Annotated in this window: 103 protein-coding genes, 2 tRNA genes, 1 other RNA gene and 3 pseudogenes (1 of these 109 running past the window's edge); 67 read left to right on the forward strand and 42 right to left on the reverse strand. The window is 62.4% G+C overall.

The genetic code is table 11. The features are described from left to right. Window positions 1-290 (forward strand): transposase (locus EN852_RS23515; RefSeq protein ID WP_135879550.1); only part of this gene is annotated, 290 nt, incomplete at its 5' end. Window positions 291-470: 180 nt separating this feature from the next. On the opposite strand, the gene EN852_RS23520 is transcribed toward EN852_RS23515, so the two are convergent. The 8 genes from EN852_RS23520 to EN852_RS23555 all read right to left on the reverse strand — a co-directional run bounded on the left by EN852_RS23520 (window position 471) and on the right by EN852_RS23555 (window position 6123). Continuing rightward, window positions 471-1709, reverse strand: coding sequence for a DUF1501 domain-containing protein (locus EN852_RS23520; RefSeq protein WP_127877425.1), 1239 nt, complete (start codon window positions 1707-1709; stop codon window positions 471-473). A 20-nt stretch (window positions 1710-1729) separates the two neighbouring features. Further along, entirely contained in the window at window positions 1730-3199 is a 1470-nt protein-coding gene (locus tag EN852_RS23525) for a DUF1800 family protein (RefSeq protein WP_127877666.1), read from the reverse strand. A gap of 93 nt (window positions 3200-3292) precedes the next feature. Next, complete coding sequence (locus EN852_RS23530) at window positions 3293-3583, reverse strand: hypothetical protein (protein WP_127877427.1); 291 nt, start codon at window positions 3581-3583, stop codon at window positions 3293-3295. Window positions 3584-3692: 109 nt separating this feature from the next. Further along, the gene (locus EN852_RS23535) at window positions 3693-4136 is read right to left on the reverse strand and encodes a periplasmic heavy metal sensor (protein ID WP_127877429.1); all 444 of its coding nucleotides are present in this window, start codon (window positions 4134-4136) and stop codon (window positions 3693-3695) included. Continuing rightward, the gene (locus tag EN852_RS23540; protein WP_127877431.1) at window positions 4133-4576 is read right to left on the reverse strand and encodes a hypothetical protein; all 444 of its coding nucleotides are present in this window, start codon (window positions 4574-4576) and stop codon (window positions 4133-4135) included. The genes EN852_RS23535 and EN852_RS23540 overlap by 4 nt, the downstream gene beginning before the upstream one ends. 74 nt (window positions 4577-4650) lie before the next feature. After that, window positions 4651-5190 carry an RNA polymerase sigma factor gene (locus EN852_RS23545; protein ID WP_127877433.1) on the reverse strand — a complete coding sequence of 180 codons (540 nt, stop codon included), beginning with the start codon at window positions 5188-5190 and terminating at the stop codon, window positions 4651-4653. 45 nt (window positions 5191-5235) lie between these two features. Beyond that, window positions 5236-5679, reverse strand: coding sequence for an acid-shock protein (locus EN852_RS23550; RefSeq protein WP_127877435.1), 444 nt, complete (start codon window positions 5677-5679; stop codon window positions 5236-5238). Window positions 5680-5934: 255 nt separating this feature from the next. Further along, the gene (locus tag EN852_RS23555) at window positions 5935-6123 is read right to left on the reverse strand and encodes a YodC family protein (RefSeq protein ID WP_127866364.1); all 189 of its coding nucleotides are present in this window, start codon (window positions 6121-6123) and stop codon (window positions 5935-5937) included. A 1154-nt stretch (window positions 6124-7277) separates the two neighbouring features. On the opposite strand from EN852_RS23555, the gene EN852_RS23560 reads away from it, so the two are divergent. Beyond that, window positions 7278-7353 (forward strand) — tRNA-Ile (locus EN852_RS23560). A gap of 191 nt (window positions 7354-7544) precedes the next feature. On the opposite strand, the pseudogene EN852_RS43350 reads toward EN852_RS23560, so the two are convergent. Together EN852_RS43350 and EN852_RS23570 are read right to left on the reverse strand one after the other, a co-directional pair. Then, window positions 7545-8318 (reverse strand): annotated as a pseudogene (locus EN852_RS43350) (tyrosine-type recombinase/integrase); the annotation flags it as partial. Next, a complete protein-coding gene (locus EN852_RS23570; RefSeq protein ID WP_127877437.1) occupies window positions 8249-9064 on the reverse strand; it encodes an alcohol dehydrogenase catalytic domain-containing protein in 816 nt (271 codons plus the stop codon). The pseudogene EN852_RS43350 and the gene EN852_RS23570, both read right to left, overlap by 70 nt. A gap of 250 nt (window positions 9065-9314) precedes the next feature. On the opposite strand from EN852_RS23570, the gene EN852_RS23575 reads away from it, so the two are divergent. The 5 genes from EN852_RS23575 (at window position 9315) to EN852_RS23595 (ending at window position 14018) form a co-directional block, all read left to right on the forward strand. After that, window positions 9315-10157: a fumarylacetoacetate hydrolase family protein gene (locus EN852_RS23575; protein WP_246694360.1), complete on the forward strand. Its 843-nt coding sequence runs from the start codon at window positions 9315-9317 to the stop codon at window positions 10155-10157. Window positions 10158-10253: 96 nt separating this feature from the next. Beyond that, window positions 10254-11054, forward strand: a complete 801-nt coding sequence (locus EN852_RS23580; protein WP_127877441.1) for an SDR family oxidoreductase — start codon at window positions 10254-10256, stop codon at window positions 11052-11054. A 10-nt stretch (window positions 11055-11064) separates the two neighbouring features. Next, on the forward strand, window positions 11065-12078 hold the full coding sequence (locus tag EN852_RS23585; protein ID WP_127877443.1) for a zinc-binding alcohol dehydrogenase family protein: 1014 nt from the start codon (window positions 11065-11067) through the stop codon (window positions 12076-12078). A 41-nt stretch (window positions 12079-12119) separates the two neighbouring features. Further along, window positions 12120-13010 carry a TIM barrel protein gene (locus tag EN852_RS23590; protein WP_127877445.1) on the forward strand — a complete coding sequence of 297 codons (891 nt, stop codon included), beginning with the start codon at window positions 12120-12122 and terminating at the stop codon, window positions 13008-13010. Window positions 13011-13148: 138 nt separating this feature from the next. Further along, window positions 13149-14018 (forward strand): TIM barrel protein, encoded by an 870-nt coding sequence (locus tag EN852_RS23595; protein ID WP_127877447.1) that lies wholly within the window; start codon window positions 13149-13151, stop codon window positions 14016-14018. A gap of 33 nt (window positions 14019-14051) precedes the next feature. Here the strand turns inward: EN852_RS23595 and EN852_RS23600 are convergent, their stop codons facing one another. Continuing rightward, entirely contained in the window at window positions 14052-14915 is an 864-nt protein-coding gene (locus tag EN852_RS23600) for an NmrA family NAD(P)-binding protein (protein ID WP_189546129.1), read from the reverse strand. A 172-nt stretch (window positions 14916-15087) separates the two neighbouring features. On the opposite strand from EN852_RS23600, the gene EN852_RS23605 reads away from it, so the two are divergent. From EN852_RS23605 to EN852_RS23650, 10 genes are all read left to right on the forward strand, one after another. Beyond that, window positions 15088-16170 (forward strand): sugar ABC transporter substrate-binding protein, encoded by a 1083-nt coding sequence (locus EN852_RS23605; RefSeq protein ID WP_246694361.1) that lies wholly within the window; start codon window positions 15088-15090, stop codon window positions 16168-16170. A gap of 8 nt (window positions 16171-16178) precedes the next feature. Beyond that, complete coding sequence (locus EN852_RS23610; RefSeq protein ID WP_127877451.1) at window positions 16179-17225, forward strand: ABC transporter permease; 1047 nt, start codon at window positions 16179-16181, stop codon at window positions 17223-17225. Then, entirely contained in the window at window positions 17222-18739 is a 1518-nt protein-coding gene (locus tag EN852_RS23615; RefSeq protein ID WP_127877453.1) for a sugar ABC transporter ATP-binding protein, read from the forward strand. The genes EN852_RS23610 and EN852_RS23615 overlap by 4 nt, the downstream gene beginning before the upstream one ends. Before the next feature lie 58 nt (window positions 18740-18797). Next, window positions 18798-19772, forward strand: coding sequence for an ABC transporter permease (locus tag EN852_RS23620; RefSeq protein ID WP_127877455.1), 975 nt, complete (start codon window positions 18798-18800; stop codon window positions 19770-19772). 46 nt (window positions 19773-19818) lie between these two features. Beyond that, on the forward strand, window positions 19819-20712 hold the full coding sequence (locus tag EN852_RS23625; RefSeq protein ID WP_348643464.1) for a VOC family protein: 894 nt from the start codon (window positions 19819-19821) through the stop codon (window positions 20710-20712). Window positions 20713-20729: 17 nt separating this feature from the next. Continuing rightward, complete coding sequence (locus EN852_RS23630) at window positions 20730-21128, forward strand: nuclear transport factor 2 family protein (RefSeq protein WP_127877459.1); 399 nt, start codon at window positions 20730-20732, stop codon at window positions 21126-21128. A gap of 95 nt (window positions 21129-21223) precedes the next feature. Beyond that, a complete protein-coding gene (locus EN852_RS23635; protein WP_127877461.1) occupies window positions 21224-22180 on the forward strand; it encodes a VOC family protein in 957 nt (318 codons plus the stop codon). A gap of 82 nt (window positions 22181-22262) precedes the next feature. After that, on the forward strand, window positions 22263-23570 hold the full coding sequence (hisD, locus tag EN852_RS23640; RefSeq protein ID WP_127877463.1) for a histidinol dehydrogenase: 1308 nt from the start codon (window positions 22263-22265) through the stop codon (window positions 23568-23570). Continuing rightward, on the forward strand, window positions 23567-24346 hold the full coding sequence (locus EN852_RS23645; protein ID WP_127877465.1) for an SDR family oxidoreductase: 780 nt from the start codon (window positions 23567-23569) through the stop codon (window positions 24344-24346). Before hisD ends, EN852_RS23645 begins: the two co-directional genes overlap by 4 nt. A 54-nt stretch (window positions 24347-24400) precedes the next feature. Next, a complete protein-coding gene (locus tag EN852_RS23650; RefSeq protein ID WP_210238256.1) occupies window positions 24401-25105 on the forward strand; it encodes an FCD domain-containing protein in 705 nt (234 codons plus the stop codon). 425 nt (window positions 25106-25530) lie between these two features. Here EN852_RS23650 and EN852_RS23660 read toward each other — a convergent pair whose 3' ends face one another. Next, the gene (locus EN852_RS23660) at window positions 25531-25761 is read right to left on the reverse strand and encodes a hypothetical protein (RefSeq protein WP_127877241.1); all 231 of its coding nucleotides are present in this window, start codon (window positions 25759-25761) and stop codon (window positions 25531-25533) included. 94 nt (window positions 25762-25855) lie between these two features. After that, window positions 25856-26158, reverse strand: a complete 303-nt coding sequence (locus tag EN852_RS23665; protein WP_127877243.1) for a hypothetical protein — start codon at window positions 26156-26158, stop codon at window positions 25856-25858. Between the two features lie 183 nt (window positions 26159-26341). Here EN852_RS23665 and EN852_RS23670 point away from each other — a divergent pair, with 183 nt between their 5' ends. The 8 genes from EN852_RS23670 (at window position 26342) to EN852_RS23705 (ending at window position 35898) form a co-directional block, all read left to right on the forward strand. Beyond that, on the forward strand, window positions 26342-27520 hold the full coding sequence (locus EN852_RS23670) for an AraC family transcriptional regulator (protein ID WP_246694362.1): 1179 nt from the start codon (window positions 26342-26344) through the stop codon (window positions 27518-27520). A gap of 598 nt (window positions 27521-28118) precedes the next feature. Next, a complete protein-coding gene (locus EN852_RS23675; RefSeq protein WP_246694363.1) occupies window positions 28119-28775 on the forward strand; it encodes a DNA ligase in 657 nt (218 codons plus the stop codon). 341 nt (window positions 28776-29116) lie between these two features. Beyond that, window positions 29117-30808, forward strand: coding sequence for a bifunctional diguanylate cyclase/phosphodiesterase (locus EN852_RS23680; RefSeq protein ID WP_127877674.1), 1692 nt, complete (start codon window positions 29117-29119; stop codon window positions 30806-30808). Window positions 30809-30919: 111 nt separating this feature from the next. Next, a complete protein-coding gene (locus tag EN852_RS23685; RefSeq protein WP_127877470.1) occupies window positions 30920-31441 on the forward strand; it encodes a ubiquinone biosynthesis methyltransferase UbiE in 522 nt (173 codons plus the stop codon). After that, on the forward strand, window positions 31438-32616 hold the full coding sequence (locus EN852_RS23690) for a class I SAM-dependent methyltransferase (protein WP_127877472.1): 1179 nt from the start codon (window positions 31438-31440) through the stop codon (window positions 32614-32616). Before EN852_RS23685 ends, EN852_RS23690 begins: the two co-directional genes overlap by 4 nt. After that, the gene (locus EN852_RS23695) at window positions 32613-34979 is read left to right on the forward strand and encodes a SpoIIE family protein phosphatase (RefSeq protein WP_127877474.1); all 2367 of its coding nucleotides are present in this window, start codon (window positions 32613-32615) and stop codon (window positions 34977-34979) included. The genes EN852_RS23690 and EN852_RS23695 overlap by 4 nt, the downstream gene beginning before the upstream one ends. Window position 34980: 1 nt before the next feature. Next, on the forward strand, window positions 34981-35541 hold the full coding sequence (locus EN852_RS23700; protein ID WP_189401544.1) for an ATP-binding protein: 561 nt from the start codon (window positions 34981-34983) through the stop codon (window positions 35539-35541). Between the two features lie 18 nt (window positions 35542-35559). Then, window positions 35560-35898: a hypothetical protein gene (locus EN852_RS23705; RefSeq protein ID WP_127877249.1), complete on the forward strand. Its 339-nt coding sequence runs from the start codon at window positions 35560-35562 to the stop codon at window positions 35896-35898. A 131-nt stretch (window positions 35899-36029) separates the two neighbouring features. On the opposite strand, the gene EN852_RS23710 is transcribed toward EN852_RS23705, so the two are convergent. Next, entirely contained in the window at window positions 36030-36719 is a 690-nt protein-coding gene (locus tag EN852_RS23710) for an alpha/beta hydrolase (RefSeq protein WP_127877476.1), read from the reverse strand. A 61-nt stretch (window positions 36720-36780) separates the two neighbouring features. Next, the gene (locus EN852_RS23715) at window positions 36781-37293 is read right to left on the reverse strand and encodes a DNA starvation/stationary phase protection protein (protein ID WP_127877478.1); all 513 of its coding nucleotides are present in this window, start codon (window positions 37291-37293) and stop codon (window positions 36781-36783) included. Window positions 37294-37781: 488 nt separating this feature from the next. Between EN852_RS23715 and EN852_RS23720 the strand changes: the two genes are divergently transcribed. Both EN852_RS23720 and EN852_RS42465 read left to right on the forward strand, forming a co-directional pair. Further along, entirely contained in the window at window positions 37782-38543 is a 762-nt protein-coding gene (locus EN852_RS23720) for an alpha/beta hydrolase (RefSeq protein WP_245519721.1), read from the forward strand. A 246-nt stretch (window positions 38544-38789) separates the two neighbouring features. Next, a complete protein-coding gene (locus EN852_RS42465) occupies window positions 38790-39116 on the forward strand; it encodes a heme-binding protein (protein WP_246694364.1) in 327 nt (108 codons plus the stop codon). A gap of 261 nt (window positions 39117-39377) precedes the next feature. Here the strand turns inward: EN852_RS42465 and EN852_RS23730 are convergent, their stop codons facing one another. From EN852_RS23730 to EN852_RS23740, 3 genes are all read right to left on the reverse strand, one after another. Continuing rightward, entirely contained in the window at window positions 39378-39677 is a 300-nt protein-coding gene (locus EN852_RS23730) for a putative quinol monooxygenase (protein WP_127877480.1), read from the reverse strand. A 116-nt stretch (window positions 39678-39793) separates the two neighbouring features. Next, entirely contained in the window at window positions 39794-40477 is a 684-nt protein-coding gene (locus EN852_RS23735; protein ID WP_127877482.1) for a type 1 glutamine amidotransferase domain-containing protein, read from the reverse strand. A gap of 298 nt (window positions 40478-40775) precedes the next feature. Beyond that, window positions 40776-42512, reverse strand: coding sequence for a winged helix-turn-helix domain-containing protein (locus EN852_RS23740; RefSeq protein ID WP_189546132.1), 1737 nt, complete (start codon window positions 42510-42512; stop codon window positions 40776-40778). Between the two features lie 556 nt (window positions 42513-43068). Between EN852_RS23740 and EN852_RS23745 the strand changes: the two genes are divergently transcribed. The 7 genes from EN852_RS23745 (at window position 43069) to EN852_RS23775 (ending at window position 54948) form a co-directional block, all read left to right on the forward strand. Beyond that, window positions 43069-43428, forward strand: coding sequence for a response regulator (locus tag EN852_RS23745; RefSeq protein ID WP_245519723.1), 360 nt, complete (start codon window positions 43069-43071; stop codon window positions 43426-43428). 178 nt (window positions 43429-43606) lie between these two features. Next, window positions 43607-44254 (forward strand): response regulator transcription factor, encoded by a 648-nt coding sequence (locus EN852_RS23750; protein ID WP_127877486.1) that lies wholly within the window; start codon window positions 43607-43609, stop codon window positions 44252-44254. A gap of 106 nt (window positions 44255-44360) precedes the next feature. Continuing rightward, on the forward strand, window positions 44361-45410 hold the full coding sequence (locus tag EN852_RS23755; RefSeq protein WP_127877488.1) for a BMP family ABC transporter substrate-binding protein: 1050 nt from the start codon (window positions 44361-44363) through the stop codon (window positions 45408-45410). Between the two features lie 63 nt (window positions 45411-45473). Further along, window positions 45474-47018 (forward strand): ABC transporter ATP-binding protein, encoded by a 1545-nt coding sequence (locus EN852_RS23760; protein WP_127877490.1) that lies wholly within the window; start codon window positions 45474-45476, stop codon window positions 47016-47018. Beyond that, window positions 47015-48115, forward strand: a complete 1101-nt coding sequence (locus tag EN852_RS23765; protein WP_127877492.1) for an ABC transporter permease — start codon at window positions 47015-47017, stop codon at window positions 48113-48115. Before EN852_RS23760 ends, EN852_RS23765 begins: the two co-directional genes overlap by 4 nt. Window positions 48116-48153: 38 nt before the next feature. Further along, the gene (locus EN852_RS23770) at window positions 48154-49053 is read left to right on the forward strand and encodes an ABC transporter permease (protein WP_210238257.1); all 900 of its coding nucleotides are present in this window, start codon (window positions 48154-48156) and stop codon (window positions 49051-49053) included. Window positions 49054-49410: 357 nt separating this feature from the next. After that, a complete protein-coding gene (locus tag EN852_RS23775) occupies window positions 49411-54948 on the forward strand; it encodes a trifunctional serine/threonine-protein kinase/ATP-binding protein/sensor histidine kinase (protein ID WP_246694365.1) in 5538 nt (1845 codons plus the stop codon). 270 nt (window positions 54949-55218) lie between these two features. On the opposite strand, the gene EN852_RS23780 is transcribed toward EN852_RS23775, so the two are convergent. The 5 genes and pseudogenes from EN852_RS23780 to EN852_RS23790 form a co-directional block, all read right to left on the reverse strand. Next, on the reverse strand, window positions 55219-56124 hold the full coding sequence (locus EN852_RS23780; RefSeq protein WP_246694366.1) for a cytochrome d ubiquinol oxidase subunit II: 906 nt from the start codon (window positions 56122-56124) through the stop codon (window positions 55219-55221). Between the two features lie 52 nt (window positions 56125-56176). Then, window positions 56177-56287: pseudogene (locus EN852_RS42470) on the reverse strand (ubiquinol oxidase subunit II); the annotation flags it as partial. Beyond that, on the reverse strand, window positions 56284-57225 hold the full coding sequence (locus EN852_RS23785; RefSeq protein WP_246694372.1) for a cytochrome ubiquinol oxidase subunit I: 942 nt from the start codon (window positions 57223-57225) through the stop codon (window positions 56284-56286). The pseudogene EN852_RS42470 and the gene EN852_RS23785, both read right to left, overlap by 4 nt. After that, the gene (locus EN852_RS42475; RefSeq protein ID WP_246694367.1) at window positions 57117-57689 is read right to left on the reverse strand and encodes a cytochrome ubiquinol oxidase subunit I; all 573 of its coding nucleotides are present in this window, start codon (window positions 57687-57689) and stop codon (window positions 57117-57119) included. The genes EN852_RS23785 and EN852_RS42475 overlap by 109 nt, the downstream gene beginning before the upstream one ends. An 11-nt stretch (window positions 57690-57700) precedes the next feature. Beyond that, complete coding sequence (locus tag EN852_RS23790) at window positions 57701-59983, reverse strand: FdhF/YdeP family oxidoreductase (protein WP_127877496.1); 2283 nt, start codon at window positions 59981-59983, stop codon at window positions 57701-57703. 635 nt (window positions 59984-60618) lie between these two features. Between EN852_RS23790 and EN852_RS43220 the strand changes: the two genes are divergently transcribed. The 6 genes from EN852_RS43220 (at window position 60619) to EN852_RS23820 (ending at window position 67057) form a co-directional block, all read left to right on the forward strand. After that, window positions 60619-61401 carry an ATP-binding protein gene (locus tag EN852_RS43220; protein WP_127877498.1) on the forward strand — a complete coding sequence of 261 codons (783 nt, stop codon included), beginning with the start codon at window positions 60619-60621 and terminating at the stop codon, window positions 61399-61401. Window positions 61402-61898: 497 nt separating this feature from the next. Continuing rightward, a complete protein-coding gene (locus EN852_RS23800; protein ID WP_127877500.1) occupies window positions 61899-62327 on the forward strand; it encodes a heme-binding protein in 429 nt (142 codons plus the stop codon). A 63-nt stretch (window positions 62328-62390) separates the two neighbouring features. Next, the gene (locus EN852_RS23805) at window positions 62391-62852 is read left to right on the forward strand and encodes a (2Fe-2S)-binding protein (RefSeq protein WP_127877502.1); all 462 of its coding nucleotides are present in this window, start codon (window positions 62391-62393) and stop codon (window positions 62850-62852) included. A gap of 1 nt (window position 62853) precedes the next feature. Next, complete coding sequence (locus EN852_RS23810; RefSeq protein ID WP_127877504.1) at window positions 62854-65112, forward strand: molybdopterin cofactor-binding domain-containing protein; 2259 nt, start codon at window positions 62854-62856, stop codon at window positions 65110-65112. A 12-nt stretch (window positions 65113-65124) separates the two neighbouring features. Continuing rightward, entirely contained in the window at window positions 65125-65757 is a 633-nt protein-coding gene (locus EN852_RS23815; protein WP_127877506.1) for a hypothetical protein, read from the forward strand. Window positions 65758-65884: 127 nt separating this feature from the next. Then, complete coding sequence (locus EN852_RS23820; RefSeq protein ID WP_246694368.1) at window positions 65885-67057, forward strand: MFS transporter; 1173 nt, start codon at window positions 65885-65887, stop codon at window positions 67055-67057. Between the two features lie 111 nt (window positions 67058-67168). Here the strand turns inward: EN852_RS23820 and EN852_RS23825 are convergent. Continuing rightward, window positions 67169-67244, reverse strand: a tRNA-Thr gene (locus tag EN852_RS23825). Window positions 67245-67577: 333 nt separating this feature from the next. Between EN852_RS23825 and EN852_RS23830 the strand changes: the two genes are divergently transcribed. Then, on the forward strand, window positions 67578-68774 hold the full coding sequence (locus EN852_RS23830; RefSeq protein ID WP_189546134.1) for a hypothetical protein: 1197 nt from the start codon (window positions 67578-67580) through the stop codon (window positions 68772-68774). Window positions 68775-68942: 168 nt separating this feature from the next. Here the strand turns inward: EN852_RS23830 and EN852_RS23835 are convergent, their stop codons facing one another. Further along, window positions 68943-70544: a cisplatin damage response ATP-dependent DNA ligase gene (locus tag EN852_RS23835; protein WP_127877510.1), complete on the reverse strand. Its 1602-nt coding sequence runs from the start codon at window positions 70542-70544 to the stop codon at window positions 68943-68945. Window positions 70545-70788: 244 nt separating this feature from the next. Then, window positions 70789-71799: a ligase-associated DNA damage response exonuclease gene (locus EN852_RS23845; RefSeq protein WP_127877512.1), complete on the reverse strand. Its 1011-nt coding sequence runs from the start codon at window positions 71797-71799 to the stop codon at window positions 70789-70791. A gap of 107 nt (window positions 71800-71906) precedes the next feature. Here EN852_RS23845 and EN852_RS23850 point away from each other — a divergent pair. From EN852_RS23850 to EN852_RS23860, 3 genes and pseudogenes are all read left to right on the forward strand, one after another. Then, window positions 71907-72847: pseudogene (locus EN852_RS23850) on the forward strand (methyltransferase). A 74-nt stretch (window positions 72848-72921) separates the two neighbouring features. After that, window positions 72922-73311 carry a hypothetical protein gene (locus EN852_RS23855; protein ID WP_127877514.1) on the forward strand — a complete coding sequence of 130 codons (390 nt, stop codon included), beginning with the start codon at window positions 72922-72924 and terminating at the stop codon, window positions 73309-73311. A 75-nt stretch (window positions 73312-73386) separates the two neighbouring features. Continuing rightward, window positions 73387-73917, forward strand: a complete 531-nt coding sequence (locus tag EN852_RS23860) for an AAA family ATPase (protein ID WP_127877516.1) — start codon at window positions 73387-73389, stop codon at window positions 73915-73917. Here EN852_RS23860 and EN852_RS23865 read toward each other — a convergent pair. From EN852_RS23865 to EN852_RS23895, 7 genes are all read right to left on the reverse strand, one after another. Further along, the gene (locus tag EN852_RS23865) at window positions 73914-74855 is read right to left on the reverse strand and encodes a glyoxylate/hydroxypyruvate reductase A (RefSeq protein ID WP_127877518.1); all 942 of its coding nucleotides are present in this window, start codon (window positions 74853-74855) and stop codon (window positions 73914-73916) included. The two genes, EN852_RS23860 and EN852_RS23865, sit on opposite strands and share 4 nt — an antisense overlap. 38 nt (window positions 74856-74893) lie before the next feature. Beyond that, window positions 74894-76522 (reverse strand): ABC transporter ATP-binding protein, encoded by a 1629-nt coding sequence (locus EN852_RS23870; RefSeq protein WP_127877520.1) that lies wholly within the window; start codon window positions 76520-76522, stop codon window positions 74894-74896. Continuing rightward, on the reverse strand, window positions 76519-77658 hold the full coding sequence (locus EN852_RS23875; RefSeq protein WP_095819277.1) for an ABC transporter permease: 1140 nt from the start codon (window positions 77656-77658) through the stop codon (window positions 76519-76521). Before EN852_RS23875 ends, EN852_RS23870 begins: the two co-directional genes overlap by 4 nt. Further along, window positions 77658-78755, reverse strand: coding sequence for a microcin C ABC transporter permease YejB (locus EN852_RS23880; protein WP_127867594.1), 1098 nt, complete (start codon window positions 78753-78755; stop codon window positions 77658-77660). Before EN852_RS23880 ends, EN852_RS23875 begins: the two co-directional genes overlap by 1 nt. 30 nt (window positions 78756-78785) lie before the next feature. Further along, on the reverse strand, window positions 78786-80663 hold the full coding sequence (locus EN852_RS23885; RefSeq protein WP_127877522.1) for an extracellular solute-binding protein: 1878 nt from the start codon (window positions 80661-80663) through the stop codon (window positions 78786-78788). Next, the gene (locus EN852_RS23890) at window positions 80663-82543 is read right to left on the reverse strand and encodes an extracellular solute-binding protein (RefSeq protein ID WP_127877524.1); all 1881 of its coding nucleotides are present in this window, start codon (window positions 82541-82543) and stop codon (window positions 80663-80665) included. The genes EN852_RS23885 and EN852_RS23890 overlap by 1 nt, the downstream gene beginning before the upstream one ends. Window positions 82544-82700: 157 nt before the next feature. Further along, window positions 82701-83342: a cytochrome c family protein gene (locus tag EN852_RS23895; protein WP_127877526.1), complete on the reverse strand. Its 642-nt coding sequence runs from the start codon at window positions 83340-83342 to the stop codon at window positions 82701-82703. Between the two features lie 193 nt (window positions 83343-83535). Here EN852_RS23895 and EN852_RS23900 point away from each other — a divergent pair, with 193 nt between their 5' ends. Both EN852_RS23900 and EN852_RS23905 read left to right on the forward strand, forming a co-directional pair. Beyond that, window positions 83536-84264, forward strand: a complete 729-nt coding sequence (locus EN852_RS23900) for a 3-deoxy-manno-octulosonate cytidylyltransferase (protein WP_127877528.1) — start codon at window positions 83536-83538, stop codon at window positions 84262-84264. 9 nt (window positions 84265-84273) lie between these two features. Continuing rightward, window positions 84274-85137 carry a prephenate dehydratase gene (locus tag EN852_RS23905; RefSeq protein ID WP_112127998.1) on the forward strand — a complete coding sequence of 288 codons (864 nt, stop codon included), beginning with the start codon at window positions 84274-84276 and terminating at the stop codon, window positions 85135-85137. A 293-nt stretch (window positions 85138-85430) separates the two neighbouring features. Here EN852_RS23905 and EN852_RS23910 read toward each other — a convergent pair whose 3' ends face one another. Genes EN852_RS23910 through EN852_RS23920 form a run of 3 tightly spaced genes read right to left on the reverse strand, consistent with a single transcriptional unit; the run spans window position 85431 to window position 87139 of the window. Continuing rightward, window positions 85431-85733: a Dabb family protein gene (locus EN852_RS23910; protein WP_095819284.1), complete on the reverse strand. Its 303-nt coding sequence runs from the start codon at window positions 85731-85733 to the stop codon at window positions 85431-85433. Between the two features lie 10 nt (window positions 85734-85743). Beyond that, entirely contained in the window at window positions 85744-86685 is a 942-nt protein-coding gene (gene nudC / locus EN852_RS23915; protein WP_127877530.1) for an NAD(+) diphosphatase, read from the reverse strand. A gap of 34 nt (window positions 86686-86719) precedes the next feature. Continuing rightward, entirely contained in the window at window positions 86720-87139 is a 420-nt protein-coding gene (locus EN852_RS23920; RefSeq protein WP_127867587.1) for an HIT family protein, read from the reverse strand. A 180-nt stretch (window positions 87140-87319) separates the two neighbouring features. Here EN852_RS23920 and ffs point away from each other — a divergent pair. From ffs to EN852_RS23985, 12 genes are all read left to right on the forward strand, one after another. Further along, window positions 87320-87416: signal recognition particle sRNA small type (gene ffs, locus EN852_RS23925), an RNA gene on the forward strand. A gap of 106 nt (window positions 87417-87522) precedes the next feature. Then, a complete protein-coding gene (locus EN852_RS23930) occupies window positions 87523-89343 on the forward strand; it encodes a DNA polymerase III subunit gamma/tau (protein ID WP_127877532.1) in 1821 nt (606 codons plus the stop codon). A gap of 22 nt (window positions 89344-89365) precedes the next feature. Continuing rightward, the gene (locus EN852_RS23935; protein WP_112127993.1) at window positions 89366-89689 is read left to right on the forward strand and encodes a YbaB/EbfC family nucleoid-associated protein; all 324 of its coding nucleotides are present in this window, start codon (window positions 89366-89368) and stop codon (window positions 89687-89689) included. Window positions 89690-89906: 217 nt separating this feature from the next. Next, on the forward strand, window positions 89907-90890 hold the full coding sequence (locus tag EN852_RS23940; RefSeq protein WP_127877534.1) for a cell wall hydrolase: 984 nt from the start codon (window positions 89907-89909) through the stop codon (window positions 90888-90890). A gap of 200 nt (window positions 90891-91090) precedes the next feature. Continuing rightward, entirely contained in the window at window positions 91091-91696 is a 606-nt protein-coding gene (gene recR / locus EN852_RS23945; RefSeq protein WP_127867583.1) for a recombination mediator RecR, read from the forward strand. Window positions 91697-91869: 173 nt separating this feature from the next. After that, window positions 91870-93144 carry a lytic murein transglycosylase gene (locus EN852_RS23955; protein WP_127877536.1) on the forward strand — a complete coding sequence of 425 codons (1275 nt, stop codon included), beginning with the start codon at window positions 91870-91872 and terminating at the stop codon, window positions 93142-93144. Between the two features lie 267 nt (window positions 93145-93411). Next, the gene (locus tag EN852_RS23960; protein WP_127877538.1) at window positions 93412-95043 is read left to right on the forward strand and encodes an ABC transporter substrate-binding protein; all 1632 of its coding nucleotides are present in this window, start codon (window positions 93412-93414) and stop codon (window positions 95041-95043) included. A gap of 18 nt (window positions 95044-95061) precedes the next feature. Further along, complete coding sequence (locus EN852_RS23965; protein ID WP_127867580.1) at window positions 95062-96129, forward strand: ABC transporter permease; 1068 nt, start codon at window positions 95062-95064, stop codon at window positions 96127-96129. Continuing rightward, window positions 96126-97046: a nickel transporter permease gene (nikC, locus tag EN852_RS23970; RefSeq protein WP_127867579.1), complete on the forward strand. Its 921-nt coding sequence runs from the start codon at window positions 96126-96128 to the stop codon at window positions 97044-97046. The genes EN852_RS23965 and nikC overlap by 4 nt, the downstream gene beginning before the upstream one ends. Next, window positions 97043-97882: an ABC transporter ATP-binding protein gene (locus EN852_RS23975; RefSeq protein ID WP_127877540.1), complete on the forward strand. Its 840-nt coding sequence runs from the start codon at window positions 97043-97045 to the stop codon at window positions 97880-97882. Before nikC ends, EN852_RS23975 begins: the two co-directional genes overlap by 4 nt. Continuing rightward, on the forward strand, window positions 97879-98628 hold the full coding sequence (locus tag EN852_RS23980) for an ABC transporter ATP-binding protein (protein WP_127877542.1): 750 nt from the start codon (window positions 97879-97881) through the stop codon (window positions 98626-98628). Before EN852_RS23975 ends, EN852_RS23980 begins: the two co-directional genes overlap by 4 nt. Before the next feature lie 41 nt (window positions 98629-98669). Continuing rightward, window positions 98670-99002: a hypothetical protein gene (locus EN852_RS23985; RefSeq protein ID WP_127877544.1), complete on the forward strand. Its 333-nt coding sequence runs from the start codon at window positions 98670-98672 to the stop codon at window positions 99000-99002. A gap of 4 nt (window positions 99003-99006) precedes the next feature. On the opposite strand, the gene EN852_RS23990 is transcribed toward EN852_RS23985, so the two are convergent. The 3 genes from EN852_RS23990 to EN852_RS24000 are packed head-to-tail and all read right to left on the reverse strand — an operon-like array spanning window position 99007 to window position 104242. Further along, window positions 99007-102108, reverse strand: a complete 3102-nt coding sequence (locus EN852_RS23990; protein ID WP_127877546.1) for an efflux RND transporter permease subunit — start codon at window positions 102106-102108, stop codon at window positions 99007-99009. Then, complete coding sequence (locus EN852_RS23995; RefSeq protein ID WP_127877548.1) at window positions 102108-103181, reverse strand: efflux RND transporter periplasmic adaptor subunit; 1074 nt, start codon at window positions 103179-103181, stop codon at window positions 102108-102110. The genes EN852_RS23990 and EN852_RS23995 overlap by 1 nt, the downstream gene beginning before the upstream one ends. Next, complete coding sequence (locus tag EN852_RS24000) at window positions 103178-104242, reverse strand: efflux RND transporter periplasmic adaptor subunit (protein WP_246694369.1); 1065 nt, start codon at window positions 104240-104242, stop codon at window positions 103178-103180. The genes EN852_RS23995 and EN852_RS24000 overlap by 4 nt, the downstream gene beginning before the upstream one ends. Before the next feature lie 327 nt (window positions 104243-104569). On the opposite strand from EN852_RS24000, the gene EN852_RS24005 reads away from it, so the two are divergent. After that, window positions 104570-105847: a 4-aminobutyrate--2-oxoglutarate transaminase gene (locus EN852_RS24005; RefSeq protein ID WP_127877552.1), complete on the forward strand. Its 1278-nt coding sequence runs from the start codon at window positions 104570-104572 to the stop codon at window positions 105845-105847. 111 nt (window positions 105848-105958) lie between these two features. Here the strand turns inward: EN852_RS24005 and EN852_RS24010 are convergent, their stop codons facing one another. The 3 genes from EN852_RS24010 to EN852_RS24020 form a co-directional block, all read right to left on the reverse strand. Further along, window positions 105959-106168: a type II toxin-antitoxin system RelE/ParE family toxin gene (locus tag EN852_RS24010; RefSeq protein ID WP_246694370.1), complete on the reverse strand. Its 210-nt coding sequence runs from the start codon at window positions 106166-106168 to the stop codon at window positions 105959-105961. After that, window positions 106168-106425 (reverse strand): type II toxin-antitoxin system ParD family antitoxin, encoded by a 258-nt coding sequence (locus EN852_RS24015; protein WP_127877554.1) that lies wholly within the window; start codon window positions 106423-106425, stop codon window positions 106168-106170. The genes EN852_RS24010 and EN852_RS24015 overlap by 1 nt, the downstream gene beginning before the upstream one ends. A 120-nt stretch (window positions 106426-106545) precedes the next feature. After that, the gene (locus tag EN852_RS24020; protein ID WP_127877556.1) at window positions 106546-107799 is read right to left on the reverse strand and encodes an FAD-dependent oxidoreductase; all 1254 of its coding nucleotides are present in this window, start codon (window positions 107797-107799) and stop codon (window positions 106546-106548) included. 432 nt (window positions 107800-108231) lie between these two features. Here EN852_RS24020 and EN852_RS24025 point away from each other — a divergent pair, with 432 nt between their 5' ends. From EN852_RS24025 to EN852_RS24060, 8 genes are all read left to right on the forward strand, one after another. Beyond that, window positions 108232-109521 (forward strand): imelysin family protein, encoded by a 1290-nt coding sequence (locus EN852_RS24025; protein ID WP_127877558.1) that lies wholly within the window; start codon window positions 108232-108234, stop codon window positions 109519-109521. A gap of 61 nt (window positions 109522-109582) precedes the next feature. Beyond that, window positions 109583-109894, forward strand: coding sequence for a (2Fe-2S)-binding protein (locus EN852_RS24030; RefSeq protein WP_127877560.1), 312 nt, complete (start codon window positions 109583-109585; stop codon window positions 109892-109894). After that, entirely contained in the window at window positions 109860-110345 is a 486-nt protein-coding gene (gene bfr / locus EN852_RS24035) for a bacterioferritin (RefSeq protein WP_127877562.1), read from the forward strand. Before EN852_RS24030 ends, bfr begins: the two co-directional genes overlap by 35 nt. 12 nt (window positions 110346-110357) lie before the next feature. Then, window positions 110358-111959 carry a di-heme oxidoredictase family protein gene (locus EN852_RS24040; RefSeq protein WP_127877564.1) on the forward strand — a complete coding sequence of 534 codons (1602 nt, stop codon included), beginning with the start codon at window positions 110358-110360 and terminating at the stop codon, window positions 111957-111959. Beyond that, window positions 111959-113032: an imelysin family protein gene (locus tag EN852_RS24045; protein WP_127877566.1), complete on the forward strand. Its 1074-nt coding sequence runs from the start codon at window positions 111959-111961 to the stop codon at window positions 113030-113032. The genes EN852_RS24040 and EN852_RS24045 overlap by 1 nt, the downstream gene beginning before the upstream one ends. Before the next feature lie 4 nt (window positions 113033-113036). Next, on the forward strand, window positions 113037-114143 hold the full coding sequence (locus tag EN852_RS24050) for a DUF1513 domain-containing protein (protein ID WP_127877568.1): 1107 nt from the start codon (window positions 113037-113039) through the stop codon (window positions 114141-114143). A 150-nt stretch (window positions 114144-114293) separates the two neighbouring features. Beyond that, window positions 114294-114983: a tRNA (adenosine(37)-N6)-threonylcarbamoyltransferase complex dimerization subunit type 1 TsaB gene (gene tsaB / locus EN852_RS24055; protein ID WP_127877570.1), complete on the forward strand. Its 690-nt coding sequence runs from the start codon at window positions 114294-114296 to the stop codon at window positions 114981-114983. Continuing rightward, a protein-coding gene (locus EN852_RS24060) for an N-acetyltransferase (protein WP_040985961.1) crosses the window boundary here: on the forward strand, window positions 114983-115343 show its 5' portion. The gene runs 134 nt beyond the window's last position; only the first 361 of its 495 coding nucleotides appear in the window; the start codon lies at window positions 114983-114985; its stop codon lies off the right edge, out of view. Before tsaB ends, EN852_RS24060 begins: the two co-directional genes overlap by 1 nt.

Raw genomic sequence — 115343 nt, forward strand, 5'->3', positions numbered from 1 at the left:
TCGGCCAGCGCTCACCCAAGGCGATCGCCGCGCTCGTCGGCCTTGCCCCGTTCGACAACAAGAGCGGCAAGCTCAACCGCAGGAGCCAGATCCAGGGCGGGCAATCACGCGTGCGCCGCGCCCTCTACATGGCAGCCCTCACCGCCATCAGAACCTGTGAGCGCTTCAAGACATTCTACACAGCGCTTGCTGCCCGCTCGGGGTCCAAGAAACTGGCCATCATCGCCGTCGCAAGGAAGCTCCTGGTCGTCCTCAACGCCATCATTCGCGACAAAACCGCATTCGCGTGAACACAGTTGCCATTCCGTGACGTTGAGGCGCCGCAGCGGTTTAGAATCCTGCTCCGCTGCGCCCTTCGGTGAAGGTAACGGAATGGATCCTCGGGTCTCCGCGTCCGCTTCGCCCCCGCTCCGCCCGTGGATGACGAACTGACGGGCGCCGGCGCCTATCCCTGACAGGCACGTCGAAGCTCACGCCACCAAATCCGGCATCGGCCTCACCCCGGCCGACTCCGGAAACACCTTGTCGCCAAGCACCGCCGCCGACAGCCCGAACTGGTCCGCCAACAGTCCCTTCAACACGCCGCGCACATCGCTGGTCGGCGCGAGGTCGCGGCCTTCATGCAGCTGCGCCGGCTTCAGTCCCGGCCAGTCGGCGATGACGCGGCCACCCTTGATCGCGCCGCCGGCCAGAAGCACCACCGTGCCGGTGCCGTGATCGGTGCCGACGGTGCCGTTGATGCGGGCCGTGCGGCCGAACTCGGTGATGGCAACGATCGCCGTATCCTGCCAGCGTTCGCCGAGCCCTTTCTCGAATTCCTCGAAGGCACCGTCGAGCCCGCCGAGCAGGTTGGCGAGCCGTCCCGTCGCGCCGCCTTCGTTGACATGCGTGTCCCAGCCGTCGAAGGCTAAAGCCGCGATACGCGGCCCGTCATCGGCTGCCATCAGCCTTGCACCACCTTGCGCCGACTGGCGCATGCCGGTGGCATTGTCGAGGCCGCCTTTCGGCTTCATCGCCTTGCCGTCGAGCTGGTCGCCCATCGCCATGCGGTCGGCGTCGAGACCTTTCTGCAGGGCAGCCGCCAGCACCGGGTCGCGATGATTGTAGAGGTCGAGCACGCGCTCGGCCAAGGCGTCTCCGGGGGTTGGCAGCGCCTGCGGCGCCCAGCCGAGCACGGGTGCTGCGCCGCGGATCACCAGCGGGGTCGAAGGTCCGACCGCCAGCCCGCCGAACTTCGCCACGCGCTCGCCCGCCGGCAGGCTGGCCAGCGCCCGGTTGAGCCAGCCGGTGGTTGCGTTGCCGGGGCCGGGGAGGCCGCTTTCCAGCACGTCCTGGCCGTCGAAATGCGAGCGGTCGCGATAGCCGGTCGCCGCAGCATGCACCACCGCCGCCCGGCCCGCTCTGAACAGCCGCGCAAACACCGGCATCGCCGGGTTGACGGCGAAGAAACCGTCGAGCGGCAATGCCGGATTGGCGCCTGAGAGCGAAAGCGCGATGTCGCCATGCAGGCCGGCATAGTCCGGATCGCCGACCGGTCCGACCGTCGACAGCCCGTCCAGCGCGCCGCGCAACACGATGACGATCAGGCGCGGGTCGCGCTTGTCGGCCGCGCGGGCGAAGCGCGGCAGATAAGCCCAGGCGAACAGCGCCCCGCCGGTCATCAGCATCGCGCGGCGGGACAGGCTTGGGGTTTCGCAAAGAAGGCTCATAGCCATATCTCCGTGTTGGATCACCGCCGTTGGAATTCCGGCGCCATCAGCAACAGCGCCAGGCCCTGCTGCTTGGATTCGGCGCGCGAAATCGCTTGCCTTGTCTCGGCCGAGACGGATGTGCCGATCAGCGACGACAGCATCTCGTCGGGATCGCCGATTTCGACCGCCTGCCTCGCGGCCTGCCAGGCGATGTCCAGCCGCGTCTTGAGACCTTCGGCCGAGGTCCATGCATCCATCTGGTCGGAAAAGCCGTTTGGTCCCGGCGGCTGCCAAAGCGGCTCGCCGAGCACGTTCAGCCAGCGAAGCGACCGTTGCGGTTCGTTGCCGGCAGTGGCCCCGACCGCCCGTCGCAGCGCCACGACATAGTCCAAGGGCGAGCGCAGCTTGGTCAGCGGCGTCGACCAGGCCTCGGGCATGTCGATCAGCGTCAAGGCGATCGAGCGCAGGTCGCCGTCGGTCCTGGTGAAGACCGTGGCCAGGCGGGCGATTGCCGCCGGCGGCGGATCGTCTGCGATGAAATGGCGCGCAAGCTTGGTGGCGATGTGCCGCGCGGTGGCCGTATGGCGGGCAATGTCGTTGAGCGCGGCCTCCGCCTGGCCCATGCCGCCATCGGGATAGGTCTTGCCGAGCAGCATCGCCTTGCCCGGCTGGTGCGCGTTGGCGTTGAAGACGAAGCTTCCCGGCTCGCCCAGCCGCCCCTCGCGGCCGGCCATGGTCCAGCCGGTCAGCATGCCGGCGAAGCTGGTGACGTCGGCCTGGGCATAGCCGCTGCCGACGCCCAGCGTATGCAGTTCCAGGATCTCGCGGGCGAGGTTCTCGTTGAGGCCGCGTCCGCGCCGCTTGCCGGCGCGGGAATCGGGACCGATCGACTGCTGGTTGTCGAGATAGAACAGCATGGCCGGATGATGTTCGACCGCAAGCAGCATGTCGGCGAAGCGGCCAAGCACGAAGGGGCGGATCGCCTCGCGCTCAAAGGCGCCGGCGCTCGCTCGCACGACCGGCGCCTTGGCGACCGAAACGCAGAAATGGTTCGACCAGAAGCCGACCAGGCGCTCGACGAAACCGGGCGTCGCGGCGAGCGCCTTGTCGAAACGGGCCTGCGCCTCGTGCCGATAGATATCGGCCTCGACACGCGGCACCGCGGGCTTGGCCTTTGCCACGGCCATGCCGGCCGGATCGTCGGCCGCCATCGGCTGCATGGCGGCCGCCGCCTTCTCATCCCGCGCCGCCTTGCGCTCCATGGCTGCCGCCATGCTGGCCTGGATCGCCGCGGTGCTGTCCAGCAGCCCGGCATTCTTCGGGTCGTCGGGGGAAATCAGCGCGATGTCCTGCCGCCCGAGCTCGGCCTTGAGATAGCCGCGCGGATCGGCGGCGATCTTGCCGAAATCGTCGCCCGGTCTTGCGCCGAGGCCGAACCGGTGGAGCGCCACCAGGGCCGGATCCGGCGGCGTCGCATTTGATGCGGGTAAGGCCAATCCAGCCTCCATCTCGCCGGCCGGGCTCGCCGCATCGGCCGGCCTGTCCTCGTTGTCGGATGGCTTCACGACGCCGGCCACAGCACCGGCGTCGCGAGGTGGCTCCTACCAGCGGCGCCAGTGGTGCCAGCGGTGGTACGGATGCCAGGCCGGGCCGATATAGACGCGCGGTCCGCCCCAGTAATAATAGCCGGGATAGACGACGCGGCGGTTGGGGACGCAGCGGCCCCAGTAATTGGGATGCCAGCCCGGACCGCAGCCCCAGGCGACATGCTCGATCATTGCCGGCGCGGCGGGCGCAACCGGCGCGATCGGCATGGCCGAAGCCGCGCTTGCCGCGACCGTGCCGCCGATGGCCAGCGCGGCGGCGAACGAATATTTCGTCAGACTGTTCATGGGGATACTCCCGAAGTTCCGAGGTTGAAGAGAACCTGCCGGCATCGACTGACGGCAGGCCTGTCCCTCTTTCCCTTGAACGGAGCGCGCCCGCTTTTTCCGTCGCCGCCTATGGCGATTTTTTTGCAGGCGGCGGCTGCCTGCCGGCGCGCCGCAACAGGGCGTCGGCCAGCAACTGGCGGTCTTCCGGCGATCCAGATGCGGCGAATTCGACGATGCGCTGCTCCAGCCGCGCCCGCACGGTGACATCGGCATTGCGCGCGCGCTCCAAGGCGGCGGCAAGCGCGTTGCTGTCGAGGGTCGGCTGCTGCAGAAGGTTCGCCGCCTCGCGCCTCGCGGCCTGGCCGTCGAGGATCACGTCCCGCGATTCCCGGCGCACCTCGCGTAGTGCCTGCCGGAACGCCTTGCGGTCGGCGGCAGGCAGCCTGCCGCCGGCCGATTCCAGCGAATAGCCCAGGTTGGACTTGCCGATCAGCCAGCCGGTCCCGCCGGCGAGCGCGCCGATCAGAAAGACGTTGAGCACCAGGGATGCCGCGACGAGACGGGGGCTCATAGATCCTCCTCGGTCTGCTCTGGACCCGCATCGCCGAACGACGTCGCGTTGGCATCCATGACATAATGGTCGGGCTGGATATCCGGACTGACCACGGTCACCAGCGCCAGCCCGGCCACGGCGCCGGCGAATCCGACGCCCGCAAGCCCGAAGCCCAGCCACCAGAACCGCCGGCGGCGCACTTGCCGGACCTCGGTCGCCGCGCGGGCGACGATTGCGCGATGCAGTGCGGGGCTGGGTGCTTCGAGCCGATGCCGGTCGAGCATGGCGTCGAGCCTGCCGGCGCGCCGCAGGATGGCGCGGCCTTGCTCGGTCTCGGCAAACAGCATGGCGGCGGCCTGTTCGGCCGGCGGCCAGCGGTGCAAGGCGCTGCCATAGGCATCCGCCAGCGCGGCAAAGCGCCCGGCATCCATCGGCCCGTCTGTGGTTTTCTCAGCCATCTTTTTCCCCCTTCCACCGTTTTGACGTGGCCCCCCACGCCGCAGTCCTCAGAATTCGCAGTCCGTTCCAGGTCTCAATCATCGCCATCTCCGGCGAGCATGGCCTGCAGCGCGCGGCGACCCCGCGCGAGCAGACTTTCCAGCGCATCGACGCTGATCTGCATGGCGCCCGCGGCCTCGATGTTGGACAGCTCCTGATAATAGACCAGCACGATCGCCTCCCGCTGGCGCGGCGCGATGCGCAGCAAGGCCTGGTTGACCCTGCGCTCCTCGTCGCCCGCCATGGCATCGGGAAGCGGCGCGTCATCGGCGCCCTCCGGCAGCTCGTCCGTCGTCCATTCGCGCCGGCGCCGCAGCCGATCGTAGCAGAGGTTGAGCGCGACGCGATGGATCCAGGTGTCGAAGCGCGCGTGCCCCCGGCGCCAGCCGGAGGCGTGGCGCCAGATGCGCACGAAAGTCTCCTGGGCGACGTCCTCGGCCTCTGCCGCGTCGCCCAGCATCCGCGCGGCCAGAGCCAGGATGCGCGGCAGTTTGCGCGCCACCATCGCCTGCACGGCGGCGGGGTCGCCGGCGCCGATGCGGCGTACCAGTTCTTCGTCCGGATCGGCGCCCATCAACTGGAGCGCTCGCATGTGTCATTGCGCGGCATAACCTCTTGGTCATTGCTCCTCATTGGAAGCGGATTTGTGGCCCGGCCTCTCGTCGGCGCTGAGCACGCCGTCGCCATTTTTGTCCAGCTTGGCGAAGCGCTTGGCCAGGAAAGCGTCGAGCTCGCCCTTATCGACGAAGCCGTCCCTGTTGGTGTCCATGCGCGAGAAGGATTCGGCCGGATCGCCCTTGGCCTTGCGCGCGGTCTGGAAAGCGGTCCATTCGGCGAGGCTGACCTTGCCGTCATTGTCGGTGTCGGCCCGCATGAACGCCTTTTCCCGGCGCGCCTCGAACTTTTCCAGCGTCAGGCCGGACTTGGTCTGGTCGGTTTTGGCGGCGGCAGCCGCAGTGTCCGGCGTCGGCTGGGCGGGCGCGGGGACAGGCGTCGTCGTCTGGGCGACCGCGGCAGCGGTCTGCAGGCCAAGGGCAACGACAAACAGGGTGGGGCGGATCATGCTCTAGTCTCCGGTTGGCGCGGCCATTGGCGGCCACGCTTCAGCCGTTGAACGCGGCGAGGAGCAAAATCCGTCGCTCCTTTTTCGATCGGACCACAAACCTACCGGATCCGACGCAGCCGGATCGAAGGATTCCTAAAGCATGTCTCCCGAAAGTGGGTAACCAGTTTCGGAGACATGCGCAAAATCAAAAACCTAAAGCGCATAGAGCGAATCTGAAAGATCGCGACGCGCTTTAGGGGCAGAAGGCGACGACTATCTCGGCTGGTCGACCACCACCAGCTGGTCCGGCTTGAAGCCTGCATGCTGCGGCGTCCAGATGTCGCCCTCGCGGTTGAACCAGTGGCACAGATACATGCCGGAAGCCGCCCCGTCGCTGACGGTCATTTCCGGGCCTCCGGATTTCAGCCTGACGACGTCTCCGGTCTTGAAACTATTGGGCATTTCGACCTCCCATGCTGACAGGCCGAGTTTCCCACCAACGGCGATTCCCGACAATGGCCGAGATGCGCCGATGACGTGGCACAGGGTTGGGAAGGTGTCGAGAGAAACTGATCCGCTTGCGTGGCGCGCCGGGCAGCGCTCCATGCGTGGCCCGATCGTGTCGAGGCTTCGCAGGCGAACCGAGCGGCCTGATCGCTCCTTCAATCGGTGTCACGCTGTGGAGCCGGCAGCTGCGTCGATTGGCTGTCTTGCCTGGCCGGGCGGACGGTCATGGACCTTTCATCGGGCCACAATGCTTGTGCCTTCATAACCGCTGCCAGGAGATTGTCTGCTTCAACGCTTCCGATCTCGGTTAGAAGCGGGCTGTTGCCGTCCGCTTCGAAATCGATGTGATAGACAGTCCAACTCCTCATTGCATTTCCGGCAATTTGCGTCTCGGCGCGGGCACGCGGATGAAAGCCCGGCTCGCTTTTGTGGTTAGGATTTTGAGGTCCGCGAGCCGGGCATGCGCCAACCGATGGGCGGGGGGCTTAGGGGTATCAGCCGGCGCGATGGCGAGACTGTCTGATTTGCCCGCTGGTCCACAATCGACCGAGGTCCATCCTGCCGGGCGCATTGGTCCGAAAGGACCAAAGATATAGCCCCTTATTCCGTTGGGGCAGATTGCCTGTGTCGGTGATCTGTCAGGGCGGGGCTTAGCAAAAAAATCTGCGAGCGCCATCAGACACCTGTCCCAGACCGCGGGCATCGGGCGCGGGCGAAAGCCGACCTTCAGACCTGCGCAGGGCAAGGTCCAGTAGCACCAGCGACTAAGATCGAAGTTCGAAAGATCGGGTCGTCGCTACACCACTCGGTCATGAGCGAGAGCTGCGACCCCTGTCGACCACGAAGGCGGCATCGAACGGCCGGTGCACACTCATAGCGATAATGTTCCCAGGGCTCTGACGGCCCTTCACACGCTCGCGCACGAATTAGACCGGCAGGTACAACTTTCGTCGGCACGGACCGCAACATGTGGTGTATCCGCGGAGCGTCGAAAATTCACTTTATCCCAGGCGCAAACCGCTCCATCGTAGGGACATGGCCTGAGATCGAACCGGCGCATTCGGAGAGGCTTGTGCGGAAGAGCGAAAAACACTAAGCCAGCCCGCGTGGGGCCTGTAGCTCAATGGTTAGAGCCGGCGGCTCATAACCGCTTGGTTGGGGGTTCGAGTCCCTCCGGGCCCACCATTGTCGTTATTTATCAATGCTTTAGAGGGTGGTTCGCCACGAGGTTCGCCAATAGGTTCGCCAAGCATTGGCTTGCGCGTCACAAGGCGCACGACTCGATCCATTCCCTGGACCGCCAGCCGAACCTGCGATGCCTCACGCGAATAGAGCTCGGCATGATCGATATCGTCGTGACCCAGCACGTCCATGAGCTGCCTGGTCGAGGCCTCGGCCTCCGCCAGATAGACGCCAAGCGACTTCCTCAGTCCATGCAGGGTCAACCCCTTCGGCAGACCCGCAAGCTTGCACCAATGCGCCATCATTCCTGTCAGCGACTTGGCGGAGAACGGCTCACCATAGCCGTTGACCAGAACGGTCTCGCCGCGCCTGTCGGCCGCATCCAGGATCTCAGACAACATCGGTGTGATCGGCACAAAAAGCCGCTTGCCGCCAGTTCGTCCCTTGTTCTTGCCCTGAACGATATCAAACCCGTCAAAGTGACGTTCGACACCATCGATGAAGACACGGCGGGTCACCCTCTGATCCCAGCGCAGGCCCGCGACATCGCCGCGACGGTTGCCCAGCCAAAGCGCCAAGCCGTAGCAAGTGCGTGCCGCGGTGCCGAGTTGCCAACGGTTTTCGAATTGTGCCATCGCTTCGCGCGACCAAGCTTTCCAACCGGCATAGGCGGGACGCCATTCGACCGCCGCTGTGGGATCGATTTCGATCCAGTCTTGCCGCAGCGCGACATAGACCAGCTTGCGTATGCCCACCAGCAGATGCTTGGCCTTGTGGGGCGTGGCGATGAAGCGGCCAAGAAGCTCCTCAATATGGATACGTCGAAGGTTCTTTACCGCTACATCCCGCCAGATGAGCGGGTGATCTGCGACCACCCGGAGTTCCAGGAACTCTTCAATCAGCTGCGTGTTCTTGCGCTTGCTGGCTTCGTCAAGCGCCAGCCACTTGACCGAGATCTTCCCGCGCATTCAATCGCCACATCGACGCCCAAGCCCTCCTCGGTCGGCCCCAGCACGGAATCGCCAAAATTCGCCGAAGTGGGGTCGACGACCTCATAGCCGAGTTCGAGAGACTCCAGCCTCAGGCGGCGTGCGGGATTGGCTTCGGACACCACGACCCTCGATGCGCCGGCGGCTTTCGCAGCCATTGCCGCAAGGACGCCTATCGGACCGGCGCCGGTCACCAAAACCGTGCTGCCGGCATCGACGCCGCCCCGATCGATCGCATTGATGGCCACGGCCATCGGCTCGAAAAGCGCGCCTTGCTCGTCGCTCACGCCATCCGGCAATTTCACGATGTTGTCCTGCGGAAGGACCGCATATTCCCCCATGCCGCCATAGGCCGAAGAGAGGCCCACCAGAGCCGTCGTATCGCTGATGTGACCGATCCCGCGGCGCACGAAATAGTCTCCCGGCTTGTTGAGATGGGGGAGGATCGCAACCCGGTCGCCTTCGGAGAAGCGGCTGACAGCGCGCCCGATGGCGACGATTCTGCCTGAGAATTCGTGGCCAAGCACGATCGGGGCCGACGCTCCAGTGAGAGGGTGCGGTCGCGTCGACACGAATATCGGTCCGTCCAGGTACTCGTGAATGTCGGTACCGCAAATCCCGCAATGGCTGACCGCAACGATGACGTCGTTCGGCTCCGGGGCGGCGGGCGGATCTATATCCTCCAGCCGTAAATCGCGCGCGGCGTGAAAACGAAGGGCCTTCATGGTCTATCCTCCCAGATGGTCTATTTGGCGCCAGGCGGCCGACGGCAGGCATGACGGCGCAAGCTGGTTCCTCCACCACGCTCGCTGTGATTACTATCCATGCGTAAATCAGATGGTCAACAGAAAAATAGATTTTTTGTTGACATATCTTATTTTTTGGAAAATCCTTGCCTGAACAAACAGCACACTGTGAGCGAGGAAACGCATGCGCTTCGTAAGGTTCGAATTGGGGGGTCACCGAGGCTTGGCCGTGGAAAGGGCAGGTCGACTGCGCGGCTCGATTGCCGCCGGCACGGATCGCACGCTCGAGCTTGAGCATTTGATAGCCGCCGGCCCGGAGGAGCTGTTACGCGTCGGCCATAAGCTCGCGGACGGCACCGAGTTTGATCCCGATGCGGTCACTTTTCTTCCGCCTCTGGCGCGGCCGCCGAAGATCATTTGCGTTGGGCTGAACTACGCCGACCATACCAAGGAGTCGCCATACGAACAGCCGGACTATCCAACGCTGTTCGCCCGCTTCGCCACCACGCTGGTGGGTCACAACCAGCCGATCGTGCGGCCGCTCGCCTCGACCAGCCTCGATTTCGAAGGCGAGATGGTGGTTGTGATAGGGCGGGGCGGTCGCCACATCCCGAAGTCGCGTGCCCATGACCACGTGATCGGCTATTCGATCTTCAACGAAGGATCGGTCCGTGAATATCAGTTCAAGTCGCCGCAATGGACGGTGGGCAAGAATTTCGATTCCACGGGCGGCTTCGGCCCTGCGCTGGTGACTGCCGATGAGGTGGCGGCCGGCGGCAAGGGGCTGAGGCTCGAGACCCGGCTCAACGATGTGGTCGTCCAATCGGCGACCACGGACGACATGCTCTTCGACGTCGCCACTCTCATCGAGACGATCAGCGAGGCGATCACGCTAGAAGCCGGCGACCTGATCGTCAGCGGCACGCCCGCCGGCATCGGATGGGCCCGCAATCCGCGACTGCTGATGAAGGACGGCGACAAGTGCGAAGTCTCGATCGAGGGACTTGGAAAGCTGGTCAATCCGATCCGCGACGAAGTTCGCCGTGAGGACATGACGGGTAAGGCCGCCTGACGCAAAACCGGAAGCAACGCTCCGGAGAGCTTAACCACCCGCGTCACCGCGCCTGCGTGGCGCATGGGCGCGAAGCAAACACTGCCTGAGGGATCCATGGACACCGGATTGAAGGGAAAGACCGTGCTCATAACGGGCGCGGCAAGCGGCATAGGCAGGGCGACGGCGCTCGCGTTTGCCAGGGAGGGAGCGGACCTACGGCTCATCGATATGGACGCGGCGGGCCTGAAGAAGACGGCCGCGTCGGCCTCGGCGACGGGCGTCGAAATCACGCTTGCGGTCGCCGATCTATCGTCGGCGCAAGGCGTCGAACAGGGGATCGCCGACGTGTTCCCAGCCGGGAATGGCAGACTGGATGTCCTGGTCAACAATGTCGGCATTGTCGACGCGCAGCCGTTCGATCTGCTGACCGACGCGCACTGGCAACGCACATTCGACGTCAACTTCCTCAGCAATATCCGCATGACGCGCGCCCTGCTGCCCCGGTTGCGCGAAAGCCGCGGCGCGATCGTCAACAATACGTCCGATCTTGCCCGGCAGCCCGAGACCATTCCAGCCGACTACGCAGCCTTGAAGACCGCGCTGGTAAGCATCACCAAAAGCCTGGCACGCGCCGAGGCTCCCCATGTTCGGGTGAATGCGGTCGCGCCAGGGCCGGTCTGGAGCCCGCTGTGGTCCCGGCCGGGAGGGTTTGCGGACAAGCTTGCGGAGGTTCACGGCATGCCGCCGCGCCAGGCGGTCGACCATGAAATGAAACTGCGGCAACTGCCGCTCGAGCGCATGGGCGAACCTGAGGAGGTTGCCGACATCATCGTCTTCCTCGCCTCGGAGCGGGCATCTTTCGTCACATCATCGGTTTGGGGCGTCGATGGCGGGTCGATCCGCAACCTATTCTAGGAGCAGTCGGATGAAGGCAGTCGGATTCACCAAGGCCGGGCCCGTCGACGCACCGGATGCGCTTGTCGACGTCGAACTGTCCCGACCGAGCGAATTGCAGGATCACGACCTTCTGGTCGAAGTAAGGGCCATTTCGGTCAACCCGCTCGACGCCAAGCTCAGGCGCATAGCCGATCCGGGTGGTGCGCTCAAAGTGCCCGGCTACGACGCCGCCGGGATCGTCGTGGCGGCGGGCTCGAAGGTGGAAAACTTCAAGACGGGCGACGCCGTGTTCTACGCCGGCTCGGTCGTTCGCCAGGGCAGCTACGCGGAATACCAGCTTGTGGATGAGCGGATCGCCGCGGCGATGCCGAAGAGTCTCGATTTTGCGCAGGCGGCTGCCTTGCCGCTTACCACGCTGGCAAGCTGGGAGCTTCTGTTCGACAGGCTTGGCGCCCGCCCAAGACCGGCCTCGGACGGACGGACCCTGCTGATTGTCGGCGGCGCCGGCGGAACCGGTTCCATGGCGATCCAGCTCGCGCGCGCCTTGACCGATTTGACGGTGATCGCGACAGCGTCGCGGCCGGAGACGGCCGCCTGGTGCCGGGAGCTTGGCGCCGCCCATGTCATCGACCACCGGCAGCCGTTGAAGCCGCAGGTGGAGGCATTGGGCTTCAAGGGCGTGGATCTCGTCATGGCGCTGGCCCAGACGCCTCGACATCAGAGCCAGTTCGTGGATCTGGTTCAGCCGTTCGGGTCAATCGGAGTTCTCGATGATCCCGATCCGTTTCCGCTCGCGATGTTGAAAACCAAATGCATCGCCGTGCATATGCATTCAGTGATGGGACGGCCGGTTTTTCAGCGCCCGGACATGGCCGAGCAGGGCGCAATCCTGCGCAAGCTGGCGCAGCTGGTCGATGCAGAGGAGGTGCGAAGCACGCTGACGAGGCGCCTGGGGCGGGCCTCGGCGACCGCGCTGATCCAGGCCCACCGGGATATCGAAGCGGGTTCCGTGAACGGCAAGATAGTATTCGAGGGTTTTTGAGGCGCTATTGCTTCGCGCCTGGTTGGTACAAGGAGGAGAGTATGGACAAGTCGTCGACGATCATGTGGGTGGGAACGGTAAGGTCATTGCCGCTGAGGGAGCAATTGCGCGCCTCGCGACTGGCAGGCTGCGATGCCATCTCAATCACGCCATGGCATTATTGTCGTTGGCTTGCCGACGGCATCACAACGAAGGACATGCTGCTGATGGCGGATGACGAGGGGGTGAAGCTTACCCAGCTCGATCCGTATTCGCGCTGGGCGACGCATTGGCTGCCCGACAATCTTGACCCGGCCGCGTTCTCGCTCGGCTTTTTCGGGTTCGACGAAGACGACTTCTTTCGTATCGGCGAGGCGCTTCGGGTCGACTCCATGAGCTGCATCATCACCTGTCCGGAAAGCCAGGTCTCGATCGATCAACTCATCGAAGGCTTTGCCAGGACCTGCGACCGCGCCGCCGGCCTTGGTTGGCGCTGTGACCTCGAATTCATCCCGTTCTGGGGCCTTCCCGACCTTGAGACCGCCTGGAAGATCATCAAGACCGCGGACCGCGACAACAGTGGCCTGGTGTTCGACTTCTGGCACTATCTGCGCGGCAAGCCGGACCCGGCGCTGCTTGACACGATTCCCGGCGACAGGATCTCCACCGTGCAGATCGCCGATGCCGACGCAACGCTAAGACCCGGCCGGTCCCTGTTGGACGACTGCATCTTCCATCGCGTCGACGCCGGCACTGGCGGCTTCCCGGTGGTCGAGCTGCTCCAGCAGCTTCACCGCATCGGCGGGCTCAACCGTTATGGACCCGAGACCTTCTCAGGTCTCTACGACACGCTGTCGGCCGAGGAGATCGGCAACCGGAGCCGGGTCGCACTCGCAACCGTCTTCGACAAGGCAGGTATTCCACACCGTTTCGGGACGGACGAAGCCGCCTGAGCCAGCGGAAAGTTAGCAACGGCGCTGCGGGCCCATCATCATCGGCAGATGGACTTCTCGCCACGGGCGTCCTCCGACGCGGCGTTCCGCTGTGGCCGGCTAAGTAGGTGACGCCAGGAAAGACAAGGGAGGATTGTGATGACTGCACCGGTCGATTTCGTCTTTTGGCCCGCCTCGGCGCGCGCGCATGGGTTCCGGGGGCATGTGGAAGCCGCGAGGGCAGGGGGCTTCACCGCTCTTGCGATCGCGCCTGAAACCTACCTCGACGCATTGGAGTCCGGGCTCACGCCATCGGAAATGAAGGCGATGGCCGCCGATGCGGGCGCCCCGCTGCGCTATCTCGATTCGCTCACCGACTGGGCACCTATCCGTGTGCCGGCGGAATGTTCACCGGAGCTGCGCGCCCGCTTCGACGTCAGCACCGATCATTCGTTTCGCATGTGTGAGAAGCTCGGTTTGACGTCGATCCTGGCGGTTGCCGGTTATGACAAGGGAACGGTTGAGCTCTCCCCGCTGGTTGACGGGTTCGGGCGGCTCTGCGAGCGCGCCAAGGCGCAGGGATACTGGATCGACCTTGAATTCATGCCGTTCTGGGGGATGCCCAATCTTTCCGACGCCTGGGCGATCGTCAGCGGCGTCAATCCATCCAATGCCGGCATCCTTGTCGATGTCTGGCACTTTTCCAAGGGCTCATGCGAGCTTGACCTGCTCAAGAGCCTGCCGGCCAGGCATCTGGCCGGAATGCAAATCGATGACGGTGTGCGGCGACAGGTCGGTAAGTCGCTCTTCGACGATACGATCAACTACCGAAATTTCCCGGGAGAGGGTGAGTTCGACGTTGTGGAGATCATCAAGATCGTCGCGGGCAAGGGCAACCTCCGGCATGTCGGCCCCGAAGTCTTCTCGCTGGAAGCCGACGCACTGTCGGCGACAGAGGCCGGAAGGCGCTCGGGAGATACCTCCCGCAAGGTGCTGGCCGAGGGCGGCGTGAAGCTGGCCAGCCGCTGATACTTGCGCGCCCGGACCCAGGCGCTCATATTGCTATGTCGTCTTTCGTTCCGCTGCGAAGCGGCGGGCGAAATCCTCGAAGCCCGCGGGCGCGCGACCGAGGATCATCGACGCCACCGCCGGATTGCCGCCCGGCAGACCGAAGCGGTCATAGTGCCGGCACATCGCCGCATAGATCCGAAGATAGTCCTGCGGAAACCGGTCGCGGTTGCGGCGTCGCCATTCCGCCGGCGCATAGCGCGACGCCCTAACCGGCTTGCCCAAAAGTCCGGTCAGCACCCTTGCCATGTTGTCGTGGGAGAGCTGCTCTCGCCCAACCAGCTCGTAGGAGCCCCCGATGTAACGCTCGGTCGTGAGCACGATCGCAGCCGCCTCGGCCAGATCGGCGAGATCCACCATCGCCATGGCAAGGTCTGTCCGGTAGGGGCGTTCATAGACGCCGTCGGTTTCGATCTTCGACCATTCGAGCGCGATGTTCTGCATATACATGGCGGGCTGGAGAATGGTGTAGGGCAGGCCCGACTCGATCAGCATCTCCTCCAGCTTAAGTTTCTGCCGGTGGTGGATCATGGTTCGGCATTGCGAATGGAAGACCGAGTGAAGGACGAAATGGCTTAGACCGGCGGCGCGAGCGGCCGCGATGATATTGGCTCCCAACGCTATTTCGCGGTCATTAAAACGCGGTCCGATATGGTAGAGCCGCGCAACTCCCGAGACCGCTCCATCGAGCGACGAGCGATCCCCGAGATCGGCGAGCGCGATCTCATGCGCGCCCGCAGCGCGAAGGCTGTCTTCTCCTGCCAGCGAGCGGGTCATGGCACGAACGCGCGCTCCGCGCGCGGCAAGCGCGGCGACTACCGCTTTGCCTGTCCGTCCCGTGGCGCCTGTGACAAGCACGGTTTCTCCTGTTCCCATGACGGAATCCTCCCATTGGATGCGTGACCATCGACTATCACTTTTCCTCTTAGATAATTTATTCAGCTTTACAAAATAGATTTTTTAAGAAAATGTATGTTGTGCGGCCGTAGAGGACGGCCCGTCGCGTGAACACGATCATCGGGAGGATGAAGTGAAACTGCTGAAAAGGATTTCAGCCGCGGTAGTGGCGGCTGTGGCGATCGTCGTTGGACCCTTGGCCGGCCACGACGCAATGGCTCAAGAGAAACCCAAAACCATCTATCTGGCGGTCGGAACGACCAGCAGCGAGTATTGGCAGGAAGTCATCTGGGGAGCGCAGCAGGTGGCGAGCTCCGTCGGCGCCAAGCTCGAGGTCTACGAGAGCGGGTTCGACGGCCAGAAGCACATGCAGCAACTGGGGGCGATACTCGCAGCCGGCTGCGAAGGCTGCGCGTTCGCCTGGTTTCCGGACTCAACCGCTTTCACCAAGGCATTCGTCGAGCGGGCGGAAGCTGGTGGCGCCTTCATGACGACGATGTGGAATCGTCCCGAGGAGATCCATCCATGGGATACGGCTTCCGATGCTTGGATCGCCAACATCTCCTTCGACGGTGTCGATTCCGGCTATCAGAACGGCATGGCCCTGTGCAAGGCGATCGGCGGCAAGGGCGGCATCGCGGTCCTCAAGGGGACACCGGACAATCCGCCGTCGAAGCAGCGCGAGATCGGCCTCCTGAAGGCGGTATCGGAATGTCCGGGGATGACGATCCTCGACACCCAGATCGGCAATTGGGGGCAGACGGAAGGCCAGAACATCACCCGTACGTGGATTGCGCGCTACGGGGACCAGTTGAAGGGCGTCTTCGCGCAAAATGACGGCATGGCGCTCGGCGCGGTCGCGGCGTTGCGCGAGAAGGGCTTGGCGGGCAAGGTTCCGGTCACCGGCTCCGACGGATCGAGCGACGTGCTGAAGCTGATCAAGTCCGGCGAGATGCTGTCCAGCATGCGCATCAGCTCGCAATTGCACGGAGCCGTGGCGGCAGCTCTTGCCTACGCGGTGGCCTCGGGAGACCTCAAGATCGGCGACCTGGCGCAAGCGCAGCGCGACTTCTACCTGGTGCAAACGCTTGCGACCAAGGACAATGTCGATGCGATGCTCTCGGCCCAGCCGAATCCGGCCGACTTCTCCTACGACGCGTTGAAGAAGAATTTCTGGGCCCGGTCAAAGGGCCAGATTCCAGTCGGCGTGAACTGAGCCGCATCATGACCCAGGCGCAATTGCACGCCCACGACCCCAGCGCAATGGCTTCCCCGCGTCGCGGGGAAGCCGGAACGCAGCGACGATACTGGCACATCGGGCTCGGTGTCTTGAAGTCGGCCGGCCCCATAGTGTCGCTGCTTTTGATGGTTCTGGTGTTCGCCGGCCTGACCCCGAATTTCGTTTCGATGGCCAATTTGCAGGCGATCTTGGAGTCGGCGGCGGTTCCCGCCGTAGTCGCGATCGGGATGACTTTCGTGTTGGTGCAAGGCTCGATCGACCTGTCGGCCGAGGGAGTGGCTTCGCTCGCCAACATCCTGCTTTCAATCCTGATCGCCAATAGCGTCACCGCGCATGATCTTGGCGCGGGCGCTATCGTGGTGGCGCTGGCCGCGGGTCTGACCATCGGCGCCCTCAACGGGACACTCTATGCCTATCTGCGGATGCCGTCGCTCATCGTCACGCTTGCGATGTGGTTGATCACGCTCGGCCTGGCGGCTTTACTCTTCCCCTCGAGGCAACCCCAGATTCTCGACAGCGGCTTTGTCGGGCTGGCCCTGCACAAACATCTGGGCCTGAGCGCGCTGGTGTACCTTGCCGTGGCGCTCGCTTTCGTCGCCTTCATCGTCGAGCGGCGCGCCAAGCTTGGCCGTATCGGCTTTGCCATCGGCGCCGACGAAGCGCTTGTCCGTTTGGCCGGCGTGAACGTGAACGCCTACAAGGTCGGCGCCTTTGCCATCTGCGGATGCCTGACCGGGCTGGCCGGCATCTTGACCGCAGCGCAGATCGGTGTCGGCAATCCCCTGGCGGGGGAGGGGCTGCTCTTTCCCGGTATTGCCGCTTGCGTGATCGGCGGCACGTTGCTGTCCGGCGGCCGGGGCGGCGTGCTGCATTCGCTGGTCGGCGTCCTTGTTCTCGTCACGCTGCGCAACGGGCTCGTGCAGACGGGAGCCAACCCGCTGCTGCAGAAAGCCATCGAAGGGGTGGTGATCGTCGTCGCCGTTGCCGCGTCCACCTGGCACCTGCGGCGCAAGACCCGGGTGGTAAAATGAGCGCGCTGCTGTCACTGCAAAGCATCTCGAAGCGCTTTCCTGGCGTGCTCGCTCTCGATGACATCGACATGGAACTGCGCCAGCACGAGGTTCTCGGCCTGATCGGCCAGAACGGATCGGGCAAGTCGACTTTGATGAAGATCATCGGCGGCCTCCATCAACCCAGCGCCGGAGAAATGCGTCTGCGCGGTTCGCCCGTGCGCTTCGGCTCTCCCCTGGAGGCCGCGCGAGCGGGCATTGGGCTTGTCCATCAGGAGCAGTCGCTCATCGGCAATCTCACCGTCGCCGAGAACCTTTTCATCGACAAGCCGACCGACTTCAGCCGCTTCGGATTCTATCGGCGCAGCCGGATGAACGATGCGGCCCGGATCCAGCTGGACAAGGTCGAACTGGATGTCGCGCCGGATACACCCGTCGACCAGCTGACCTTTGCGCAGCGCCAGATGGTCGAACTGGCCAAAGTGCTGTCGCTCGAGGAACTGGTGGAGGGCCATCTCGTCGTCCTGTTCGACGAGCCGACCTCGGTCCTGACGCCAACCGAGATCCAGGCGCTTTTTCGGCAGGTGCGGCGATTGAAGATGCGCTCATCGGTCGTCTTTATCTCGCATCGCATGGACGAGGTGCTGGCGATCTCCGACCGGGTCTATGTGCTTTCCGACGGACGCAATGTCGCCGAAAGGGTGAAAGGCGAGACCGACCCTGACGAGTTGTACGAGCTGATGGTCGGACGCCAGCGCGCGGGCTCGGTGCTGCCGCGAAGCAACCCGCCGGACAAGAACGCGCCTAAGCGGCTGGCAGTGCGCGACCTGACGGTGCCGGGCAAAGTCGAGGATGTGAGCTTCGATGTCGCGTCCGGGGAGATCGTCGGCTTGATCGGCGTCCAGGGCTCCGGCGCCGAATCGGTCTGCCGCGCGATCTTTGGCGTCGAGGACAGCCACAGCGGCCACATAGAATATGAGGGCCGGCCGGTGCGTGTCAGCTGTCCGAGCGGCGCCGTCGGCCTGGGAATAGGCTATGTCCCCGCCGAGCGTAAGGCCGAAGCGATGATGAAAGGCATGAGTGTCTGCCAGAACATGACCGTTACCTTCGGGTCGGACTATGGCTATGGCGGGCTCTTACTGTCGAAACGGCGCGAACGGCGCGAGGCTGCGAACTGGGTTGAGCGGCTCAAGATCAAAACGCCGTCGCTCGACCACCGCATCGACCAGCTTTCGGGTGGAAATCAGCAGAAGGCGGTGCTCAGCAAATGGCTTCTGGGTCGCTCGCTGCGGCTCCTAGTGCTCGATCATCCAACCCGCGGTCTCGATCCCGGAGCGCGCGCCGACCTTTTCAACGCGATCCGTCGGCTGGCCGAAGAAGGTCTGTCGATCGTCTTTGTCGGCGACACGCTGGATGAGATGGTGACGCTCTCGGACACGATCCTGGTGTTGCGGGACGGGAGGCTCAGCCAGCGTTTCGACGACGTGCAAGCCAAACGGCCGTCGGAGGAAGACATCGTGAGAGCGATGGTATGAGCAGGCACCGCGACCCTCTCGACCGACACTGCACCTAGTGGACCCATCGGAGTCGTTCATGCCCCCCGTACTCGCCCGAATGTTCCCATCCATCCGATCAGCTGGCGACCTGCTGCGCGCCTGCGGGCCGGCCATTGTCCTCATGCTGGTGTTCGCGGCTGTGATCTGGATTGCGCCGGGCATCCTCAAATGGCGTGCGATCAACGCGCTGCTTTTCGATGCGGCGCCGCTGCTGATCCTGGTCATCGGCAGCACGCTTCCGGTGCTGCTCGGCTGCATCGATCTGTCGGCAGCCGCCATGGCGTCGTTTTCAGCGGTGGTCGTGGCGCTGCTCGTTCCAGAATTAGGCTCGGCCGCCGTGCCGATGGTGCTTGTTGGAGCGGCGGGGATCGGGGGCGCCCAGGGGTGGCTGATCGGGCGGCTTCAGATTCCTTCTTTCGTGATGACCCTTGGGACGCTTGGTCTGTTTTCCGGCCTTGCCCTTTATCTCAGCAACGCCTCGACCGTCGCCCTCGGTCCTGGAATTGCGCCGCTCGACTTTCTCGGCGGCAGGACGCATGGCGTGCCCAACGCCTTCCTTGTGGTGGTGGGGGTGTGGATATTCCTGTCTCTTTTACTGCGTTTCACGCGTGTCGGCCGGGATATCTATGCCTTCGGAGCGAGCGAGCTTGCTGCCTATATGTCCGGCGTCCGGCGCGACCTGATCCGGAGCTGCGCGTTCGCGATCTCATCGGTCTGCGCCGCCCTGGGAGGGATGATGCTCCTGTCGCAGACCCTCTACAGTGCGCCGACGATGGCGAGCAACCTGCTCTTGCCTGCGCTGGTCGGCGTGGTGGCTGGCGGGACTGCAATCTCGGGCGGGGTAGGCGGCCTTTCGGCAAGCCTGATAGGCGGGCTGACGGCAGTGATGGTCCGTGTCGGCGCCACGATCGCGGGCCTGCCGGGCGCCGCGCAGGACGTCGCCTTCGGCATCATCATTCTGGTCGCGGTCGCCGTCACGACGGACAGGACCAAGATCGGCATCGTCAAGTGATCCGGGCGGCGGCAAAAGCATATCTCGGGAGGATTTGATGAGACCGATGGTTCAGCGGCTGGGCTATGTCGCCCTCAACGTGGCGGATATCGAAGCTGCGATAGACGACGCTTGCACGATTGCAGGCGCTCGCGTCGTCGAACGGGAGCGCGGTCGAGCCTTGCTGACCTCGAACCAGCGTCACGCTGAACTCGTCCTGCATGCTGGCGATAGCGACAGCGTTCGATCAATCGGGCTGCAGGCCCACGATGGCGAGGCGGTCGCCGCGGTGCGCATGCGCGCCGAACAGGCAGGCCTCAAAATTCTGTCCGAGCGTCCGTCGCTTGCATGCATCGAGCGCTCCGTCACGTTCGCGACCAGCGAGGGCCATGTCTTTGAGGTCCACACGCCAATGCCGCTGACGCAGCCGGTCCGTCACACGGGCCCGGGCATCCGTCCCCGCTGCCTCGATCACGTGAACCTGTCGAGCAGGAATTCGGAGGCGATCAGCCGGGAGCTCGAGGCCGTTCTGGGGCTTCGACAGTCCGAGCGGACCACCGGCCATGAAATCGTGTGGATGCGGGCGGCTGACAACCGGCACCACACGGTCGCGACCGTCAAAGGACCGAGCGGATTGCACCACTTCAGCTGGGAGTTCGCCAGCTTCGACGATTTCAAGCGGCTGGGGGATATGCTTGACGCACAGGGACGCTTCCTCGTCTGGGGACCTGGCCGCCATGGTGCCGGCGACAATCTGTTCGCCTACTACATCGACCGGTCCGGGTTCATGGTGGAATGCATCGCCGAAATGGAGGTGATCGAGGACGAGAACCATGAGGCAAGGATTGCCGACCCGGGCGAGAACCTATCAAATCCCAAGGTCGTGAACCGCTGGGGCGCGCTGCCGCCCCGCCTCTGGACGGAGCATTTCATGCCGTTCGCAGCGCCAATCGCTGCCTGAAATCGCGAGGAAAGGCCATGGATTTGCAAAACCCCGACCCTGCCGATGAGGTTCGCCGCGTCATCGAGGACCTCGAGCAGAGACGCTATTCGGCAATGCTGGCGTCCGATGTCGCGACGCTTGCGGACATTCTCGATGACGAACTGGTCTACACGCACTCCTTCGGAGAACGTGACGACAAGGCGGGGTACTTGAAAAAGGTCGAAAGTCGGTTCTTCGTCTATCATGAAATCCATCACAGTAGCGATCGCATCATCGTGCGTGAAAGCTTGGCCGTCGTCGCCGGCACCATGCGCGCGAAGGCGACCGTTGGAGCCGCCATCCGTGAGATCGACAATTCCTGCATGGCGGTCTGGGGAAAAAGCAGGGACCGGTGGCGTCTGATTGCCTATCAGCCGACACCCATGCGGAAGTAGTTAGATCGCATCATTGACTTAAAAATATATTTTTTGTAACGATATCTGGTGTTCGACGGGGTGAGGACGTGGAAACGACGGGAGGAGGATGAACAATGACGGCAATTCGCAAGCGGCCGCTCGAAGCAAGCGGCGAGGGCATCCTCGGCATCCACTCGGTCAATCATTTCGTGCTGGCCGTTCCCGACCTCAAGGAGGCCGAGCGCTTCCATCAGGCTTTCGGTCTCGACGTGGTGAACCACCGCTCCGGCTATGCGGTCCGCACCGAGGGGATAGATCACGACTGGGGCTTCTTTGTCCAAGGCTCGCGCAAGCAGCTGCAGCATTTGTCCTTCGGCGTCTTCGACGACGATTTCCAACGCTTCAAACTGCATCTGGAGGCCAAAGGGATGGAGCTTCTGTCTCCGCCCAAGGGCTTCGAGTCCAACGGATTGTGGTTCCGCGACCATGACGGCAATCTCATCGAGTTGGTAGTCAGCGCCAAGACGTCGCCGGACTTCAAGGCGCAGTCGGGGCATGCCTCAACGCCAGCGGGCGTTGTCGCCGCGCCGCTGCGCAGCAAGGCGGCGAAGGTTCGTCCGACCCGGCTCGCCCACATTCTGATCTTCACCCGTGACGTCCAGAAGGCGATCGACTTTTACACCGGCGTCCTGGGCATGGGGCTGTCCGACCGCTCGGGCGACAACATCGCGTTCCTGCATGGCCGCCACGGCAGCGACCACCACATGCTCGCCTTCGTGAAATCGTCGGCGCCTGGCCTGCACCATACAAGCTGGGATGTGCCGCTGATCGACAATGTCGGGCAAGGTGCGATGCAGATGGCCGACAATGGTTTTTCGAGAGGCTGGGGACTGGGGCGGCATGTGCTGGGTTCGAATTTCTTCCACTACATCCGCGACCCCTGGGGCAGCTACGCCGAGTACTCTTGCGACATCGACTACATCCCGGCCGAGATGGATTGGGAGTCCAAGGATCACGATCCGGAGGATTCATTTTACATCTGGGGGCCGACCCCGCCGGACGACTTCGCCCGCAATTACGAGGCTGAGTAAACGTGTACGCGCTTTTCGACACCATTGCAGTCCGCCGGGATGGACAAGGCACCGGCGGCAGTAGCAGAGCGAAGGAAATTGCATGATCAGAATACTGAAGTCGGGTCGATCCGCGGAAGCCAAGGCAACCGATGCCAGCGCCGTGCGCAGCGCGGTCGAGAGTGTTCTCGTCGACGTCGAGGCACGTGGCGACGCGGCGTTGCGGGAACTGTCGCAGAAGTTCGACCGGTGGGCGCCGCCGTCCTTTCGTCTTTCGCAGGACGAGATCGATGCATGCGTTGGGGCGCTATCTTCCCGCCAGCTGGACGATATCCGCTTCGCGCAGGCGCAGATTCGCCGCTTTGCGGAAGTCCAGAAGGCCGCGCTCAAGGATGTCGAGGCCGAGACTCTGCCCGGTGTGGTGCTCGGCCACCGCAACATTCCCATGAACTCGGTCGGCTGCTACGTGCCGGGAGGCAAGTATCCGCTTGTGGCATCCGCTCATATGGGGATCGTCACCGCCAAGGTGGCCGGCGTGAGGCGCGTTATCGCCATGACGCCGCCGTTCCAGGGGCGACCAGCCCCGGCCGTCATCGCAGCCATGGCGCTGGCGGGCGCCGACGAGATTTATGTGCTGGGCGGCATTCAGGCGGTGGCCGCGATGGCGATCGGCACCGAGACGATAGCGCCGGTTGATTTCCTGGTCGGCCCGGGAAATGCCTATGTCGCTGAAGCCAAGCGGCAGCTCTTCGGCCGCGTCGGCATAGACCTGCTCGCCGGGCCGACGGAAACGCTGGTGATTGCGGACGACACGGCCGATGCCGAGCTTTGCGCCACGGATCTGCTCGGGCAGGCAGAGCACGGCCCGAATTCGCCGGCCATCTTGCTGACCACGTCGGAGCAACTCGCGACGCAGACGATGGCCGAGGTCGAGCGGCTTCTCGGCATCTTGCCGACCGCATCCATCGCGAAGCAGGCATGGGCCGATTTCGGCCAGGTGATCGTTTGCGACACCGACGACGAGATGGTGAGCGAGGCGGACCGCATCGCTTCCGAGCATGTGCAGGTCATGACGCGCGATCCCGATTACTTTCTGCAGCGTATGACCAACTATGGCGCGCTTTTTCTCGGATCGAGGACGAACGTCGCCTATGGCGACAAGGTGATCGGCACGAACCACACCCTTCCGACCTTGGGAACGGCGCGTTTCACGGGCGGGCTTTGGGTCGGCAAGTTCCTGAAGACCTGCACCTATCAAAAGGTTCTCACGGACGAGGCCTCGGTGATGATCGGGGAATATTGCTCGCGGCTTTGCATCCTCGAGGGGTTCCTGGGCCATGCCGAGCAGGCGAATGTGAGGCTGCGGCGCTACGGCGCGCGCAATATCCCTTATGCCGAGGCTGCTGAATGAACACCTCGCCCGTTACGCTGCCGAAGCCGCCCTCCTTCCGGCTGGACGGGCGCCGCGCGTTGGTGACGGGTGCCGGTCGCGGAATCGGACTGGCCTTGGCCACGGCGCTTTCGGAGGCCGGGGCCGACACGGTGCTGGCCGCGCGGACCAGGAGCGAGGTGGAGGAGGCCGCGACGGCGCTGAGGGCTCGCGGTGGCAAAGCGGAAGCGCTTGTTCTGGACGTTACCGACATTGCCGGAGCCGGCGAATTGATCGCGCGACAGCCGGTTTTCGACATAGCGGTGATCAATGCCGGCACAAATAGGCCCAAGCTGATGGCCCAGGTTACTGAGGAGGATTATGACATCGTCCTCGACCTCAACGTTAAGGCAGCCTATTTCTCGGCTCAGGCGGTTGTGCGCAAAATGCTGGCGGAGCAGATACGGGGCTCGATTATTTTCACGACTTCCCAGATGGGTCACGTCGCAATGGCAACGCGAACCCTCTATTGCGCATCCAAGCACGCGGTGGAAGGACTGGTGAAGGCCATGGCTGTCGAGCTCGCCCCGCACGGCATCCGGGTCAACAGCATTGCCCCCACCTTCATCGAGACCCCGATGACGGCTCCTTACTTTGAAAGCAAGGCTTTTCGAGATGAGGTATTGTCCAAAATCAAGCTTGGCCGACTCGGTCGGGTCGAGGATCTCATGGGGGCGATTGTCTTTCTCGGTTCGGACGCCGCTGCGTTGATGACGGGCACTTCTATCAAGATCGATGGCGGCTGGACGGCGGAATGACCTCTGCAGCTTTGACATTCGACTCAAGTCGGCCAAGAAGCGGCACGATGACTGATGCATTTGAATCACTTCTCCGCCCAGACAAGCGATATTGACATGGACTCGGTAGCCCGCACGATTGCCAATGACGTTTACGAGCAGCTGCGCCACGATATCATTTCGTGCCGCATGCCACCGGGATCCAAGATCAACATCCAGGCCCTCGTTCAGAAGTATGAGGTGAGTTTGGGCGCTGTCCGCGAAGCGCTGTCGAAACTCTCGGCCGAGGGCCTTGTCGACGCAAGGGCGCAGCGAGGCTACACGGTTTCCGACGTGTCTCCGGAGGACCTCGCTGAATTGACCGATGCTCGCGTCCGCATCGAACAGGAGTGCCTCAAGCTGGCGATCGAGAAAGGCGGGCTCGAGTGGGAGACGGATATCGTGGCCGCCCTCCACCGTCTCAGCCACACGCCCTATACGATGCCCGATGACCCCGCCGTTCTGGACCAGCGCTGGGTCAAGGCCCATCGTGAATTTCACCGTGCTTTGGTTTCGGCTTGCGGCAACCGCTGGCTGCTTCGAATTCGTGGGCAGCTATACGATCAGAGCGAACGCTACCGTCAGCTCTCCGTGCCTCTTGCCAGAGCCGAGCGCGATGTGGCGCAAGAGCATAGGAACATCGCGGATGCAGTTATTGCCCGCGATGTCGCCCGCGCCTGTGCTGCGATAGCATCGCATATGTGGACGACAACACAGATCGTCACGACCGGGCTGACCTGAGTACGCGAGGTTACTCACGAAGCCGCAGAGTGGAAACAAGTCTAGGAATGAACTTGAACGACGGCCTTGTGATCGGCATAGTCGGTTTCTAGCTTAACCGTCTAAAAGGGGACGTTCCCCTTCCGTCCCCAAACCAGACGCGCTCATCCCCTTTGGTCAACAAGCAATCATCGCCGCATTCTTGTGGGCTTAAGGGAGAGATAGCGATTGCATTAAACTACTAGTCCTCCTGATCCGTGGGTTCGCCAGACCATACGAGAGAATACGAAGGAAACGGGTTGGCGAACCAGCCGCTAACATATTGATTTCCTGTAGAGAACGACGACCCTCCGGGCCTACCATTATCGTTATTTATCAATGCTTTATAGGGTGGTTCGCCACGAGATTCGCCAATAGGTTCGCTGAGCATATGCGAGCGACATGCACTATTGGCCGGTTCCCGTAACCTTTTGCCGGCGAGATTTGACTGCCTCCAGCAGTTCGCGCTCGTTCGTATGAGCATTCCGAAAAATGGCCACAACCAATACCGCCAAAATTTCAGCGTTCGGGTCCAAGGGATCGAGGCGTTCATCCGCGCAGACCTGATTGAACACGCGTTCGCAAACAGCCAGATCGAGAGGGCTAAGACAGGTACGGTTGAAACGCCGACGCAGCATGTGAGCGAACCTTTTCAGGGCCCGCCGCCAGTGCTTTGCGGCGGGCTTGTATCACCGAGACTTGAACGATGTTGCCTACAGCTTTCTAGCAACGTTACTCCATACTCGGCGATTGCGTTGTCAATAATCCCAAAATCTGCGCGCACTCGCGAGACCTATATTGCCCGGCCGTCATCAGCTGGTAATAGTCTTGCCGTTTATTTTCCGGTATACGAAAGCCGCGCCGAAATTCAGCCGCCTCTTTTGGAGATCGAGTGCAGCCAAGTTTGCTGGCGCTGACTTTCAAGCTCGCCAGCGAGCATCCGAGCTTTGCCGCGATGTCTTTCAATGGTTCGTTATTGACGTATCCATCAAGAATTATCTTGCGGCGAGCTTCTCCTTTAACCTTTTCGTTCATTTCGTGGTCTCCTCACATCGCTTTCACGATGTCGGAATCTATAGGCACCACTCTGAAGTGTGTCGTTAGCCTTGCATCCAGAAACTTATCTCAGGATGCATTTCTTGCTGTAACTCAGCGTGATCGATGATCCGGCCAACAGGCTTGCCAGACACCTGGAATACACCACATGATTGCGGGGGCATGGGCATGCCGGAATCGGATATGGCACCACGCACGATGGACGCCGACAAGCAGGACGAGGCGCATACGAGGCAGGCGCCGGAGCGTGAGCGACGCCGTTGGCCCCGCGACGTTCAACCCGACAACACGGCGGCTCCGCCAACCGCGCCGGCGCTGGAGCCACTGTCCTTTTCAACGCTGGACCTGGCACCGAAGGACCAATTTCCCGCTTGGCAAGCGCATGCGGCAACGCTTGTCGAGCTCAGGCTGCCGGACAACAAATCGCTGGACGATGGCTTCCCCGCCGCCCACACGGCTTGGAATCTTGGTGGCATGCTGATCGTTGAACAGCGGACGCCGGCACACAGTTATGTCCGTTCCGCCGCAAAACTTCGCTCCAGCTCGATCGATCACTGGTATGTCGTCTTGCCACATACTGGTCGGTCATGGACGGAGGTCGATCGCCGCGTCGCGGAGGGACAACCGGGCAAACTTGAGATCAGATCGCTGGGCTACCCGTTTCGCGGCAGGACAACGGATTCGGAAAGTCTCATTCTCTATTTGCCGCGTGATTTGTTCGCCGACGCGGCGGCAACCCTCGACGCGAACAACAATACCGTTCTTTCCGGCAACTTTGCTAACCTTCTGATCGACTACATCGACAGCATCGTGACAAGATTGCGAAGTCTCACTGCGGACGACCTGCCTCGCATCGTACACGCAACGCGCAGCATGATCATTGCGTGCCTCGCACCGCCGGCCGAAAACGCGGCTGCGGCCGAACAACTGGCGAGTATCGCGCTAATGGAACGGGCGCGTCGATACGTCCAAAACAACCTGGACGCGACTCGCTTGACGCCGGATTCAATGTGCCGGGCGCTCGGGGTTTCGCGATCTCGTCTCTATCAGTTGTTCGAACCGAGCGGTGGAGTGCTCCATTACATTCAAAGTCGCCGACTTTTGGCAGCCCATGTTGCGCTCAGCGATCCGGCGGACAGCCGGCGGATCGTTCAAATTGCGGAAGCCTTCGGCTTCAGTTCGGCAGCAAATTTCAGCCGAGCATTCAGCAAGGAGTTCGGTTACAGCCCACGCGAAGGGCGCAGGACCACAGTGTTGCCGCGCACCGCCCACTCTGTTTCGCCTGGCGAGCATGGGAAGGCCTCCTCCTTTGAAGGATGGCTCAAGGCGCTCGGAAGCTGAGCACAGACGCGACGCCGGTTGAGATCGGCGACTTTTCATCAGAATGCCCCGCGTGTTGTGCTGGGTGCCGAGCGGCAATCCCCTGCCGGGCAAAAGACTGCGTGGGCTCAGCACCAAATGGCAACAGCCCTGGGCGAGAGATGCAGCGTCGATATCGAGATATGTACGCCCGGACAAGTATCTGGATGCGCAGCTAACGACAGCGCGACACTATTCGAAGATGTTGGCGATGACTTTAGCGGGGGGCTCGGCGCAGGCGGCAGGTTTCCAAGTTGGGGGGATATCGCACCGCCTGTGCCGACCGCGCCGCCGCTATTCGTCAAAGGTGGTGGCGTAATCGAGTTAGCGTGCCAAGGCCGGGGGACGGCCGGCTGGTGTTCATTCCGCCGCAAGATGGCTTCGTGGGGGCTCGACGGCTTAGTGGGGGCTCGGCACAGGCGGCAGGTGTCCAAAGTTGGGACATCAGATCGCCTGTGCCGCTCGCGCCACCTCTGTCCGTCAAACGTGGTGGCGTATTGAGTAAGCGTGCCAATGGCCGGGGTTCAATCCGTCGCAGAATGGCTTAGTGGGGGCTCGGCACAGGCGGCAGGTGTCCAAGTTGGGGATACCGGATCGTCTGTGCCGCTCGCGCCACCGCTATCCGTCAAAGATGGTGGCGTTGTTGGGTAAGCGTGACAAGGTGGATGGCGAACGGCTGGGGTTCATTCCGCCGCAGATGCCAACTCTTGTCGAGCAGCCGCCCGAAGATGACGGGTGGGTCCACGAGGTCAAGCTCGACGGCTACCGGACGCAGATCATCATCGATAAGGGCGGCGTGCGGCTCTACAGCAAGAATGGCCGTGACTGGACGACAAAATACTGGCCCATCGCACTGGTGGTCGACCTGCCATGTCGGGCTGCCATTCTCGACGGCGAGGTCATTGTGTCAGGCGAGCAGGGCACGCCCGATTCTGCTGCGCTGGAAGCCGCGATTTGGAACGAGCCAAGCGGACTGGTGTTCGTCGCGTTCGATCTCCTTCATCTCGACGGTCGCAATCTTACCCCCCTACCTTTGTTGCTGCGCAAGCGCGCTCTGCGGCAACTGGTTGAACCTGGCCTCGGCAAGATCCAATATAGCGAGCATTTTGAGCGCAGTGCGCTGGCGGTCTTTGGCGTCACTGAGAAGATAGGCCCTCGTGGCATTATCTCGAAGCGTTCCGACAGCCCCTACAGGAGCGGACCATCGAAAACATGGCTGAAGACCGAATATCCGTGAAAGCCGGTTTTGAGTTGCTAGGACAGCCCCGCACAGCGACGTCGCCCCTACGGTGCTGCAATGGTTCGAATAACGTGCGGCGCTATTTTAATATCTGCTAATTTACGTTTTGTTAATAAATATAGGCTGTTCAGCATGTGGATAACCTGCCGACAATAGCGGTGAAGCATGTCTTTGCAATGTGGCACGCGGCGCCTGTTGAAACGGCGAGTTGAAAGTTTGCCAAGCTTGTTACTTATGCTATTTCTAATCTGGGGGACGCTAATTTACACCGCCTATGGAGGTGGCTTTTGCGCCCAGAGGCATCAGGCGTCGGCACAGAGAATGAGAAGTCTTCCTCGATCGATGTTTCACGTGCCGGCGAAGCGCTTCTCGCTGACCTTTTGGCGAATACGACTGAACTTTTGTCGCTCTATGATCGCGATTTTCGCCTAACGCACTACGCAGCCAGGCTCAAAGGCTTGTACGGAGGCGCGGTGGCGCTGGGGGCCGCCATTTGGGAGATCTACCCGAGCTTCCTGGATACCAGGTGTCGCGACGAATTTCTTCGGGTATTTCAGGGCGGGTCTGCGGCAAGCATCGACTTGCCGCGATCATCGGGCGAAGCGCCCAGGTCCGTTTTCGTCTTCGGCACCGCAGATGGTGTCGGAATCATCGAATCACAGGGACAGGGAGGGCGCAGCGCCGCGGAGGAGCAGGAGCATGTGATCCTGCTCCATCAGGCGACCCACGACGTGCTGACCGGACTGCAGAATCGACGGCAATTCGGAGAGCGACTACAGGAAGCGCTGGCGGCAATCGGCGGCCCAAAACCGAAAGCCGCCCTGCTCCAAATCGACCTTGACGATTTCAAGTCGGTCAACGACACGCTCGGCCATGGAGCAGGCGACACGCTCCTGCAACTCGCGGCAGGTCGAATCCGCGACGCGCTGCAGGATGGCGAATCTGCATACCGGTATGCCGGCGATGAGTTCGCTGTCATCCAACTGGGCAAGGAGCAGCCCGTGGAAGCAGAGCGCCTCGCCGGATCCCTGGTCAATGCCTTCAAGGAACCGTTCGTCATCAACGGCATTCCCGTTTTCGTCGGTTCAAGTATCGGAATAGCTTTCGGGCCGGAGCACGGGACCGATGGCGAGCAGTTGATGAAAGCCGCCGACATCGCTCTTTATGCAGCCAAGACGGATGGACGCGGCTGCGCCCGAACGTTCAATCGCTCGATGCTGCTCTTGCTTGAGCAACGCGAGAATCTCAGGCGCAGCCTTCGAACCGCACTGGAGCGGGGCGAACTCTATATTGAGTATCAGCCGCTCATCCGGCCTCCTTCATCGGTGATCGGTTTTGAAGCGCTGCTGCGTTGGCGACACCCCGAGATCGGCATCATCCCGCCCGGTGTATTCATTCCGATCGCCGAGGCCGACGGTCTGATGGACGAGATTGGACGATGGGTGCTCGAGCAAGCCTGTCGTCAGGCATTGACGTGGCCTTCGTCGCTGACTGTCGCAGTGAACCTGTCTCCGGCTCAGTTTCTGAGCGGTTCGTTGACAGATACGGTCGCTCAGATCATCGACGCAGTTGGAATTCGAGCCGAAAGACTTGAACTTGAGATAACCGAAACGGTTCTTCTTGAGAAGACAATCGATAATATAGATACATTAAATACTTTGAATGTCTTGGGAATAAGAATTTCGCTGGACGATTTTGGAACATATTACTCATCGTTGAGCTACCTTAAGAACTTTCCATTCGACACGTTGAAGATAGATCAATACTTCATCGCGGACTTGGAAACCGATCGCAAGAGCCAAACGATCGTGCAATCGATCATCAACCTGGCGCACGGCCTGGGTATTAGCGTCACCGCCGAGGGGGTCGAGACGTCGGCACAGGCACGGTGGCTGGTCAAGGAGAATTGCGATTGCCTGCAAGGTAATTTCCTGGGACGGCCGCTTGGAGCCGAGGCAACCAGCGATTTCATCAGGCGGTCGCCATCGAAAGAGGTGCGAGCGATGGAGGAATCAAATCGGGCGCTCTAGCCCTGCACTCTTTGTTGAGGGCTGAAAAAAACGATCGAGCTAGATACCGCGCAATGCGGAAACTCATCACGAGGCGGTCAAATTTCTGTCTCGGAGGTCAGGAGGATGCTGATGGGATCTGTTCGTCACGAACCGGCTGGCGAGCCGACTTTTGAGCCGATGATCCAGATCGACATGGAGATCAAAACTTTTGTCTCCGCTTGGAAACACTGCGACTATGTCTCGACATACATGGCGCGGATGATCAGTCAAAACCGATCTGACTCGGTCCGGCATTCGAATCTGTTTTCCTCTGCCTTCAACGAGTTGCTGGAGGTCGCTTTTCGTACGCGCCACGCCGATGGTGAACTGGCATGCAGGGTGTCCCGCCACGGCGCGACAGATAGAATCGAGCTGACATTTCCTTGCGTGCCCGAGGAACGCCAGTTCTATCAGGAGGCCGTGTCGCAAGTCGCCGGATTTGAGGCCAGGGAGCGATATCTCAATTCCGTGTCTGGAGATCTGGCGCCCAGCCGGGAGGTGGTACTCCTGGAACTGGCCGTCGACTACAACGCGACACTCAGGGTCGAGGAAGCCGCAAGCGATGCGATCAAGCTTGTCGTGGATCTTCCACTTGAGGGCCTGCAGCATTGAGCCCTTACAACCTTCTCCCGCGCTTCAAGGCGCAATACGACGCGAACAACCAGGAGTTCTCCATATCTGGGGTGGTCCGGCCGCAGGCGATCGATGAGCTTGGGCCTAGCCTGGCATTGCTACGCGACGCGATCGGCCGTGTACGCGGCGTTCTCTATGTCAACGTCAGACGCCTGACGCAGATGAACAACGCTGCATTCCACGCCTTTTCGAGGATCATTATTGACGCCTGTCGCGCGCGACCCGATCTCAGGTTCGTCGTCATCACGTCAAGCGTCGTCGGATGGACCTCACGAAAATTCGGTCGCTTGAGCGGAATCGAACCGAACATCACGGTCGAGGAGTATGACAGCGAATTCTATCCGGGGCAGGGCTTCCTCGAGGAAGGCCGGTTCGTTCCAATCCTGCGCACACAGACAAAGATGACCTGGCGCCACGAGCGTACAATCTTGCCGCGACACGGCATGAGGCCCGGGATCGTCATGGCCGACATCTGTTGCGGGATCGGCGATTTTGCCGTGCTCGTGCACAAGGAGTTCCAGCCATCGCGAATCGTCGCGCTCGACCACTCCATGTCGAGCCTGGACTATGCTCGACGAGTGATGCGGGAGTTCGATATCCGGGGCATCGAATATACTTATGGCGATGCGTCGGAAATGCTGCTCGACGAAGCGCAGTTCGATTTGGTCACCTGCCGACATTCGCTTCAAATCTTCAATCGACCGGAACTGATCCTCAAGGAACTCTACCGCATATGCAAGCCAGGCGGGCGGGTTTACGTCACCAACGAGAAGAATTCGCATTGCCTCGGCGAGCCGCGCGCCGAAAGCATCCGGTGGACCTACAACGAGGTGGCGAAGCTGTTCGCGCATTTCGAGATGGACGTCGAGCTTGGGCCCAAGAGTCGGCGGTACCTGATTGAAGCCGGATTCGAGGACATACGTGTCGAGACCTTCATGGTCACCAACCTGGACGGAGATCCGCAGGACTTCGCCGATGTCATTGTGGCGTGGGCGGATGTCTACGCGGGCGATATGGCCACCAGACGCGGCGATGGGGCTGAGTTCATTGCACGATTCCAGCAGGGCTTTCAGGATCACATTTTCGCTGCGCTGCACCCCAAGGGTTATGCGGGTTGGCCGATCTGGGTCGCATCGGGGCGGCGGCCGCAATGAAAGCCGACGATCAGCCTACACCGCGCTTCGGCCTGCGCTCCTTTCGAGCAAAATTCGTATTGGTCGTTGGCGGCGCGGTACTGTTCGACCTCTTGCTGAGCGGTGGTCTCGCGCTTTGGAACGTTCAAAAGCTGTCGCGCGACGCCACATCGGAAGTCGGTGAGGGCCTGACCACCGCAAACCAGGAATACATTCGTTCGTATGCCGACTCGACAGCGTTAAGCGTCGACCTCCTGCTCGATCGAGTTCATGGCGACGTGAAGGCGCTGGCCGGCGTTCTGCAGGCACAGATCAACGATCCGAGCAGGCAGCAACAGGTCGGAGCAACCCTTTCGCATCAAGCACCGGGGTCGGTGAAGGTCGTCTATGACGCGCAGGGCGATTGGGCGCAGAACCTGCCGGGCGCGCCTTCGGTGATAAGCGTCTGGGGCTACCTGCTGGGCGCCGACCACACTCCGCTGCCCAGCGTTCAGCGGGAAATAGAAGACAGTACCGTGATCGATCTCGTCGCACCGACCCTCATGGCCAGCGGATCGCCAAAACTCCAGATGTACTATATTGGTCCAAAGGAACGGCCGATCTTCAGGACGGTACCCTATACGGACCAGGCGCAAACCTTCGACCGACTCTATCCGGGTCACAACAAGGCGGAGTTCTGGGAGTTCTTCTTTCCGGGGATCTATGGGTCATGGCAGCAATGGGCCAGGGACCCGGCCTTGCGTCCGGTCGCCGACGACATCACTCAGACAGCGCCTTACACCGATGCGATCACGGGAAAGCTGATCGTCAGCTTTTTCCACCCGCTGTGGACGCGCGATCGCACTGGTGTCGCCGGTGTAGCGGGTGCGGACATCACTCTCGATCAACTCGCAGAAGTCGTCGAGCGCGTGAAAATCGCCGAGACCGGGTTCGGCTTCCTCACCATGTCGACCGGCAATGTGGTGGCGATCAATCCATCGGGCGAGGCGATCATCGGCCTGACTTCATCCAATGACGCGGGCACGCAGGGCGTCACCGGCCTGGAGAGGTCGCTGCGGGGAAGTACGCAGCCGGCTATCGCGTCGCTGCCACTCGACCAGAACAATGACGGTGTCATTCAGCATATCATGCTCGACAACAAGGGCGAACGCGTACCCTACATAGTCGTCCTCAAGAGATTGAAGCCGACCAACCTGTGGAGTTCGGGACCGATCAAGTCCGAAGCGATGTCGGTCGGTATCGTCGTTCCCGAACGCGAGATCTATGCGTCTCTGTTCGCCGCGCAGAAGAGTATCTCCCTCGCGACCAATCGCATCCTGCTCTTTCAGATCGGCGCCATCGTCGTTTCGCTTCTGATTGTTTTTGCGGCAGTGCTCGGGATCTCGAAGCGGATCACGGCCGGCCTCAGGGCGCTTGCCAGCGCGGCCCAGAGGCTCCAGTCCAAGGACTATTCCGTCCGCGTGAGCATTCCAACGCGCGACGAGGTTGGAGCGGTAGGCGTCGCCTTCAACCGAATGGCCGAGCAGATCAGCTTTCACACGGAAAACCTCGAGCAACTCGTCGACGAACGAACCAGGGAGCTCGGTGACGCAAATCAAGAGATTTCGGCGCTCAACGAAAAGCTGCGGGATGAGAACATCCGGCTCGGCGCCGAGCTCGCGGTTGCCAGGCACATCCAGATGATGGTTCTGCCGAAACCGTTCGAACTCGAAGCGATTCCGGGGCTTGAGATCGCGGCCTATATGCGGCCGGCCGACGAGGTCGGTGGCGATTACTACGACGTTCTGCAGAACGGGTCACGGGTCAAGATCGGCATCGGCGACGTGACAGGTCACGGTCTCGAGAGCGGCGTGCTGATGCTGATGGTCCAATCGGTCGCTCGCGCGCTGCAGGAGACCAACGAAGGGAATCCGCACCAGTTTCTCGATCGGCTGAACAGAGCAATCTACAAGAACATCGAGCGGACGAACACCGGCAAGCATCTCTCGCTGGCCTTTCTTGACTTTGAGGATGAGCGGGTAACGCTATCCGGCCAGCATGAGGACGTTCTCGTCATGCGCGCTGGCGGGGAAGTCGAGCGCATCGATACGCTTGATCTGGGTCTTCCGGTTGGTCTGGAGAATGACATCTCGCCGTTCATTGACACGCGTGACATTGCGTTCGCGAGCGGTGACGTGATCGTGCTGCACACCGACGGTGTGACCGAGGCGGAGGATGAAGACAAGAGACTGTTCGGGTTCGAGCGCCTCTGCGAGAGCGTGCAAAAACGTCACGGCAGGACCGCCGAGGACATCAAGACCGGGATCATCGATGACCTGATGGCCCATATCGGCATCCAGAAGATCCACGACGACATCACCCTCGTGATCATAAGGCATACATGAGATGACAGCGCTGTTCGGTACCCCTGACATTGCAATCGGGATGAAGGAGAATGTCAGTCGCCTGCGGCTATTCGACGGACCTCTCGACTTGAGTTGGCGCCATTGTGCCACGACCTCGGACTTCATTGCCGATCTTTTCGCGTTGCGCTTTCAGTCGTCCCGCAATGACTACATGGAAGTGCGACATAGCATCGGATATCTGGTCAACGAGCTCATCGAAAATGCGGTCAAGTTTCGCGCACCGGGTGAGATCGTGATCGAAGCGTCGATGGATTCGGAGTGCTTCAAGCTCAAGGTGTCGAACGACGTCGACGGCGAGAACGCGTCTGAGTTCCAAAGTCTCCTGGCGGCCATCACGGTTGGCGACCCCCAAGACCTGCTGATACAGCGAATTGAAGCGAATGCCGCGAATCCTGACGTGGCGCGCTCCGGACTGGGATTGCTGACGTTGATGAGCGACTATGGCGCGCGCCTGGCCTGGATATTCAGCTCCGCCGATGAAAGCGATCGGATTTGCCTGGAGACGTATGCCTCCATTCCGATATCGCAAACGCACAACTAGATGAAACGAAGCCAAGCAATGGAAATCAAGACGGACGACTACCGGGTTTGGGTTGAAGGAAGCGATATTTTTTTCGACGGTGCAATGCGGCTTGCCAGTTCCGAGGCAGGTGCGCCCGTCATGGCTCTGGCAAACAGTGTCCTTGCCTCAAATCCTTCAACTATTACGCTCAATTTGAAGGACCTGCATTTTCTCAACTCTTCCGGCATCAATCTGCTGGCGAAATTTACGATCGAGGTGCGCAAGCATCCCGATGTTCGTCTCGTCGTGCGCGGAACGCCCGACATACCCTGGCAATCGAAATCATTGCCGAATCTGAAGAAGCTGCATCCCGCCCTGGTGCTGTTGATGAACTAATCGGCTAAAATCAATGCGTCTCTTCAATCGTCAACTGGTTGAGGCGCCAACCGAGAAGCAACGCCCGATGCGCTTCGGCCGCACGCGTTCCAAGGTCTTCCGGTGGACTCGAACCCCCGGCGCCTCGACGTCTAACCCGCAACCTTCGTCGCGGCGCTGGCGATGAATTCTGCCACCGTCTCCGGCTGCGAAAGCATCGGAACATGGCTGCTCTGGAGGACCATAGTTTCGGCACCCATGCGGTCAGCGGAGTCCCGTTCGACGGCCGGAGGAATGGTTTCGTCGTGTGCCGCGACAATGTACCAGGACCGTTTGGAGCGCCATGCGGCTACTGACACCTTGTCGCTGAAGCACCGTGCGGCCAGCGGGCCCTGCGTGGCGTAGACGATGTCGGCCTCTTCCGCCGGGAGGTCCTGGACGAAATGCTTGCGGACACCTTCGGGCGTCAGCGCCACATAGCCCTCGCCATAGGGTTTGATCTCGGCCGCAGCGGGGGCCGGCGGATAGTCTTTCCACCACTCGCCGAACGACTGGCCACTGTCCGGCGCACCCGCTGCGATATATACAAGTGCCTTTACCTGCGCATGGTTGCCGGCCTCGGTGATCACCGCGCCGCCCCATGAATGACCGACCAAAAGGACCGGCCCTTCCTGCATTCCTATGACGCGATGCGTCGCCGTCACGTCGTCGGCCAGCGAACTCAGTGGGTTCTGAACAGCTACTGCCTTGAGACCTCGTTTCGCCAGAAGAGGAATGACTTTTGCCCAACAGGAACCATCTGCAAACGCCCCATGGACGAGCACTATAGTTTTGATTGCCATGTTGACTTCTCCTTTGTTCATCAACGACACAATTTACTGAGGTTGGGACCGTTCCGGCAGCTCATATGCCGCGCAGCGTTTCGAACAGGAACCAGACGCGCTTCTCGGTCTCGTCGATCCAGTTTTCCAGAAGGCTGGCTGTGGCCACGTCGCCATATTCGTCGCAGACATCGTGCGTCGAGCGCATGCTCGCGACGAGCGCCAGGTTGTCCTCGCGAAGTTCGGCGAGCATCTCGTGCGGGCGGATGAAATCCGTGTCGTTGTCCAGGAGCCGCTGCCTGCGAGAAATGTCTCCGACCGACTTGATGGTGCCGGCGCCGAGCGCGCGACCCCGCTCCGCCAGCGGATCGGTCATAGCCAAGATTTCGGCGCTCTGATCGTCGAGCAGAAGGTGGTAGTCGCGGAAATGGGGACCCGACATATGCCAATGGAAATTCTTGGTCTTCAGATAGAGTGCAAAGATGTCGGCGAGCAGCACTCTTGCGGCGGCGCCGATGTCCCTTGCCGCGTCTGCGCCCAAGCCGGTCGGGGTCTTCAGGTCGTAAGCTACGGGTGAATTATCAGTAGCGTCCATGAGACAGTCTCCTGGTGTTGCAGGGGGAACTCGTCCGCGTTCGGGCTGTTTCCTCGGATTTTCGGCATTGCGTTTGCGGTTTGCCGGAGAAGCTGTGGCCGGCGCCGGAAGCGCTCCGAACAACATATTCTGTTGCCGTTTGAAGTGGTGGTTAAACGAGGTGAATTCGAACCATCGCGGCGCGCGGCGGAGGTAGGGAGTTCCCCGGGCGGACCTATCCCGCACGGTCTGTAGCGATCGACCGTCTGAGGCAAGGCGCGACCGCCGCAAGGCGATCCATAGGTGTTAGACCATCCGTTCTGTGAACGCCGCCGTGGAAAGAAATGGGATTGGTTCCAGCTTGGGTCCCAGCCCCGACCGACGGCAGCCATTTAACCTTTTTTTACGGGTGGAAAATGGCGGTCGCGCATAGATTCGCCAATGCAAAGCAAGGTCGGATTGGCGAGAGCGTCAACGATCAAGATCTCCATCAATAAAGGAATTTGGCGATGAAAATGTACGAAAGCATTATTGGCTTGAGCATCCTGCTGAGCGCTGCTGGAGCAGCAAGCCTGCCAGCCTCGGCCGCCGAGCTGAAAGCCAAAACTGCGGTCCTGGTCCATGGCGCGTTTGCCGACGGATCGAGTTGGGCCAAAGTCATTCCATATCTGGAAAAGGCTGGTCTCAAGGTCATTGCGGTTCAGAACCCGCTCGACTCTCTGGACAATGACGTCGCCGCCACGAAACGGGCCATTCAAAATGCGGAAGGTCCGGTCGTCCTGGTCGCCCATTCCTGGGGCGGCGCCGTCATCACGGAGGCGGGGAATGACGAAAAGGTCAAATCGCTCGTCTATGTTGCCGCTTATGCTCCGGACACAGGCCAATCGGTGGAGACCGCTACTTCGAAATATCCGCCACCGGAAAGCCTGAAGGCCTTCAACAAGGATCCGAATGGCTACCTCACCATCAGTGACGAAGGCATCAAGAAATACTTCGCCGCCGACCTTTCGCCTACGGAACAGGCCGTCGTGGCGGCGACGCAGGGACCATTCCATATCCGGACACTATCGGCACCAGTGACCCACGCCGCATGGCGCGAGAAGCCTACCTTCATGGTTGTTGCGACGAACGATGCGATCATTCCGCCTCAGATGGAAAAGGATCAGGTCAAGGCCGCCAACGCCAAGGCGATCGAACTGCCGGCCAGCCACGTCGCTATGCTGTCCCATCCAAAGCAAGTCGCTGATCTGATAATCAAGGCGGCAGAGTAGCGAAATTGCCGACGCCACGCCGAGGCGCGGGAAAGCGGCCTTTTGCGACGCAACCTGCCGAACGCTCGGCTCTCGCAGACGCGGTCGTGGGGAAAATAACGATCGATAACGCCGAAGCGTTTGGTGAGGAACCGGAAGCCGTCATCATTTGACGGCCTTCCGGGGCGCGCTGCAATCTCGTGGCAAACAAAGTGCCCCATTGCCTCTAAGCGGAAGTAAGGTAAGTCAATCGGCATTGAGGCTTGTGTGCCGCGATCATACGATAGCCTTACGCTCGACGTTACGGTCGTCGATGCCGTTGGCCTCCTGATCGCTTTCATCCGTCAGGATGGAGCCCTCATGGGCAGTATCGACCTCGCCATCAACAAGGCAGTGACAGCGAGAATGTTTGACGGGCCGGCGAGCCAGGCCCAGTCGGGCAAACCGTCGTTCGGCATTCAGGAAAGCGATGCCGGCAAAGTTGTCATCTTCGACGCTGGCATACCGTCACCATTGGCGGCAACATCGTTGGCGCCGTTGAGGCGAGCGCCGAGACGATCGAGCAGGACGTTTCAGTTGCGGACGCAGCCGTAGCCGCACTTCGCCACTCAGCGCAGCCGCCGTCCGATCATCAAGGGTTACGATTCGCCGGAAGGCTATGGATGGTGTTGTCTCGACACCGCAACCGGGACCTATGTCTCGTTATGTTTGAAGGCCGTGTCGAGGAGGCGGTGACGCCGGCGCGTGCCAGCTCTGGTCGTTAGGCCGTGCAGCCGACCGCGTGAGGCTCCCGCCAGTCCGTCTCCAAAGGGCTTGAACGACCTCTATCATGAATGTTCGCCAGCCTCGACGGCCTCAGGACACCGACACCGCCTCGAGTACGAAAGCTGACCGGTCTGCCAGCGAAGGAATACGCGCCAGATAATCCTGGTAGTGCGGCGTCCCCCGGTGCGCCTCCACCGCATCCCTGTCGCGATAAAGCTCGTCGAGAATATAGCATTCCGGGTTGGCCTGATTGCGCCAGACATCCCAGCGCAGATTGCCCGGTTCGGCTCTGCAATGCGGTGCCATGGCAACGAGTAATGCCTCCAGGTCAGCGGCCTTGCCGGGATGGGGGGTTAGGATTGCAGTAATCTTGGCTGGTGACTGAGTCATGCGAACGGCTCCCGACGATATGCGCACCTGCGCTCGTTTGGAATGGGCGGGCTAAAGGCTACGGAGGTGAGATCACAGCGTGCAAGCCCGCATAGATGTCTCAGGCTGTGTTCTATTCACGCTGGAACGCCAGCCCGTTTGAGGGCGGCGACCAACTTTTTCCCAAGCGGCCCCGCCGAGGCGGGGTTCTGACCGGTGATAAGCCGACCATCAACGATGACATGAGGTTCCCAGTTGGATGCAGACGAGTACTCGGCGCCCTCCGCCCTTAGAGCGTCCTCGAGTTCGTAGGGGACGTCTTCGCGGGCGTAGTCGTACTCTTCCTTCTTAGAGAATGATGTAAGCTTCTTACCGCGTACGAACGGTGCGCCGTCACCAACGTCGACCCCGAGCAGCGCGCACGGACCGTGGCAAACAGCAGCCACGAGCTTGCCCGTGGTCCAGGCGCGCACGACGGCCCTCTGGACGTCCGCATTTCGCTGGATGTCGACCATCGGCCCGAGCCCCCCAGGCACCAGGATGGCATCGTAGTCGGCGACGTCCACTTCGGACAACCTGCGGCTATGATTCAATCGACGAAATGCCTTGCTCTCGAAAAACTCCTTCTGAGCGGGATCTTTCTCGTCATACGCGTCGTAGGGTGTCCATCCCCCAGCAGGCGAGGCGAACTCAACCGCGATTCCCGCTTTATCGAGCTCGCCGAAAGGATGAGCGACCTCGGCGAAAAAGAAACCTGTCTTGCGGTTGTGCGGACCGAGCACGGCGGCGTTGGTGACGATGAACAGGACATGTTGAGTCACGGTCTTCTCCTTTGAATGAAAGATGATGCGTTGCTTCTGCTGTTATTGCTCGGTTCGATCCCGAACCATCGGTGCGCCCGGCTGAGCGGGCTTCGCGAGATATTCCGTCCAGTGAGTTGTGAGCGCGCGAGGCGTGCGCCCCTTCGTTTGCTCCGGGTTCCACTCTGCGCGTCCGACACGAGCGCTACGTCCACTGGCCATGAAATGGCCACCGGCGGGCGACGAATGGTGGGCGCACCTCCGCCTCTGCCGGCAGTGTGGTCATGTCGCGACTGTCGCCCGGCAAGCATCTGGCTGCTCACGCCGCGCAGCTCAACACTTGCGACAGAGGATCAGGGTCGGTTTTCTGCGCTGCCTGCAAAGCGCTTTCCAAAGCGCGGCGGTGTGAGCGATCATCTTCGGAGGCCCAACCGCCGGCAATTGCCAGGCCGAGCTGAGAGCGAGCACTCAACCGTTGATCTGGCAGAGGCATCGCATCCAGCCGGGCCAGCGCACGCCCCAAAATGTCGCGACACTCGTCCATCAGCGACAAGTCCCTCCACAGGGGTAGCGATGCAAAAGCCAGGCGAATACCTAGCGCCACGTCTTCACCCGAACCAAGCGTCCATGCCAAGGCGGAGCGGACGTCGTTCAGGCAGCGCTCAAATTTTCGTCGCCGCTCCTGAATTGCAACGACTGCTGACGGATCAATTCCGCGCTCAAGAAATGCGCACATGAATGCTGCATGACTGTGCCGGGCTTCCTTGTCCTCGCCATTGAACCGCAACCGTTCCGCAAGATAGGCACGTGTCGTTGCAAGGAGACGGTAAGTCACTCCGCAATCCTGCCAGTCTGTTTCGATGAAGGACTTGGCGGCTAGCGATGAAAGAATGTCCGCAGCTGTTTTGGGTAGCGTGCCACTTGGAGATAGCGCCACTGCGCCCTCGAGATCAAAAGCGCCTGCGAACACGGAGAGCGCCCGCACAAAGACAGCCTCCCCATCGGATAGCAAGCGGTAGCCCCAATCGAGGGTCGCTTGAAGCGTCTGCTGCCGCGCTGGTGTCTTACGGCATTCGTATGCGAGAACCTCGAAGCGACCTGGTAGCATTTCCAGCAATCTCGCGGGCGTCATGGCGCCGATCCGTGTTGCAGCGAGCTCGATCGCCAGCGGAATGCCGTCGAGCCGCCGACATATCTCCGCGACGCTTGGGGCGTCCGCATCCTGAAGCTCGTTTCCTGTTTGGCCACATACCCTTGTCGCGAAGAGCTCCACCGCCGGATATGCCATAGCCTCGGATAGAGTAGGGCTTGATCGTGGATCGGTCTTGAGCGGATCCAAACGATATACACATTCACCCCGGATCCGCAGCGGCTCCCGGCTCGTCGCCAGGATCCGCAAGCATTCTAGGCTGGCCGAGAGCCGGTCGATCACGCTCGCAGCAGCGGGCAAAAGGTGCTCGCAATTGTCAATCAGCAACAATCTGCGCTGTCCCTCAAGGGCGTGGACTATCCCTGCGAGCGGCTCGCTGCCTCCCGCGGCTAGCCCTAGTGCCAACGCTAGCGCGGCCGGGATCAACTGAGGATCGGAAATTTGAGCGAGGTCGACGAACATCACGCCGTCGGGGAATTGTGCTGCGACCGCATGCGCCACATTGGTCGCAAGTGCGGTTTTTCCAATGCCACCGGTTCCGGAAACCGTAACGACGGAGTTCCTGGTCAGCCTTTCCTGAACGTCCCTCGATTCATCGACCCTTCCTATGAGTCGGATCTTGGCTGGCAACCCAACAGTCCCGGTCGAAATACGGCGGACAGGAGCGATGAAGCGATAACCGCGACCTGGTACGGTCGCGATGTAATCCTGCCCCGGATCGATCACCTCAAGGGCCCGTCGAAGACTGGCGACATTGACTTTCAGATTGCTGTCGTCGACGAAGGTAGTCGGCCAAGCTGCGGCGATCAGTTCTTGCTTGGTAACAATGTCGCCTGCGGCTGCGACAAGCGCAGTCAGGATGGCAATCGCCCTGCTGCCCACGCGGACCGGAGTGCCGGCGTGCATTAGAAGCTGCCGGCGAACGAATAGCTCAAATGCGCCGAACCGATATCCTGAATCGCTTAGCATATTCCGATGTCCTCCGGACCAGCGCCACTGCCCCCAACGTCGCCGAGTTGCCCATCGGCTCGAACGTTCGGTTGCATTGGCCCCAAGAAGCCAGCGTTGCACCATCGCTGGCGAGGCTAGGCTAGGCAGCAAGGCCGGACAAAGGCTGGGTCGATCGCTCCGGCTGATGCTGATGAGAGTTTAGGGAGGCTAGGGGTTCGATCAATCGTATGCGGGTTTAATCACGGGTATCTGCAGGGGTGCCAGAAGCATACCTTGGTATCTTACGCGTGCTTCCCAACTCGATTGATCGGGCGGCCCATCATTGATTGTTGGCGCGATTGATCGAAGGCCGAGAAAGATGAGTGCCGGCGGGTCGCAAGCCGCCTAGGTAAACCTCTGTATGGTTTCGGCCGTGTAGGCACTCTTGTATGTTGGGTGGGGGGAAAAAATTCGTTGCTAAGAAAAGGGTCTCCCGGGGGGATTGCCAGTAGTGCCAATGCCGCGAATTCCAATGGTTGCCATAGTCGATGACGACATGGACGTTCGGGTCTCCATCGCCAGTCTCATGCGATCCGCCGGCTATGACGCGGCGCCTTTCGCCTCGGCCGCGGACTTGCTCGATTCAGCAAAGCTGAACGAAGCCGCCGTAATAATTACCGATCTGCAGATGCCGGGGATGACAGGACTTGAACTTTTGGATGTGCTGCGTTTGCGCGGCTACACGACGCCGGTCGTCTTCATCACCGCCTATCCGGAGAAACGTACTTTAAAGCAAGCCACGAGCGCAGGCGCAGTTGGGTTTTTCATCAAGCCGTATGACCCTGGCGCATTGCTCGATTGTGTCGATGCAGTTTTGAGCCAGCCGAGTTGAGATCGCGCAACAACGATAGGTCCCTCGAGCACTTCGGCGATCCGCCTCGAGGCCTTCATTGCATTACGATGTGCCGGTCTGCCAAACGCGGGGACAGAGGTCGCATTTGCGCCAAGTCGAGTCTAGAACTAGGCGAGTGCTTGGCCATCCGTCTGGCCGTTCTGCAAAAGGTGGTTCCATGAAACACGACAGCGGGAACTCGAGCTCGGACACCTCGGTCGTGTATGTCATCGACGACGATGCGTCCTTGCGAGATGCCCTGAGCACGCTATTTCGGTCCGTCGGCCTGGAAGTAGAGTTGTTCGCGTCGGCGGCAGAGTTCCAAAGCAGCCAATTGCGCAAAGTGCCAAGCTGCATTGTTCTTGATATCCGGCTTCCCGGGATCAGCGGCCTCGACTTTCAGGGGCAGTTAGGCAAGTCGGGCATCAACATTCCGGTTATCTTCGTAACTGGCCATGCCGACATCCCGATGTCGGTCCGTGCCATGAAGGCAGGGGCTATCGACTTTCTCACCAAGCCGTTTCGCGATCAGGATATGCTCGAAGCGGTTTTCGCGGCTTTGGCGCGCGACCGCGAGAGGCGGGAAGAGGAGCCATACAACGATGCAATTTCAGCTCTTTATCAAACACTGACGTCAAGAGAAAAAGAAGTCATGTCTCTCGTGACCAAAGGCCTCATGAACAAGCAGATAGCGGGCGAGTTGGGACTGAGCGAGATTACGGTCAAAATCCATCGCGGTCATGTGATGCGAAAGATGACCGTCCACACATTGGCGGACCTCGTTCGTGTTGCCGAGCGCCTCCAGGAACTGGGATCGGTCCGATAGGATGGTGCGTTTCAGCTGCGCCACCGTAGCGACACGACATGTCTCGCCATTGCACTGGGCATAAATTAGCAACAACATAGCTACCAAGGATTTGAGGGGAACTGTGATGCCAAGATTTTCAGTCGGTCAAACCTTCGTCGCCCTATTTCTCGCCGCAAACCTATGGGCATCGGCGGCCCTGCCGGTAGCGCAAGCCGCGGATTACTCGAAAGAACATCCGCTCAAGGTGGCGCTCGTCGTCCACGGCTTCCTCGGCGATAAGAGCTTCATGGATTCGGCGGCAGCTGGCCTGGAAAAAGCAAAGGCCGAGCTTCCGGTTGACGTGAAGATCATCGAGGCCGGTAACGATCCCAGCCGCTGGCAGCCGGCGCTCGCCGACGCCACCGATGCCGGCTATGACGTTGTCATCGCCGGCACTTTCGACATGACCGGCTTCATTGTCGACCTTGCTCCCCAAAATCCCGAGACCAAGTTCATTATCTTCGACGATGCACCGGATTTCTCGAAATGCTCCTGCTCGAATGTGCTCGCAATCGAGTATCAGACTTCGTCCGCGGCATATCTCGCCGGCTATGCCGCGGCCGAGCTCAGCAAGACGGGGACACTTGGCACGATCAGTGGGATGGAGTTCCCAACTGTGACGAACTTCAAGGTAGGATTCGACGAGGGGGCTAAAGCCGCAAGGCCCGACATTAAGATCCTAAGTCAAGTCGCGGGCACATTTGACGATCCTGCCAAGGGCAAAGAGATAGCGCGGGCTCAGCTCGATCAGGGTGCTGATGTGATTTTCCCGATAGCAGGAGCCACCGGTATCGGCGCGCTACAGGCGGTGCGAGATGCACACAAGCTCGCGGTCGGCGTAGATAGCGATCAGGCGACGATCTTCGCTGCTACTGATCAGGCGCAAGCCGACGTGATTTTCACTTCCGTCGAGAAGAGGATCGGCCGGTCCCTCTACATCGCTCTCAAGGATACGATCGAAGGCAAGGCGAAGTACGGCACGCGCCTGCTGCTCGGCCTGCCTGAAGGTGCGGTCGGCATATCGCGCAACGCTTACTACGAGAAGCTTGTGCCCGCCGGCCTTCGGGCCGAGATCGATGCTGTGGAGCAAAAGATATCCAAGGGCGAGATTGTCCCAGAGACGCTATTGAAGTGATCGGAAGCGCTAAGCGCCGAATGGTGTTGACATGTCGGCCAGGGCGGAATGACGACAGAAAATATGGCACCGCTCCTGCAGGCGATCGGGATCAGCAAGACCTACCCCGGCGGGGTAGTCGCCAATGACAACGTGAACATCGCGGTCAATGCTGGAGAGGTCCACGCGGTCGTCGGCGAAAACGGCGCCGGCAAATCGACGCTCATGAAGATACTGTTCGGCGTCGAGCAGGCCGACAGCGGTGAGTTGAGGTTGGCTGGCGAGCAGGTCCGCTTTGGGAGCCCTCGAGCCGCGATCAACGCCGGCATCGGCATGGTTTTCCAGCATTTCTCGCTGGTGCCTTCCTTCTCGGCTTACGAGAATGTCGTGCTCGGGTCAGAGCCGCGTTCCGGTATACGCTTCGACCGCAGGAAGGCGATTGAGGAGGTGAGAGCGCTCTCGGCGCGTTTTCGCCTACATGTGGATCCGTTGCAGCCGGTCAGGCAGCTGCCGGTCGGCCAGCAGCAGCGCGTCGAGATACTCAAGGCGCTCTACCGCGGCGGGCGTATCTTGATCCTGGACGAGCCAACTGCCGTGCTCACACCTCAGGAGGTGACCGAGTTGTTCTCCGCGATCCGCGCGCTTGTCGCGCAGGGCCGGACGGTCATCTTTATCGCCCACAAGCTACCGGAGGTGCTGGAGATATCCAGCCGCATAACGGTCATGCGAGGGGGCAAGACGATAGGCGAAATCGAAACCAAGGACGCGACCGAGCAGAAGCTCGCCAACATGATGGTCGGCCGCGAGGTGACGCTACGCGTCCAGCGCAAGCCGTATAACGGCAAGGTCACGCTCGCGGTGAACAGTTTGAGCCTGATGAACGAACTGCGCGCCACGGTCTGCGACGATGTCAGCCTGACCGTGCGCTCCGGCGAAATCGTTGGCCTCGCCGGCGTCGCAGGCAACGGCCAGGCCGAGTTGATCGAAGCGATCGCCGGACTGAGATCCGTTGCGGGTGGCGACATTGCGATCGGCGGGGAGAGCATCTTGCCACTCGGCGTGCGGGCGCGGCGCGGCAAAGGCATGGCCAGTATTCCAGAGGATCGCATCTCACAAGGGCTGGCGCTAGGCGCCAGCGTGGCCGAAAATCTCGTTGCGACGCGGCTTGACGATCGACTATTCGCCCGCGGCGGGTTGCTCGATCTCGGCGAGATGCGCGCCAATGCCGAGCGCTTGATCGAACGCTTTTCGATTCGGATCGACGGCCCCAACGCACTCGCCGCTACGCTCTCGGGTGGCAACATGCAGAAGGTCGTCGTGGCGCGCGAGCTGTCGGAGCAACCTAGGCTACTGCTGGTCAGCCAGCCGACACGCGGCGTCGATCTTGCCTCGACACAGTCTATCTGGCGCATCCTGACCGAGACGCGCAATGCCGGAGCGGCGGTGCTGCTCAGCTCCGCGGACTTGTCCGAGTTGCTGGCTCTGTCGGACCGGCTTATGGTGTTCTATCGAGGCCGGATCGTCGCCGCCTTCCGCAACTCCGATGAACTGACAACCGAGATGCTTGGCGCCTGCATGCTGGGATTGTCGAGACAGTCGCCTGAGGAAATGCGGGCTGCGCTGGCATGAGCGAAGCGGCGACCACCCGCCGCTGGGCCGTATTGCGCCGCGAAACGGGACGGGCGCTCGGCGCGGCGATCATCGCCCTAGCCGTCGCGTTTCTCATCATTCTCTTTTCGTCCAAGACTCCGCTGCAAGCTTTCGCTACGCTGACTACCGCACCGATCACCAAGGTGCGCACCGTCGGACTTTGGATCGACGACGTTGCCAAGCTGACGGTCGCGGGGCTTGCTTACAGCCTGGTCTTCCAGGCGCGCCAGTTCGCGCTCGGCGTCCAGGGTCAGGTCTATGTCGGCGCGCTCGCAGCGAGCTATATCGCGCTCTCGCCGCTGGGCCAGACGTGGTGTGCGATCCCACTCGGCATCGTCTGCGCCATGGCGGGAGGCGCCTTGTGGGGCTTTCTGCCTGGGATCGCCAAGGCGCGACTCGGCGCCAACGAGATCGTCTCGTCGCTGATGCTGAACTATGTAGCGATCGAGCTCGCCAACTACCTGATCCGCGTCGATCTCACGACGCCGAACAGCCGCTTGCTTTCCACCGCTCCGTTCCCGTCGACTGCCGTCTTCCCGGCGCTCATCCCCAATACGCGTATCGACATCGGCCTGATCTTCGCGCTGACTTCGGTCGTCGCAGTATGGTTCGCTCTCTATCGTACGAGCTGGGGCCTGAAGCTCAGGCTGGTTGGCCATAACAGCCGCTTCGCGCAGTATGCTGGCATCAAGGAGGCCTTCATCATAGTGTCGGCGATGGCCGCTTCCGGCGCGTTGGGAGGGCTGCTAGGCGCCATGTTCGTTGAAGGCCGCTCCTTCGGTAAGCTTGCTGTGTCATTTGAGGGCAACCTAGCCTTTGAGGGCCTCTTGATCGCCATCGTTGCGCGCAACCGACCGCTTGCCGTGCCCGTTGCGGCGCTTTTCTATGGCTATCTGCGCCAAGGCGCGCAGCTCATGAGTATCCGAACCGATGTGCCTTCGGAGATAATTGTCATCGTCACCGCTGTTATCATCCTCCTCGTCGCGTCCTCCTACTCTGTCAAGCCGCTCGCCATGCTTGCCGCGATCAGGCGTAGCAGTCGGCCGGCCAGGACCCATGCCGAAGCGGTAAAATGATAGAGCTACTGGCGACCGTGTTTTCCGCGGCGTTCTTCGTGACGGTGATCCGCACCTCGACGCCACTGTTGCTTGCGACGCTTGGCGGACTGATCGCGGACCTTTCGGGCGCGCTCAACGTCGCGCTTGAAGGTATAATGCTGGTCAGCTGCCTGACTGCGGTCGTCGTCTCGGTGTATGCCCCGTGGTACGTCGCGGTGATCGCGGCGTTGCTTGCCGGCGCTTTCCTCGGCAGCGTGATGGCCTTTTTTCATCTGCGTCTCAAGGCCGACATCGTGCTCGTCGGCTTCGCCATCAACATCTTCGCCTCCGGCGCTACGGTGTTTGCACTCACACTCGCCACCGGCGGAGACAAGGGCAGTTCGACCAACTTGATATCGAAGCCGGTGCCGGCGCTCGACCTCTCCTTCCTTGGCATGGTCCCCGGCGTGGGAGGCCTGCTTGTGAGAACTCTCTCCGGACATTCCGTGTTGTCCTGGCTTGCAGGTCTTCTCGTTTTTGTCTTGTGGTATTTTCTGTACCGGACGTCCTGGGGCTTACAGCTGCGGAGCGTCGGCGAACATCCGAGCGCGCTCGAGGCTGCAGGCGTTTCCGCCAATGCCCTCAGAGGTTGGAGTCTTGTGGCGTCCGGTGCGCTCGCCGGTCTCGCCGGAGCGCAGCTCTCGATGTTCAATTATGTCGGCTTCACCCGCGACATGACTGCGGGTCGTGGCTTCATCGCGCTCGGCGCTGTGCTGCTTGGTGCGCGTCACCCAGTCGGTGCGCTGCTCGCAGCGTTGCTCTTCGGTATGTTCGACGCGCTTTCGGTAGTCATGCCCGGCCTGTTCAACTGGATCCCGGCGGAGCTCATCCGAATGATCCCTTTCGTGGTGACTATCGTAGCGCTCATCCTGTTCAGTTATCGCATGAAGCTGACCTCCACGACCTTCGAACATTGATCTCGCCCGACAACCTGATTCCGATGTTGCCAACGAGGTGGTTATTCGGGCAAGCGCGATGGCGTCGGGCTTGATCTTTCCGACGTCGATCAGGAACTTGGACTGGCTGGGTCTTGGTTCACGCCAAGGCCCCAGCTATCATCGAACGTTACGGGTGGGTTCACTGAAAGCGCGAGCGACGGTATCCGCGCCTGTTTGAAACGAGGAAGCAGGGCTGGTTTTGCGCTCACGGGAAGGACACCGTCATAAACCTATGTTTGAACTCACTCTGGCCATTTCCTGGAGGCGGAACGTTCGAGCAGTAAATCAATTCCATGGCCGCAGCCCGAGCACGGGCGTGACGGCGGAGTTCAGCACGTGAGCCCATCCCTCGGGCTCGGCGCTGATCAAGATCGTAGCCTGCAGGTGCTGTGGGCCGACGGGGAATACGTCCTCTGTAGGACTGAACGCGGGGACACCGACGATGATCAGAGCGTGCTGGCCTTGCTGCCGACCGCCAAGCACTCGCCTTCGACCAGCCTCCAGCGCCTCGCGCACGAATACTCCCTGAAGGACGAACTGGACGAGACTTGGGCCGTGCGGCCGCTGCAGCTGGTGCACGAGCGTGGGCGGACGATGCTGCTTCTCAAGGACCCGGGTGGCGAGCCGCTGGCCCGGCTGTTCGATGGCCCCATGGATTTGAGCTCGTTCTTGAGCCTCGCGGTCGGCATCGCGAAGGCGTTGGGAAGCCTGCACGAATGCGGACTCGTCCATAAAGACATCAAGCCGGCCAACATCATGGTGGGATGTAACGATGGCCTGGTGCGGCTCACCGGATTCGGTCTTGCGTCGCGGCTGCCTCGCGAGCGGCCGGCGCCCGATGCGCCCGAGGCAATCGCTGGGACGCTTGCTTACATGGCTCCAGAGCAAACCGGGCGAATGAACCGATCAATCGATTCCCGCAGTGATCTGTACGCTTTCGGCGTCACCCTCTATCAGATGGTAACCGGCGCGCTGCCATTCGCCGCATCCGAACCCTTGGAATGGGTGCATTGCCATATTGCGAGAAGGCCGCTTGCCCCCTCGGAACGCACGCCGAATGTCCCGCCGCCGGTCTCGCAAATCATTATGAAGCTGCTCGCCAAAACGGCGGAGGAGCGCTACCAGACCGCCCTTGGCGTCGAGAATGATCTTCGGCGATGCCTTGTCGAGTGGGAACTTGTGCAGCGCATCGAGCCGTTTCCGCTCGCCAGGCAAGACTCGCCTGATCGCTTGTTGATCCCCGAAAAGTTGTACGGGAGGGGGCGCGAGGTCGAGACCCTTCTCACCGCTTTCGATCGGGTTGTTGGGAGCGGCAGGCCGGAACTTGTGCTGATTTCCGGATATTCGGGGATCGGCAAAACGTCAGTCGTCCATGAGCTTCACAAGGTGCTCGTTCCGCCCCGAGGCCTTTTCGCATTTGGAAAATTCGACCAGTACAAGCGCGATATCCCCTACGGGACGCTTGTCCAAGCCGTCCAGGGCCTTGTGCGGCCGCTTCTCGGGAAGAGCGAGGCCGAACTGGTTGCCTGGCGTCATGATCTTCTGGAGGCGCTGGGTCCTAATGGACGCCTGGTGGTTGATCTGGTGCCGGAGCTGAAGCTCATCATCGGCGGGCAACCGCCGGTGCTTGAGCTTGAGCCGCGACAGGCGCAAATCCGCTTTCAGCTCGTGTTCCGCCGCTTTATTGGCGTCTTTGCGAGGCCGGAGCATCCGCTTGCGCTTTTTCTGGACGATCTGCAGTGGCTCGACTTGGCGACGCTCGATCTCATCGAGGACATATTGATCCAACAGGACGTTCGGCATCTGATGCTGGTTGGCGCCTACCGCGACAACGAGGTGAGCCTCGCGCATCCGCTGATGCACAAGCTCAACGCCATCCGCAAGTCGGGCTCGGTGGTCAACGAGATCGTGCTTGCGCCGCTCGCCCCGGAAGATCTGGAGCGCCTGACCGGAGATTCTCTTCGCCACGAGCCGGAGCGCGTTCGACCGCTGGCGCAACTGATCCACGAGAAGACGGCCGGCAATCCATTCTTCGCCATTCAATTCACTTCCTCGCTCGCGGAAGAGGGGCTGCTCGCTTTCGACCACCGCGAGGCGCAATGGTCATGGGACATCGATCGCATTCACGCCAAGGGCTACACCGACAATGTCGTTGACCTCTTGTTGGAAAAATTGAGCCGGCTGCCGGTCGGAACCCAGAGAGCGTTGCAGAAGCTTGCCTGCTTGGGTGCCAGTGCTGAACTAGGTTTGCTGACTACGGTCTACGACACATCGATGGAGGACATTCACAGCGACCTCTGGGAAGCAGTTCGTGCGGGTCTCGTGCTCCGTTCGGAAGACGCCTACCGCTTCCTCCATGACCGTGTCCAGGAAGCTGCGTATTCGCTGATTCCCGAAGATTTGCGAGCGGCGGTCCATCTCAGGATTGGCAGGCTGCTTGCGGCCAACACGCCACCCCACAAGCGGGACGAGGTCATTTTCGAGATCGTCAATCAGCTCAACCGCGGCGCTGCCCTGATCACGGCTGAGGGCGAGCGTTTACAGCTGGCCGAATTGAACCTGATAGCCGGTAAGCGCGCCAAGGCGGCGACCGCTTACGCTTCAGCGTTGAACTACTTCGTCCTCGGCGGGACGCTTCTGCCCGTTGAGCCGTGGACGCGCTGCTATGACATCGCCTTTGCAATCGACATCAACAATGCCGAATGCGAGTTGCTGACCGGCAATCTGGCCGGTGCGGAGGAGCGGCTGTCGATGCTGCAACGGCGCGCTGCGAGCGTTCTGGACAGAGCTGCAACTACACGTATGCAGGTTCTTCTCCACATGCTGTCGGGGCGCCCGGATCGTGCCATTGAGGTGGGCCTCCAATATTTGCGCGAGGTTGGCATTGAGTGGTCCGCTGCCCCGACGGATGAGGAAGTCGGCGACGAGCTCGAGAGCATGTGGCGACGGCTCGAAGGCCGCAGTATCGAGGCGCTGTACGATTTGCCGCTAATGTCGGATCCGCAACGGCGCGCCACGATGGATGTGCTCCTCGAGCTTCTGTCGCCGGGCCTGTACGCCAATGAGAACCTAGAAAGCCTGCTCGTATTGCGGATGGTAAATCTGAGCATAGACCACGGCAATTGCGATGCGTCTGCCCATGCTTATGCGAGCCTCAACCTGGCACTTGGCGTCCGCTTCGGTGACTATGAATCGACGAAACGCTTCAGCCAGCTCAGCTTGGATCTAGTCGGGAAAGAGGGCTTTGAACGCTACAAGGTTCGTGTGCACTCGGCTTTCGGGGTGATGGTTCTACCCTGGATTCGGCCATTCCGTGACGCCCAGCCAGTGATCCGGCGTGCGTTTGAGATGGTTTTGGAAGCGGGCGAATTGACTTACGCCGGCTATTTGTACGACGCGACTGTCACGCAACTCCTATCGCTGGGTACGCCGCTTACGGAGGTACAGCGCACGGCCGAGCATGGCCTTCAATTCGCGCAAAAACTGGGTTTCGATGTAACCACCGCCGTCATTGTTGGCCAGTTGGGGATCATCAAGACGCTCAGAGGCCTCACGCCTGACTTCGGATCGTTTTCCGACGACCAATTTGACGAGAGCCGCTTCGAAAAATATCTGCTCGCCGACCGCTATCTGGCGCTGCCAGCATGTTGGTATTGGATCCGAAAACTCCAGGCTCTCGTTCTCTCCGGTCGCTATGATGAGGCCTTGGAAGCCGGCCGCCATGTGCAACAGTTTTTTTGGACGGATGGCCCGTTCATCGAAGCGGCTGAATACCATTTCTACGACGCGCTTGCGCGGGCTGCTGCATTTGATGACGCGACGCCGGTCGAACAGCGCGAGCATCTCATGGCGTTGGGCGAACATCACAAGAAGCTCGTGTTCTGGGCGGGGAATTGCCCCGAGAACTTCGAAAATCGAGCAGCCCTGGTCGAAGCGGAGATCGCTCGCCTGCAAGGTCGGGAACTGGAGGCCGAGCGGCTCTACGAACGCGCCGTGGGCTCGGCACGCGAGCAGGGTTTCATGCAGAACGAGGGGCTGGCCTACGAAGGGGCCGCCCGCTTTTATCGAGCGCGCGGCTTCGATGAGATATCGCATCTCTATTTTCGGAACGCCAGGCGCTGTTATTTGAACTGGGGCGCCGACGGCAAGGTGCGTCAGCTCGATCAACTCTACCCTCATCTCGGGGATGACGAGCGCTCGACGCCCAATCCCACAACAACGATCCAGGCACCCGTCGAGCACCTCGACCTCGCGACGGTGCTCAAGGTTTCGCAATCCGTGTCCGGCGAGATTATCCTGGAAAAGCTGCTCGACACGATCATGCGCACGGCCATCGAACAGGCCGGTGCGCAACGGGGAGTGCTGCTGATCTCGCGAGGAGCAGAGCAACGGATCGTCGTCGAGGCAATTACCGATGGAGATACAGTAACTGTCCAGTTGTTGGACGAGGCGATGTCACCGGACAGGCTGCCGGCCTCGGTTCTACGCTATGTCGAGCAAATGCGGGAAAGCGTGGTCATCGATCAGGCTAGGGCAGACAATCCATTCTCGGAAGATTCTTACTTCCGTGCAGTTCAGGCCTGTTCCGTCCTTTGCCTACCGTTGCTCAACCAATCCAAGCTCATCGGTGTGCTCTACCTGGAGAACAACCTTGCTCCCGGTGTGTTCGCGCCGACGCGAATTCCGGTGCTGAAGCTGCTTGCGTCGCAGGCAGCGATCTCGCTGGAAAACACGCGACTATATATGGACCTGACAGAGCGGGAGACGAAAATCAGGCGTTTGGTCGACGCCAATATCATTGGTATCTTTTTTTGGGACATCGAAGGCCGGATCACCGAGGCCAACGAGGCACTTCTGCGGATGGTGGGCTATGACCGTGACGATCTTGCCTCAGGTAACCTGCGATGGACGGACCTGACACCGGCCGAATGGCTTGATCGCGACCTGCAGCGGTTTGTGCCAGAACTGAAGATGGCGGGCAGCCTGCCACCCTTCGAGAAAGAGTACTTCCGGAAGGACGGAACCCGGTTGCCCGTTCTTATCGGTGTGGCGAGCTTCGAGGAGAGCGGCGGCGAGGGCGTTGCCTTCGTGCTCGATTTGACCGGCCTCAAGCGGGCGGAGGCTGAAGCGCGCGAGAACGAGCGGCGGTATCGAGAGATTCAGTCGCGGCTAGCCCGTGCCAACCGCGTCGCGACAATGGGTCAACTGACGGCCTCGATTGCGCACGAAGTCAATCAGCCGATCGCCGCGGCACTTACCAATGGCCAAGCCGCCTTGCGTTGGCTCAGCAAGCAGCCGCCCGATTTGATGGAAGTCCAGCAGGCACTGGAGCGCATCGTGAAGGACGGCACGCGAGCGGGCGAGATCATAGACAGGATGCGCGCGCTCTTCGGAAAGGCACCGCCGTCCAAGGCGGACCTGGACATCAATGAAGTGGTAGGAGAGATCGTCGCTCTCACCCAAGGCGAAGCGCTCAAGAACGGGGTCACAGTACGTGCGGAACTCGAAGGGGGCTTGCCGGTTGTTCGAGCGGACCGGGTTCAGCTCCAGCAAGTCGTCCTCAACCTGATCGCCAATGCGATCGAGGCGATGAGTGAGATTGAGGACAAAGCTCGCGATCTACACATCACCACCGCGCAGCATACGCCGGATGGCGTGATCGTTACGGTTCGCGACACTGGACCGGGCTTAACTCTGAAGAGTGCCGAGGACGTCTTCGAAGCTCTCTATACGACTAAGCCAACGGGCCTCGGGATGGGGCTTCCGATTTGTCGCACCATCATAGAGGCTCATGGCGGAAAAATGTGGGCAAGCGCAAACAAGCCGCGCGGCGCCATTTTCCAGTTCACCTTGCCGCAAATGGAAGAAGAATGAGCACCTTGAGCCAAATCACGGACCCCTTGCCAGCACGGCCGCACTAAAGTGCTCTTTGCCGTTTATGGGCGATCGACCGCCGAGGGGCTCTCAAGCTGCAGCCAGAAGGCTACATGGAGCGCTGCCATCATCGCGATCCACGTGCGGAATGCGAAGCTCCATGCGCTCCACGGCAATCCCAGAAGCGGAACTGACAGCCTTCGTGAGTTGTTGCCAATGACGCGCTCACCTCGGCTCTTCCCTCCATGGCCGCCAGTCAACGCCGATCGCTCAGCTCAGATGGAGTTCATTGCGGCTCGCCGCCGTGCGACGTCCAACATGCAGCTCGGCACTCCGACTGCCGTAGCCGGCTCCGAGCACCGTCTTGCCGCGGAACACCCAGTAAGCATGGCCGAGGTAGGCTATGATGATGGGAAGGATGATGAGCACGCCCGTGCCGACAAAACGCAGGGTCGCTGGATCTGAAGCGGCGCTCCACACGGTGGCATGGCGCGGCACAACATAGGGCCACAGGCTGACCGCGAGCCCGCCAAAGCCAAGCAGGAACAGCACAATCGTCAACACGAATGGCCGACCATCGTTGGAACCCCAAAGCGAGCGCCAGATCAGCACGATGGCGACCACCGCCGCCAGGGGCATGAGGGCCAGCGGCAGTATGCGCGGCCAGGCGAACCAGCGCTCCGCCACCTCAGGCACCGTAAAAGCCGTCCAGGCGCTAACCAGGGCCATGGAGGCCGCCGTCAGGATCACCGCCGCATGCCCGACCTCCCGGCCGAAGATCTGGGTCGGGCCATCCGTTTTCCAGATAAGCCAGCCCGCGCCGAGCAGCGCATAGCCGCCGACAAGGCCCACCGCGCAGAGCAACCCCAGGAACGTAGAGCAACTGAATGGTCCACCGGAAAACATCCCGCTCTCGACCGGTACTCCGCCAATGAAGCCCCCGAGCACGAGGCCTTGGGCCAACACCGCAAGAAGCGAGCCGGCGGCAAATGCATAATCCCAGCCTCGCCGGAATAGCCTGGCCTGAAAACGGAACTCGAAGGCAATGCCTCGAAAGATCAACGCGAAAAGCATGGTCATCAGAGGCAAGTAGAACGCAGGAAGAAGGACGTAGTAGGCGATAGGGAAAGCCGTCCAGAGAAGCGCCCCTCCGAAGACGAGCCAGGTTTCGGCCATCCCAAATCGGCGAGATGCTCTCCATCATCAGATCCCGGTCCTGCTCGCGCGGCGCGAGAAGAAACAGGAGGCCGATGCCGAGATCGAAGCCGTCCGCCAGGACATAGAGTCCGACCGCCCCGGCCGCCACCAGCGCGAAGATCAGCGGAAGATCCATGGTCATTCTCCCGCCAGCGACGGACTTTTGTTGAGGAAACCGCCCACCACAGTCGGGCCCGCCTGTTCAAGCCCGGGTCGCACCGCATTCGGGTGGACGCTTACGTCTTCCGGGCCGCGCATGACGATCCGCGCGCCGTACCAGAAGAAGGCGAGCAGCAGAAGGTTATAGACCACCACAAACAGCAGCAGCGAAACGACTACGGAACTCGCCGCGATAGGCGAGGCTGCATCCAGGGTGCGCAGATGGCCATAGACCACGTAGGGCTGGCGCCCTGTCTCAGTCACAGTCCAGCCAGCGATTACCGCGACGAATCCGAGCGGCGTCGTCGCCATGGCGGCGAGTTGGAACCAGCGGGTGGTGAACAGCCGCCCACGCCAGCGGAGGACCCCGCCCGTTATCGCCATCGCGAGGAGGAGCAGCCCGCAACCGACCATGATCCGAAATGCGAAGAAGACGAGCGGAACATAAGGCCGGTCAGCGGACGGCACTGCTTTCAGACCCTGAACGTGTCCGTTCCACGAATGGGTTAGATAGACGCTTGCAAAATGCGGAATGGCAATCGCGAAACGGTTCTTCTCCGCGGTCATGTCGGGCCAGGCCAACAAGGTAGCCGGCACGCCGTCGCCGGAGTCCCACAGGCCCTCCATCGCTGCGATTTTTGTGGGCTGATACTGAAGCGTATTGCGCCCCTGAGCGTCGCCGAGCGCAATCTGCAGAGGCGCCAGAACGATCGCCGCCCACAGCGCAAGTGAGAACGCCTTGCGCGACGCGGCAATATGTTGGTCACGCCAGAGATGATAGGCCGACACCCCCGCGACCACGAAACTGCCGGTCAGATAGCTTGCGCAGACCATATGCAGGAAACGATACGGGAACGATGGATTGAATACGGCCGCCCACCAGTCGACGACGTGAAGACGCCGCTGGCGTCGATCGAGTATCCGGCCGGGGTCTGCATCCAACTGTTCGAGGCCAGTATCCAGCTGGCGCTGAACAAGGTTCCCGATGCAACCATGAGGCAGGCAAAGAAGTGCATGCCACGGCCAACACGGTTCTCGCCGAACAACACGATGCCGATAAAGCCCGCCTCAAGGAAAAAGGCAGTCATCACCTCGTACATGAAGAAGGGGCCGAGCACATTGCTCACGGCGCGGGAGAAGCCGCTCCAGTTGGTGCCGATCTCATAGGAGAGCACCACACCGGTCACCACGCCCATACCAAATCCGAGCGCGAAAATGCGAATCCAGAACCGCATAAGGCTGCCGTAGACAGGATTCTGGGTCCGCCACCACATGAAGCTCAAGAAGGCCACGAAGGAAGCGATACCAATCGTGAAGGCGGGCCACAGAATGTGAAATCCGATGGTAAAGCCGAATTGAATACGCGACAGCGTCGTGGCGTCCATAGTCAACCCTCCTAGGCCTCCAAACGACGGATGCGCACCGGCACGGCCTTGTATGAGGGGGTGTGGCACTGCGGATCGCGGGCATAGAGCGGGACGAGCGGATTGGCCTCCGGGTAGTATGCGCCACAGCATCCGTCGGGCAGCCGGTAAGCAATCACCTTGAACCCGTCGACCCTGCGTGTGACGCCATCGGTGGAGATCGTTTCGAGTGCTACGGTATCCCCTGGCCTGACCCCCTGACGAGCCATTTCGCGGCCGTTCAGAAACACGACCATGCGCTGGTGGAATACGCCACGATAGCGGTCGGAGCGGCTGTAGAGCGTCGTGTTGTACTGATCGTGGCTGCGCATCGTGGTGAGCCAAAGCGCGGTCGGATCATCCTGGTGTGGATCCTCCTCAAGGCCCTCGAATACCGCAAACTCGGCCCTTCCTGACGAGGTCGCCCAAATCCGCTCTCGGGCAAGTGAAGTTAGGTGGAACCCACCGGGAATACGGACGCGAGCATTGTAACCCTGGAATATTGGGAAGACGCGTTCGATCGCGTCTCTGATCTTGTCGTAGTCAGCTGCGAAGTTCTCCCAAGGGACGGAAGAAGACTCACCCAGAACGGCGCGGGCGAGTCCTGCAACAATGGCGGTCTCGCTTCGCAGGTGTTCGGAGGCGGGCGCGTTTTGGCCCGCGGACGCATGCACCATGGACATGGAATCCTCGACCGTAATCGACTGCGGCCCGCTCGACTGGACATCGATTTCGCTGCGCGACAGGCAGGGCAGGATGAAAGCATCTTTGGCGTGCACCATGTGAGTGCGATTGAGTTTGGTGGAGATAGTCACAGTGAGATCGAGTCCGCGCAACGCGCGGTGCGCCGCCAAGGTGTCCGGCGCCGCCGCGGCGAGATTGCCGCCAAGCGCGATCAGTACCCTGGCTTCGCCGCGCAGCATCGCTTCAAGCGCAAGCACCGTATCATGCCCATTGGCGCGCGGCGGCTCGAAGCCAAACAGATCCCGGATGCGGTCGAGCATCTCGGCGGGTGGCTTTTCAGTGATGCCGACTGTCCGGTTTCCTTGCACGTTGGAATGACCCCGAACCGGACAGATGCCGGCACCTGGCCGGCCAATGTTGCCGCACAACAATGCGAGGTTGCAGATCTGGCGGACATTCTCAGTGCCCCGCCGGTGCTGGGTGATGCCCATCCCGTAAACAAGGATCGTCTTTTCCGACTTGAGGTAGGCGTCGGCGGCGATGTGCAGATCCGATCGGCTGAGGCCAGACTGGCGCTCGATCGCCTCCCAGGATGTTCTGCGAAGATCCGTCGCCAGAGCTTCAAATCCAACTGTATGTCCGTGAATGAAATCAGCATCGAGCACACGCGCCTCGTCGGCCGCAATCGCCGCATCATCAGCCTCGATACAGGCCTTCATGATACCCTTCAGTGCTGCAACGTCGCCGCCGACCCGAAGCTGAAACACGCGCGAGGAAATCGGAGTCGACGTCAACGTGGCCATTTCGATGGGGTTCTGGGGCGCCTGGAATCGCTCAAGCGCGCGTTCGCTGAAGGGATTGAAGCTGATGATGGTGCAGCCTCGACGCGAGGCATTGCGCAAGCTGGTCATCATGCGGGGGCTGTTCGTGCCCGGGTTTTGGCCGATGATTAGGATACAGTCCGCGAGATCGAAGTCATCGAGCAGCACCGTGCCCTTGCCAACCCCTATGCTTTGCGGCATGCCGACACTCGTCGCCTCATGGCACATGTTGGAACAATCGGGGAAGTTGTTGGTGCCCAAGGCGCGGCCGAAGAGCTGGAACAGAAACGCCGCCTCGTTCGACGCGCGGCCTGACGTGTAGAATTCCACGCTATTGGGATCGTCCGGGCCCCGCATGATTGCGCCGATACGGGCGAAGGCATTCTCCCAGGAAACGGGCAGGTATTTGTCTGAGGCCGCGTCGTAAGCCATCGGGTGCGTGAGCCGCCCGACCATCTCCAGGTCATAGTCGTCCCAAGTCTCCAGCTCGGAGACGGTATGCTCTGCGAAGAAATCAGGGGTGCAGCGCTTGGCTGTGCCCTCCCAGGCCAGCGCCTTGGCGCCGTTCTCGCAATACTGGATTGGCTCGGCTTGTTTCGGCTCAGGCCAGGCGCAGCCAGGGCAATCGAAGCCTTGAGGCTGGTTCATGCGCATGAGGGTGACGGCACCGCTCAGCAGTATTTCTTGCTTACTCAGTGCCTTAGCCGTGGCCTCCAATGCGCCCCAGCCGCCGGCCGGCGATCTATAGGGTCGAATCCTGGGTTTCGGCACGGGCGTCCTAGAGTGAAAGGCAGCATCGTCAACGTCGCGGGACGCGGAAGCATTGAGGCTGCACGTTCGGCGATGTTCGTCCTTTGGCAGCCCGGCGTCTCGCAGTCTCGAAGGGCCGCCATCGCAAAACCATAAGGAAGCCAGTTTCGACTGAGCAGTAAAACGAGGTAAATAATGGTATGGGTCTGTTATTCCGGCCCCCTGGTTGAGGCAGCAGAACGGAAAGTAAAATGAGGCCGCGTTTTCGCACGTGGCCGCCCTGATTAAGCTTGATTCCGGGCAGGGACGCGGTTGCCGCGGTTACGCACGCGGCAAGCAACTTGGACACAGAAGCCGCGCGTAGCCCGGCGTGGGACTTGCAAGCTTGAGGCGCGCGACGGGTATTCGTCAAGTCAGCAATGGACCTTGCATAGGTGTGCGGCAGACTTCTTCTCCGACCGCGACGGGTTGCTTGAGGCCCATTAGGGGGAGGGGAGCGACTGCTCAACCCAGTGGATCTCCTAGACGTCGATTCTGGTCAGTAGCTGCGTCCGAAAGGGTGCCCGTTTCATACCTCGGCATAATAGCGCGCAGGGCTTGCCTGTTGTTAGCTGATTGCCGTTGGAGCGGTTACGAACGGCTTCAGGGAGACAGCCATGCGAGCATATACGTCCTCGCAATTCAGTCACAACGATCCAGATGGGTCGGTGCCTCCGTATATGGACACTTGGCTGCTGTCATCGGTCGTTCATGATTTCAACAACCTGCTCACGCCGGTCGTGATTGCTCTGGAGGACTTGCAGCGCCGTCGCGCAGGCACGACGAGAGAACTCGGAAAGATCGATGCTGCGATCTATTGCGCGTTTCGCGCGAAAGTCCTCGCCCGGCAACTTCTCGAACTTGCGAATTCGCGACCGGCACGACCGGAGCCGACGGATATTGGCCAGTTGCTCGAGCAGTTTCAGGTCGTTCTTGCGAACGTCCTCTCGCCAAACGTCAAGCTGACCTTGCACGTCGCGCGCAGCCTTTCGCTGGCCCTCATCGACCGAATGCTCGTCGAACGCGCACTTCTCAGCCTTGTCCTGAACGCGCGCGATGCGATGCCTGCTGGCGGCGCTGTCACCATTTCTGCGGCTTTAGAGTTTCCGCCGTCAAGCAAACCTGGCTTGGTCCAGCGGATGATCCGCCTATCCGTCAGCGACAACGGCGTTGGGATGGATGACTGGACGCTCAAAATGGCTGGCCGGCCGAATTTTTCGACAAAGGCGAACGGAAGCGGCCTTGGGCTCGCCGTCGTAAGGCGGATCGTGGAGAGTTTGAACGGCGTGCTCTCAATAACCAGCACGCTCCGACATGGCACCACGATCGATCTTTGGCTGCCTGCCATCTCCGAAGATGCGAGCAACCGGGTTCACGCTGAACGGGAAGGAACACAATGATGAAAGTCTTTGCCATCCTGGCAAAATGCTCGGCGGCGCTTCGGGAGTTTGTGGCGCCGAGCTACAGGCCGGAGCTGCATTACCTGCGCGGCAAACGCCAAGGACAGCCACGGGCGATCTTGGTGGAATCAAAACGAGTGTCGCCGCTATTGCGCAATCCTCCGCGGTAGGCTTCCCCGAATTGATTTGCAGCAGTGAATCGAAGCTTTTCGCGGCTCGCAATCCTCTCAAGCCAGGTCCGATACCTGTCTGAGCCGCTTGAATGATGGCGGGCGCGGTGCTCGCCATCATTCGCTCACATCGCACCTCACCGCACCCCAAACGTTGTTCCATTGGAATGGTTCGAGCAAAGGCTCCCATGTTCGATAGGCACGAGTCCCGCCTCCAGGCTCAGCTTGCCATCGAATTTACCTCTTTTTACCTCGGCGCCGTCCACCCGCGTGTAGCTTGGGAGACATTCGATCACCGCTGAAGAGCAACCCGAGGCGATAAAGACGATGCCCTGTTCTTGCACCACCCTCACTCTCTCCGATGCGAAACGGATGCTGGCGGCGGGCGAAGCCGAAGCTGCAAGCTTCGGCATTGCCTACAACATAGCCGTCGTGGATCAGGGTGGCGCGCTTGTAGCATTTGCGCGTCAGGACGGTGCCCTGATCGGAAGCATCGATCTCGCCATCGGCAAGGCATTGACTGCCCGTCTGTTCGACAAGACCACCGCCTCTCTGAGCCAGCTGGCACAGCCCGGCGCGCCGCTCTTCGGCATACAGCAAAGCAATGGTGGGCGGGTCGTCATCTTCGGCGGTGGAGTTCCGGTGCGTGTCGCCGGTGAAATCATTGGTGCGGTGGGCGCGAGCGCCGGCACCGTCGAGCAGGACATTTCGGTCGCACAGGCGGCGGTCGCAGCAATTGCTCCAGCCAACGCGTGACTGGGAGACATTTGTGAAAAAGGTGCGCTTCGCTAAGTACCAGCAAAATAAGGAAGGCACACGATGTTTGATATAGTTGTCAACGGCTTGAGACACCAAGTCGACGTGGTGCCCGAGATGCCTTTGCTTTGGGTATTGCGCGATGAGCTTGGCATCACAGGTCCGAAGTACGGCTGCGGAATAGCCCAATGCGGCGCCTGCACGGTGCAAGTCGACGGAGCAGCCGTCCGCTCCTGTCAGGCGCGTATCGCCGATGTCGCGGGCAAGGAAATCACCACGATCGAAGCCGTCGGCAAGGGTAAGCTTCACCCGGTGCAGGAGGCCTGGATCGAGCATCAAGTGCCACAGTGCGGCTACTGCCAGGCCGGCCAGATTATCCAGGCGATCTCGTTGCTCGAATCGAAGCCCAAACCGACCGATGAGGATATCAACGAGATCATGTCGGGGAATCTCTGCCGCTGCGGCACCTATGAACGCATCCGCCTTGCGATCCACGCGGCCGCCGAAAAGATCGGAGGGAAGTGAGATGGGCGCCACGCCAAAGCTATCCCGTCGCGCCGTCATATTCGGCTCCGCCGCCTTTGCCGGTGGCGTGGCCTTCGGGTCCTATGGTCGCGCCGAGGAGACCTCCGCCTCTCCCGCCGCGGTGAATCCTCTGGCCGCGAACCTCGGCCCGGACTCGGTCGCTTTCAATCCATGGGTCGAGATCAGCCCCGACAGGATCACGCTCATTGCGCAGCATGCCGACATCGGACAAGGCGTTGGTTCCATCCAGCCGGTGATGATCGCGGAGGAACTGGATCTGGACATCGGTCAGTTCGAGGTCCGTTTCGCCGGGCCCAGCCCCGCCTACTTCAACACCGGATTCGCGCACGAGCTCGCCCCCTTCATGGCGGCGGACCAGAGCCTTGAGGCCGAGAAGGGGCGCGCGGCTGCGCTGGAATGGCTGAGGCAGTCGGGCCTGCAGATGACCGGAGGCTCGAGCGCGATCCCAGATACCTACGAAAAGCTGCGCGTCGCCGGCGCGGTTGCACGCGAGACGCTGAAGGCTGCCGCGGCCAGGCGCAGCGGCGCCGCCGTCGCCGACATTCGCACCGAGGCCGGCCACGTCATCCTGCCGGACGGGACGAGGATCCCATATGGCGCGCTTTCGGCCGAAGCGGCGAAAATACCGCCGGTCACAAACGTCAAGCTGCGCGACCCATCGCAGTGGCGCCTGATCGGCAAACCGATGGAGCGGCTCGACATCCGCGCCAAGGTGACGGGCGAAATTGTTTTCGGCATCGATCGCAAGATGGACGGCATGGTCTATGCGGCGGTCAAGCTCAATCCCCACAAGGGCCAACCGATCCGGTCGTATGACGCGGGCAAAGCGCAATCGATGCCCGGTGTTCGACAGATACTCAAGCTGTCGAACGGCGTAGCGGTCATCGCGACCAACAGCTGGTATGCGATGCAAGCGGTGGACCGTGTCGAGTGCATTTGGGAACCATCGAAGTACCCGGCCGAGCAAGCGGGGCACTGGGACATCGTGCGTTCCTCCTTCACGCCGGAATTCCTCGCCAAGCAGTGGCGCAACGACGGCGATGTCGATGCCGGTTTAAAAGAGGGGACGTTGCTCGAGGCGGAATATCGAGCGCCCTATGTTGGCCACCAGCCGCTGGAACCGCTCAACGGCATTGGCATCGTGACCGACGACAGGATGGAAATCTGGGTTGGCCACCAGTCGCCGCAATCGGTGCAGTACATTGCGGCCAAGGCAATTGGCATGAAGCCCGAACAGGTCACCTTCCACAATGAGTGGTCGGGCGGAAGCTTCGGCCACCGCCTGGAATTCGAAAACGTCAGAGCGCTTGCCGAGATCGCGAACCAGCTGCGCGGAACGCCGGTGAAGATCGTCTTCTCGCGCGAGCAGGACTTCCTTCAGGATATCCCGCGGCAGATCGCGATGGGCAGGTATCGAGGCAGCGTCAAGGACGGCAAGATCGTGGCTGCCGATGTCCAGGTGGCGTCAACGCCTCCCTTCAAGCAGCTGCTGGAGCGGATGGATATGCCGCCGAATGCCCCGGACGGCCAATTGGCCGTGGGCATCTGGAACGTGTACTACGACATCCCGAACTACCGTGCGGCGAGTTTCGAGGTGCAGGGTGTGTCGCCGACTACCACCTGGCGGTCGGTTGGCGCTTCGGCCAATGGTTTTTTCACCGAGAGCTTCATCGACGAACTGATCCATGCGGCCGGGCTCGATCCGCTCCAGGCGCGCATCGATATGTGCAAGATTCCCATCTACCGGACGCTCCTGCAAACGGTCGGCGACATGGCCGGCTGGAAGGGACCGCTCGGCAACGGAAAGGGCCGCGGCGTCGCCTTCGTCGAGGCCTTCGGCACGGCAGTTGCCGAGATCGTCGAAGTGACCATGACGGATTCCGGCATCAGGATCGACAAGGTCTGGGTGGCAGCCGATGTCGGCAAGATCGTCGATCCCGTCAATTTCGAGAACCAGGTGCAGGGCGGCGTTGTCTGGGGTCTCGGCCACGCCATGAACTGCGAACTCACCTATGCAAACGGGTCAGTCCAGCAAACCAACTACAATCACCACGAAGCCATGCGGATGTATCAGTGTCCGGTGATCGAGGTGCGCGGGCTGGAGAACGACTACACGGTGCGGGGCATCGGCGAACCGCCGGTACCGCCGGCGGCGCCGGCGCTCGCTAACGCCATCTTCGCCGCGACCGGCAAGCGCATCCGCGAAATGCCGTTCAACAAATTCATCGACTTTGTTTGAGAGGGGGCGGTCATGGACAGAGCTTTGATTGCCGTCGCAGTTGCTGTTTCGATAATGGCCCCTCTTACGGTGATGGTCTACGCAAAAGGTGAAGGTTCGCGGGATGCGCTGCCGTCGGGCAGCGTCAGCCGTGCGGCAGGTCTGGAAGCATGGAAGCGGATCGAGGCGGTTGTTACCCATCCGCGCTGCGCAAATTGCCATGTCAACGCCGGTGGTATTCCGATTTGGACGCCTGCCGGTGAAAGGAAGGATCGTGTCCATGGCATGAATATCCATGGCGGCATAAGTCGGACTGGTGCCGAAGCCATAGCGTGCTCGACCTGCCATATGACCTCTACCCTGCCGAACGACCCGGCGCCTGCGCCGCCACGAGCAGGAATCCCTTGGCAATTGGCTCCCGTTGAATTCCTTTGGTACGGCCAGAGCGGCACCGAGATTTGCAAACAGCTGCGAGATCCGGCCCGTAATGGCGGCCGCGACGCCGTCGCCCTGCTCGATCATCTTCGGCACGATGCATCGTTAAGCGGGTTTATTCCGCGAGGCTGGGAGCCTGGGGAGGGTCGCAGCACGCCACCCGGAACCTTCGAGGACCACGTGAAGGACATGGCCGAATGGGGAGCCGCCGGGCAGCCATGCCCGGAATGAGGCTGCTTGGTGCGGACGAAAGGCTGCCGTTGCCGTCATTTCGGCCGGCTAAGACCGATGAGGTGGATCTATGTTTTAGAAGGCCTATGAGGCTCAATGCAGGGCAACGAAACTTGCTCCCTCCAGTGTGCCGCGTGAGAACCAGACACTCGCCCTTCTCGCGCTGACGCTGGGCAGCTTCTGCATCGGCACGGCCGAGTTCGCGAGCATGGGCATCATCCAACTGTATGCTGCCGATCTTGGGATCGATATTCCGACCGCTACGAACGCGGTCACCGGCTACGCCTTCGGGGTCGTGCTTGGGGCGCCACTCGTTACGCTCGTCGCAGCCAAGCTAAATCGGCGCACTCTCTTGCTCTGTCTGATGGGACTTTGGGTCGTTGGAAACGTCCTCTCGTCGATGGCGAGCAATATCGGCCTGTTTACGGTTGCCCGGTTCATAAGCGGCATGCCGCAAGGCGCTTACTTTGGAGCGGGAGCAGTTTTGGCAGCCTACTTCTTCGGCGCGGAACGAGCAGGAAAGGCCTTTTCGCTCGTCATGACCGGACTGACGGTAGCAACGATCTTTGGATCGCCGTTGGCAACGTTCCTGGGTCAGGCGCTCGGCTGGCGGAACACCTATCTCGCGGTGGCTGCACTGGGCGCCGTCGCATTCCTTGCACTGTTCCTCTTCGTTCCGAGCTCCGAAGCCCTTCGCGGAGGCTCGGTCGTGCACGAGCTGTCGGCGCTGCGGCGGTGGGATGTCTGGGCGATGATCATCGTCGCGGCCTTGGGGATATCGAGCATTTTCGCGGTCTATGCATTTATCGGGCCGCTGGTCACCGATGTGGTGCAGCTCGATCCATCCACGATACCATTGGCGCTCGGCGTCTTTGGTGTCGGTATGACGGCCGGCAATTTGGCCGGCGGGTATCTGGCAGACAATTTTGCATTCCGCGGTCTGGTCCTCGGATATGCGCTCACGCTCGCGGTGCTGGTTGTTTTGTCGAGTCTTGGAAGCCACGCATGGGTTTTCTTTCCCTGCCTATTTGCCGTGGGTGCCGCAATGATGGCAGCAATTCCAACCATTCAAGTGCGCATGACGCACTTCGCCCCCGAAGGTCCAACGCTTATGGGGGCGATGAACCTTGCCGCCCTTAACGTGGCGAATGCCCTCGGGGCTTGGGGCGGCGCACTGGTTATCGCAGCGGGATACAGTGTCCTTTTCTCACCGCTTGCCGGATTCGTGCTGACCGCCGCCGGCTTGTTCGTTTATGCGGCCACGCTTTCGCGCCGCGCCGTGACTACACCGGCTGAATGACCAGCGACTGGGGAAGGGAAGTATGACAAACCTGGCTCGTCATCCCAGATACGGCCAGATGTTCCCCGTTGGACAAGCCGGGAGAGGCGAGGAGCTAAGTGCTTGAATATTTGGTGCCGCTTGCGTGACTCGAACACGCGACCCCATCATTACGAATGATGTGCTCTACCAACTGAGCTAAAGCGGCCCGGGAAGCGTCAGGCTTCCAGAATGGGCTGCGTGATAGACTCAACCGCTCGCTAATTCAAGATGGGCAGCGGCGAATTCCGGCCTCTTTGCCGGCAATTCCCATCTAGGGTTACCGCGCAACGGCAGCGGCCGCAGCGCGCGGTGGCGTGCAAGCCGGCTGCTCTGCGGCTGCATCGCCCGTGGTGCTCGTGACGAAAAATGTTGATTCTCCAGCAAAAAACCCCGAAATGGCGTTGGATACGCCGGCAAGGCAGCCGCTCGCCCGTTGATCGATTGGCCGCCTGCGGCTAACGATCAGGGAACCGTGAGCGAACGCGCAGAGGGAGCTCGCTTGGACCCCATCGAGAAAGCTATCCGCAATGCCTTCGAGAAAGGCAATGCCGAAGACCGGGCGTTCCGAGAGAAGGTCTATCGATCGGCTTTTGCCGCGCTCGACCGCGTCCTGCAGGCCAATCCGAACATCACGGTGGAGGCCGCCATCAGCCGCCGCAAGGCGGTGCAGGCCAAGATCACCGAGATCGAATCCGAGTTCCTGCCGGCCGTCCCCGATGTGACGCTGCCGCCGGAAAATGTCGTGCCGGCCGGCAATGGCGCGCCGGCGCCCCGCGTCGAAGCGCCTGCCGTTTCGGCCGCGCCTTCGGTCGACGCGCCGCTGCCGCCGTCGCCATCAGCAAGCTCACCCTCGATCACCGTCGACGGACCGGTGCAGCCAGATGCCTCGGACCAGCCGCGTTCGCGCGTGCTGCCGCGCGTGCCCGACATCATGCCGGACGAGACGGCGCTCCCCGATGCGCCGTCGCTCGATGATTCGCCGGGCGCTCCCGTCGGCAACGGCGCCGAGGTCGCGCCCGATCGCGATGAGCGGCGGATCAGGGGCCGGCGCTTGCCGCTCACCGCGATCTTCGTCGTCGCCACACTGCTCGCCGCCGCCGGCATCGGTCTCTACTTCGCCAAGCAGACCGGTGTCTTCAAGACGGCGGCCGAGCTCAACACCGGCCCGCCCGAACCGACGCCGACGCTGGACGATGAGGACTCCTCGGAGCCCGCTGACACCGGCTCGCCGCAGAAGCCGGGCGAGGCGGACCAGTCGAAGAACTGGATCAACGTCTTCTCGCCCGCCGACCCGACCCATGTCAGCGCGCCATCCGATGCCGGCGCCGAGGTGATGAAGGACGACACCGGCCAGTTCCTGCGCATCCGCTCGGGCGCTTCCGGTTCGGCCATTGCCTTCGATGTCGGCCAGGGCGTGCTGGAGAAGCTTGTCGGCAAGCACGCCATGTTCGACGTCGTCGCCCGCTCGGAAGAGGGCAAGGAGACGCAGATATCGGTCGACTGCAATTTCGGCGATCTCGGCGATTGCGGCCGGAAGCGCTACGCCGTCGGCCACGAGCGCAATGAATATCTGTTCGACGTGCAGTTCCCGGATAAGCATCCGGGCGCCGCCGGCACCATCGCCATCAACTCCGATTTCGACAAGCAGGGCAAGTCGGTCGATATCTACGAGATACGCGTTTCGATCGCGCAGTGATCCGTGCGCTCTACCTATCAACGCTGGCGCCGCACCCCACCCGGCGCTTCGCGCCGACCTCCCCATCGAGGGGAGGTAGAAAGTCGCGCCAACCCCTACCTTCCCTCGATGGGAGGTCGCGCCGCAGGCGCGGGCGGGGTGACAGCGCCGACGTCGGAATTTTAGCCCTTAGCCATCCAACAGCGCCTGCAGCGTCTCGATGCGGTCGGCCTCGGCGGCCGGCTTGTCCCAGCGCAGCCGCGAGATGCGGGGAAAGCGCATCGCGACACCCGATTTATGCCGGGTCGAGCGGTTAAGGCCTTCGAACGCCACTTCCAGCACCAGCCCGTTCCGGCGGTCGGCGCGCACCGAGCGCACCGGTCCGAAACGCTCGATCGTGTTGTCGCGAACATATTTGTCGATCTCTCTCAGCTCCTCGTCGGTGAAGCCGAAATAGGCCTTGCCGACCGGCACCAGCTCTTCCGAGCCCTCGGGGCCGGACCAGACGCCGAACGTGTAGTCTGAATAGAAGCTGGAACGCTTGCCGTGGCCGCGTTGCGCATACATCAGCACCGCGTCGATGGTGTGCGGGTCGCGCTTCCACTTGAACCACGGGCCCTTCGGCCGGCCGGCAAGGTAGGGCGAATCCCAGCGCTTCAGCATCACCCCTTCGATGATCGGATGCGGCGGCGCCTGGCGCAGCCGTTCCAGCGTCTCCCAATCGGGGAACGCGACCAGCGGCGAGAGATCGAAGCGGCTGGGATCGAGTGTCTTGACGAACGCCTCCAGATGCTTGCGGCGCTCGGCGAAGGGCAGCGTACGCAAATCCTCGCCATTGATCTGCAGCGCGTCGTAGCAGCGCATGAAGGCCGGATATTGCTGCTGGATCTTTGGCGACACGCTCTTGCGGTTCAGCCGCTGCTGCAGGTCGGAGAAGGTCCTGGTCGCCTCGCGCGGATCGCCGACCAGCAACTCGCCGTCCAGCGCCGCTTCGAAAGTCATCGCCGCGGCAAGGTCCGGGAAGGCGCCGGACACGTCGTCGCCGGTGCGCGAATAGAGCCGGCGCACGCCACCCTCGCACACTGCCTGCACACGGATGCCGTCCCACTTCCACTCCGCCGCATAATCGGCCGGGTCGAGCTTTTCGAGGTCGCCATCGTCAACGGCGTTGGAGAGCATCACCGGCCGGAACAGTGCAAGTGCCGCGCTCTTCGGTTTTTCCGCCCGGCCTTCCAGCCAGGCGAACAGTTCAGTGTAAGGCGGCGCGAGCCCGTGCCAGAGTTCCTCGATCTCGGCGACATCGACCTTGCCAAGATCGGCCAGAGCCTGTTTGGCGAGCCGCGCCGACACTCCGATGCGCAGGCCGCCGGTCACCAGCTTGATGATGGCGAAGCGCGCCGAAATGCTGGCGTCGTCGAGCAGCCGCGCCAGCACCTTCGGCCCGTCGGAGCGGCTGGCGGCCTGCAATTTGCCAACCACCTCGGCAAGTGTCGGCACCTGGTTGGGGATGTGGCCTTGCGGCTGCGGCCAGACCAGCGACACGGTCTCGGCGAGGTCGCCGACATAGTCGTAGGAATAGCCGAACAGCACCGGATCCATGCGCTCGACCACCAGCGCGCGCAGCATCGCCGGCTTCACCGCCGCGATGTTGAGATCGCCCGTGATCGCCGCCAGCGCCAGCCCGCGATCGGGGTCCTCGACGCTTCGGAAATAATCGGTGAGCAGCGTCAGCTTGCCGTTGCGCGACGGCGTCAGCACCAGACGGTCGAGGAGCTCGGCGAAGCGGTTCATGATGGTGCGCGCAATGCAAATAGGCGAGGTTTGCGTTCCTTCGCGCCCCCCTCTGTCCTGCCGGACATCTCCCCCACAAGGGGGGAGATTGGCAGTTTCGGCGCCTCGCTCATCGCTCCAATGTTGGAGATTGGCGAAGGCTCGTGTGACGTCTGATCTCCCCCCTTGTGGGGGAGATGGCCGGCAGGCCAGAGGGGGGCGCCGTAGAGCGCGACGCTAGCGATTGTCGAAACCACTTCGGCCATCAATCGCCCTCGTCCTCATACCCGACCAGATGCAACGGCCTTGCCGCGATCCCCTCCAGTTCGCACCAGCGCACCAGTGCTTCTTCGCGGCCATGCGTGACCCAGATTTCTGCAGCACCCGTTTCCTTGATCGTGATGATCAGCTCGTCCCAGTCGGCGTGGTCGGAAATGATCAGCGGCAGCTCGACGCCGCCTTGCTTTGCCCGCTGGCGGATGCGCATCCAGCCCGAGGCGAAGCAGGAGATCGGGTCCGGAAAACGCCGCGCCCAGCGATCGGCGAAAGCCGAGGGCGGGCCGACGACGATGGCGCCGGCGAAATCGGCCTTGCTGCCGGTTTCCACCGTCGCCGGCTCCAACACGCCGAGATCGATGCCCTGGCTTTGATAATATTCGCTGAGCTTGGCCAGCGCGCCGTGGATATAGATCGGCCTGTCGTAGCCGGCGTCGCGCAGCAGCCGCATCACGCGCTGCGCCTTGCCGAGCGCGTAGGCGCCGATCAGGTGCGAACGTTCGGGAAACTGCGCCGCCGATTTGAGCACGCGCGCGATCTCCTCATGGTCCGGCGGATGCCGGAACACCGGCAGGCCGAAGGTCGCCTCGGTGATGAAGACATCGCAGCGGATGGGCTCGAACGGCAGGCAGGTGGCGTCCTTCTGCCGCTTGTAGTCGCCGGAAGCGACGATGCGCATGCCTTTGTGTTCGACGCAGATCTGCGCCGAGCCCAGCACATGCCCGGCCGGATGGAAGGTGACGGCGACGCCGTTGATGTCGAGCGTTTCGCCAAGCGCTGCGGCCTGCGTCGTTCCGGCGAAATCCTCGCCATAGCGCAGCCCCATGATGTCGAGCGTTTCCTGTGTGGCGAGCACCGAGCGGTGGCCGGAGCGCGCATGGTCGGAATGGCCATGCGTGATCAGCGCCCGCTCCACGGGCCGCACCGGATCGATGAAGAAATCGCCGGACGGGCAATAGAGGCCCTCCGGCCGGGATTTGAGCAGGTCGCTGGCGCGCATCGCTCCAAGATAGTGGCTAAATTCAGCGCGGGAAGCCCGTTGCAAGAGACTGCTGACTCATCTTAAAGCCAGCCGCCGGCGGCCCGCGCCGGCTGGATATTTGCGCAATGAAACCGCTTCAGGCCTCGTCCGGTGATTTGAACGCCGACCGTCGCGCCGATTTCGCCGAGATGCTGCTCGCCTCGGGCGAGCCGGCGCAGGCGGCGGAGCTCCTGCTCGGCGCGCTGGAGCTGGCGCCGCGATGGGCCGCCGGCTGGTTTCGCCTCGGCGAAATGCAGGAGGCGGCCGGCCGGCTCGATCAAGCTGCGCAGGCCTGGGCCATGACGCTGAAGCTGGATCCCACGGATCGCCTTGGCGCCGCGCTCAAGCTTCAACTGATCGGCAAGGCGCCCGCGGCTCCGGCGCCTCCCAGCGCCTTGTCGAGACCTTGTTCGATCACTACGCCGACAGTTTCGAGGACTCGCTTGTCGGGAAGCTGGGCTATCGGCTGCCGAATTTTCTGAGCCAGGCCATCCGCAAGGCAAGGCCCGGCCGGTTCCGGCTGGCCATCGACATCGGCTGCGGCACCGGCCTGATGGGCGAAAGGCTGCGCCCGTTCGTCGACCGGCTGGAGGGCTACGACATCTCGGCCGCCATGCTGAGGAAGGCGAAAGCCAAGGGCATCTACGACCTGCTGGCCAAGGTCGACCTTCAGCATTTCTGCCACTCCGGCGACGGGGCCGACCTCGTGGTCGCGGCCGACGTGTTCATCTATCTGGGCGCCCTCGAACGCATCGTCGGCGCGGTGGCGGGCACGCTTGCCGAGGACGGCCTGTTTGCCTTCTCGCTCGAGACGCTTGCCGGCGGCGATTTCGCCCTGCGGCCGTCACGGCGCTACGCCCATTCCGAGGCCTATGCGCGGCGCGTGCTCTCTGCCAGCGGGCTGGCGGTGCTGTCTCTGGAAAGCATGGTTATCCGGCACGACCGGCGCGATCCGGTCGAAGGCCTGGCCATCGTGGCCGGCTTCCCCGCCGCATTTGCCGAGGTGAGCAATCCGGCACCCGCATGAACCCGACCTTGCTGCGAAAAAGCCTGAATGGCATGGTCGGGGTGGCGCGGGGCAGACATCACAAGGAGAAATCCATGCGCTGGACCGTGGTTGTGTTGGCGTCTTGCCTGATGATTGCCGGCCTGACGGTCGCCGGCTGTGTCGGCGGCACGTCGATGGCCGAGCGCCAGGACGAGGACGTTCGATCCTCATTGCAATATGACGATGTGCCTTGCGATCAATTGCTGGCGCAGCGCAACCAACTGGCGCAGCAGAACAATCTGCCGATCACGGCCAAGCCGAGCTTCTCCAATCCGGCGATGGGCTTCGGCCCGTTCACGCCGGATATGCGCTCCAAGGCTGAGCGCGCCACCAACGAGGCGAGCGGCGAGATCGACGCCATGAACCGCTCGATCGAGCGCCGCGACTGCGGCAAGCCGAAGAAGAAGGAGACGTTCGGGCTGCCCGGCTCCACGCCGTCCTGAGCGTTCGATATTCGGTATTCGGCTTAACGCTCTGCTGGATCGACGAGCGTTCGGTCGCGCTTGAAAGACCAACAGATGAAACTCTCAGACCTCGGCGACCGCATCTGTATCCTGGGACCATCCAACAGCGGCAAGTCCACCCTTGCCAACGCGATCGCGCGCAAGCGCGGCTTGGAAGCCGTCCACCTCGACGTGCTTCATCATCTGCCCAATACAGATTGGGAGCCGCGTTCAAGGGACGAATTCATTGCCCTGCACGACGCCGCAATTGCCGGCAAGCGCTGGGTCATGGACGGAAACTATTCGGTCTGCATGCCGCAGCGCTTTCGGCGGGCGACAGGCTTGATCCTGCTGGATGTCTCCACATCGACGAGCTTGTTGCGTTATTTTCGCCGAACGCTGTTCGAGACCACGCGGCATGGCGCGTTGGAAGGCGGGCGCGACAGCGTCAAATGGGACATGATCCACCATATCGCCGTGGTGCAGCCAAGAAATCGCAAGCACTACAGCGCCATGTTTGACGAGCTCGACCTGCCGAAGCTGCAGCTATCCTCGGTGAGTGCAGTCAAGCAGTGCTTCCACGAGTGGGGTTTGACCCTGAATTAATACCCGGCTTCGCGGTCGACCAGGTTTTCGAGCTTTTCGCCGCGCTCGAACGCATCCATCTGCCGCAACATGGCTGGCACCAGATGAGCCGGATCCGATGTCGCCGCCGCATGCGGCGTGATAAAGACTTTCGGGTGGCTCCACAGCGGGCTGGTCTTCGGCAACGGCTCGACCTCGAACACGTCGAGGCTCGCTTCCTTCAGCGTGCCGTCGTCCAGCGCGCGCAATATGTCGGCGTCCTTCTGCAGGCGTCCGCGACCGGCATTGATCAGCACGGCGCCGCCAAGCCCGTTGCGCCGGCGCAATTCCTTCAGCAGCCCATAATTCACGATGCCCTGGGTTTGCGGCGTGAGCGGCAGGAGTACGACGAGGATGTCGGTGGCGTTGAGGAAAGGGATCAGCCCGGCTTCGCCGGCATAGGTCGAAACACCTTTCATCGGCCGCTCTGTGCGCGACCAGCCGTTCACGGCGAAACCGAGCGACAAAAGCACCGATGCCGCCGCGCGGCCGAGATGGCCGAGGCCCATGATGCCGACGGAAATGTCGCCGGCCGGGCGCTGCAGCGGCTCGTGCCAGATCTTCTTCGGCTGCTGTGCCCGGTAGAGCATGCCGTGCCGATGGTGATCGAGCACCCGCCAGACGACATATTCCGTCATGTATTGGGTGAGATTGTCGGCGACGACCCTGACGATCGGCACGTCGGGCAGGCCGGGATCGGCAAAGATATGGTCGACCCCGGCGCCGACCGAGAAGATGGCTCGCAGGTTGGGCAGCCCGGAGAGCAGGTTCGGCTTGTGCTTCCACACCACCGCGTAGGCGATCGAGGGATCGTTGGCGCCGGCCGGCTCCAGCACCACCTCGCGCTCGGCCGCCAGCAGTTGATGCCAGCGCTGCGGATGAAACGCCGTGACGGCAAGCAGGATTTTGCCTTTTTCCATTTGCGGATTCAGTCCTTGTTACGTCAATCCAGCCGAGCCTATTCGCTGACCACGCCGGTCGGCGCCGTCTCGATCTTGAAGGCCGCCGCCATCAGCGCGCGCGTGTAGTCGGTCTGCGGGCTGCCGAAGATCTGTTCGGAAGGTCCCGCTTCGACGACCTTGCCATTGCGCATGACGATGACGTCATTGGCAAGGGCGCGGACGACCTTGAGGTCGTGGCTGATGAAGAGATAGGCGAGATTGTGCTTGGCCTGCAGGTTGCGCAAAAGGTCGACCACCTGCGCCTGCACGCTCATGTCGAGCGCCGAGGTCGGCTCGTCGAGCATGACGAAGCGCGGATTGAGCACCATGGCGCGCGCGATCGCCACGCGCTGGCGCTGGCCGCCGGAGAACTCGTGCGGGTAGCGATGGCGCGTTTCGGGATCGAGGCCGACCTCGTTCAGCACGGCGACCACCTTGTCGTCGCGCTGGTCGGGCGAGAGCTTCGGCTCGTGGATCTTCAAGCCTTCCTCGATGATCTCCGAGACCGACAGGCGCGGGCTGAGCGACCCGAACGGATCCTGGAAGACGATCTGCAATTCGCGCCTGAGCGGCCGCATGGCGCTGAAGGAAAGCTGGTTGATGTCGCGTCCGTTGAAATTGATCGCCCCCGTCGAAGAGATCATGCGGGCCAGCGCCAGGCCTAGCGTCGTCTTGCCGGAACCGGACTCGCCGACCACGCCGAGCGTCTGGCCGGCGCGCACGGTGACGTCGATGCCGTCCACGGCCTTCACATGGTCGACGGTCTTGCGGAAGAAGCCTCGTCTGATCGGGAACCAGACCTTCATGTCCTTGCCCGTCATGACGGCCTTGGCGCCCGGGTCTGCCGCAGGCGGCTTGCCCTTCGGCTCGGCGGCCAAGAGATGCTTGGTGTAAGGATGTTGCGGGTTGGCGAAGATCTCCTTGGTCGGCCCGGTCTCGACGATCTTGCCCTTGGTCATCACGCAGACACGGTCGGCGATCTTCCTGACGATGCCGAGGTCGTGGGTGATGAACAGCATCGACATGCCCTTGCGGCTTTTCAACTCCGCGAGCAGTTGCAGGATCTGCGCCTGCACGGTGACGTCGAGCGCCGTCGTCGGCTCGTCGGCGATCAAAAGCTCCGGCTCGTTGGCTAAAGCCATGGCGATCATGACGCGCTGGCGCTGGCCGCCGGAGAGTTGGTGCGGATAGGCGTCGAGACGTTTTTCAGGCTCGCGGATGCCGACCTCGTTGAGCAGCTCCAGCGTGCGCGCGCGGGCCGGCGCGTCGCGCATGCCTTGATGCAGCTGCAACACCTCGACGATCTGCTGCTCGACCGTGTGCAGCGGGTTGAGCGAGGTCATCGGCTCCTGGAAGATCATGGTGATCTTGTTGCCGCGCACGCCGCGCAACGCCTTCTCATTCATCGCGAGCAGGTCGGCGCCACTGAACAGGATCTTGCCCGAGGGATGGCTGGCGGCGGGATAGGGCAGAAGCTTCAGCACCGACAGCGCCGATACCGATTTGCCCGAGCCGGATTCGCCGACCAGGGCAACCGTCTCGCCCTTGTCGATGTCGAACGAGATATGGTCGACGGCGATCGATTGCTTGCCGCCCTGCGCGAAGGCGACGCTCAGATCTTGGACGGACAGCAGGGCTTCGCTCATTTGAACGTCTTGCGCGGATCGAAGGCATCGCGCGTCGCCTCGCCGATGAAGACTAGCAGGGACAGCATCAGCGAGATGACGATGAAGCCGGATATGCCGAGCCAGGGGGCGTTGAGGTTGCGCTGCGCCTGTTTCAGCAATTCGCCGAGCGAGGCCGAGCCTGGCGGCAAGCCGAAGCCGAGATAGTCGAGCGAGGTCAGCGTCGAGATCGAGCCTGAGAGCAGGAATGGCAGGAAGGTCAGCGTCGCCACCATGGCGTTCGGCAACAGGTGCCGGAACATGATGGTGAGGTTTGGCACGCCGAGCGCGCGGGCCGCATTGACATACTCGAAGTTACGGGCGCGCAGGAATTCGGCCCGCACCACGCCGACCAAGGCCACCCACGAGAACAGCAGCATCAGGCCGAGCAGGATGAAGAAGCCGGGCGGCAGGATGGCCGAGACGATAAGCAGCAGGTAGAGCACCGGGATCGCCGACCAGATTTCGATGAAACGCTGGAAGAGAAGGTCGGTCCAGCCGCCGAAATAGCCCTGCACCGCACCGGCCGCGACGCCGATCAGCGATGACCCGAGCGTCAGGATCAGCCCGAAGAGAACCGAGATGCGGAAGCCGTAAAGCACGCGCGCCAACACGTCGCGGGCCTGATCGTCCGTGCCCAGCCAGTTCCAGTTGCCGACGGTGCAGTTCTCGTCGGCCTCGCCTTTCGGATACTGGCTGCAGCGCGTTTTCTTGTCGTAGAGCCAGGATGGCTTCGCCGGGGCCGGTTCCGGAATGGCGTTGTTGACCGTCTGATAGGAGTAACGGACCGGCGGCCAGATCATCCAGCCATTGGAATTGATCTCGTCCTGGATAACCGGGTCGCGATAGTCGGTGACGGCATAGAAACCGCCGAACTTCTCCTCCGGATAGGCGACCAGGACCGGAAACAGGATCTCGCCCTTGTAAGAGGCGATGATCGGCTTGTCGTTGGCGATCAGTTCGGAAAACAGCGACAGCACGAACAGGAGCAGGAAAATCCAGAGCGACCAGTAGCCGCGCCGGTTGGCCTTGAAGTTCTGCAACCGCCTCTGGTTGAGCGGCGACAGAAATGGCCTGCGGGGCCTGGCCGGTGCGCTTTCGATCGCAGCCTCGGCCATCAGATGTCTCTCCGCTCGAAGTCGATGCGCGGATCGACCCAGGTGTAGATCAGGTCGGACAACAGGCCGACGAACAGGCCAAGCAGCGAGAAGATGTAGAGCGTGGCGAACACCACCGGATAGTCGCGGTCGATCACCGACTTGAAACCGAGCAGGCCGAGGCCGTCGAGCGAGAAGATGTTCTCGATCAGCAGCGAGCCGGTGAAGAAGGCCGAGATGAAGGCGCCGGGAAAGCCGGCAATCACGATCAGCATGGCGTTGCGGAAGACGTGGCCGTAGAGCACCTTGCGCTCCGACAGGCCCTTGGCGCGCGCCGTGACGACATATTGCTTGCGGATTTCCTCAAGGAAGGAGTTCTTGGTCAGCAGGGTCGTCGTCGCGAAAGCCGAAAGCACCAGCGCCGTCAGCGGCAGCGTCATGTGCCAGAAATAGTCGGCGATCTTGGCGGGCCAGGAGAGCTGATCCCAATTGTCCGAAACGATGCCGCGCAGCGGAAACCAGTCCCAGAACGAGCCGCCGGCGAACAGCACCATGAGCATGATGCCGAACAGGAAGCCGGGAATGGCATAGCCGACGATGACGACGCCGCTGGTCCAGACGTCGAAGGTCGAGCCGTCCCTCACTGCCTTGCGGATACCGAGCGGGATCGAGATCAGATAGGATAACAGTGTGATCCACAGGCCGATGGATATGGAGACCGGCATCTTCTCCAGGATCAGGTTCAGCACCGAAATGTCGCGGAAATAGCTGTCGCCGAAATCGAAGCGGATATAGTTCCACAGCATCATGCCGAAGCGCTCGAGCGGCGGCTTGTCGAAGCCGAACTGCTTTTCCAGCTTCTTGATGAATTCGGGGTCGAGCCCCTGCGCGCCTCTATATTTCGAGCCGACGTCGCCGGCAACGTCGAGATTGCCGCCGCCACCGGCGTCGCCGCCACCGCTGCCGAGGCGGTCGTTGCCGCCCTGGTTGGTCAGCCGGGCGATCACCTGCTCGACCGGGCCGCCCGGCGCGAACTGGATGACCGCGAAGGAGATCGCCATGATGCCGAACAGCGTCGGGATCATGAGAAGAATGCGGCGCAGGATATAGGCGCCCATCAGGCGTCGGACTCCGCGCAAAGGTTCATGTCACGCTTTGCCAATCTTTGCCGCCTTGCCCTTGTCGACCCACCACAGCGCCTCGACCGGAAAGCCGAAATCGGGTTTCTGTTCGGGGAAGCCGAACATGTCCCAATAGGCGCTTCGGTGATTCGCCAGATACCAACTTGGAATCCAATCGCGCCGCGCGCGCAAGGCCCTGTCCAACGCGCGCATGGCGGTGGTCAGGCTCTCACGGTCCTTGGCGGCGCCGACGGCATCGATCAACGCATCGACCGCCGGACTTGCAACGCCCGACAGGTTGCGCGAGCCCGACACAGTGGCGCTGCGCGAGTGGAAGAAGATTTCCAGATCGTCGCGGGTCGGCGTGGCGCTGAAATTGAAGGCGGCCGACAGCAGGTCGAAATCGAATGTCGATTGCCTGAGCTGGTATTGCGCCGAATCCACCAGACGGATCGAGGCATCGATGCCGATGGCCTTCATGTTGGCGACCCAGGGCGAATAGACCTGCACGAAGGTTTCGTCGTCGACCAGGAATTCGGCGGCCAACCGCCCGCCCTTGTCGTTGAGCACGAAATCGCCGGAGCGCTTCCAACCAGCCTCGGCGAGCAGCTTCAGCGCTGCGCTCAGTTGCTTGCGGTCCCGCCCGGACCCGTCCGATGGTGGTTGCGTCACCGCCTCGCCGAAGGTCTCCGGCGGCAGTTGGTCGCGCAGCGGCTCCAGCAGCGCCAGCTCCTGCGGCGTTGGCATGCCCGCGGCCCGGAAGTCGGATCTTTCGAAGCAGGATTGCGAGCGCTCATAGGAGCCATAGAAGAAGTTGCGCCGCGTCCATTCGAAATCGAAGCAGAGCGCGATCGCCTGTCGCACGCGCGGGTCCTTGAATTGCTCGCGCCGCTGGTTGACCGCGGTCGCCTGCATGGAAGGTGTGGTCTCGGCCGGGAACTCATGCTTGATCACCTTGCCGGCGGTGAAGGCCGGAAAGTCGTAGGCCGTCGCCCAGACTCGTGACGTAAACTCCTCGCGGTAGAGGATCTCGCCCTTCTTGAAGGCCTCGAAGCCGGCCGTGCGATCCTGGTAGAATTCGATGCGGATGCGCCCGAAATTGTTCTGGCCGCGGTTGACGGGCAGGTCGTTGCCCCAATAGTCGGCCACGCGCTCATATTCGATCCAGGCGCCCGCCGACCAGCGCCCGACCTTGTAGGCGCTTGAGCCGAGCGGCGGGTTGAGCTGGGAGGAGTCGAAGGGATTGGCGGTGAAGAAGGCCTTCGAAAGGATCGGAAAACCGACCACGTTGAGGATGGTGCGGGCCGACTGCTTGCCGGAGAATTTGAGCTCGACCGTGTGGGTATCCTTCGCCACCGCATCATCCAGATGCGTCAGCGACAGCGCATAGTCCGGATGCCCTTTGTCCTTGAGCAGCTTATAGGTGAAGGCGACGTCGTCGGCGGTGAGCGGCGTGCCGTCATGGAAGCGTGCCTGCGGGCGCAGCGAGAAGGTGAAGACGTTGCGATCAGCGGAGATCGTGACGCCGTCGGAGATCAATCCATAGACCGCGTCCGGCTCGTCGAGCGCCCTCACCATCAGGGAATCGAAGCACATTTCCATGCGCTGCGGGGAATCGCCCTTGGGGACGAAGGAATTCAGCGTGTTGAAGGTCTGCGGGCTCTGGTTTTGGCCCCAATTGGGCGGCGAGAAGTTGAAGGTGCCGCCTTGTGGCGCGTCGACGTTGACATAGTCGAAATGCGTGAAGTCGGGTTTGTATTTCAGGTCGCCGAAGGCCGACAGGCCGTGCAGCTTGACGCCGGTCGGGGTGTCGGCGAAGGCGCGGCCAGGAAGCAGCGCGGCAGCCGTCGCCGCGATGCCGAGCGCCAAGAAGTCGCGGCGAGGAAGCGAAGTCCGCCGCTCCATCAATTGAGGCCCTTGTATTTGGCGGCCAGCGCCTTTTCCTTCGCTGGGTCGATCCACCAGGAATCGATATCGGCGCCGAGATACGCTGGCTGCTTTTCCGGCATGCCGAACTTGTTCCAGTAGGCATACCAGACAGCCGAGCGATAGTACTGCGGCAGAACGTAGAAGTTCCACAAAAGCACCCGGTCGAGGGCGTGGGTGGCGGCGACAAGGTCGGCGCGATCGGTGGCGAAAATGATCCGATCGATCAGGGCGTCGACGACCGGGTCCTTGATGCCCATCAGATTACGCGATCCCGGGGTTTCTGCTGCCTTCGAACTCCAGAATTCGCGCTGCTCGTTGCCGGGCGATTCAGATTGCTGAAGTACCGTCGTCACCACGTCGAAGTCGAAATGATTGATACGGTTGATGTATTGGGTCTGGTCGATGATGCGTAGGGTGGCGTCAACCCCAATCTTGCGCAGGTTGGCGATGTAAGGGCTGGAGATGATCTGGTCGGTATCGTTCGAACCCAGTATCTCGAACTTAAGCGGTTGGCCGGTCTTCGCGTTGACCATCTTGCCGCCTTTGATCTGCCAGCCGGCCTGAGCAAGAAGATCAACTGCCTGTTTGAGGTATTTCCGCTCAGCCTGAGGCGAGTCGTAGACAGGCAGCTTGAACTCCTGCGTAAACAATTCGAGGGGCAGCTTATCGCGATACTTCTGCAGGATATCCAGCTCCTTGCCTTGCGGCAGCCCGCTTGACGCCAGTTCGGTACCCTGGAAATAGCTCGATGTTCTGGTGTTGAAACCGAAAAACAACGTCCTGTTCATCGTCTCGAAGTCGAAGGGCAGAGTCAGAGCCTCACGCACCCTGCGGTCCTGGAAAAGCGGTCGCCGCTGGTTGAATACGAAGCCCTGCATCGGCTGCGCATGCTCGCTCTCGAAGGTTTTCTTGATCACGTCCCCAGCCTTGAAGGCCGGGAAGTTGTAGAACGTCGCCCATCTGCGCGAACTCATCTCGCGATGAGTGTCGTCAAGTCCACCTTTGGTGAAGGCCTGCCATGCGGCGTTGTCGTCGAGGATGTAGGTGAAGTGTTGCGTGTCGAAATTCTCGCGGCCGATCTTCACCGGCAGCTTGGCCCCCCAATAGTAGGGCACCCGCTGCCAGACGATCTCCGAACCGGGCCTGAAGCTGGCGATCTCATAGGCGGCAGAGCCCAGCGGCGGCTCCAGCGTCGGCCTAGTGATGTCACGCTTCTTGCCGCTTGCATCGGTGCCTTCCCACCAATGCTTCGGCAAAACGACGAGATCGCCGAGGATCTTGGGCAGCTCTCGATTGCCCTTCTGGTTGAAATGGAACTCGACCTCGCGATCCGAGATCGCGACCGCCTCGGTCACGTTCTCGAAATAACGGTTGTATCTGGGGCTGTTGGCCTTCAGCACCTGGAATGACCAGACCACGTCGTCGACGGTGATCGGCTTGCCGTCATGCCATTTGGCGCGCGGATCGAGACGGTAGGTGGCCGAGGAAAAATCGGCAGGGTACTTAAAGGCGTCTGCGACCAGCGGATGGCTGACGCTACCTTCGTCGGTAGCCTGTTCCATCAGCGTGTCGTAAAGCAGGCCGCCACCAAAATCGGCGAAGCCGGCGGCGGGCGACCCTTGCACTATATAGGGGTTGAAGCTGTCGAAAGTCCCTATAGCGACGGCATTGTAGGTGCCGCCCTTGGGCGCGTCGGGATTGACGTAATCGTAACGCTGGAAATTCTCGCCGTATTTGGAAGGTCCGATCAGCGACGACGTCGTGCGCCACTCGTCGGCGAACCCGGCCTGCAGGCTGGCGGCGAAGGTGAGCGCGAATGCCGATGCGAAAAGCGTGCGGAAGCGGCCGACCGTCATGCGTTCTCCTCGTCGCGAACTTTGCTCACCCGCAATCTAGATCATTTGACGCCGGTGGAAACCGCAAGGGCCGGCTTTGTAGCGGTCCATGCAGGTTTCCTAACAGAAAAGCCGGGACGAACCCGGCTTTTCTGAGGATGCTTCGATTACAAATTGTTTATTGAGCGGGCGCCGCGGGCTTGGCTGGCGCCGCACCTTCCGCCGGCTTCGCGGCTTCGGCCGGCTTCGCCGAGGCGTCGGCGGCGGCACCCGGCTGCGGCAGCGGCTTAGGATTGTCCGACAGCGTGCGCAGATAGGCGATCACATTGGCCCGGTCTTCTTCCTTCGGCAGGCCGGCAAACCCCATAGCCGTGCCCTTCACGAACTTCTTTGGCGAGGTGATGAAGTGATTGAGATTCTCGTAGGTCCAGTGCTCCTGGCCGCCCTTGGAGAAATCCTTCATGCCGGACGAATAGGCGAAGCCCTCATGCTCGGCGACGGGGCGGTCGACGATGTCCCAAAGATCCGGGCCGACCTTGTTCGGGCCGCCCTTTTCGCCGGAATGGCAGGCCTGGCACTTCTTGAAGATGGCGGCGCCCGCATCGGCGCTGGCGCTGGCAAGCAGGTCGGCGATCGGCTTTTCAGCCGCGGCCGGCGCGGCCGCGCCGCCTTCGGTCGGCTCCTGCGCCTCGATGGCGAAGCCGGGCTTTTCGGGCGCCGGCGAGGCGAACAGCCCGTCGGAGACGAGGCCTATCGAAAAGATGATGAAGCAGGTTCCCAGAAATCCGCCGAGCAGCTTGTTGACTTCGTTGGAATCCATACGCCCCTTGCTCCCTTTTCCGGCGGACCGTCCCGTCCACTCCGTCCGTCGGTATCGCGAACTGCCCTGAAAGGCCAGTCAAACCGGGCGGAAACTAGGTCTTTTGCTCTGGCGTTGCAACACCTATAAGGGCGCTTCCAGTGAGACCTTTTGCCACTTTTCTATCCCTGTTTTTCGACCGCTCCAAAATCCGATGTCAACCTTGATCCTGATCCCCGCCCGCATGGCCTCGACGCGCCTGCCGGGCAAGCCGCTGGCCGATATTGTCGGCGCGCCGATGATCGTCCATGTCGCCCGCCGCGCCGCGGAGGCCGGGCTTGGCCGTGTCGTGGTGGCGACCGACACCCAAGCCGTCGAGGAGGCCGTGCGGGCGCATGGTTTCGAGGCGATCATGACCCGCATGGATCACGAATCGGGCTCGGACCGCATCTTCGAGGCGCTGACGGCGCTCGATCCTGAAAAGCGGGTGGAAACGATCGTCAATGTCCAGGGCGACCTGCCCACCATCGATCCCGAGATCATCGGCGCGTCGCTGCGGCCGTTTGAGGACAGATCGGTCGACATCGCCACGCTCGGCGTCGAGATCGTGCGCGACGAGGAGAAGACCAACCCGAATGTCGTCAAGATCGTCGGCTCGCCGCTGTCGTCGACACGGCTGAAAGCGCTCTATTTCACCCGCGCCACCGCGCCCTGGGGCGAGGGGCCGCTTTACCATCATATCGGCCTTTACGCTTACCGCCGTGCCGCGCTCGAACGCTTCGTGGCGCTCAAGCCGTCGCCGCTGGAGCGTCGCGAGCGGCTGGAGCAATTGCGCGCGCTGGAAGCCGGCATGCGCATCGACGCCGAGATCGTCGAATCGCTGCCGCTTGGCGTCGACACGCCCGACGATCTTGAGCGCGCAAGACAGATCCTTTCAAACTGAGACGTCTCCATGACCGCCAAGACCAACAGAATCTCCTTCCAGGGTGAACCCGGCGCCAATTCCGACACGGCCTGCCGCAACATGTTCCCCACGATGGACCCCTTGCCCTGTCCGACCTTCGAGGACGCTTTCAACGCGGTCGAGACCGGCAAGGCCGAGCTCGCCATGATCCCGATCGAGAACACGATCGCCGGGCGCGTCGCCGACATCCATCACCTGTTGCCGGAATCGAGGCTGCACATCGTCGGCGAATATTTCCTGCCGATCCATTTTCAGCTGATGGTGCTGCCGGGGGTGAAGCGCGAAGAGATCAAGACCGTGCACAGCCACATCCACGCGCTGGGCCAGTGCCGCAAATATATCCGCAAGAACGGCTGGAAGCCGGTGGTCGCCGGGGACACGGCGGGTTCGGCCAAGATGGTGTCGGAGGTCAAGGATCGCACCATGGCCTCGTTGGCGCCGGCTCTGGCCGCCGAGCTCTACGGCCTCGACATCATCGAGAAGAATGTCGAGGACACCGATTCCAACGTCACCCGCTTCGTCGTGCTTACCAAGAACAAGCAATGGGTGGAGCGGCCGACGCCGGACGCCAAGATGATGACGACCTTCATCTTCCGCGTCCGCAACGTCCCGGCCGCGCTTTATAAGGCGATGGGCGGCTTCGCCACCAACGGCATCAACATGACCAAGCTCGAGAGCTACCAGCTCGGCGCCTTCACCGCGACGCTGTTCTACGCCGACATCGAAGGCCATCCGGACGATGCGCTGGTCAAGCTGGCGCTGGACGAGCTGCGCTTCTTCTCGCGCGAGATGCGCATCCTCGGCGTCTATCCGGCGAGCGCCTCGCGCGAGCAGTGGAAGGTGGCGGACTGAACGGTTAGCGGCCGTCACCGGCGGTTCGGAACTCACGACCTTCGAGATTGGCGGGAGCCTTCGCGAAGTCGTCATCCACGGGCGGAGCGACGCGAAGCGGAGCGCAGACCCGAGGATCCATGCCCTTACCTCAGTCGAGGGGCACAGCGGAGCAGAATTCTGGACCGTCGCCACGCGTCGAAGTCACGGCATGGATCCTCGGGTCTACGCGCGTCGCTTCGCTCCTTGCTTCGCCCGTGGATGACGAAGCACGACGGCCTTCGCTAGCCCCGACCTGTGCGCTCAACCCAATCTCAGCCGAACCCCAGCGGCACGTAATCAATCTCCAAAAACTTCTCGACCTCCGGCACCCAGCGGTCGCGCACAAAGGCGACGTGGTCGGGGTGCTCGTTGTAGCGCGTGTAGGCCGCCTGGTCGGCGAACTCCATCGAGAAGCCGAACTGGTAATCGTTCTTGGGGCTCACCTGCCGCAGCTGCTCGAAATGCGTGACGCCCTTGATCCCGGTCAGGATCTTCTTGGCGTCGTGGAGGAAGCGCTTTGTCTCCAGCGAATGCGGCTCGTGCTTCAAGGTGAACACCACGGTGTGACGGATCATTCTTGCGCTCCTATTCGCTGTCGACCCAGGCGCGGATGAGGTGATGGGCGATTGCTCCTTTCGGCGGTGTAATCAAGCCGTCGCCATGCGTCCTGTCCAGCATCGCGCGCACCTCGTCGCGGAAAAACCAGCGGCAGTCCTCCAGCTCGTTGAGATCGGCCTGGATATCCTCATTCAGCGGCTCGCCGAAACAGCCGATCATCAGCGAATAGGGGAACGGCCAAGGCTGGCTGGCATGGTAGACGACGCGTCCGAGCCGGATACCGGCCTCTTCCAGCGTCTCGCGCCGCACCGCCGCCTCGATCGTCTCGCCCGGCTCGATGAAGCCGGCAAGCGCCGAATACATGCCCGGCGCGAAATGCCGGCCGCGCCCCAGCAGGCATTTCTCGCGCGTTGCCGTCAGCATGATCGCCACCGGGTCGGTGCGCGGGAAATGGTCGGTGCCGCAGGCCGGACAGTGGCGCCGGTAGCCGCCGGCGCGCATTTCCGAGCGGTTGCCGCATTTCGAGCAGAAGGCGTGGCTGGCGTGCCAGGCAAGCAGAGCGGCACCCTGCGCCAGCGCGCCGGCGGCCGCCTCGTCGATCAGCCCTTGCATATAGACGGAACGATAATCGATCGCCTTGACTGTTTCGGGGAGATTTTCCGGCTCGATGCCCGCAGGCACGGCCAGCACCGGGCCAGCGTCGGAGAAGCCGAGTAGCACGCCACGGTCGAGCGAGACATCGAAGGACTCGCTCCCGGCAACATTGAACCAGGGGTCGAATTTGCCGTCGTCGAGTTTGAGATAAAGCCGGCCGGCATGCATCAGCATCAGCCGCGCAGTCTGGTCGGCGAGCGCCTTTTCGACCACATCGTCGGCGCGGTTCTCGGATTGCCGGTCGATCCGGTTGCCGGCGAAGCCGACAAACTGGCTCGGCTCGCGCAAGGGCGCGTCAAACAGGCGGAAGGTCATGGGGACTCAGGTATGCTGGTGGACACTGGTCAGCTTATAGCGCCGCCTTGATCGTTTCGGCAAACCGCCTGATGTCGGAGCGCTGGTAGGGTTCGCGTATGCCGTGCCCCCAGACCGGACCCGGCCAGCCCGGATCGCCCTCGGAGCGCGCGACGACATGCACATGCAGCTGGCGCACGATGTTGCCCAAGGCGGCGGTGTTGATCTTGGTGCAGCCGGTTACCCGCTTCAGCGCCTGCGCCACCATATTAGTCTCGAAGGTCAGCATCGCCTGGTCGAGCGGCGTCATCTCGTGCAACTCCTCGATGCCCGGACGCTGCGGCACCAGCACCAGCCACGGCCAGCGGCGGTCGTTCATCAATCTGAGTTCGCAAAGGCCAAGCCACATAAGCTGCTCGCTGTCCGCCTCCAGACGGGCGTCCAGCGTGAAACCGGCCTTGAGGCCAGGCAGCATGGGCGTTTCCTTTGTTTTTTGTATCATTCTTCAAACCAAGGAACGCTAGAGCGGCGGCAAGGTGGCTGCAAGCGATTCATTGACCGCTCTTGGCGATTTGAAGACTTCCCGGTCGCGATATGGTCGCAGGTTCCGGCTCTCCCCTTGCATTTCGCCGCTGAATTGCCGATATGGAGCGCGGGAGGTTGGTGGTGGACGATCCACTCGCCAACCGGGTCAGGTCCGGAAGGAAGCAGCCCTAACGAGCCCGGAACGGGTCATTGTTCCAGCCTCCCGCCTCTTCGCCTTTCTCCCGCGACATTGACGGCGCCAAGCCGTGCGGGCGAGACTATGCGCAGGAATCGGCCGCCTTCCGTCGCGGTCCTGGGAGCTTTTGACGGCGAATGAGCGAAGCCGGAAATTCAGGGCCAGAAAGCCTGGAAACAGGAAAGGCCGGCGCCTATCGCGTCCTGGCGCGCAAATATCGTCCCTCGAATTTCTCCGAGCTGATCGGCCAGGAGCCGATGGTCCGCACGCTGACCAATGCCTTTGCCACCGGCCGCATTGCCCAGGCCTGGATGCTGACCGGTGTGCGCGGCGTCGGCAAGACGACGACCGCGCGCATCCTCGCGCGCGCTCTCAATTACAAAACGGCGACCGTCGACCAACCCTCCGTCGACCTTTCGATCCCCGGCGAGCACTGCCAGGCGATCATGGAGGGCCGCCATGTCGACGTCATCGAGATGGACGCCGCCTCGCATACAGGCATCGACGATATCCGCGACATTATCGACCGCGTGCGCTACGCGCCCGTCTCGGCCCGCTACAAGGTCTATATCATCGACGAAGTGCATATGCTCTCCACCCAGGCTTTCAACGGCCTGTTGAAGACGCTGGAAGAGCCGCCGCCGCACGTCAAATTCATCTTCGCCACCACCGAGATCCGCAAGGTGCCGATCACGGTGCTGTCGCGCTGCCAGCGCTTCGACTTGAGGCGCATCGATGCCGGCGCGCTGGTCGGGCATCTGTCCTCGATCGCCGCCAAGGAAGGCATTTCGGTCGATGACGATGCGCTCGCGATGATCGCGCGGGCCGCCGAGGGCTCGGCGCGCGATTCGCTGTCCATCCTCGACCAGGCGATCGCCCATGGCAGCGGCACCGTCGGCGCCGACGCGGTGCGCGCAATGCTCGGCCTCGCCGACCGCGCCCGCATCATCGACCTGTTCGAGCATGTCATGAAAGGCGATGTGGCGGCGGCGCTCTCCGAGTTCCGCGCCCAATATGATACCGGCGCCGATCCGGCCGCCGTGCTCACCGACCTTGCCGAGTTCAACCACCTCGTCACCCGCCTGCGCTTCGTGCCGTCGGCCGCCGACGATGCCTCGCTTTCCGAGGATGAGCGCCGGCGCGGCGCCGAGTTCGCCGGCACGCTCTCGGTGCGCGTGCTGTCGCGAACCTGGCAGATGCTGCTCAAGGGCATTCCCGAGGTGCAGTCCTCCAATCGCCCGGTCAGCGCCGCCGAGATGGTGCTGATCAGGCTGTCGCATGCCGCCGACCTGCCGACGCTGGACGAGGCGCTGAAATCGCTCGAAGGCGCAGGCCCGCTGCCGAATGGCGCGCCGCGCGCCAATGGCGCACCGGCAAATCCGGGCAATGGCGGCGGCGCCAGCGCTGTGGCGCAGGCGCGGATGCCGGCTTCCACCGGCGGGAGCGCGCAGACGATGCGGCTGGTCGAGGCGCAGCCTGTGCCGGAGGCCTACGTTCCGCAACCGGCGCCGGTCGCCGAAGCGCCTGTCGTTCCGGTGAAATCGCTGGCCGACATCGTCGCGCTCGCCGACGCCAATCGCGACATCGCGTTCAAGGTGCTGCTGAAACGCTGCGTGCGGCCGGTGCGCATCGAGCCCGGTCGTATCGACGTCACCCTGACCGATGACGCGCCGAAGATGCTGCTCAACGACCTGACCTCCAAGCTGCGCGCCTGGACCGGCCGCAACTGGCTGGTGTCGCTGTCGAAGGAGGAGGGCGGCCAGACACTGGCCGAGATGGAGACGACGAAGCGCGAGAACGCCTTCTCCGACGCCAAGGCGGATCCGACTGTCGCGGCCATCCTCGCTCGCTTCCCCGGCGCCAAGATCATCGATGTGCGCATTCCGGATGTGCCGGACGTGGAAGAGACCGAAGCCGAAGTGCCGGTCGAGCCCGCGGCCGACGACGACGAAATCTGAAACAATCTTAGAGGACCACCCGATGAAAGATCTTCTCGGCCTGATGGGCAAGGCGAAGGAAATGCAGGCCAAGTTCCAGGCCATGCAGGACGAGATCGCCACGCTTGAAGCCACCGGCCAGGCCGGCGGCGGCCTGGTCAGCATCACGCTCACCGGCAAGTTCGAGATGAAGGCGCTGAAGATCGATCCGTCGCTGATCAAGGCGGATGAAGCCGAGATACTCGAGGACCTCATCCTGGCCGCCCACAATGACGCCAAAAGTAAGGTCGAGCAGGTGATGCAGGAGAAGACCAAGGCGTTGACCGCGGGCCTGCCGATTCCCCCCGGAATGAAATTGCCGTTCTGAGGCGGCCTCCGCCAGTTAATTGATTATGAACGGAAATCGAGCCCGGACTGCAATATTAACCATTTCACCGGCAATGCTCACGGGCTCATTTCGCCGCTTTCATAAAGTTTTACCCAAGTCCAGAAGTTGCTAACCCTCTAGCCATCTTTTTGCCCGAAAGAGTCTCATTCTTGCCACATCTCGGGGCGGGCTGGCATCTGGACATGAGGCTTTTTTGGTGATCGCGACGCGATGGAAGACGCCGCTGCTGCTTATCGGCATCGTCACTTCCCCTTTGCTCCTGGCCGGCTGCAGCCAGACCACTTCCTCCCATGGCATGTCGGTGTCGGGTCTGACCGACGCCCTCACGCCGAGTTTCCTCACCACCCGTACAAGCCACTCGCTGAAGGACAAGGAATGCCTGCAAAGGGCGATGTTCTTCGAGTCTAACCGGTCGAGCCGGGACGGCATGATCGCCGTCGGCACGGTCGTGATGAACCGCCTGCGCTCGGGCCAGCATGGCAGCACCATCTGCGAGGTGGTCGGAGAGCCGGGCCAGTTCGCGCCGGGCGTGCTGACGCGGCCGATGAATTCCAGGGCGTTGCCCGATGTCGAGGAAGCCGCCGATGCGGTGCTGCGCGGCGAGCGCAAGGCCAAGCTCAAGAACACGATGTATTTTCACACCGCCGGCCTGCGTTTCCCTTACAAGAACATGCATTACACGATGGTGGCCGGCGGCAACGCCTTTTATGAGAAGCGCGGCCGCAATTGGCAGCCGCTGCCGGATGAGCCGATGGTGGCCATGGCCTCCGACAAACAGCAGAAGATTGATCCAACCGCTCCCGTGCTGATGGCTTCCGCCGAACCGGTGGTCAAGACGATCGTACGGCAGGATCCGGCCAAGCAGGTCGCGACCGATGCGGCCGAACCGACGCTTCCGGCCAAGGCGGTCGTTCCGGCCGAGCAGACCTATGTGACGGCCGCCGTGGCGCCGTCGCAGAAATCCGGCCGCCTCGCGCAGAAGCAGGTCGTTGTGGCGATGCAGGAACCGATGGCCGAACCGGACGCCTCGCGTTTCGGCGGCACGCTCAAGGGCCGCTATATCACTTCGGTGCCCAACGCGCCGCAGGAAGCGTCGATGGGCTTCCAGTCGACGCCTGAGAACACCGACGCCATCGGCGCGATGATCGCCAGCCAGGACCGGCCGCTGGAAACCAACTGAACCCGATTGCATCCAACACAGGGCCCGTCATGGCAGCATGGCAGGCCCTGTGTCGTTGCGGCTGTTCCAAACCGCTCGGAAAAATCCTGGATCAGTCCGCCGTTTCACGAAACGACGAACTGATCCATCTTTTCGTTTTCACGCAATTCCGGACGGAAAACCGCTTCGCACTTTTCCTGGAATTGCTCTAGATCAAGGCGATGTCGAAGAGAATCGCCGGTCCGGAAATCGAACGCCTGATCCAGCTCCTGGCCAAGGTGCCGGGGCTTGGGCCGCGCTCGGCCAGGCGCGCCGCACTCCATCTCATCAAGAAGAAGGAACAGCTGCTCGAGCCTTTGGCCGCAGCCATGAGCGAGGCGGTCGACAAGGTGCGCATCTGCTCGACCTGCGGCAATGTCGATACCTCTGATCCTTGCATGATCTGCACCGACCCGCGCCGTGACGCGGGCACGCTGATCGTCGTCGAGGACGTCTCCGACCTCTGGGCGCTGGAGCGCGCGGCCGCCATGAACACGCGCTACCACGTGCTCGGCGGCACGCTGTCGCCGCTCGACGGCATCGGTCCGGACCAGCTCAACATCCGTTCGCTGGTCGACCGCGTCGCCGGCGGCGAGGTGAAGGAGGTCATCCTTGCCGTCAACGCCACCGTAGAGGGGCAGACGACCGCGCATTACCTGACCGACCAGTTGTCCGGCTTCGAGGTCAAGGTGACGCGGCTGGCCCATGGCGTGCCTGTCGGCGGCGAGCTCGATTACCTCGACGAAGGCACGCTGGCCGCGGCGCTCAGGTCGCGGACGGCGTTTTGAGCGAATTGGGGGGCGACCTGGAAATGACGGCAGTCCCTCGCGCCCCCCTCTGTCCTGCCGGACATCTCCCCCACGAGGGGGGAGATTGGCAGCTTCGCTCCCGGCGCTCTTCCTGCAACGTTGGCGATTGGCGAAAGCCGTCGCGACATCTGATCTCCCCCCAAGTGGGGGAGATGTCCGGCAGGACAGAGGGGGGCGCGAAGGAACGCGGCTTTCACAAGCTTGCTCTCGCATTTCTGTTGTTCGCACTGATTGGGCTTTTCACCATCCCCTCCCACGCCGCTCCCATCGACGACCAGTTCCGGTCATGGCTTCAAACCGATCTCTGGCCCGAGGCCAAATCCAAAGGCATCTCGAAAAAAACCTTCGACGAGGCTTTCCTCGGCGTGAAACCGAACCTCAAGCTGCCCGACCTTGTCCTGCCCGGCGAAAAGCCCACGACGCCTGAGAAGCAGCACCAGGCCGAGTTCGGCCCGCCGGCCAACTATTTCGCCGAAAAAATCGTAAGCGCCGTCACCACGGGCGGGCGCACACGCGAAAGCGCCAATTCGAGGGTGCTCGGTCTGATCGAGAAACGCTACGGCGTGCCGGGCGAGATCGTGCTGGCGATCTGGGGTCGCGAGACCGGCTTCGGCGCGGCCAAGATGTCCTACGACGCCTTCGAGGTGCTGGGGACGGATGCCTTCATGTCGACCAAGAAGGATTTTTTTCGCACCGAGGTGCTGGCGGCGCTTGAGATCGTCGAGCGCGGGCTGGCGCCGGTCAACGCGATGAAGTCGTCCTGGGCCGGGGCGCTCGGCCAGCCGCAATTCATGCCGACCTCTTTCTTGAAGCACGCCGTCGACTTCGACGGCGACGGCCGGCCCGACATCTGGAATTCGACGCCGGACGTGCTCGCTTCGATCGCCAACTACCTTGTCCACTACGGCTGGGGGAGGGGGCGCGGCTGGGGCGTCGAGGTGACGGTGCCGGCAAACGTTTCCTGTGCGCTCGAAGGACCCGACCAGGGCAAGAAGATTTCCGACTGGGTGGCGATGGGCATCAGGCGCGTCGACAACAAGGCGTTTCAGGCAAGCGAGATGAAGGCCGAAAGCTCCCTGCTCATGCCGGCGGGGCGCAGCGGCCCGGCTTTTCTCGTCACGCCGAATTTCTATGTGATCAAGCAATACAACAACAGCGACCTCTACGGCCTGTTCATCGGCCATGCCGCCGACCGCATCGCCAAGGGCGACGCCACCTTCGTTGCCGGCTGGGGCCCGGTCGGCGACCTGCACCGCTCCGACATCGCCGCGCTGCAGCGGGCGCTGGAAGCCAAGGGCTACGACGTCGGCAGCTCCGACGGCCTGCCCGGCTTCAAGACCCGCCGCTCGATCGGCGTCTGGCAGGCGAAGAACGGTAAGCCTGCCACCTGTTTTCCCGACGCAGGCTTGGTCGCGCAACTGAAATAACGGCTGCTTCATGGCCACGAACTCTGGCAAATTTTTCCGGATCGGCTGCTCCATTTAGCCGGCGCAATGGGTCGACGGATCGCCGTCCGTTAGGTCCGATATGCCGTCTCGCAAAATGCATGTTGCGGAGCGGGGCACCGTCGAATAGGGAGTTGACCAACTGGACAAAAACCACGACGGTAAGTGGTCCAAGCCGCTGCCGGCTTCGCAAAGAATAATCAAACCCTGAGCCGGGAACTCAGGTCAACAAAACAGGGAACGATCACCATGATGCTGGAAAAGTTTGCCGTCCGTAGCTTGCTTGCGGGTGTGGCGATGACTGCGCTGCTCGCAACGCCCGCCTTCGCGGTCACGCCCGCCGACACGCTGGTCGAGGGCTTCGCGATCGACGACATCATCACCATGGATCCGGGCGAGGCGTTCGAGCTGTCGACCGCCGAAGTCACCGGCAACACCTATGATCTCCTGGTCCGTCTCGACCTCAAGGACACCTCCAAGGTCAAGCCTGACCTCGCCGAGAGCTGGACCGTTTCCGATGACGGCCTGACCTACACCTTCAAGCTCAAGCCCGGCATGAAGTTCGCGTCCGGCAATCCGATCACCGCGGCCGACGTCGCCTATTCCTTCGAGCGCGCTATCAAGCTCGACAAGAGCCCGGCCTTCATCATCAACCAGTTCGGCATCAGCGGCGACAACGTCACCGAGAAGGCCAAGGCGGTCGATGACACGACCTTCCAGTTCGTTGTCGACAAGGCCTATGCGCCGAGCTTCGTGCTCAACTGCCTGTCCGCCACCGTGGCTTCCGTCGTCGACTCGAAACTGGTCAAGGAGCATGTCGCCGCCGTCACGCCGAGCGCCGATTACAAATGGGACAACGACTTCGGCAATGCCTGGCTGAAGACCGGCTATGCCGGTTCGGGCCAGTACAAGTTGCGCGAATGGCGCGCCAACGAGGCCGTCGTCCTGGAGCGCAATGACAACTACAACGGCGAGAAGGCCAAGCTGGCCCGCGTCATCTACCGCAACATGAAGGAAAGCTCGGCGCAGCGCCTGGCGCTGGAGGCCGGCGACATCGACGTCGCCCGCAATCTCGAGCCGAACGACCTCGATGCCATCGCCAAGAACGCGGACCTCACCACCACCAGCGCGCCGAAGGGCACGGTCTACTACATCAGCCTCAACCAGAAGAACCCGAATCTCGCCAAGCCCGAGGTTCGCCAGGCCTTCAAATATCTGGTCGACTATGACGCGCTGAGCACCACCATCCTCAAGGGTATCGGCGAGATCCACCAGTCCTTCCTGCCGAAGGGCGACCTTGGCGCGATCGACGACAATCCCTTCAAGCTCGACGTCGCCAAGGCGAAGGAATTGCTCGCCAAGGCCGGCCTGGCGGATGGCTTTAAGGTGACCATGGACGTTCGCACCGGCCAGCCGACCACCGGCATGGCGGAATCGATCCAGCAGACGCTCGGCCAGGCCGGCATCCAGCTGGAGATCATTCCGGGCGACGGTAAGCAAACGCTTACCAAATACCGTGCCCGCAACCACGACATCTATATCGGCAACTGGGGCCAGGATTATTTCGATCCGAACTCAAATGCCCAGACCTTCGCCTCCAACCCGGACAATTCCGACGCGGCCAAGATCAAGACATTGGCCTGGCGCAACGCCTGGGACATCCCGGACCTGACCAAGGAGACCGAGGCGGCGCTTCTGGAAAAGGATTCGGCCAAGCGCGCCGACATGTACAAGGATCTGCAGAAGAAGATTCTCGACACCAGCCCCTTCGTCATCATCCACCAGCAGCTGGAAGTGGCGGGCCTGCGCAAGAACCTCAAGGGCTTCGCGCTCGGCCCGAGCTTCGACACCAATTTCGTCGGTCCGGTCTCGAAGGAATAGCGTCCTCGGACGCCCCTCGTGAGCGTAGCTGAAAACCAGGTGGCGGCGGGGCGCGGCAGCGCCCGTGCTGTCGCCATCCTATCCTCGCTCGGCCGCTTCCTGGTCGTCGCGGTGACGACTTATCTCGGTCTTCTCGCGGTGACCTTCTTCATCGGCCGCGTCATCCCGATCGATCCGGTGCTGGCCGTCCTCGGCGATCGCGCGCCGACCGCCGTCGTCGAGCGCACGCGCCGCGAGATGGGTCTCGACCTGCCCTGGATCGAGCAGTTCTACCTCTATGTCAAAGCAGCGCTGAGAGGCGACTTCGGCACCTCGGTTCTGACCACCAATCCGGTGATGGCCGACATCCGCCGCGTCTTCCCGGCGACTATCGAGCTGGCGACGCTGGGCACGATCATCGGCGCCGTCATCGGCGTGCCGCTCGGCGTGCTGGCCGCCGTCAAGCGCGGCAGCCTGATCGACCAGATCGCCCGCGTCGTCGGCCTCATCGGCTATTCCGTGCCGATCTTCTGGCTTGGGCTGCTCGGCCTGGTGCTGTTCTACGCCAAGCTGCAATGGATCGCCTTCCCGGCGCGGCTCGACGTCGTCTACGAATACACATTCACGCCGATCACCGGCTTCTACCTGCTCGATGCCGCGATCCAGGGGCAGTGGGACGTTTTCCACGACGCCTGGCGCCACATCGTCCTGCCCGCTGCGCTGCTCGGCTATCTGTCGCTCGCCTATATCAGCCGCATGACCCGCTCCTTCATGCTGAACGAGCTGGCGCAGGAATATATCGTCGCGGCGCGCGCCAAGGGTCTGTCGGAGACGCGCATCATCTGGGGCCACGCGCTGCGCAACGCCGCTGTGCCGATGGTGACGGTGATCGCGCTTTCCTACGCCAACCTGCTCGAGGGCTCGGTGCTGACCGAGACCGTCTTCTCCTGGCCGGGCATCGGGCTCTACATCACCAATTCGCTGCAGAATGCCGACATGAACGCCGTGCTCGGCGGCACCATCGCCATCGGCTCGGTCTTCATCGCCATCAACCTCCTGTCCGATCTGCTCTACCGGCTGCTCGATCCAAGGACGAAGACCGGATGAGTGCTGAAACCATCCAGTCCAGGCGCGAATGGCTGCTCAGCGACCGGCCGGCATCGCGCCTGCAGGCAAGGCTAGGCCGCGCCTATGTCGCCTGGCGTCGCTTCTCCGCCAACCGGCTGGCGCTGGTCGGCATGTTGATCATCATCGCGCTGGTGCTGGTCGCCGCGCTTGCCGACGTGCTGGCGCCCTATTCCGCGACCGTGGGCGACCTGAAGAACGCCCGCCTGCTGCCGCCGAGCGCCGCGCATTGGTTCGGCACCGACGACCTAGGCCGCGACATCTATTCGCGCATCGTCTACGGCGCGCGCTGGACGCTTTATGTGGTGATCCTCGTCGCCATCATCGCCGCGCCCATCGGCCTGCTGGTCGGCACGGTCGCCGGTTATGCCGGCGGCTGGACCGACACGATCCTGATGCGCATCACCGATATCTTCCTCGCCTTTCCGAAGCTGGTGCTGGCGCTGGCTTTCGTCGCGGCGCTCGGTCCCGGCATCGAGAACGCCGTGCTGGCGATCGCCATCACTTCCTGGCCGCCTTATGCGCGCATCGCCCGCGCCGAGACGCTGACGGTGCGCAACTCCGACTACATCAAGGCGGTGCAACTGATGGGCGCCTCGCCCTTCCGCATCGTGCTGCGCCACATCATGCCGCTCTGCATCTCTTCGCTGATCATCCGGGTGACGCTGGACATGGCCGGCATCATCCTCACCGCCGCGGGCCTCGGCTTCCTAGGCCTCGGTGCGCAGCCGCCGCTGCCCGAATGGGGCGCGATGATTGCATCGGGTCGCCGCTTCATCCTCGACCAGTGGTGGGTTGCCGCGGCCCCTGGTGCCGCCATCCTCATCGTCAGCCTCGGCTTCAACCTGCTCGGCGACGGTCTGCGCGACGCGCTCGATCCCCGGAGTGGCGACCAATGAACGGCGACACGCTCCTCGAAGTCGACGACCTGCGCGTCACCTTCCCGACTCGCACGGGCATTGTGCAGGCGGTGCGCGGCGTCTCCTTCTCGCTCGGCCGCGAGCGTCTGGGCATCGTGGGCGAAAGCGGCTCCGGCAAGTCGCAGACCGGCCGCGCCATCATGGGGTTGACCCCACCGCAGGCCGAGGTTTCGGCCAGGAAGCTCGCCTTCGACGGCATCGACCTGCTCTCGATCTCGCCACGCCAGCGCCGGTCGCTGCGGGGAAACCGCATCGCCATGATCCTGCAGGACCCGAAATATTCGCTGGATCCGGTGATGACCATCGGCCGCCAGATCGTCGAGACGCTGCGCACGCACGAACGGGTCTCCAAGGCCGAAGCGCGCGAGCGGGCGCTGGCCATGCTGCAGGCGGTGCAGATCCGCGATCCGGCCCGCGTCTTCGACCTTTACCCGCACGAGGTCTCGGGCGGCATGGGTCAGCGCGCCATGATCGCCATGATGCTGATCACCGGACCGGAGCTGATGATCGCCGACGAGCCGACCTCGGCGCTCGACGTCACCGTGCAGCTCGACGTGCTGAAAATCCTCGACAAGCTCGTCGCCGAGCGCGGCATGGGGCTGATCTTCATCTCGCACGATCTGCGCCTGGTTTCGTCCTTCTGCGACCGGGTCGTCGTCATGTATGCCGGCAAGGTGGTCGAGCAGATCAAGGCTTCCGAACTGCGCGACGCCCAGCATCCCTACACGCGCGGCCTGCTCAACTGCATGCCGAGGATCGGCTTCGAGCGCCATCCGCTGCCGGTGCTCGACCGCAAGCCGGAGTGGGCGGCATGACGGCTTCCATCACTGTCGAAGGGCTGGAAGTGGTCTTCGACCGTTTTCGCGCGCTGAAGGGCGTCAGCCTCGACGTGAGGGAAGGCGAATCCTACGGCCTCGTCGGGGAAAGCGGTTCCGGCAAGTCGACGCTGCTGAGGGCCATCACCGGCCTCGCGCCTGTTGCTTCGGGCACCATCACCGTCAACGGCAAGACCCTTGGCAAGACCCGCGACAAGGCCTTTTACCGTGATGTGCAGATGGTCTTCCAGGATCCGTACGGCTCGCTGCATCCGCGCCAGACGGTCGACCGCCTGCTGCAGGAGCCCCTCGCGATCCATGGCATTGCCGACGGCGAGAAGCGCATCGAACGCGCGCTGGACGAGGTTGGCCTCGGCAAGGGCTTCCGCTTCCGCTACGCGCACCAGTTGTCGGGCGGCCAGCGCCAGCGCGTGGCGATCGCCCGTGCGCTGATCCTTGAACCCTCGATCCTGTTGCTCGACGAGCCGACCTCGGCGCTCGACGCCTCGGTACAGGCCGAGGTGCTGAACCTGCTCGAAGAGGTGCGCCGGCGCCACAAGCTGACCTTCCTGATGGTCAGCCACGACCTTGCCATCATCACCCATATGTGCGAGCGCCTGATGGTGATGCAGAACGGCGAGGCGGTTGAGACGCTGACCGCGAGCCAGCTGATCGGCCACCGGGTGAGCGAGGATTATACGCGGAATTTGCTCAGGGCCAGCGAGGGGTTTGTGCGGACGGCTTGAGATGGTTCCTGTTGGCGCATAGCCAATTTAGGAGATTTCGCATGGAGCGATGGGACTTCGAAGACCCACCGAACGTCGCGGTCTTATCGGACAAGGGCATATTCAGACACGGCGACTGGATCGCATACGTTGTGCATGAAAATGACGATGACGATAATGATGAAGGGGGCAGTTGGCAGTTCTACAGCAGCGACACGCGGGATCGGAATGAAAGCGACATGATGCTCGTAGGCTTGCGAGAGATGGTTGGCCAGGACAAGAGCATCCTGGAATTGGCCGATTTGCCAAAGGGTTGGCACGCTTGGCGCAGCTCAAAGTCATCGCCGTGGCAGCGCGCCAAGTCGCGTCCCCTCGGCCTACGCGATGGCGAATGACGCCTCAGGTTGGGGTGGTCTGCGCCAGATGTCCGGTCTCTGAAACAGCCACGCTTTCCCTATCGTTCGGCTCCTTGATCCTGAACCACGTCACATAGAGCGCCGGCAGGAAGAGCAGCGTGATCGCTGTGCCGGCGATGATGCCGCCCATCATGGCGTAGGCCATCGGTCCCCAGAACACTTCGCGCGCGATCGGGATCAGCGCGAGACTTGCAGCCGCGGCGGTTAGCGCGATCGGCCGCATGCGGTGCTCGGTGGCTTCGATCACGGCCGCCCAGCGGTCCTTTCCCTCGGCGACGAGGTCCTCGATCTGCACGATCAGGATCACCGAGTTGCGGATCAGGATGCCGATCAGCGCCAGGACGCCGAGTATGGCGACGAAGCCGAGCGGCGCGCCGCTCGGCACCAGCGCCGCCACCACGCCGATCAGGCCGAGCGGCGCCACCGCCACCACAAGGAACAAGCGCTGGAAGCTCTGCAGTTGGATCATCAGGATGGTCGCCATGACGAACAGCATCAGCGGCACCACCGCCGCGATCGGCCCCTGGCTCTTGGCGCTTTCCTCGACCGAGCCGGCGGTCTGCACCGAATAGCCCGGCGGCAGCTTGGCGATGAAGGCGTCGACCGACGGTTTCAGCTCGTTGACGACGGTCGCCGGCAGGACGTCGCCGACCAGGCCGGCGCGCACGGTGATGGTCGGCGCGCGGTTGCGCCGCCAGACCATCGGCTGTTCGAGGTCGTAGCGGAAGTTGGCGATTGCCGCCAACGGGATCGACTCGCCGGTGCCGGTCGGCAATTGCAAATTCTGCAGCGTCGAGATCGAGCTGCGGTCCGCCTCGCGCGAGCGCGCCACGACATCGATCAGATAGGTGGCGTCGCGCACCTGGGTGATCGTCGCGCCGCCGACCGTGCTGTTCAGCGCGCTGGCGATGTCGGAGGAGGTGATGCCGAGCTGGCGCGCCTTGTCCTGCAGCACGTCGACCCTCAGCACGCGCTGCGGCTCGTTCCAGTCGAAGGTGGGGGCCGCCAGCTTCGGATTGGCCGATATCAGGCCGGCGAATTGCTGCGCGAGCTCGCGCACCGTCTGAATGTCGGGACCGCCTACGCGGTACTGCACCGGCCGGCCCACCGGCGGGCCGAGCTCCAGCAATTTGACGAAGGCGTCGGTGCCGACGAATTCCTCGCGCAGCAGCTTCTCCAGCGCCGCCTTCACCCGGTTGCGCGCCTCGATGCTCTTGGTGACGATCACGGTCTGGCCGAAATAGGGATTGGCCGGCTGCACGTCATAGGAGAGCACGAAGCGCACGGCGCCTTCGCCGATATAGGAGGAGAAGTGGTCGATGTCGGGATTGCCGACCAGCGCGCGCTGTTCGAAGCGTTCCATCTGGTCGCGCGTTTCCGTGATCGAGGAGTTCTGCGGCAGGTTCCAGTCGACGATCAGCTCCGGCCGGTCGGACGGCGGGAAGAATTGCTGCTGCACAAGGCCGAAGCCGGCCACCGAGCCGGCGAACAAAAGCACCGTCACGATGATGGTCAGCCAATGGCGGCGCACGGAAAAGACGAGCACGCGCCGGAACAGCGAGGTGAGGCGTCCGGGCTGGTCGTGGTGCTTCGCCTTCATCGTCGCCGGCAGGATGGTGACGCCGAGCAGCGGCGCGAACAGCACCGCCACGATCCATGACACAAGCAGCGATACCGCGATGACGACAAACAGCGTGAAGGTGTATTCGCCGGCGGCGCTCGAGTTGAGGCCGATCGGGATGAAGCCGGCGACCGTCACCAGCGTTCCCGTCAGCATAGGGAAGGCGGTCGAGGTGTAGACATAGGTCGCCGCCTTGCGCAGATTGTCGCCGACCTCCAGCCGCGCCACCATCATCTCGACCGCGATCATCGCATCGTCGACCAATAGCCCGAGCGCGATGATCAGCGCGCCGAGCGAGATGCGCTGCAGCGAGATGCCGAGATAGGCCATGACTGTGAAGGTGATCGCCAGCACAAGAGGGATCGACAGCGCCACGACGAAGCCGGCGCGCATGCCGAGGCTGATGAAGGAGACGGCGAGCACGATCGCGACGGCCTCGAACAGCGCCCGCGTGAAGCCCGAGACCGCCTCCTCGACGATGACCGGCTGGTCGGCGACCAGATGCACGCCGACGCCGACCGGCAGGTCGGCCAGCACCTTCTGCATCTCCTCATGCAGCGCCTCGCCGAATTTCAGCAGGTTGGCATTGGGCTTCATGCCGATGGCAAGCCCGATCGCGTCCTGGCCGTTGAAGCGGAACAGGGCTGTCGGCGGGTCGACATAGCCGCGCCGGATCGTCGCCACATCGCTCAGCCGGAAGAAGCGATCGTTGACGCGCAGATTGATGGCCCGGAGGCTTTCCTCTGAGGTGAACTGTCCGCCGACGCGCACGCTGATGCGCTCTGGTCCGGACTCGATGACGCCGGAGGGCGTGATCGCGTTCTGCGCCTGCAGGCTGGCGACGATCTGCTGCTGGTTGAGGCCGAGCGCCGCGATCTGCCGGCTCGAGAATTCGAGATAGATCGCCTCGTCCTGCGCGCCGACCAGATCGACCTTGCCGGCATTCGGCACGGTCAGGATCTTCGTGCGGACATCCTCCACGTAATCGCGCAATTGGCGCGGCGTCAGCCCGTCGGCGGTGAAGGCGTAGATGTTGCCGAAGACGTCGCCGAAGCGGTCGTTGAAGAACGGTCCCTGCACGCCTTGCGGAAGCTGCGCCTTGATGTCGTTGACCATGTTGCGCACCTGAAGCCAGTTCGGCACGACGTCGCGCGCCTTGGTGGTGTCCTTCAGGTTGACGAAGATGACGGTCTGGCCGGCGGTGGTGACGGATTTGGTGTAGTCGAGGCTGTCGAGTTCCTCGAGCTTCTTCTCGATGCGGTCGGTCACCTGCTGCACCGTCTCCTTGACCGAGGCGCCGGGCCAATTGGCCTGGATGATCATGGTCTTGATGGTGAAGGCGGGGTCTTCCTCGCGGCCGAGATTGAGATAGGAGAATATGCCGGCCACCACGAAGACCAGCATGAAGTACCAGACCATGGAGCGGTGGCTGAGCGCCCAGTCGGAGAGGTTGAAGCCCTTCATCAGACGCCGCCCTCCGGCACTTTGACCTTCTGGCCTTCGCTCAAACTGTGGACGCCGGCAGTGACCACGCGCATGCCGGCTTCAAGTCCTTCCGCCACCATGAAGGAGCCGCCGTTCTTCGAGGCGATCTTGATCTCACGAGCGCTCACGCTGGAGGATTGCGGATCGACGATCCAGACTTTCTCCGAGCCGTCCTTTTCGAGCAGCGCCGACATCGGCAGTTCGATCGTCGGCGCCACCTTGGTCATGCGCGTTGCCGTGATCGTCGAGCCCAACCGGAACGCCGTCGGCGGATCGACCAGCGTCAGCTTCACGCGCCGTGTGCGGGTAGCGCCTTCCGACTGCGGCGCGATCTCGCGCAGCTTGGCGTCGGTTTTGATGGTCGGCAGCGATTGCAGGATGATCTCGAACGGCGTGCCGACGGTGAGGTCGCCGATCAACTGGTCGGGAATGTCGACCACGGCCTCGCGCGGGTCGGTGCGCGCCACGGTGACGACGGTCTGTCCGGCCGAAACGGTCTGCCCGACCTCGGCGCCGGTAGCGGTGACGACGCCGTCGAAATCGGAGAACAGCCGGGCATAGCCGAGCTGTTCCTGCGACTTGGCCAAAGCGGCATTGGCGCGCTCGACACCGGCTTCCGCCGCTTGCCGCGCCTGTTTGGCGGCATCGAACGTGGCTTGCGAGGTGTTGGCCGAGGCAAGCAGCTGGCGCTGGCGATCCTCGCTGGCGGCGGCGTTGATGAACTGCGCCTGCGCGTTCGACAGATCGGCTTTCGAGGCCTGGACAGCGAGCTCCAGCGCCGTCGGATCGAGCGCAGCGATCGTCGTGCCCTTGGTGACGAGGTCGCCGACCTTGACGTCGCGCGAGACGACGCGGCCGAGCAGGCGGAAGGCAAGGTCTGCGCTGTATTGCGGTTCGACCGAACCGGCAAAGCCGAAGGTCTCGACGGTCTTCGGCTCCACCACCACCGACAGCACCGGCCGGATGACCTCCGGCGGCTTCTCTTCCGAGCGCGAGCAGGCGGCGAGCGCTGCAAGGACGAGCAGGGGAGCGATGTGCCGCAACCGGTTCATTGGCTGGCTCCAGCGATCTCGACCGTTTGTCCGGGGCTGAGCAACTGCCCGCCCGCGGTGACGACGCTCTGGCCTTCCTGCAATCCCTTGTCGACGGCGACCACGCCGGAATCGAAGGCGAGCACCTCGACCGGAGCCGTGCTTACAGCCTTGCTCGACGGATCGACGATCCAGACGGCGGACTTGCCACCGGTCGAAGTCAGCGCCTGCCAGGGCAACAGGATGGCCTTGACCGGCTTGGCGCTGACCGTGCCGATCACGGCCGCGCCGAGCGGCATGCCTGCGGGCGTGTCGGGGATGCCGACCTTGACGCGGATCGATCCAGACTGGATATCGACCGCCGGCGAAATCTCACGCACCTTGCCGGTCGCGCGCACCTGCGGGTCCGACAGTAGCGTGATCGTCACCGCGGGCGAAGGCGGCGTCTGGACGACCAGTGTCTCGTGCACGTTGAAGACGGCGTCGCGGTCGCCGTCCTCGGCGATGGTGAATACCGTCTGCGCCGCCTGCACCACCTGCCCGGCCTCGACCTGGCGCGCCGTGATGACGCCGGCGGCCCCGGCCTTGAGCTCGGTGTAGGACAGGTTTTCCTTGGCGTTGGCCAAGGCACTCTGCGCGGCATCGACGCTGCCTTGCGCCACTTTCAGCGTCTGGTCGGCGGTGTCGAAATCCCGCCTCGTCGTGAAACCTTGCGAAAGCAGTGTCTTTTGCCGCTGGTACGTGGCCGCGGCCTGGGTGAGCTGCGCCTGCGCCGCGTCGAGGTCGGCCTGCGCCGAGCGCAGGTCCGATTGCTGTTCCTGCGGATCGATGCGGGCAAGCACCGCACCCTGGTCGACATGCTGTCCGACCTCGACCAGTCGCTCGGCGACGCGGCCGCCGACCCGGAATGACAGATTGTTGAGTGTGCGGGCCGCGATCACCCCGGTCAGCGAGGTCCGCGGCGCATAGTCGGCGAGCGCGACCGTCTGCGTGGTCACAACCACCGGCAATTTCTTTTCCGCCGCCTGCTGCTTCTGGCAGCCGGTTGCCAGAAGCGCCGCGCCGGCGCAGGCCAGCAGCAACAAGGTTCTTGAACGACAAGGAAGGCGGAGCGGCGAAGACGGCAAGGCGGACGATGTCGCTTTCCTGCTCATGGTTCCCCTCAGCCCGTGGGAGCCGCTCCTGACGGCGGCACGTCGCGGATGAAATGAGATTAATCGATCGGCGAGAAAAGGAAACTATCTCCGAGGCGTATATCGTCGGTTAAGCGCGTTCGTTCCCCACCCTTCAGGCAGGCCCAATGGACTGGGCCAACGTGCCAACTTGAGGAAAACGTGAAATAAGGTCAGAAGGGTTTCGATCAACGGAACGGGTTGATCCCGAACAGGGATGCCCGATTGAGGGACGACATGAAGAATTCAGCCATTTCCGAACGCAAGAACCAGTCGATTTCGCGCGGCGTCGGCATGACGACGCAGATCTACGCCGACCGCGCCGAGAATTCGGAAATCTGGGATGTCGAAGGCCGTCGCTATATCGACTTCTCCTCCGGCATCGCCGTGGTCAACACCGGCCACCGCCACCCGAAGGTCATCGAGGCGGTCAAGGCGCAGCTCGACCGCTTCACCCACACCTGCCATCAGGTCGTGCCCTATGAGAGCTATGTGCGCCTGGCCGAGCGGCTGAATGGCATGCTGCCCGGCAAGTTCGACAAGAAGACGGTCTTTGTCACCACCGGCGCCGAGGCAGTCGAGAACGCCATCAAGATCGCCCGCAATGCCACCGGCCGTCAGGCCGTCATCGCCTTTTCCGGAGGCTTTCACGGCCGCACCTTCATGGGCATGGCGCTGACCGGCAAGGTGGTACCTTACAAGGTCGGCTTCGGCGCCATGCCGGCCGACGTCTTCCATGCGCCGTTCCCGGTCGCGCTGCATGGCGTTTCGGTCGCGGATTCGCTTGCCGCGCTCGACAAGCTGTTCAAGGCCGATGTCGATCCGAACCGGGTGGCCGCCATCATCGTCGAGCCGGTTCAGGGCGAGGGCGGTTTCTACGAAGCGCCGCGCGATTTCATGGCAGCACTGCGCAAGATCTGCGACCAGCACGGCATTCTGCTTGTCGCCGACGAGGTGCAGACCGGCTTTGCCCGCACCGGCAAGATGTTCGCCATGGACCATCACGACGTGGCGCCCGATCTCACCACAATGGCGAAGAGCCTTGCCGGCGGCTTCCCGCTGTCGGCGGTCACCGGCCGCGCCGAGATCATGGACGCGCCTGGCCCCGGCGGCCTCGGCGGCACCTATGGCGGCAGCCCGATCGGCGTCGCCGCGGCGCACGCCGTGCTCGATGTCATCGAGGAGGAAAAGCTCTGCGACCGCGCCAATGCGCTGGGCGCCCGGCTGAAGCAGCGGCTGGAATCGATCCGCGACGATGTGCCGGAGATCGTCGACATCCGCGGCCCGGGCTTCATGAACGCCGTCGAGTTCAACAACGCGAAGAAGGGCCTGCCGTCGGCCGAATTCGCCAACGCGGTCAGGCTGAAAGCGCTGGACAGAGGCCTTATCCTGCTCACCTGCGGCGTCTACGGCAATGTCATCCGCTTCCTGTCGCCGATCACCATCCAGGACGGCGTCATGACGGAAGCGCTGGATATTCTGGAAAGCTCGATCCGCGACGCGCGGGCGGCCTGATCGAGTGTCAGCTTCAACTATCCTTGGGCATTTTCCCTTCATCGAAAATGCCCTGGATGTCGCGTGAGCCGTGCAGGATGCGCTCAACACGCACGTCGTCGCCCTCGAGGCTTAAAAGATGACATATCTTTGGAACGCGACGGAGCGCAGCCCAGGCCAGAGTTCGGCACGGGGAGCGCCACCACGTGGTGCATCCAAGATAGTGTCGCATCGTACTCGAAGAGCCGCTATCAAGCGGCGGGCGGCGGCCGGATTTTCAGCCCGGATGTAATCGCCAATCTCTTCAATGTTCTGCACGTCGGGTGCGAAACTGAGAGCCATTATTTGCGACTTTCAGCCGCATATCTTTTCTCCAACCGATCAAAAACGTCGTCGGCTGCAATAGCTTGTCCGCTCTCCAAACCCTTGCGGATGTCTTCGCGCAGCGCGGCAAGCTTCGCCTGCCGGTGCTCTTCGCGTTCTTCCAGCAGACGCAGGCTATCGCGCACAACCTCGCTTGCGCTGGCATAGCGGCCACTCTCGACAAGCTCGCGCACGAATGCCTCGTAGCGGGAGCCAATGCTGTAGCTTGCAGGCATGGAACAACCTTTCGCTTATCCGATATTATCAATTTATGATAAGTCGGCGGAGCCCCTTTTGCCAAGGTTTGGTGTCTTTCGCACTCCCAAGCGCTGTTACCAGCATGTTGGATTGAACGGTCAGCCCATCGCCCTGGCCGGTTCGTCCTGGCTGAAGGCCGCAAGCGCCGCTTTCAGCGCATCCGGCCCGCCCGCCACCGTCTGCGGCGTCGGTGAGAAGCCCGCGCCGAGCATTTTGCGGCCAAGCATGTGGTCGGCGGGGCGGTTGACGGATTCGATGCCGAGCAGCCGGTCGCCGGCATAGTGGTAGATCGAGAATTTGTTCTCGGCGGGATCGCCGAGCACGACATGGTGATCGCCGCCTTGCGTCAGCCCGACCATCTGCAGCTTCATGTCGACGATATCCGACCAGAACCACGGTACGGCGGAGAAAGGCTCCACGTGCCCCAGGATGGTGCGCGCGGCGAGCCGCGCCTGGTCGGTAGCGTTCTGCACCGATTCCAGCCGCACGTCGCCGCCGGTGAACCAGTGCCGGTAGGAGGCGGCATCGCCGATGGCGAGGATTTGGGGAACAGAGCTCTGCATATGCTGGTCGACGCGGATGCCGTTGCCGATGGCCAGGCCGGCGGCTTCCGCCAGCTCGACATTGGGCACCACGCCGATGCCGATGATCACCATCTGCGCCGGCAGCCGCTCGCCGCCTGATGTGATCGCGGCCGAGACGCGTCCGTTGTCGCCCTCCAGACGGGCGACGGTGGTGCCAGTCAGGATGCGTACGCCGATCGCCTCCAGGCGCTGGCGCACATGCGCCGCGATGACCGGCGCCACGGCGCGGCCGAGCAGCCGGTCGACGGCCTCGACGACGGTGACGTTGCGCCCCGCGGCCCGCAGCGTCGCCGCGATCTCCAGCCCGATGAAGCCGCCGCCGAGAATGACCACGTCCTCGCTTTGCGCGCTGAGCTCGCGGATCAGGCGCGCATCGGCCAGCGAACGCAGCGAGACCACGCCGGCAAGGCCGGCGCCGTCGAGTTTCAGCAGACGCGGCCGGGAGCCAGTCGCAAGCACCAGCCGGTCGAATCCGAACGTTCCGCCGCCTGCGATATTCAACTGGCCCGCGCGGGCATCGATGCTGTCGATGCGCACGCCTGGCCGGTACTCGATGGTGTTGCCGGTGTAGAAGGCTTCGCCGCGCAAGGGTTGCGGCTTGGCCTCGGGATCCTTGATGAAGGTCTTGGACAGCGGCGGCTTGTGATAAGGCAGTTCCTGCTCGTCACCGATCAGGACGACGGGCCCTTCATAGCCCTCTTCGCGCAGGCTGGCTGCGGCCTGCACGCCGGCATGGCCCGCACCGACAATCACAACCCCGTTCGTCATCGCAATCCTTTTTGCCTTGAAATCTAGGCTGTTGCGCCAGGTGGCGATTGTCTGCCGCCGCCGCAAGAGCCGCCGATCGGGTCGCACCCAGAACGGCTGTCTGTCAATCGAGCCGTCGGTGAACTTTTCCTGCCTCGGTCCGCCTTAAAGTTGACATTTATAGTTTAGAATAATTCTAAACTATTGTTTCAATTGAATTTTTCCTGCGGCGCTAGTTGACTTCGGCCTTTCCATCGCTTTATGGAGAGCTGCGCGGAAAGCGCATCCCCTTTGATGTCTGGGCCTTGAACCCTTTCGATTGGAGGCAAGTGAGTGTCTTTTTATCGCGAACCGCGCATCGGCGCGGCCACCATTTTTCCCGGCATGCTCATGCCTCGGCGCGGGTGGACACATGCGCCTTTTGTCAAATTCCGAAAGAACTGGAGAAGCATGATGACGGCACGTAATGGCGGCAGGCTGGCTGCGATCTGCGCCACGGCTGCACTGACGGCAGCGGTTTTCGTGTTGCCGGCGAAAGCCGAGACCGACGCCAAAGCGGTGATCAAGACCTATGCCGACATCGCTTTGGCCAAATACGAGGATTCGCTGACCACCGCGCTGGCGCTGGACAAGGCGGTGGACGCGCTTATCGCCAATCCCTCCGCCGATACGCTGAACGCCGCGCGCGAAGCCTGGAAGGCGGCGCGCATCCCCTACCAGCAGACCGAGGTCTATCGCTTCGGCAACAAGATCGTCGACGACTGGGAAGGCCGCGTGAATTCCTGGCCGCTGGATGAGGGCCTGATCGACTATGTCGCCAAGAGCTACGGCACCGAGTCGGATGAGAACGCGCTCTACACGGCCAACGTCATCGCCAACAAGGAAATCGAGATCAACGGCAAGAAGGTCGACGCCTTGAAGCTGACGCCGGAATTCCTCTCCGGCACGCTGCAGGAAGCCGGCGGCGTCGAGGCCAATGTCGCGACCGGCTATCACGCGATCGAATTCCTGCTCTGGGGACAGGACCTGCACGGCACCGGTCCGGGCGCCGGCGAGCGGCCCTATACGGACTACGACTTCAAGAACTGCACGGGCGGCAATTGCGACCGCCGCGCCGAATATCTGAAATCGGCGAGCGACCTTCTGGTGTCCGACCTGCGGGAGATGGTCGACAACTGGAAGGAAGACGGCGCCGCGCGCAAGAACCTGACCGATGGCGACGTGAATGCCGGCATCTCCACCATCTTCACGGGCATGGGCTCGCTCTCCTATGGCGAACTGGCGGGCGAGCGCATGAAGCTTGGCCTCTTGTTGCACGATCCGGAAGAGGAGCACGACTGCTTCTCGGACAACACCTATAACTCGCATCTCTATGACGCGGTCGGAATCCGCGACGCCTACCATGCAAGCTACAAGCGGCTCGACGGGTCCGTGGTTTCAGGTCCGTCGGTGTCCGACATGGTAAAGGCCGCCGATCCGGCGATCGACAAGGAGCTGTCGGGCAAGCTCGATACCACCGTCGCCAAGATGGAGGCGATCAAGGCGCGCGCTTTGGCCGGCGAGGCCTATGACCAGCAGATCGCCGGGGGCAACACCGCGGGCAACGCCACCGTGCAGGCGGCGATCGACGCGCTGATCGATCAGACCAAGTCGATCGAGCGCGCCGTCGGCTCGCTCAAGCTGAACCAGATCGCCTTCGAGGGTTCCGACAGCCTCGACGCGCCTGACAAGGTGTTCAAGTAGGGTTTAGATTTAGCCACTAGCCAAGCGGCGCCGGACCGGCGCCGTCAGCCAGAGCAAGCAAATGCTGATCTGCCATTGCAACGTCATCACTGAGAAGGAGATCGAGCAGACGATCGTCGGCCTGCTGGATGAGGATCCCTGGCAACTGATCGTGCCCGCGAAGGTCTACCACGCGATGCGCAAGCGGGGCCGCTGTTGCGGCTGTTTCCCAAATGTGGTGGAAACGATCATTCGGGTCACCGAGAACTACCACGCCCGCTCAGAGGTGGGCGGCGTGGACATCGTTTCACACCTGGATCGCGTGCGGGGCTTGCGCGGCCAATACCGGAGCAGAACCCATGAAAGGCGAACCCCAGATCATCGAGCGGCTTAACGAGGCTCTGTTTCTGGAGCTTGGAGCCGTCAACCAGTATTGGGTGCATTACCGTCTGCTTGAGGATTGGGGCTACACCAAGCTGGCAAAGAAGGAGCGGGCGGAATCGATCGAGGAAATGCATCACGCCGACCGGCTGATCGCGCGCATCATCTTCCTCGAAGGCCACCCGAACCTGCAGTCCGTCGCGCCGCTGCGCATCGGCCAGAACGTCAAGGAAGTGCTCGAATCCGATCTGGCCGGCGAATATGACGCGCGCAGCGCCTACAAGCGCTCGCGCGAGATCTGCCACGACGAAGGCGATTTCGTCTCGATGAAGCTGTTCGAGGACCTTTTGACCGACGAGGAAGGCCATATCGACTTCCTGGAAACGCAGCTCGACCTGCTCGCTTCGATCGGCGAGGAAAAGTACGGCCTGCTCAACGCCGACCCGGCCAACGAGGCGGAGTAAGGACATGCGGGAATGCGGCGCCCCGTAGATTTTTCGCGCCGCGCGCAGCGGGTCGCAATCGACGGCCTGCCGCTCCAGAAGAGCCCGCGATACCGGACCGGTCGCGGGGCGTCGCTTTTGCTGGCGATCATGCTTTCCATGGCTGTATGGGCGGGCGAGCCAACCGCTCTGCCGACGAGCCGCACCGACCTGACGCCGAAGGATCAGGCGCGGGTTCTGGCCGTCACCAGGCCAACGACCGACTTCACCAGGCCCGAGCCGTTCGAGCTGATGCAGGGCGGCGCCGGCACGTCGAAGAAGGACATCAACCGCGACGCCTTCTCGCAATCCTCCGCCAACATCACCTTCGAGGAGGAGGGCAATTTCAAGCTCGGCAATGCGCTGTTCCGCAAGAACTGGGTCTCCTCGCCCTCCTCGACCCAGGCCTCGGATGGACTTGGGCCGTTGTTCAACGAGCGCGCCTGCCAGAACTGCCATCTGAAGGATGGCCGTGGCCGCCCGCCGGAGGGTGACGCCGGATCGACGTCGATGTTCCTCAGGCTCGCGCGCGACGCGAGCAGCGCCGAGGAAAAGGCAGCCCTTGCCGACCACAAGGTGCTGAATTTTCCGGACCCGGTCTATGGCGCGCAACTGCAAGATCTGGCGGTTCCAGGCCTCAAGGGCGAGGGCCGGATGCGCGTCGTCTATACCGAGGAAAAGGTGACGCTTGGCGACGGCACCGTCGTTGCGCTGCGCAAGCCGAGCTATTCGGTCGAAAATCTCGGCTATGGGCCGCTCGATCCCCGCACCACGCTGTCGCCGCGCCTGACGCCGCCGATGATCGGGCTCGGCCTGATCGAGCAGATCGCGTCGGCCGATATCCTTGCCCATGCCGATCCGGACGATCGCGATGGTGACGGCATTTCGGGCAGGCCGAACATCGTGCGCGACGAGTTGAGCGGTGAAGTGACCTTGGGCCGCTTCGGCTGGAAGGCGCAGACCGCCTCGATCCGCCAGCAGGCGGCCGATGCTTTTGCCGGCGACATCGGCATCTCGACCCCGGAAATGTCGAAGCCTTGGGGCGATTGCACCGAGGCGCAGAAGGCTTGCGTTGCCATGCCGAACGGTGTCCAGGAACGCCTTGGCACCGCCGAGGCGCCGCCGCCGGTGATGGATCTTGTCACTTTCTATTCGCAGAACCTGGCCGTGCCGGCGCGTCGCGATCTCGACAAGCCGGACGTGCTTGCCGGCAAGAAGCAGTTCTACGACATGGGCTGCATTGCCTGCCACACGCCGAAATTCGTCACCATGCGCGGCACGACCGAGAAGGCGCAGGCCTTCCAGCTGATCTGGCCATATTCCGATTTCCTGCTGCACGACATGGGCGAGGGCCTCGCCGACGGGCAACGGGTCGGAGAGGCGACCGGCAGCGAGTGGCGCACCCCGCCGCTCTGGGGCATCGGGTTCACCGCGACGGTCAACGGCAATGCCTTCTATCTGCATGACGGTCGCGCCCGCACGCTTGCCGAGGCGATCCTGTGGCATGGCGGCGAGGGGCAGAAGGCCCGTGACCGCTTCGCCGGCGCCGCCGCCGCCGATCGTGACGCGCTGATCAAATTCCTGGAGTCCCTCTGATGTCGAAAAGCCTGGCTCTCGCTCTCCCGTTCCTTCTGGCCGCCGCTTTGCCGGCATCGGCCGCGGTCAAGGCTTCCGACATCATCGGGCGCGCGATCGAAGGGTTCGTTCGCCCGGCCTATACCAGCCTGGACGAGCATGCGGCTGGCCTCACCAAGGCGATGCGCCAGCTTTGCGAAGCGCCGTCCGAAATGAATCTCGAAGCGGCGCGCTCGGCGTTTTCCGGCACCGTGGAGGCCTGGTCGGTGGCCGAAATCATCGCCTTCGGGCCGATCAAGGAGAACAACCGGCTGGAGCGGATGCTCTACTGGCCGGACCGCAAGAGCATCGGCCTGCGGCAAGTGCAGGCCACGCTCGCATCCAAGGATCCGTCAGCCACCGATCCGGCGCAACTGGCGCAAAAGAGCGTCGCCATGCAGGGCCTCGGCGCGCTCGAATACGTGCTTTATGGCGACGGCGCCGAAACGCTTGCCGGGAAGGACGAGCCCTATCGATGCGCCTATGGCGCGGCTGTCGCCGGCAACATCGAAACCATGGCCGGCGAGGTGCGCGACGCCTGGCAAAAGCCCGACGGCTTTGCCTCGCTCTGGGCCAATCCAGGACCGAACAACCCGCTCTACCGCGACGGCAATGAAGCGGTGACGGAACTGGTCGGCGTCTTCATCAACGAGCTGGACATGATCCGCGACGTGCGGCTCAAGGGCTTCCTCGGCGCCAAGCCGGACGCCGACAAGCCGAAGCAGGCGATCTACTGGCGCTCGCGGAACACGGCGACGTCGCTGGCCGGAAATCTCTCCGGCATCGACCAGCTGTTCCAGGCCTCGAAGCTTGGTGACGCGCTGCCAGCCGATGCGCGATGGATGGCCGAGTCCATCCACATCCAGCTCGGCAATGGCGTAACAACCGCGAAATCGGTCGCCGGCCCGATCGACAAGGCGCTCGCCGATCCCGCGTTGCGCGACAAGCTCGAGCATTTCGCGCTGATCACCTCCAGCCTGTCGACCCTGATCGGCACCAGGATGACCGCCGAGTTCGGCCTGACCGCGGGCTTCTCGTCGCTGGACGGGGATTGATGCCGTGAGAACCGCCCTCATCGACCGCCGCGATTTCCTGCGGGCTGCTGGCGCAAGCTTTGCCTCCGCCATGGCGCCGCGCGCCTGGGCCGACACGCTGGCGGCGGACGCCGTCTTTGCCACGGCTTTCGTCAAGCGCGACGGCAGTTTTGGCGCCGCCGTGCTCTCCGAGGCGGGAAAAATTCTGCACTGCATCGATCTGCCGGATCGCGGCCATGACGTCACCTTCGATCCGGTGTCGAAACGCTCGGTGGTATTTGCCCGCCAGCCCGGCACCTTCGCCGTCGTCTTCGACCATGCCGGCCGCGACAAGCCTTTGACCATTGCCAGCGTCGCCGGCCGGCACTTCTTCGGCCATGGCGTGTTCTCGCCCGACGGCGCCTTGCTCTATGCGACCGAGAACGACTTCGACAACGCGGCAGGTGTCGTCGGCGTCTACGATGCGAAGGCTAAGTTCAACCGCATCGGCGAGTTCCCGACCTATGGCATGGGGCCGCATGAGCTGCTCCTGCTCGGCGACGGCCGAACGTTGGCGATCGCCAATGGCGGCATCGAAACCCATCCCGACTATGGTCGCGCCGAGCTCAACATCGCGACGATGAAGCCGTCCTACACGCTGGTCGACCGCATTACCGGCGACCTGATCGAAAAGCATGAATTGCCGCCGGCGCTGCATCAGCTGTCGATCCGGCATATGGATCGCGACCAGGCGGGCACCGTCTGGTTCGGCTGCCAATATCGCGGGCCGGCGACCGACCGGCCGGCGCTGGTCGGCCGCGCCGCGCGCGGCAAGGAGCTCGTGCTTCTCGAGATGCCGCAGGACGTGCTCTCCGGCTTCCGCAACTATATCGGCTCGGTCGCCGCCAATGCCGCGACAGGCACGGTCGCCGTCACCTCGCCGGAGGGCAATTCGCTGGCCGTCCTCGACGCCGTCAGCGGACGCGTAGTCGCGACCAGATCGCTGGCCGAGGTCTGCGGCCTTGCACCCGACGGCGCCGGCTTCATGGCGACGACCGGCGCCGGCGAGATCGTCGGCGTTGCCGGCGACATCCGTTCCGAGCCGGATTATGTCTGGGACAACCATATGCTGCGCATTGCGGCCCCGGTCTGATAACCGAGGCCCTGGAGGCCGGTAAGCAAAGCCGCTTAACATTTCTCCGCCCTGGCCCTTGCGGTGGCGGCCCATGCCGGGCAGAGGGAATTGTGTTTCGATCCAGTTCTTTAACCGGCCATATGAAGCTGCCCGAATGAAGTCGACCTTATGAAGCTGCTCGCCATCGATTGCGCCGCCAATCTCTGCGCCGCCTGCATCTATGACGCGGACGCGGATGCGGAGCTTGGCCGAGAGGTGCGCGATCTCGGCAAAGGGCATGCCGAGCATCTGATGACCGTCCTCGAGACCGCGCTTGAAGCAAGTGGGGCCGGCTATCAGGACCTCAATGCTGTTGCCGTCTCGATCGGACCGGGCTCCTTCACCGGCCTGCGTGTCGGCGTCTCGACCGCGCGCGGCCTGGCCCTGGCGCTGAAAATCCCGGCGATCGGCGTGACGACACTGGAAGCCCTGGCCGCGGAGGGTGCGCATGCCTTTCCCGGGCGCGCGGTGCTTGCCGCGCTCGATGCCGGCCGCGAGGAAATCCACGCGGCGCTCTATGATAGAGCGTTAGTCGAAACTTACGGACCATCCGTAGCCACGCTTGCCGAGGCAGTGACCATGGCCGTCAACACCGACACCGTCCTTGTCGGAACCGCCGCGCCGCTAATTGCCCAGTCGGCAGGTCGTGTCTTCGACACCGGTCCGGTCGCCGCCACCGCCGATATTGCGACCTATGCCGGGCTGGCCGCCGCCAAGGGACCCGGCGAGAAGCCGAAGCCGCTCTATCTGCGCGGCGCTGACGCCAAGCCGCAGGCGGGTTTCATTCTGCCAAGACAGGGCAAGGGAAACGAGCCCTGATGCGCATTCCGTTCTTTCAGCCGCGCCGCAGGGATTATGCGCTGGAACCGCTGACGGTCGCCGACAGCGCCGCTGTCTCGGTGCTGCATCGCGAGGATTTCGTGCGGCCCTGGACTGACGGCGAGTTTGCGGCACTCCTCGAACAGGACACGGTCTTCGGCTATGCCGCGCGTGAGACGGGACAGGGCTCCAAGCCGCCGGTCGGCTTTGTGCTGGCGCGGCTCGCGGCCGGCGAGGGCGAGATCCTGACGGTGGCCGTCGCCCGCAGCCATCGCCGCCAGGGCCTTGGCTGGCAGTTGATGGACGCCGTGCTGCGCGAGCTTCATGCCCAACGCGCCGAAGCGCTCTTTCTCGAGGTCG

This window comes from Mesorhizobium sp. M2E.F.Ca.ET.209.01.1.1 (assembly GCF_004010375.2).
GTDB lineage: Bacteria > Pseudomonadota > Alphaproteobacteria > Rhizobiales > Rhizobiaceae > Mesorhizobium.

Bases quoted from the DNA above. Each gene is read 5' to 3' on its own strand.
- EN852_RS23855 (WP_127877514.1), top strand. From the start codon at position 72,922: ATGCGCTGGACCGTGGTTGTGTTGGCGTCTTGCCTGATGATTGCCGGC.
- EN852_RS23870 (WP_127877520.1), bottom strand. From the start codon at position 76,522: ATGAGCGAAGCCCTGCTGTCCGTCCAAGATCTGAGCGTCGCCTTCGCG.
- EN852_RS23960 (WP_127877538.1), top strand. From the start codon at position 93,412: ATGATGCTGGAAAAGTTTGCCGTCCGTAGCTTGCTTGCGGGTGTGGCG.
- EN852_RS23930 (WP_127877532.1), top strand. From the start codon at position 87,523: ATGAGCGAAGCCGGAAATTCAGGGCCAGAAAGCCTGGAAACAGGAAAG.
- EN852_RS23885 (WP_127877522.1), bottom strand. From the start codon at position 80,663: ATGGAGCGGCGGACTTCGCTTCCTCGCCGCGACTTCTTGGCGCTCGGC.
- recR (WP_127867583.1), top strand. From the start codon at position 91,091: ATGTCGAAGAGAATCGCCGGTCCGGAAATCGAACGCCTGATCCAGCTC.
- bfr (WP_127877562.1), top strand. From the start codon at position 109,860: ATGAAAGGCGAACCCCAGATCATCGAGCGGCTTAACGAGGCTCTGTTT.
- EN852_RS23550 (WP_127877435.1), bottom strand. From the start codon at position 5,679: ATGATCCGCCCCACCCTGTTTGTCGTTGCCCTTGGCCTGCAGACCGCT.
- EN852_RS23695 (WP_127877474.1), top strand. From the start codon at position 32,613: ATGAAAGCCGACGATCAGCCTACACCGCGCTTCGGCCTGCGCTCCTTT.
- EN852_RS42475 (WP_246694367.1), bottom strand. From the start codon at position 57,689: ATGGACGCCACGACGCTGTCGCGTATTCAATTCGGCTTTACCATCGGA.
- EN852_RS23800 (WP_127877500.1), top strand. From the start codon at position 61,899: ATGCCCTGTTCTTGCACCACCCTCACTCTCTCCGATGCGAAACGGATG.
- EN852_RS23660 (WP_127877241.1), bottom strand. From the start codon at position 25,761: ATGCTGCGTCGGCGTTTCAACCGTACCTGTCTTAGCCCTCTCGATCTG.
- EN852_RS23815 (WP_127877506.1), top strand. From the start codon at position 65,125: ATGGACAGAGCTTTGATTGCCGTCGCAGTTGCTGTTTCGATAATGGCC.
- EN852_RS24040 (WP_127877564.1), top strand. From the start codon at position 110,358: ATGCGGCGCCCCGTAGATTTTTCGCGCCGCGCGCAGCGGGTCGCAATC.
- EN852_RS23720 (WP_245519721.1), top strand. From the start codon at position 37,782: ATGAAAATGTACGAAAGCATTATTGGCTTGAGCATCCTGCTGAGCGCT.
- EN852_RS23910 (WP_095819284.1), bottom strand. From the start codon at position 85,733: ATGATCCGTCACACCGTGGTGTTCACCTTGAAGCACGAGCCGCATTCG.
- EN852_RS23585 (WP_127877443.1), top strand. From the start codon at position 11,065: ATGAAGGCAGTCGGATTCACCAAGGCCGGGCCCGTCGACGCACCGGAT.
- EN852_RS23645 (WP_127877465.1), top strand. From the start codon at position 23,567: ATGAACACCTCGCCCGTTACGCTGCCGAAGCCGCCCTCCTTCCGGCTG.
- EN852_RS23905 (WP_112127998.1), top strand. From the start codon at position 84,274: ATGACCGCCAAGACCAACAGAATCTCCTTCCAGGGTGAACCCGGCGCC.
- EN852_RS24010 (WP_246694370.1), bottom strand. From the start codon at position 106,168: ATGGCTCTCAGTTTCGCACCCGACGTGCAGAACATTGAAGAGATTGGC.
- EN852_RS23520 (WP_127877425.1), bottom strand. From the start codon at position 1,709: ATGAGCCTTCTTTGCGAAACCCCAAGCCTGTCCCGCCGCGCGATGCTG.
- EN852_RS23805 (WP_127877502.1), top strand. From the start codon at position 62,391: ATGTTTGATATAGTTGTCAACGGCTTGAGACACCAAGTCGACGTGGTG.
- EN852_RS23860 (WP_127877516.1), top strand. From the start codon at position 73,387: ATGAAACTCTCAGACCTCGGCGACCGCATCTGTATCCTGGGACCATCC.
- EN852_RS23780 (WP_246694366.1), bottom strand. From the start codon at position 56,124: ATGGCCGAAACCTGGCTCGTCTTCGGAGGGGCGCTTCTCTGGACGGCT.
- EN852_RS23755 (WP_127877488.1), top strand. From the start codon at position 44,361: ATGCCAAGATTTTCAGTCGGTCAAACCTTCGTCGCCCTATTTCTCGCC.
- EN852_RS24020 (WP_127877556.1), bottom strand. From the start codon at position 107,799: ATGACGAACGGGGTTGTGATTGTCGGTGCGGGCCATGCCGGCGTGCAG.
- EN852_RS23810 (WP_127877504.1), top strand. From the start codon at position 62,854: ATGGGCGCCACGCCAAAGCTATCCCGTCGCGCCGTCATATTCGGCTCC.
- EN852_RS23620 (WP_127877455.1), top strand. From the start codon at position 18,798: ATGCCCCCCGTACTCGCCCGAATGTTCCCATCCATCCGATCAGCTGGC.
- hisD (WP_127877463.1), top strand. From the start codon at position 22,263: ATGATCAGAATACTGAAGTCGGGTCGATCCGCGGAAGCCAAGGCAACC.
- EN852_RS23845 (WP_127877512.1), bottom strand. From the start codon at position 71,799: ATGCGCGCCAGCGACCTGCTCAAATCCCGGCCGGAGGGCCTCTATTGC.
- EN852_RS23985 (WP_127877544.1), top strand. From the start codon at position 98,670: ATGGAGCGATGGGACTTCGAAGACCCACCGAACGTCGCGGTCTTATCG.
- EN852_RS23875 (WP_095819277.1), bottom strand. From the start codon at position 77,658: ATGGCCGAGGCTGCGATCGAAAGCGCACCGGCCAGGCCCCGCAGGCCA.
- EN852_RS23750 (WP_127877486.1), top strand. From the start codon at position 43,607: ATGAAACACGACAGCGGGAACTCGAGCTCGGACACCTCGGTCGTGTAT.
- EN852_RS23990 (WP_127877546.1), bottom strand. From the start codon at position 102,108: ATGAAGGGCTTCAACCTCTCCGACTGGGCGCTCAGCCACCGCTCCATG.
- EN852_RS23760 (WP_127877490.1), top strand. From the start codon at position 45,474: ATGGCACCGCTCCTGCAGGCGATCGGGATCAGCAAGACCTACCCCGGC.
- EN852_RS23545 (WP_127877433.1), bottom strand. From the start codon at position 5,190: ATGGGCGCCGATCCGGACGAAGAACTGGTACGCCGCATCGGCGCCGGC.
- EN852_RS23635 (WP_127877461.1), top strand. From the start codon at position 21,224: ATGACGGCAATTCGCAAGCGGCCGCTCGAAGCAAGCGGCGAGGGCATC.
- EN852_RS24015 (WP_127877554.1), bottom strand. From the start codon at position 106,425: ATGCCTGCAAGCTACAGCATTGGCTCCCGCTACGAGGCATTCGTGCGC.
- EN852_RS23540 (WP_127877431.1), bottom strand. From the start codon at position 4,576: ATGGCTGAGAAAACCACAGACGGGCCGATGGATGCCGGGCGCTTTGCC.
- EN852_RS23895 (WP_127877526.1), bottom strand. From the start codon at position 83,342: ATGGATTCCAACGAAGTCAACAAGCTGCTCGGCGGATTTCTGGGAACC.
- EN852_RS23595 (WP_127877447.1), top strand. From the start codon at position 13,149: ATGACTGCACCGGTCGATTTCGTCTTTTGGCCCGCCTCGGCGCGCGCG.
- tsaB (WP_127877570.1), top strand. From the start codon at position 114,294: ATGAAGCTGCTCGCCATCGATTGCGCCGCCAATCTCTGCGCCGCCTGC.
- EN852_RS23530 (WP_127877427.1), bottom strand. From the start codon at position 3,583: ATGAACAGTCTGACGAAATATTCGTTCGCCGCCGCGCTGGCCATCGGC.
- EN852_RS23765 (WP_127877492.1), top strand. From the start codon at position 47,015: ATGAGCGAAGCGGCGACCACCCGCCGCTGGGCCGTATTGCGCCGCGAA.
- EN852_RS23715 (WP_127877478.1), bottom strand. From the start codon at position 37,293: ATGGACGCTACTGATAATTCACCCGTAGCTTACGACCTGAAGACCCCG.
- EN852_RS23955 (WP_127877536.1), top strand. From the start codon at position 91,870: ATGTCCGGCAGGACAGAGGGGGGCGCGAAGGAACGCGGCTTTCACAAG.
- EN852_RS23685 (WP_127877470.1), top strand. From the start codon at position 30,920: ATGGGATCTGTTCGTCACGAACCGGCTGGCGAGCCGACTTTTGAGCCG.
- EN852_RS23995 (WP_127877548.1), bottom strand. From the start codon at position 103,181: ATGAACCGGTTGCGGCACATCGCTCCCCTGCTCGTCCTTGCAGCGCTC.
- EN852_RS23700 (WP_189401544.1), top strand. From the start codon at position 34,981: ATGACAGCGCTGTTCGGTACCCCTGACATTGCAATCGGGATGAAGGAG.
- EN852_RS23740 (WP_189546132.1), bottom strand. From the start codon at position 42,512: ATGCACGCCGGCACTCCGGTCCGCGTGGGCAGCAGGGCGATTGCCATC.
- EN852_RS23880 (WP_127867594.1), bottom strand. From the start codon at position 78,755: ATGGGCGCCTATATCCTGCGCCGCATTCTTCTCATGATCCCGACGCTG.
- EN852_RS24025 (WP_127877558.1), top strand. From the start codon at position 108,232: ATGACGGCACGTAATGGCGGCAGGCTGGCTGCGATCTGCGCCACGGCT.
- EN852_RS24005 (WP_127877552.1), top strand. From the start codon at position 104,570: ATGAAGAATTCAGCCATTTCCGAACGCAAGAACCAGTCGATTTCGCGC.
- EN852_RS23745 (WP_245519723.1), top strand. From the start codon at position 43,069: ATGGTTGCCATAGTCGATGACGACATGGACGTTCGGGTCTCCATCGCC.
- EN852_RS23980 (WP_127877542.1), top strand. From the start codon at position 97,879: ATGACGGCTTCCATCACTGTCGAAGGGCTGGAAGTGGTCTTCGACCGT.
- EN852_RS23670 (WP_246694362.1), top strand. From the start codon at position 26,342: ATGGGCATGCCGGAATCGGATATGGCACCACGCACGATGGACGCCGAC.
- EN852_RS23920 (WP_127867587.1), bottom strand. From the start codon at position 87,139: ATGCTGCCTGGCCTCAAGGCCGGTTTCACGCTGGACGCCCGTCTGGAG.
- EN852_RS23610 (WP_127877451.1), top strand. From the start codon at position 16,179: ATGACCCAGGCGCAATTGCACGCCCACGACCCCAGCGCAATGGCTTCC.
- EN852_RS23590 (WP_127877445.1), top strand. From the start codon at position 12,120: ATGGACAAGTCGTCGACGATCATGTGGGTGGGAACGGTAAGGTCATTG.
- EN852_RS23710 (WP_127877476.1), bottom strand. From the start codon at position 36,719: ATGGCAATCAAAACTATAGTGCTCGTCCATGGGGCGTTTGCAGATGGT.
- EN852_RS23865 (WP_127877518.1), bottom strand. From the start codon at position 74,855: ATGGAAAAAGGCAAAATCCTGCTTGCCGTCACGGCGTTTCATCCGCAG.
- nudC (WP_127877530.1), bottom strand. From the start codon at position 86,685: ATGACCTTCCGCCTGTTTGACGCGCCCTTGCGCGAGCCGAGCCAGTTT.
- EN852_RS23625 (WP_348643464.1), top strand. From the start codon at position 19,819: ATGGTTCAGCGGCTGGGCTATGTCGCCCTCAACGTGGCGGATATCGAA.
- EN852_RS23705 (WP_127877249.1), top strand. From the start codon at position 35,560: ATGGAAATCAAGACGGACGACTACCGGGTTTGGGTTGAAGGAAGCGAT.
- EN852_RS23570 (WP_127877437.1), bottom strand. From the start codon at position 9,064: ATGAAGGCCCTTCGTTTTCACGCCGCGCGCGATTTACGGCTGGAGGAT.
- nikC (WP_127867579.1), top strand. From the start codon at position 96,126: ATGAGTGCTGAAACCATCCAGTCCAGGCGCGAATGGCTGCTCAGCGAC.
- EN852_RS24030 (WP_127877560.1), top strand. From the start codon at position 109,583: ATGCTGATCTGCCATTGCAACGTCATCACTGAGAAGGAGATCGAGCAG.
- EN852_RS23535 (WP_127877429.1), bottom strand. From the start codon at position 4,136: ATGAGCCCCCGTCTCGTCGCGGCATCCCTGGTGCTCAACGTCTTTCTG.
- EN852_RS23665 (WP_127877243.1), bottom strand. From the start codon at position 26,158: ATGAACGAAAAGGTTAAAGGAGAAGCTCGCCGCAAGATAATTCTTGAT.
- EN852_RS23935 (WP_112127993.1), top strand. From the start codon at position 89,366: ATGAAAGATCTTCTCGGCCTGATGGGCAAGGCGAAGGAAATGCAGGCC.
- EN852_RS23555 (WP_127866364.1), bottom strand. From the start codon at position 6,123: ATGCCCAATAGTTTCAAGACCGGAGACGTCGTCAGGCTGAAATCCGGA.
- EN852_RS23580 (WP_127877441.1), top strand. From the start codon at position 10,254: ATGGACACCGGATTGAAGGGAAAGACCGTGCTCATAACGGGCGCGGCA.
- EN852_RS23630 (WP_127877459.1), top strand. From the start codon at position 20,730: ATGGATTTGCAAAACCCCGACCCTGCCGATGAGGTTCGCCGCGTCATC.
- EN852_RS23835 (WP_127877510.1), bottom strand. From the start codon at position 70,544: ATGAACCGCTTCGCCGAGCTCCTCGACCGTCTGGTGCTGACGCCGTCG.
- EN852_RS23730 (WP_127877480.1), bottom strand. From the start codon at position 39,677: ATGACTCAGTCACCAGCCAAGATTACTGCAATCCTAACCCCCCATCCC.
- EN852_RS23890 (WP_127877524.1), bottom strand. From the start codon at position 82,543: ATGACGGTCGGCCGCTTCCGCACGCTTTTCGCATCGGCATTCGCGCTC.
- EN852_RS23525 (WP_127877666.1), bottom strand. From the start codon at position 3,199: ATGGAGGCTGGATTGGCCTTACCCGCATCAAATGCGACGCCGCCGGAT.
- EN852_RS24045 (WP_127877566.1), top strand. From the start codon at position 111,959: ATGTCGAAAAGCCTGGCTCTCGCTCTCCCGTTCCTTCTGGCCGCCGCT.
- EN852_RS23900 (WP_127877528.1), top strand. From the start codon at position 83,536: ATGTCAACCTTGATCCTGATCCCCGCCCGCATGGCCTCGACGCGCCTG.
- EN852_RS23975 (WP_127877540.1), top strand. From the start codon at position 97,043: ATGAACGGCGACACGCTCCTCGAAGTCGACGACCTGCGCGTCACCTTC.
- EN852_RS43220 (WP_127877498.1), top strand. From the start codon at position 60,619: ATGCGAGCATATACGTCCTCGCAATTCAGTCACAACGATCCAGATGGG.
- EN852_RS23650 (WP_210238256.1), top strand. From the start codon at position 24,401: ATGCATTTGAATCACTTCTCCGCCCAGACAAGCGATATTGACATGGAC.
- EN852_RS23615 (WP_127877453.1), top strand. From the start codon at position 17,222: ATGAGCGCGCTGCTGTCACTGCAAAGCATCTCGAAGCGCTTTCCTGGC.